The 83329-nt window shown below is 59.3% G+C and carries 81 protein-coding genes and 3 pseudogenes; 42 read left to right on the top strand and 42 right to left on the bottom strand.

Annotation, left to right across the window (positions count from 1 at the left end; genetic code table 11):
• The 5 genes from MO767_RS25750 to MO767_RS25730 form a co-directional block, all read left to right on the top strand.
• Positions 1 to 711: HNH endonuclease (locus MO767_RS25750; RefSeq protein ID WP_282482823.1), on the top strand; the 711-nt coding region annotated here is incomplete at its 5' end.
• 319 nt (positions 712 to 1030) lie between these two features.
• A complete protein-coding gene (locus MO767_RS25745) occupies positions 1031 to 2020 on the top strand; it encodes a hypothetical protein (RefSeq protein ID WP_282482822.1) in 990 nt (329 codons plus the stop codon).
• Positions 2021 to 2149: 129 nt separating this feature from the next.
• Positions 2150 to 3148 (top strand): response regulator, encoded by a 999-nt coding sequence (locus MO767_RS25740; protein WP_282482821.1) that lies wholly within the window; start codon positions 2150 to 2152, stop codon positions 3146 to 3148.
• Between the two features lie 3 nt (positions 3149 to 3151).
• Positions 3152 to 4105, top strand: coding sequence for a diguanylate cyclase (locus MO767_RS25735; RefSeq protein ID WP_282482820.1), 954 nt, complete (start codon positions 3152 to 3154; stop codon positions 4103 to 4105).
• A gap of 155 nt (positions 4106 to 4260) precedes the next feature.
• Entirely contained in the window at positions 4261 to 4578 is a 318-nt protein-coding gene (locus tag MO767_RS25730) for a helix-turn-helix transcriptional regulator (protein WP_046045462.1), read from the top strand.
• 47 nt (positions 4579 to 4625) lie between these two features.
• Here the strand turns inward: MO767_RS25730 and MO767_RS25725 are convergent, their stop codons facing one another.
• Complete coding sequence (locus MO767_RS25725; RefSeq protein ID WP_282482819.1) at positions 4626 to 5684, bottom strand: MBL fold metallo-hydrolase; 1059 nt, start codon at positions 5682 to 5684, stop codon at positions 4626 to 4628.
• A gap of 212 nt (positions 5685 to 5896) precedes the next feature.
• On the opposite strand from MO767_RS25725, the gene MO767_RS25720 reads away from it, so the two are divergent.
• The gene (locus MO767_RS25720) at positions 5897 to 6505 is read left to right on the top strand and encodes a TetR/AcrR family transcriptional regulator (protein WP_282482818.1); all 609 of its coding nucleotides are present in this window, start codon (positions 5897 to 5899) and stop codon (positions 6503 to 6505) included.
• A 140-nt stretch (positions 6506 to 6645) separates the two neighbouring features.
• Complete coding sequence (locus tag MO767_RS25715) at positions 6646 to 7185, top strand: DUF1003 domain-containing protein (RefSeq protein WP_282482817.1); 540 nt, start codon at positions 6646 to 6648, stop codon at positions 7183 to 7185.
• A 7-nt stretch (positions 7186 to 7192) separates the two neighbouring features.
• Here MO767_RS25715 and MO767_RS25710 read toward each other — a convergent pair whose 3' ends face one another.
• The gene (locus MO767_RS25710) at positions 7193 to 8134 is read right to left on the bottom strand and encodes a LysR family transcriptional regulator (RefSeq protein WP_282482825.1); all 942 of its coding nucleotides are present in this window, start codon (positions 8132 to 8134) and stop codon (positions 7193 to 7195) included.
• Positions 8135 to 8149: 15 nt separating this feature from the next.
• Between MO767_RS25710 and MO767_RS25705 the strand changes: the two genes are divergently transcribed.
• Together MO767_RS25705 and MO767_RS25700 are read left to right on the top strand one after the other, a co-directional pair.
• On the top strand, positions 8150 to 8863 hold the full coding sequence (locus MO767_RS25705; protein WP_282482816.1) for a CTP synthase: 714 nt from the start codon (positions 8150 to 8152) through the stop codon (positions 8861 to 8863).
• A complete protein-coding gene (locus MO767_RS25700) occupies positions 8860 to 9183 on the top strand; it encodes an antibiotic biosynthesis monooxygenase (protein WP_282482815.1) in 324 nt (107 codons plus the stop codon). The genes MO767_RS25705 and MO767_RS25700 overlap by 4 nt, the downstream gene beginning before the upstream one ends.
• Before the next feature lie 126 nt (positions 9184 to 9309).
• Here the strand turns inward: MO767_RS25700 and MO767_RS25695 are convergent, their stop codons facing one another.
• Positions 9310 to 9636, bottom strand: a complete 327-nt coding sequence (locus MO767_RS25695; RefSeq protein WP_282482814.1) for a DUF2025 family protein — start codon at positions 9634 to 9636, stop codon at positions 9310 to 9312.
• A gap of 234 nt (positions 9637 to 9870) precedes the next feature.
• Here MO767_RS25695 and MO767_RS25690 point away from each other — a divergent pair, with 234 nt between their 5' ends.
• Entirely contained in the window at positions 9871 to 10998 is a 1128-nt protein-coding gene (locus MO767_RS25690) for a glycerophosphodiester phosphodiesterase (protein ID WP_282482813.1), read from the top strand.
• Positions 10999 to 11079: 81 nt separating this feature from the next.
• Complete coding sequence (locus MO767_RS25685) at positions 11080 to 11385, top strand: PepSY domain-containing protein (protein ID WP_282482812.1); 306 nt, start codon at positions 11080 to 11082, stop codon at positions 11383 to 11385.
• A gap of 99 nt (positions 11386 to 11484) precedes the next feature.
• On the opposite strand, the gene MO767_RS25680 is transcribed toward MO767_RS25685, so the two are convergent.
• Positions 11485 to 11922, bottom strand: a complete 438-nt coding sequence (locus tag MO767_RS25680; RefSeq protein WP_282482811.1) for a hypothetical protein — start codon at positions 11920 to 11922, stop codon at positions 11485 to 11487.
• Positions 11923 to 12032: 110 nt separating this feature from the next.
• Positions 12033 to 13655, bottom strand: coding sequence for a methyl-accepting chemotaxis protein (locus MO767_RS25675; RefSeq protein WP_282482824.1), 1623 nt, complete (start codon positions 13653 to 13655; stop codon positions 12033 to 12035).
• A 270-nt stretch (positions 13656 to 13925) separates the two neighbouring features.
• On the opposite strand from MO767_RS25675, the gene MO767_RS25670 reads away from it, so the two are divergent.
• Both MO767_RS25670 and MO767_RS25665 read left to right on the top strand, forming a co-directional pair.
• Positions 13926 to 14948 (top strand): transporter, encoded by a 1023-nt coding sequence (locus MO767_RS25670; RefSeq protein ID WP_282482810.1) that lies wholly within the window; start codon positions 13926 to 13928, stop codon positions 14946 to 14948.
• 276 nt (positions 14949 to 15224) lie between these two features.
• Positions 15225 to 16838 (top strand): inorganic phosphate transporter, encoded by a 1614-nt coding sequence (locus tag MO767_RS25665; RefSeq protein WP_282482809.1) that lies wholly within the window; start codon positions 15225 to 15227, stop codon positions 16836 to 16838.
• On the opposite strand, the gene MO767_RS25660 is transcribed toward MO767_RS25665, so the two are convergent.
• Entirely contained in the window at positions 16835 to 17737 is a 903-nt protein-coding gene (locus MO767_RS25660; protein WP_282482808.1) for a LysR family transcriptional regulator, read from the bottom strand. The two genes, MO767_RS25665 and MO767_RS25660, sit on opposite strands and share 4 nt — an antisense overlap.
• A 121-nt stretch (positions 17738 to 17858) precedes the next feature.
• Between MO767_RS25660 and MO767_RS25655 the strand changes: the two genes are divergently transcribed.
• A complete protein-coding gene (locus MO767_RS25655; RefSeq protein WP_282482807.1) occupies positions 17859 to 18617 on the top strand; it encodes an SDR family oxidoreductase in 759 nt (252 codons plus the stop codon).
• A gap of 108 nt (positions 18618 to 18725) precedes the next feature.
• On the opposite strand, the gene MO767_RS25650 is transcribed toward MO767_RS25655, so the two are convergent.
• A complete protein-coding gene (locus tag MO767_RS25650) occupies positions 18726 to 19163 on the bottom strand; it encodes a multidrug/biocide efflux PACE transporter (RefSeq protein ID WP_282482806.1) in 438 nt (145 codons plus the stop codon).
• 90 nt (positions 19164 to 19253) lie between these two features.
• Here MO767_RS25650 and MO767_RS25645 point away from each other — a divergent pair, with 90 nt between their 5' ends.
• Complete coding sequence (locus MO767_RS25645; protein WP_095130927.1) at positions 19254 to 20108, top strand: LysR family transcriptional regulator; 855 nt, start codon at positions 19254 to 19256, stop codon at positions 20106 to 20108.
• Positions 20109 to 20234: 126 nt separating this feature from the next.
• Here the strand turns inward: MO767_RS25645 and MO767_RS25640 are convergent, their stop codons facing one another.
• Genes MO767_RS25640 through MO767_RS25630 form a run of 3 tightly spaced genes read right to left on the bottom strand, consistent with a single transcriptional unit; the run spans position 20235 to position 22293 of the window.
• A complete protein-coding gene (locus tag MO767_RS25640) occupies positions 20235 to 21470 on the bottom strand; it encodes an RNA polymerase sigma factor (protein WP_282482805.1) in 1236 nt (411 codons plus the stop codon).
• Positions 21470 to 21820: a YciI family protein gene (locus MO767_RS25635; RefSeq protein WP_008151161.1), complete on the bottom strand. Its 351-nt coding sequence runs from the start codon at positions 21818 to 21820 to the stop codon at positions 21470 to 21472. Before MO767_RS25635 ends, MO767_RS25640 begins: the two co-directional genes overlap by 1 nt.
• 47 nt (positions 21821 to 21867) lie before the next feature.
• Positions 21868 to 22293, bottom strand: coding sequence for an SgcJ/EcaC family oxidoreductase (locus MO767_RS25630; RefSeq protein ID WP_282482804.1), 426 nt, complete (start codon positions 22291 to 22293; stop codon positions 21868 to 21870).
• A gap of 141 nt (positions 22294 to 22434) precedes the next feature.
• Here MO767_RS25630 and MO767_RS25625 point away from each other — a divergent pair, with 141 nt between their 5' ends.
• Both MO767_RS25625 and MO767_RS30850 read left to right on the top strand, forming a co-directional pair.
• A complete protein-coding gene (locus MO767_RS25625; protein ID WP_282482803.1) occupies positions 22435 to 22920 on the top strand; it encodes a GNAT family N-acetyltransferase in 486 nt (161 codons plus the stop codon).
• Positions 22921 to 22977: 57 nt separating this feature from the next.
• Positions 22978 to 23084, top strand: a pseudogene (locus MO767_RS30850) (pyridoxamine 5'-phosphate oxidase family protein); the annotation flags it as partial.
• 131 nt (positions 23085 to 23215) lie between these two features.
• Here MO767_RS30850 and MO767_RS25620 read toward each other — a convergent pair.
• The 3 genes from MO767_RS25620 to MO767_RS25610 form a co-directional block, all read right to left on the bottom strand.
• A complete protein-coding gene (locus MO767_RS25620; protein ID WP_282482802.1) occupies positions 23216 to 23704 on the bottom strand; it encodes an N-acetyltransferase in 489 nt (162 codons plus the stop codon).
• 97 nt (positions 23705 to 23801) lie between these two features.
• A complete protein-coding gene (locus MO767_RS25615) occupies positions 23802 to 24287 on the bottom strand; it encodes a GyrI-like domain-containing protein (RefSeq protein WP_282482801.1) in 486 nt (161 codons plus the stop codon).
• A 67-nt stretch (positions 24288 to 24354) separates the two neighbouring features.
• Complete coding sequence (locus MO767_RS25610; RefSeq protein WP_282482800.1) at positions 24355 to 25017, bottom strand: LysE family transporter; 663 nt, start codon at positions 25015 to 25017, stop codon at positions 24355 to 24357.
• A gap of 139 nt (positions 25018 to 25156) precedes the next feature.
• Between MO767_RS25610 and alaC the strand changes: the two genes are divergently transcribed.
• Positions 25157 to 26374 (top strand): alanine transaminase, encoded by a 1218-nt coding sequence (gene alaC / locus MO767_RS25605; protein WP_282482799.1) that lies wholly within the window; start codon positions 25157 to 25159, stop codon positions 26372 to 26374.
• A 117-nt stretch (positions 26375 to 26491) separates the two neighbouring features.
• Here the strand turns inward: alaC and MO767_RS25600 are convergent, their stop codons facing one another.
• Positions 26492 to 27844, bottom strand: a complete 1353-nt coding sequence (locus MO767_RS25600; protein ID WP_282482798.1) for a GntP family permease — start codon at positions 27842 to 27844, stop codon at positions 26492 to 26494.
• Between the two features lie 82 nt (positions 27845 to 27926).
• The gene (locus tag MO767_RS25595) at positions 27927 to 28460 is read right to left on the bottom strand and encodes a gluconokinase (RefSeq protein ID WP_282482797.1); all 534 of its coding nucleotides are present in this window, start codon (positions 28458 to 28460) and stop codon (positions 27927 to 27929) included.
• Between the two features lie 215 nt (positions 28461 to 28675).
• Between MO767_RS25595 and MO767_RS25590 the strand changes: the two genes are divergently transcribed.
• The gene (locus MO767_RS25590) at positions 28676 to 29707 is read left to right on the top strand and encodes a LacI family DNA-binding transcriptional regulator (RefSeq protein WP_282482796.1); all 1032 of its coding nucleotides are present in this window, start codon (positions 28676 to 28678) and stop codon (positions 29705 to 29707) included.
• Positions 29708 to 29785: 78 nt separating this feature from the next.
• Here the strand turns inward: MO767_RS25590 and MO767_RS25585 are convergent.
• Positions 29786 to 30091, bottom strand: a pseudogene (locus MO767_RS25585) (LysR family transcriptional regulator); the annotation flags it as partial.
• Here MO767_RS25585 and MO767_RS25580 point away from each other — a divergent pair.
• The 3 genes and pseudogenes from MO767_RS25580 to MO767_RS25570 form a co-directional block, all read left to right on the top strand.
• Positions 30090 to 30386, top strand: a pseudogene (locus MO767_RS25580) (PACE efflux transporter); the annotation flags it as partial. The pseudogenes MO767_RS25585 and MO767_RS25580 overlap by 2 nt on opposite strands.
• A gap of 56 nt (positions 30387 to 30442) precedes the next feature.
• On the top strand, positions 30443 to 31075 hold the full coding sequence (locus MO767_RS25575; RefSeq protein ID WP_282482795.1) for a glutathione S-transferase: 633 nt from the start codon (positions 30443 to 30445) through the stop codon (positions 31073 to 31075).
• A gap of 143 nt (positions 31076 to 31218) precedes the next feature.
• Positions 31219 to 32643, top strand: coding sequence for an MFS transporter (locus tag MO767_RS25570; RefSeq protein WP_282482794.1), 1425 nt, complete (start codon positions 31219 to 31221; stop codon positions 32641 to 32643).
• 229 nt (positions 32644 to 32872) lie between these two features.
• Here MO767_RS25570 and MO767_RS25565 read toward each other — a convergent pair whose 3' ends face one another.
• Complete coding sequence (locus MO767_RS25565; RefSeq protein WP_282482793.1) at positions 32873 to 34192, bottom strand: PAS domain-containing methyl-accepting chemotaxis protein; 1320 nt, start codon at positions 34190 to 34192, stop codon at positions 32873 to 32875.
• 417 nt (positions 34193 to 34609) lie between these two features.
• Complete coding sequence (locus MO767_RS25560; protein ID WP_282482792.1) at positions 34610 to 35482, bottom strand: LysR family transcriptional regulator; 873 nt, start codon at positions 35480 to 35482, stop codon at positions 34610 to 34612.
• A 99-nt stretch (positions 35483 to 35581) separates the two neighbouring features.
• Here MO767_RS25560 and gstA point away from each other — a divergent pair, with 99 nt between their 5' ends.
• Together gstA and MO767_RS25550 are read left to right on the top strand one after the other, a co-directional pair.
• Positions 35582 to 36184: a glutathione transferase GstA gene (gene gstA / locus MO767_RS25555; RefSeq protein WP_282482791.1), complete on the top strand. Its 603-nt coding sequence runs from the start codon at positions 35582 to 35584 to the stop codon at positions 36182 to 36184.
• 350 nt (positions 36185 to 36534) lie between these two features.
• Positions 36535 to 36951, top strand: coding sequence for a GNAT family N-acetyltransferase (locus MO767_RS25550; protein ID WP_282482790.1), 417 nt, complete (start codon positions 36535 to 36537; stop codon positions 36949 to 36951).
• A 12-nt stretch (positions 36952 to 36963) separates the two neighbouring features.
• Here MO767_RS25550 and def read toward each other — a convergent pair whose 3' ends face one another.
• The 3 genes from def to MO767_RS25535 all read right to left on the bottom strand — a co-directional run bounded on the left by def (position 36964) and on the right by MO767_RS25535 (position 38818).
• On the bottom strand, positions 36964 to 37503 hold the full coding sequence (gene def / locus MO767_RS25545; protein WP_033056803.1) for a peptide deformylase: 540 nt from the start codon (positions 37501 to 37503) through the stop codon (positions 36964 to 36966).
• Positions 37500 to 38456: a YihY/virulence factor BrkB family protein gene (locus MO767_RS25540; RefSeq protein ID WP_282482789.1), complete on the bottom strand. Its 957-nt coding sequence runs from the start codon at positions 38454 to 38456 to the stop codon at positions 37500 to 37502. Before MO767_RS25540 ends, def begins: the two co-directional genes overlap by 4 nt.
• 170 nt (positions 38457 to 38626) lie before the next feature.
• Positions 38627 to 38818, bottom strand: coding sequence for a CsbD family protein (locus MO767_RS25535; RefSeq protein ID WP_129437765.1), 192 nt, complete (start codon positions 38816 to 38818; stop codon positions 38627 to 38629).
• A 199-nt stretch (positions 38819 to 39017) separates the two neighbouring features.
• On the opposite strand from MO767_RS25535, the gene MO767_RS25530 reads away from it, so the two are divergent.
• A complete protein-coding gene (locus tag MO767_RS25530) occupies positions 39018 to 39395 on the top strand; it encodes a hypothetical protein (RefSeq protein WP_282377262.1) in 378 nt (125 codons plus the stop codon).
• A gap of 189 nt (positions 39396 to 39584) precedes the next feature.
• Here MO767_RS25530 and fadD1 read toward each other — a convergent pair whose 3' ends face one another.
• Both fadD1 and fadD2 read right to left on the bottom strand, forming a co-directional pair.
• On the bottom strand, positions 39585 to 41285 hold the full coding sequence (fadD1, locus tag MO767_RS25525) for a long-chain-fatty-acid--CoA ligase FadD1 (RefSeq protein WP_282482788.1): 1701 nt from the start codon (positions 41283 to 41285) through the stop codon (positions 39585 to 39587).
• 357 nt (positions 41286 to 41642) lie between these two features.
• Positions 41643 to 43331, bottom strand: a complete 1689-nt coding sequence (gene fadD2 / locus MO767_RS25520; protein ID WP_282482787.1) for a long-chain-fatty-acid--CoA ligase FadD2 — start codon at positions 43329 to 43331, stop codon at positions 41643 to 41645.
• A gap of 252 nt (positions 43332 to 43583) precedes the next feature.
• Between fadD2 and MO767_RS25515 the strand changes: the two genes are divergently transcribed.
• A complete protein-coding gene (locus MO767_RS25515; RefSeq protein ID WP_282482786.1) occupies positions 43584 to 44528 on the top strand; it encodes an alpha/beta hydrolase in 945 nt (314 codons plus the stop codon).
• A gap of 40 nt (positions 44529 to 44568) precedes the next feature.
• Entirely contained in the window at positions 44569 to 45039 is a 471-nt protein-coding gene (locus tag MO767_RS25510) for a MaoC family dehydratase (RefSeq protein WP_046049496.1), read from the top strand.
• Between the two features lie 102 nt (positions 45040 to 45141).
• Here MO767_RS25510 and MO767_RS25505 read toward each other — a convergent pair whose 3' ends face one another.
• The 4 genes from MO767_RS25505 to MO767_RS25490 all read right to left on the bottom strand — a co-directional run bounded on the left by MO767_RS25505 (position 45142) and on the right by MO767_RS25490 (position 48819).
• A complete protein-coding gene (locus tag MO767_RS25505) occupies positions 45142 to 46002 on the bottom strand; it encodes an HlyD family secretion protein (RefSeq protein WP_282482785.1) in 861 nt (286 codons plus the stop codon).
• Positions 46003 to 46012: 10 nt separating this feature from the next.
• Positions 46013 to 46219: a DUF1656 domain-containing protein gene (locus MO767_RS25500; protein WP_008151119.1), complete on the bottom strand. Its 207-nt coding sequence runs from the start codon at positions 46217 to 46219 to the stop codon at positions 46013 to 46015.
• Complete coding sequence (locus tag MO767_RS25495) at positions 46206 to 48194, bottom strand: FUSC family protein (protein WP_282482784.1); 1989 nt, start codon at positions 48192 to 48194, stop codon at positions 46206 to 46208. Before MO767_RS25495 ends, MO767_RS25500 begins: the two co-directional genes overlap by 14 nt.
• A gap of 157 nt (positions 48195 to 48351) precedes the next feature.
• Positions 48352 to 48819, bottom strand: a complete 468-nt coding sequence (locus MO767_RS25490; protein WP_282482783.1) for a PA2169 family four-helix-bundle protein — start codon at positions 48817 to 48819, stop codon at positions 48352 to 48354.
• 203 nt (positions 48820 to 49022) lie between these two features.
• Between MO767_RS25490 and MO767_RS25485 the strand changes: the two genes are divergently transcribed.
• Positions 49023 to 49259, top strand: coding sequence for a DUF3820 family protein (locus MO767_RS25485; RefSeq protein WP_007949456.1), 237 nt, complete (start codon positions 49023 to 49025; stop codon positions 49257 to 49259).
• Positions 49260 to 49276: 17 nt separating this feature from the next.
• Positions 49277 to 50458 carry an aminotransferase class V-fold PLP-dependent enzyme gene (locus MO767_RS25480; protein ID WP_282482782.1) on the top strand — a complete coding sequence of 394 codons (1182 nt, stop codon included), beginning with the start codon at positions 49277 to 49279 and terminating at the stop codon, positions 50456 to 50458.
• A 2-nt stretch (positions 50459 to 50460) separates the two neighbouring features.
• Here MO767_RS25480 and MO767_RS25475 read toward each other — a convergent pair whose 3' ends face one another.
• The 4 genes from MO767_RS25475 to zwf form a co-directional block, all read right to left on the bottom strand.
• Positions 50461 to 51186 carry an intradiol ring-cleavage dioxygenase gene (locus MO767_RS25475; protein ID WP_282482781.1) on the bottom strand — a complete coding sequence of 242 codons (726 nt, stop codon included), beginning with the start codon at positions 51184 to 51186 and terminating at the stop codon, positions 50461 to 50463.
• A 260-nt stretch (positions 51187 to 51446) separates the two neighbouring features.
• Entirely contained in the window at positions 51447 to 52112 is a 666-nt protein-coding gene (locus MO767_RS25470) for a bifunctional 4-hydroxy-2-oxoglutarate aldolase/2-dehydro-3-deoxy-phosphogluconate aldolase (RefSeq protein WP_140676745.1), read from the bottom strand.
• A gap of 17 nt (positions 52113 to 52129) precedes the next feature.
• On the bottom strand, positions 52130 to 52843 hold the full coding sequence (pgl, locus tag MO767_RS25465) for a 6-phosphogluconolactonase (protein ID WP_282482780.1): 714 nt from the start codon (positions 52841 to 52843) through the stop codon (positions 52130 to 52132).
• Positions 52830 to 54299: a glucose-6-phosphate dehydrogenase gene (gene zwf / locus MO767_RS25460; protein WP_218539084.1), complete on the bottom strand. Its 1470-nt coding sequence runs from the start codon at positions 54297 to 54299 to the stop codon at positions 52830 to 52832. The genes pgl and zwf overlap by 14 nt, the downstream gene beginning before the upstream one ends.
• A 239-nt stretch (positions 54300 to 54538) precedes the next feature.
• Between zwf and MO767_RS25455 the strand changes: the two genes are divergently transcribed.
• Positions 54539 to 55399 carry a MurR/RpiR family transcriptional regulator gene (locus MO767_RS25455; RefSeq protein WP_178082693.1) on the top strand — a complete coding sequence of 287 codons (861 nt, stop codon included), beginning with the start codon at positions 54539 to 54541 and terminating at the stop codon, positions 55397 to 55399.
• 95 nt (positions 55400 to 55494) lie between these two features.
• Here the strand turns inward: MO767_RS25455 and MO767_RS25450 are convergent, their stop codons facing one another.
• The 11 genes from MO767_RS25450 to edd form a co-directional block, all read right to left on the bottom strand.
• Positions 55495 to 56349 (bottom strand): D-hexose-6-phosphate mutarotase, encoded by an 855-nt coding sequence (locus MO767_RS25450; RefSeq protein ID WP_282482779.1) that lies wholly within the window; start codon positions 56347 to 56349, stop codon positions 55495 to 55497.
• 109 nt (positions 56350 to 56458) lie between these two features.
• Entirely contained in the window at positions 56459 to 57805 is a 1347-nt protein-coding gene (locus MO767_RS25445) for a carbohydrate porin (RefSeq protein ID WP_282482778.1), read from the bottom strand.
• Positions 57806 to 57959: 154 nt separating this feature from the next.
• Entirely contained in the window at positions 57960 to 59120 is a 1161-nt protein-coding gene (gene ugpC, locus MO767_RS25440) for a sn-glycerol-3-phosphate ABC transporter ATP-binding protein UgpC (protein WP_282482777.1), read from the bottom strand.
• A 2-nt stretch (positions 59121 to 59122) separates the two neighbouring features.
• On the bottom strand, positions 59123 to 59968 hold the full coding sequence (locus MO767_RS25435; protein WP_282482776.1) for a carbohydrate ABC transporter permease: 846 nt from the start codon (positions 59966 to 59968) through the stop codon (positions 59123 to 59125).
• The gene (locus MO767_RS25430; protein ID WP_282482775.1) at positions 59961 to 60869 is read right to left on the bottom strand and encodes a sugar ABC transporter permease; all 909 of its coding nucleotides are present in this window, start codon (positions 60867 to 60869) and stop codon (positions 59961 to 59963) included. The genes MO767_RS25435 and MO767_RS25430 overlap by 8 nt, the downstream gene beginning before the upstream one ends.
• A 148-nt stretch (positions 60870 to 61017) precedes the next feature.
• Entirely contained in the window at positions 61018 to 62319 is a 1302-nt protein-coding gene (locus MO767_RS25425; RefSeq protein WP_282482774.1) for an ABC transporter substrate-binding protein, read from the bottom strand.
• 116 nt (positions 62320 to 62435) lie between these two features.
• The gene (locus tag MO767_RS25420; protein ID WP_282482773.1) at positions 62436 to 63695 is read right to left on the bottom strand and encodes an AGE family epimerase/isomerase; all 1260 of its coding nucleotides are present in this window, start codon (positions 63693 to 63695) and stop codon (positions 62436 to 62438) included.
• Between the two features lie 226 nt (positions 63696 to 63921).
• Positions 63922 to 65391, bottom strand: coding sequence for an ATP-binding protein (locus MO767_RS25415; RefSeq protein ID WP_282482772.1), 1470 nt, complete (start codon positions 65389 to 65391; stop codon positions 63922 to 63924).
• Complete coding sequence (locus tag MO767_RS25410; RefSeq protein WP_008155851.1) at positions 65381 to 66112, bottom strand: response regulator transcription factor; 732 nt, start codon at positions 66110 to 66112, stop codon at positions 65381 to 65383. The genes MO767_RS25415 and MO767_RS25410 overlap by 11 nt, the downstream gene beginning before the upstream one ends.
• A gap of 177 nt (positions 66113 to 66289) precedes the next feature.
• A complete protein-coding gene (locus MO767_RS25405) occupies positions 66290 to 67240 on the bottom strand; it encodes a glucokinase (protein ID WP_282482771.1) in 951 nt (316 codons plus the stop codon).
• A complete protein-coding gene (edd, locus tag MO767_RS25400; RefSeq protein ID WP_046049478.1) occupies positions 67237 to 69063 on the bottom strand; it encodes a phosphogluconate dehydratase in 1827 nt (608 codons plus the stop codon). Before edd ends, MO767_RS25405 begins: the two co-directional genes overlap by 4 nt.
• 220 nt (positions 69064 to 69283) lie before the next feature.
• Here edd and gap point away from each other — a divergent pair, with 220 nt between their 5' ends.
• The 12 genes from gap (at position 69284) to gcvH (ending at position 83236) form a co-directional block, all read left to right on the top strand.
• On the top strand, positions 69284 to 70285 hold the full coding sequence (gene gap / locus MO767_RS25395; RefSeq protein WP_129437806.1) for a type I glyceraldehyde-3-phosphate dehydrogenase: 1002 nt from the start codon (positions 69284 to 69286) through the stop codon (positions 70283 to 70285).
• A 30-nt stretch (positions 70286 to 70315) separates the two neighbouring features.
• On the top strand, positions 70316 to 70780 hold the full coding sequence (locus MO767_RS25390) for a methylglyoxal synthase (protein WP_282482770.1): 465 nt from the start codon (positions 70316 to 70318) through the stop codon (positions 70778 to 70780).
• A gap of 77 nt (positions 70781 to 70857) precedes the next feature.
• Positions 70858 to 71376 carry a sigma-70 family RNA polymerase sigma factor gene (locus MO767_RS25385; protein WP_282482769.1) on the top strand — a complete coding sequence of 173 codons (519 nt, stop codon included), beginning with the start codon at positions 70858 to 70860 and terminating at the stop codon, positions 71374 to 71376.
• Positions 71377 to 71500: 124 nt separating this feature from the next.
• Positions 71501 to 72466 (top strand): FecR domain-containing protein, encoded by a 966-nt coding sequence (locus MO767_RS25380; protein WP_282482768.1) that lies wholly within the window; start codon positions 71501 to 71503, stop codon positions 72464 to 72466.
• Positions 72467 to 72588: 122 nt separating this feature from the next.
• Positions 72589 to 75180 carry a TonB-dependent receptor gene (locus MO767_RS25375; protein WP_282482767.1) on the top strand — a complete coding sequence of 864 codons (2592 nt, stop codon included), beginning with the start codon at positions 72589 to 72591 and terminating at the stop codon, positions 75178 to 75180.
• Positions 75181 to 75294: 114 nt separating this feature from the next.
• Positions 75295 to 75900: a biliverdin-producing heme oxygenase gene (locus tag MO767_RS25370; protein ID WP_282482766.1), complete on the top strand. Its 606-nt coding sequence runs from the start codon at positions 75295 to 75297 to the stop codon at positions 75898 to 75900.
• A 100-nt stretch (positions 75901 to 76000) separates the two neighbouring features.
• Complete coding sequence (locus tag MO767_RS25365) at positions 76001 to 76390, top strand: YbaN family protein (protein WP_282482765.1); 390 nt, start codon at positions 76001 to 76003, stop codon at positions 76388 to 76390.
• 178 nt (positions 76391 to 76568) lie between these two features.
• Positions 76569 to 78707: a methyl-accepting chemotaxis protein gene (locus tag MO767_RS25360; RefSeq protein WP_282482764.1), complete on the top strand. Its 2139-nt coding sequence runs from the start codon at positions 76569 to 76571 to the stop codon at positions 78705 to 78707.
• 81 nt (positions 78708 to 78788) lie between these two features.
• Entirely contained in the window at positions 78789 to 80120 is a 1332-nt protein-coding gene (locus MO767_RS25355) for a CoA transferase (RefSeq protein WP_282482763.1), read from the top strand.
• A 323-nt stretch (positions 80121 to 80443) separates the two neighbouring features.
• Positions 80444 to 80803 carry a DUF5064 family protein gene (locus MO767_RS25350; RefSeq protein ID WP_282482762.1) on the top strand — a complete coding sequence of 120 codons (360 nt, stop codon included), beginning with the start codon at positions 80444 to 80446 and terminating at the stop codon, positions 80801 to 80803.
• A gap of 81 nt (positions 80804 to 80884) precedes the next feature.
• Positions 80885 to 82393 carry a sigma-54-dependent transcriptional regulator gene (locus MO767_RS25345; RefSeq protein ID WP_282482761.1) on the top strand — a complete coding sequence of 503 codons (1509 nt, stop codon included), beginning with the start codon at positions 80885 to 80887 and terminating at the stop codon, positions 82391 to 82393.
• Between the two features lie 459 nt (positions 82394 to 82852).
• Entirely contained in the window at positions 82853 to 83236 is a 384-nt protein-coding gene (gene gcvH / locus MO767_RS25340; protein ID WP_192411074.1) for a glycine cleavage system protein GcvH, read from the top strand.
• Positions 83237 to 83329 lie beyond the last annotated feature (93 nt).

Below are 83329 nucleotides of genomic sequence, written 5' to 3'. Positions count from 1 at the left end.
CGATCTGGCGAGCATTCTCGCCTAAATGGGTGTCCGGTTTCATTAGACCACTACAATGCCTATCTCAGCATGTTGTCCCGCGAACAGAGCGGTCAGAAAGTCGTTAAGACTGAGGAGAATCGCATCCTGCGTGAGGGAGTCTTAGCCGGTAGGACTAAAGGGTCTGTTGAGTTTCGGATGCAAAACATCTCTACCGTGCTGGTCGAACTGGGCCGAGCTCGTATTGAGGGATACAAACCCGCCAAGAATGTCGGGGCCAATGTTGCGCGCAGCATTCGTGAAGCGCTGAACGCGCCAAGCACTTTGACGCCCGAGGATTTTGCCCCGACGGCAGACGAGGCAACGCTGGAGCAGCGAGCGGCCAAACTTGAGCGGCAACCGCTTAAAGATGAGCCGAAGGGGATTGAGCGACCAGAGCAAACACAGTCGAGCGGAAAGTCTTATGTTCGCGATCCTGAAGTGAGAGCGTGGGTTCGCCAGCAGGCTGAAGGCAAATGCGAAGGCTGTGGCGAGCCGGCTCCATTTGAAAAGGATGGCAGGCCGTTTCTTGAGGTTCATCACGTTAAGCATTTGGCGCAGGAAGGCTCGGATCGCACGAGCAATGCTGTGGCGCTTTGCCCGAACTGTCATCGTCGTTGTCACCATTCCAGCGATAGGGGCGAGTTCACCTCCTCGCTTTATAAGAAGGTGAAACGGTTAAAAACCGAATAATCGCGCTGAATGAAATCTGTGGCGAGGGGGTTTACCCCCGTTCGGCTGCAGAGCAGTCGCCAAGCGAACAAGCTCATTATTCCTGGCATACCGCGCCTGCTGGTTTTGGGGCCGCTTCGCGACCCAACGGGGATAAATCCCCTCACCACAAATGGGGCGCCAGGCTTGGTTAATGCGTTGATGCCGGGATTCGCGAGCAGGCTCGCTCCCACAGGTTTGGTGGTTGCCGCCCATTTTGCTCTGTGTTGAAAACAGTAAGTGCAACCCGCCCCACCTCCCGCTATTAATACCCTTCCCCACTCAAGGACCCGAGCCCGCCATGAAATTCGACCTCGCCTACTGCCTCAGTCTCGACGACAAGTTGTCGATCTATGACGTGCGCGATTTGAATTTCGACGAAACCATGGAATTCGATTCCGCCAAGGAGCATTTCCAATGCCCCAACGATGCCTGCCGTTTGGCGTTCGATGCGGCGAATGTGTTGACGACGTTTAATGCCAAAAACGTGAATTACGTTCGCACCCCGCACTTCAAGAACACGCCCAGCACCCGGCATGTTGCGGATTGTCCTTATGTCAGTCTCAAGGCGTCGCCGTCAGGCCTGGACGCGGACGGTGCGGAAACGGATGACAGTCGTGAGGAGCATTTCCCGTCGGAGTTGTTGCTGACGCGACGTGAGTATGTGCGTAAGCCGTCGAACCCGGCGGTGGCGGCTGACGTGATGCGTGATGATCCGAAACCTTCTTCAGCGGCCAGTGACGTCGAACACCCGAGCCGCGAGTCGGCACCGGACAAGACCAGTGTCTTCGCTCACCCGGTGGAGTGTTTTGTGTCGAACTTCGAGGACAAGGAGTTGCTCAAGCGCATGCCGCTGAAGATTGGCGAGCACACGGCGCCTTATGGGTCGTTCTTCAAGAAGATCGAGTATCTGCAGGACAACAAGGGGCTGATTTACTGGGGCAAGATCAAGGAGATCAAGGATTACACGCAGAGCTTTCGTATCGACTTCGAACAGAAGGTCTGGTTCAAGCAACCGGACGAGGCGAAGAAGAAGCCTTATTCAGTCAATGTTTACTTGAGCAAGAAGCTGATCGACAGCTACCGCAAGCACAAAGCGTTTCTGGAAGAGATCAAGCACGCCAGTGAGAGCAGGAAAGAGTTGTACTGCTTCTTTTATGGCGTGACGCCGGAGTTGAAGCAGGTGCCGAGCAAGAAAAATCCCGAAGAAACGTTCGGGGTGTTCAGTGCCAATATTGAGAACCTGGATCATTTCATCATTCGTGAGGCGCCAGGGTTGGCGAGTCAATAGTCATTGGCTCACCCTGCTGGACGTCATTCTGAGTAAAACCCTGTTTATAAGGTGGTCTTTGTAAGCTTATGGAGCATGATGGGCCGTAGTGCTTTCCCTGATGTCCAACGCCGATGAGTGCCCTATCTTGTGTCAGTGATTCCCCTACTGGTTTGTGACGACTCCAACATGGCCCGTAAGCAGGTGTTACGGGCGCTGCCGGCGGACTGGCCGGTTTCGGTTACCGAGGCAGGTAATGGTCACGAGGCAATGGAGGCCATACGCCGGGGTTTGGGGCAGGTGGTGCTGCTCGACCTGACCATGCCGGAGATGGATGGTTATCAGGTATTGAGCGCCTTGCGTGCCGAAGGATTGAAGGCGCAAGTCATCGTGATCTCCGGTGACATTCAGGAAGAAGCGGTGCGCCGCGTGCGTGAGCTGGGCGCGTTGGCATTCCTGAAAAAGCCTTTCGACGAACACGAGCTGCGCCAGACACTCAGTCAGCTGGGGCTACTGACGGAACACGGCCAGGCGTCGCTGGGGAGTCGTCCGGCTGCGAACACGGTCATCAGTTTTCACGATGTGTTCCGCGAAACGATCAACGTTGCCATGGGCGGGGCGGCGGCCCTGATAGCCCAGGTGTTGGGAGTCTTTGTGCAGTTGCCGGTACCGAACGTGAACATCCTCGAAGTCGGCGAATTGCACATGGCCCTGACCGATGCCAGTAGCAGCAAGCAACTCACGGCCATCTGCCAGGGTTTCATCGGCAGTGGCATCGCCGGCGAAGCCCTGCTGATATTTCACGACTCGGAAATCGCCGACATCGCGCAATTGATGCAGCGTCAGAGCAGCGATTATTCGGACCTGGAAATGCTGCTGGACCTCTCCAGCGTTCTGATCGGTGCATGCCTGTGCAGCATTGCCGAACAGATCGACGTGGTGTTTTCTCAAGGCCATCCGCAGATCCTCGGCCAGCACGCGGCCATCGATGAGCTGATCCGGGTCAACCAAAAACGCTGGAAAAAGACCCTGGCGGTGGAAATCAGCTACAGCCTGGAAGGGCATGATATTCGTTTCGACCTATTGTTGCTGTTCACGGAAGACTCCATCGAGCGGTTGACCCACAAACTCGCCTACTTGATGAACTGAGCCATGAACGTGCCTATCGATCTGAACGAGTTTCACTGGTTGCTGGCAATCGTCCAGAGCATCGACGTCGGTGTGGTGGTGCTCGACCGCGACTACCGCGTGCAGGTCTGGAACACCTTTATGGAGAACCGCTCCGGGGTGCAGCCCAAGGATTCCCACAATCAGAATTTTTTCAGTCTGTTTCCCGAAATCGACCGCCAATGGTTCAGCCGCAAGGTGGAAAGCGTCGCGACCCTGGGCACGCCAGCGTTCACTGTCTGGGAGCAGCGCCCGTATCTGGTGCGGTTCAAGAACTACCAGCCGATCACCGGTCAGGAAGAGTTCATGTACCAGAACACCACGCTGTTACCGCTGCGCTCCACCGACGGCAAAATCAACCATATCTGCCTAGTGATCTATGACGTCACCGACGTCGCCACCAACCGGCATCAGCTCCAGGCCGCCAATGCGCAATTGCAGCATCTCTCCAGCACCGATCGGCTGACGGGCCTGTACAACCGCGGTCATTGGGAAGAAAGCCTGAAAGCCGCCTATGCCCGCCACCAGCGTTATGGCAATGCCACCAGCCTGGTGATGTTGGATATCGATCACTTCAAGCGGGTCAACGACACCTATGGTCACCAGGCGGGCGACAAGGTCATCGAGGAAGTCGCCAGGCTGATCCACGAGCATGTGCGCGAAACCGATGTGGCGGGGCGTTATGGCGGTGAAGAGTTCGGCGTGGTGCTTTCGGACACCGACAAGGCTGGTGCACGGGTTTTCGCCGAGCGTCTGCGTAAGGCAGTCGAAGGGCTGGAAGTGCTGCACAACGATCAGAGCATCCGCTTCACCATCAGCCTGGGGGTGGCCGACCTGAGCCAGCCCTCGACCAATTACGCCGACCTGATCGCCTGGGCGGACCACGCGCTGTTTGCGTCGAAGAAGGCCGGGCGCAATCGGGTGACGGTGTATGAGTAGATAACCTCCTCAAATAAAAATAGCGTGATCGGTCCAACGCTCCTGCCTGAGCGAAAAAATAGAACCGATCAAAAAATGAGTTTGATCCGGACTCAAAACAACTGTACAAAAACACAGTATTTTTTGAATCAGCACTCTTGAGCCCGGAGAACACCATGGCCTCTCATGCGATGAAAATCACCCTGGAACGTATCGCCCTTTTCCAATTCACCCCCGCGCATAGCGTTCAGGCCCGAGCGATGCTGGGTTGGAGTGTGGAGGAACTGTCTCGGGAATCCGGGGTTTCGGTGGACGCTATTCAGCGATTTGAGGATGAACGCGATGTGCTGGATGTTACGCGGCTGGCGTTGGCTTATCGGTTTGAATCGGAGGGGTTGGTGTTCTTCCCGGGGTTCGCGCCGGGGCGAGGGATGAATGTGAAAGGGTCGACGCCTGATCCGGTTGGGCGGGCGGATTATGCGATGGTTGAGTGAGGTGTCGGCCCGGGCCGCTTGCAGGTAAGCAGCCCGGCTTCACAACGTTATGCGTTCTGCGGCTCCCCCTGATCGCCAACGTTTTCCATCTCCGACCACCAGGCTCCACCCCGCTGCGGATGCATCACATTGAACGCCTGACCCATCTGCGGCGTGGTGATCGAAACATTCCGCTCCCAGGCCAACGCCAGAATGCGGTCGAAAGGTTCGAACCAGGCGTGCATCGACAAATCGAACGTGCCGTTGTGAATCGGAAATAACCAGCGGCCTTTCAGGTCGATGTGCGCTTGCAGGGTTTGCTCCGGCTGCATGTGCACATGCGGCCACTCGACGTTGTAGGCTCCGGTTTCCATGAGCGTCAGGTCGAATGGGCCGTACTGTTCGCCGATGCGTTTGAAGCCATCGAAGTAACCGCTGTCGCCGCTGAAGAAGATTCGCGTGTCACCGTCGATCATCACCCACGAGGCCCAAAGCGTGCTGTTGCCATCGAACAGACCTCGACCAGAAAAATGCTGCGAAGGTGTGGCGACGAACTGAATACCGTCGACCTCAGTGCCTTGCCACCAGTCCAGTTGTCGGACTTTGCTGGCGTCGATGCCCCACTTGATCAGGGTGTCGCCCACGCCCAGCGGTGTGAGGAAGTACTTGGCCTTATCCGCCAGTTTGAGCACCGCTTGATAATCGAGGTGGTCGTAGTGATCGTGGGACAGGATCACCGCTTCGATCGGCGGCAGCTCTTCGAGGCTGATCGGCGGCTGGTGAAAACGCTTGGGGCCGGCCCATTGCACCGGTGAGGCGCGTTCGGCGAAGACCGGATCGGTGATCCAGAATTTGCCCCGCAGCTTCAGCAGTACGGTGGAATGACCGAGACGATAAACGCTGTGATCAGGGGCGGCGATCAACGCTGCCTGAGTCAGGGTTTGCACCGGGACAGGCGCCGTCGGACGGGTATCGCGCGGTTTGTGGAAGATCATGTTCCACACGATGCGCAGGGTTTTGCGGAAGCCTTCGCGCTTTACCTGCGCATGGTTTCGAAAGAGCCCTTCTACCTGACGGGAAGCTTCAGGCGTAGAGGCGTTATCCGATGGGGAAGTTGATGTGGCCATGACTGAATGACTCCAGGAAAACCGCACAATTTGCGATTTCGTTTGGGACGATAAATGGCCAAGGCACGCACGCATCAGCCGGAGATTCTATTCTTCACCGCACAGGATTAACAAAACATTACACTGCACAGTGTAGTTTCTAGGTTGCATCAAAGCCGATCACAAGTAAACTGCCGAGTGTAATTCTCACCACTTCCTGCCGAAGCGTACTTATGACAGCTCCACAGCGACTCACCGACCGAAAACGCGAAGCCATTATTCAGGCGGCGATTGCCGAATTCCGTGCCAACGGTTTCGACATCACCAGCATGGACAAGATCGCTGCTACCGCCGGTGTGTCGAAGCGCACGGTGTACAACCATTTCCCCAGCAAGGAAGAGTTGTTCGCCGAAATCCTCAATCAATTGTGGGCGCGGGTGACGGCCGAGCAGGAAACGCCCTACCACCCCGACCTGCCGCTGCGCGACCAGATGCGCCAGATGCTGATGGCGAAATTGCAGATGCTGGGCGATGACAATTTTCTCGACCTGGCTCGTGTGGCCATCGCCGCCACCATCCATTCCCCGGAGCGCGCCCAGAATATGGTCGCGCGAATGGGTGAGCGCGAAGAAGGCCTGACCGTGTGGATCCGCGCCGCTCAGGCCGATGGCCGTTTAAAACCGGTCGACCCCGAATTCGCTGCGCAACAGATTCAGGGAATGCTCAAATCCTTTGCATTCTGGCCACAGATTTCCATGGGCCTGCCCGGCCTGGCAGCCGAGAGGCAGACCACGGTGGTGGAGTCGGCGCTGGACATGTTTCTGGCCTGCTATCAGCTCTAAATCGAGTTGCAATAAATGACAATGTCCGCTGCTTCAGCTGTAATCGGTAACGCCGAAAAAAACTCCGCAATGTGTTTCAGAATGAAACTGGCGCTGGGGCTATAGTGAACCTCAGTCCCAGCGCCATAGCAGAGAGCACCATGACCACCAATACGTCTGACACAAAACACGCCCTCCCGGTCGACCACCTGCGCTTTCATCGCCCCCACGCACACCTGGCGCCCACCTTCGGCAACGACAAGTTCGCCCTGCGCGCCGAGGCCTTTGCGCGGTTCTTCGGCACGCCGACCTTTCTGGGCGCGCAGACGCTGATCGTGGTGGTATGGATTTGCCTCAATTTGTTCGGCGTGGCCCACTTCGATCTCTACCCGTTCATCCTGCTCAACCTCGCCTTCAGCCTGCAAGCGGCTTATGCCGCGCCGCTGATCCTGTTGGCCCAGACCCGCCAGGCAGCACGCGACAAAGCCCAGTCTGAAGCCGATGCGCTGCACCGCGAAACCCTGGCCGTCGCCAACAGTGAACGTCAGGCGCAAGCGGCGCAGAACACCGCGCAACTGCTTGAACTGCTCCAGCAAAACACCCGGCTCACCGAAATGACCAAGTCCCTCACCGAACGCATCGAAGGCCTGACCTCGGAAATGCATCAGCATTTCGTGCGCAAGGATCCGCCGAAGGTTTAGCGCTCGGTCAAGGCAATCGAAGCGCCCGCCCCAACTCATCGAATAACGTCACCACCGAGCGCAAGGCACGGCAGTCCGGGCGGGTCAGCAACCAGAGCGCTGTGTCGTAACCGCGTAACGGCTCGCTCAACGGTTGCAGCCCCTCACCGATGAGGAAGTCCGGCAAGGCCGCGACACCGAGCCCGGCCCGTACCAGTTCAGTCACCGACAACATGCTGTTGCAGCGATAACCCGGTGTGACGCCGGGCAACTGCTGACGGCGCCACGCGACAGTGGGGTGATCGGGGAGGAAGTCGTCCGGGGCGATCCAGGTCAGCGAGGCCAGGTCTTCGGAATCGACCGATTTCAGATACGCCTCACTGGCATAGACTCGATACGACACCTCAGCCAATCGCCGGCCAACCAAGTGCTCGGGCGGTGTGCGGGTCAGGCGCAAGGCGATGTCCGCATCCCGGCGGCTGAGGTTGGCGAAGTCGTTGGAGGTACTCAACTCGATGGTCAGCGCCGGGTAGCCGGGCATGAACTTCGCCAACGCCGGCAGCAGCAAGCCTTGCAACACCGAATCGGTGCAGGTCAGGCGCACCGTGCCGCTGATGACTTCACCGCCCTGCTCCACGCCAATGCGCGCCGCCTCCAGCGCCTGTTCGGCCCGCTCAGCCTGCTCGGCCAGGGTTTGCGCCAAGGTGGTGGGCAAGTAGCCGGCGCGGCTTTTTTCGAACAGTTGCTGGCCCAGCGCAGCTTCCAGTCGGCGCACGGCGCGAAATACGGTCGAGACGTCGACCTTCAACAGCGCCGACGCCCGGACCAGAGAGCCGCCGCGCACCAGCGCGAGGATCAGGGACAGGTCGGGGTAATCCAGTCGATAGTGCATCGGTGCATTGATCAATTGGGATAACGCCAATATTGAGTGCGTGAACGCCAATCTATAGTGGGTGCCAGGAATCAACAAGCGTGGAGCGCACTCATGGAAACCCGCCCAATCCGCATCGCCCTGATCGGCGATTACGATCCGCACGTCACTGCTCACCAAGCCATCCCCATCGCCCTCGCCCTCGGCATGGCCGCTGAACATGCGAACACAGACGTGCAGTTCCAATGGTTGGCCACCGACCGCATCAGCACCGATGCGCCATTGGCTGATTTCGACGGTTTCTGGTGCGTGCCCGCCAGCCCTTACCGCGATAGGGACGGTGCGTTGCGGGCGATTCGTTTTGCCCGTCAACAGCAGCGACCGTTCCTTGGTACCTGCGGCGGTTTTCAACACGCCGTACTCGAATACGCCCGAAATGTTCTGGGCTGGGACGATGCCGAACACGGTGAAACATCGCCGGATGCGACGCGAGCGCTGCTCACGCCACTGACCTGTTCGCTGGTGGAGGCCGTCGACAGCATTCATCTGGTTGAAGGCTCGTTGATCGCCCAGGCGTACGAAAGCGCTGAGATTGTCGAAGGCTATCGCTGCCGCTACGGCGTTAATCCAGCGTTCGAACGTGAGTTATTGACCCAACAGCTGTGCGCCGTTGGACACGATGCTTCGGGCGACTTGCGGGCGGTGGAATTGCGCGGGCATCCGTTCTTCGTCGCGACGCTGTTCCAACCTGAACGCGCAGCACTCAAGGGCAAGCTCCCGCCGCTGGTCCGTGCGTTGATCGCCGCCTGCAAGAGGCACAAGTCATGATCGCCCAGACGCCGCCAGCGCCTTACTACTCAGTGATTTTCACCTCCCTGCGCACCGACGGTGATCACGGTTACGAGCAGGCCGCCACGCGCATGGTCGAACTGGCCCGTGAGCAACCCGGTTTCATGGGTGTGGAATCGGCTCGGGGTGAAAACGGGCTCGGGATTACGGTGTCCTACTGGGCCAGCGAAGCGGCGATCCTGGCGTGGAAACATCATCCCGAGCACAGTGAAATTCGCGAGCGCGGGCGGTCGACCTGGTATTCGTCTTGTCATACGCGGGTGTGCAAGGTTGAGCGGGCGTATGCGTTCGAGCAGTGAGTGCTTGTGGTGCTCTTAAGGCCGCTATCGCGAGCAAGCTCGCTCCCACATGGGTCTTGTGATCGACACATAATCCATGTGGGAGCGAGCTTGCTCGCGATAGAGCCCGCACAGTCACCGCAAAACTCAGCTCTGCACGAGACTGCGAACCGCAAAAATCTGCGGCACGTCCCGCCGATTCATATACACCCGCAACGGCTCGGTGATGTTGATCCGGTCATCGATGTTCTGATCCAGCAACAACTGAATCAACTCACGCTTGAGCGTCATGGCCTGCGCGGAACCTGGGGCCCAGACGAATTCGCTGGTGGGAATAATGCCGTCGTCAGCCACGTCCATGCCGAAAGAGTCTTCGCTGAAACGAACAATGTACTGGCCGGTCTTGCGATTGAGGCCGACGAAGCCTTTGAGTTGGTCGGCGGCCTGGCAGATGAGCTCGGAAGTGATGCGCATGATAAACCTCACAGAAGGTCGCGAAGGACCGGTGATCGATGGTTTACACGCAGGGCAAGCGGATGGGCGTTCCCTCTGCCGGGGTAACTGCCGGGGCCAAGAGTACTGCAAAGAAGCGCACAAAAGCGCTGAAAAAATCTGCTTTAAACACGTTTATGTCGGTCTGACGATAGCGCAAGCGGCGCTCAGTTGTTAAAAGATACGTCTTTGAAAATCTGCGAAAGGACCTCGACCATGCCTGTTACCTTCACCAAGAGCGCCCTGTTGCTGAGTCTTATGCTGGGCCTCGGCCAGGCACAGGCCGCCAGCGAGCCAAGCCCCACCGCACTGGCCACCCGCATGGGCATTCCGCATCCGGCCGTGATCGCCCACCGTGGCGCGTCGTTCGATGCACCGGAATCCACCGCCGCCGCCTACAAACTGGCCCGCGATCTGGGGGTCGATTACCTGGAAATGGACCTGCAACGCAGCAAGGATGGCGTGCTCTTTGCTCTGCACGACAACAACCTGCAACGCACCACCGACGTCGCCAGCAAATTCCCTGAACGCAAGGACCGCCCGGCCAACGAGTTCACCCTCGCCGAGCTGAAAACCCTCGATGCCGGCAGCTGGTTCAACACCGCCTACCCGGATCGCGCACGTCCTGCGTACGTCGGTCTGAAAATTCTGACGCTGGACGAAATCATCGATATCGCCCAGGGCAATCCGCTGCACAAGCCTGGCCTGTACATCGAAACCAAAGAACCGAAGCAGTTTCCCGGGATCGAGCGCGACCTCAAGGAAAAACTCCAGGACCGCGGTTGGTTGAGCCCGGCGGGTTCGAAATTGGCGAAGAGCGATCTGGCGGTTGGCCAGGGCAAAGGTAAAGTCGTGCTGCAAACCTTCGAGAGGAGCAGCCTCGAACTGCTCGAGAAGGAAATGCCGAAAGTGCCGAAAATCCTCCTGCTGTGGGTCGGTGAAGGCAGTATCGAGCCGAAATCCAAGGTGACGTTTGCCGAGTCCGGCAACAAGGACAAAGCCACTTACTACGCCAAACAGCAACCGAAGGACAAAGCCGAATTTCAGCAATGGGTCGAGTACGCCAAAGCCCAGGGCGCGATCGGCACCGGCCCTTCTGCCGCGCTGACCAAAGGTGGTGATCAGAGTTACTCGGACCTGGTGCAACCCTGGATGAACCAGTACACCCACGATCAGGGCTTGCTGGTGCACGTTTACACCATCGACGATGCCGTGGATTACCAGAAAGTCATGGACGCCGGCGTCGACGGCATCTTCACCAACCGCGCCAGCGAACTGCTGAAGTTCTATAAGCGTCCGGCCGCTGCGAGCGTTGCGCAATTGCTGCAGAACAACGGTTATTGATGAACGTGGGAATTAAGGGTGGATTAAGTTGCACCGGTTAACTTGATCCCACTTAAACGAATCGCCCAAGGAAAGAACTTCATGAAAACCCTGACTGCCCTGTTCACTGCCGCTGCCCTGACTCTCACCGCTGGCTTGGCCCAAGCTGATGTTCGCGTCGACCAGATCCCTGAGCTGGTCAAAAGCGGCAAGATCAAGCCACTGGAAGAAATGAACCAGGCTGCATTGAAATTGCACCCGGGTGCGACGATCACCGACACAGACTTGGACAACCACTTCAATAACTATGAGTACGAAGTGGAACTGAAAACCGTTGACGGCAAAGAATTTGACGTGGACTTCGATGCCACCACCGGCAAAGTACTGAGCAACAAGCAAGACACCTGAAGCACAAACAACAAGCCGCGCGATCTTCGGATCGTGCGGCTTTTTTGCATGTCCGATTCAGACAATCAAGTCAGGAAGGACATGCCTTCCAACACCGACTTAAGCAGTCGTACTGACCAAAGAACCGGAAGTACTGCCACCTTCATCCTGCAACGCCTGCAACAACGCCGCCGTTGCCGTCTGCAACGAGCCCGAAGTCGTCGCGATCTGCGACTGAGCCGCCGCGACATCCGCCGCTTTGGCTTCGGCGCTTTCCTGCCTGGCCTGGGCCGCTTGCAGTTGCTGCTGTTGTTCCTGCAATTGCTTTTGCAGCTCGGCGATCTGCTTGCGCAGCTCTTTCACCGTATCGGACTCTTCGCTGCTGCTGGAACTGCTGTCGCTCGCCGCGGGGGCGCCGCCGGCGGATACCTTGGTGGTGTCGCTGGACGCCTCGGCACTTGCCGTGACTGAGGTGTCTTCGGTGCTGTCGCTGACGGCAGTCTTGTTCGAAGCAGTCGAGGCCGTCGGCGTGATCGAAACGGAAGTGATGCTGACCATGGCGGTTTTCCATTGGGATTTGGGATTACCGTGGTCATCGACATCGACACTGCGGACTTGAGATCGACTGTGTACCGACTCGGTAAGCAAACCGGTACAGGGTCATTGCGTTACGCGCTTAAACGCGCCGTCACTTCATTCAACTGCCCCGACAACCCGTGCAGGTTGTGACTGGCCGCTTCGGTGCGCTGCACGTTGTCCAGATTGGTGCTGGCGATGCTGGTGATTTCGGTGAGGTTGCGCGAGATGTCTTCGGCCACCGACGTCTGCTCTTCCGCGGCGGTGGCGATCTGACGGTTCATGTCGCGGATGGCTTCCACGGCAAGGGTGATGCGCTCCAGCATGGCGCCGGCCTGAGTCACTTGCTCGACACTTTCCTCACTGCGCGACTGACCGCTTTCAATCGCCTGAGCGGCGTCCACCGCGCCGGTTTGCACCGTTTGAATGATCTGGTTGATCTCGATGATCGACGCCGCCGTGCGCTGGGCCAGGCTGCGGACTTCATCGGCCACCACCGCAAAACCACGCCCGGCTTCACCGGCACGGGCCGCTTCAATGGCGGCGTTGAGCGCCAGCAGGTTGGTTTGTTCGGCGATGCCGCGAATCACTTCCAGCACCTTGCCGATGCGCCCGCTGTCGGTTTCCAGACGACGGATGACCGTGGCGGTATTGGCAATTTCACCGCGCATTTGGGTGATGGTGTGGATGGTGCCCTGCATGACCTTTTCGCCCTGCTGGGCGGACTGGTCGGCATCGTCGGCGGCACGTGCCGCATCGGCTGCGTGACGTGCGACTTCTTGCGCGGTGGCGGACATTTCGTTCATCGCCGTGGCCACCTGATCGGTGCGGTTGAACTGCTCGTTAGTGCCGCTGGCCATAAGGCTGGCGATGGAATTCAGCTCGCCGCTGGCGCTGTCCAGATCCTGGGCGCTGCGCTGCAAACGGTTGAAGGTTTCGGCGAGGAAATCGCGCAGGGTGTTGGCGGCCATCGCCAGTTTGCCCAACTCGTCCTGACGGGTGCTGGCCACGCGTTCGGCGAAACGACCCTGGCTGAGTTGCGCCACGTACTCGATCAGTTTGCGAATCGGTTCGACCAGGTTGCGGTTAACCAGCCACAGGCTCAGCAGCCCGATCAACAGACCCGAGGCGAGCATCACTATGATCCCCAGCAACACGGTGCGGTCGGCGTCGGCGCTGATCAGCTTTGATTGCTCGGCACCCTGCTTGCGCAATTCGCTGACCAACTCGCTCATCTGATCGCTGGTTGCGCGGTCCACACCTTTGACTGCCGTGTCGCCAGCCGTTGGGTCGGCACCTGCCGCCACGTAGGCGTCACGGCCCTTCTGATAAGCCGCACCCAACAGACGATGTTCGTCCCGCAGGCGTTCGATGCGAGTCTTGAGTGACGGCTCGATACCCTTCTGCCCGGCCAGTTCACCGAGGATGCCCTGCACATCGCGCTGACGGTCTTCGAATTGCTTCCAGTATTTGTCCAAATCCGCCGGCTGCTTGCCGCGCAGCAGGACGTTTTTCCACTCCTGAACCTGAACCTTGAATTGCAGGTTGGCTTCATCGATCAATTGCGAGGTGTGCAGCGGCCCTTCGATCAGACTCGCGTAGTTCTGAACACCGTTGGACAGAAAATGAAAGCAGGCCAGGGCGATCAACAGCATCGCGAACAGACTGCCACTCAGCAGGGCGAGGATTTGTGCTCTCAGGGATTTTTGCAGCATCGAGTGATACTCACGACAAGGATGAAACACGCCGCGATCCGGCGTGAAAGGTGTCCGGACATCCCTGTCTGAAACTTGGCTAGGCGAAGCCCCGCAAATTGACTTAAGCGAGATCGGCGGGCCAGAGCGGTTCTTGAATCAATTCCGACCGTCGGTAGCGCCACTATTTAGCCACCGCCGATGTCACAAAACCGTCAAACCCCCTTGCGATGATGCGGCTCAAGTGAACCTGTGAAACCCGCGACAGGCGCCTCCTCACAGCGAGACCTCATGAACCACAGCATCGACCAAAGTCATCGCGACACGGACCTGTTCGGTCTGCTGTACGGTTTCAGTTTCCGCCCCGGTGAGCGCGGCCGGGAGCTCGATTCCGCCAAGGCGTTGCAGTGCCTGCAACAACCTGGCGACAACGACGAATTTCTCTGGCTGCACCTGAATCTGGCCCACGCCGCATGCGAACGCTGGATGAAAAGCCATCTGGAATTGCCCGACGAATTTTTCGAAGCGCTGCACGAGGGCTCCCGTTCGACGCGCATCGAGCATGTGGATTCGGCGTTGCTGGCGGTGGTCAACGACGTGGTGTTCAACCTCAGCAGCATGGTCTCCTCGGATGTCTCGACGCTGTGGGTCTGCGCCCGCAGTCGGCTGATCGTCAGCGCGCGACTGCAACCGCTGCATTCGGTGGACAAGTTGCGTTCGTCGGTGAAGGCCGGTGAGTGCTTTCGTTCGCCGCTGGAATTGCTGGTGCATCTGCTGCGCGATCAGGGCGAAGTGCTGACCCAGATCGTGCGCAAGACCAGCCTCAGTGTCGATCAGATCGAAGATCAGTTGCTGTCCTCGCGGCTGTCGACCAACCGGGCTGAGCTGGGTGCAAACCGACGGGTGCTGGTGCGCCTGCAACGCTTGTTGGCGCTGGAACCGGGCTCGTTGCTGCGCCTGCTCAATCGCCCGCCGCAGTGGTTGCAGAAGGAAGACGTCAAGGAGCTGCGCAAGTCCACCGAGGAGTTCGCGCTGATCATTAACGACCTCACGGCGCTGGGCGAACGGATCAAGCTGTTGCAGGAAGAAATCGCCGCCAACCTCAACGAACAGAGCAACCGCACATTGTTCACCCTGACCGTGGTCACGGTCCTGGCGTTGCCGATCAACATCATCGCCGGGTTCTTTGGCATGAACGTCGGAGGGGTGCCGCTTTCCGGCGACCCGCAAGGGTTCTGGATTCTGGTGGCGTTGGTCGCGACGTTTACCGTGATCGCCGGGCGTTGGGCGTTTCGTAAGCGCCAGGATTACTAATCTCGGAACGCCGTCGATTCACTGTGGCGAGGGGGCTTGTCGGAACGCCGCACCGCCCCGTCCGGCTGCGCAGCAGTCGTAAACCTGCAAACACGATGTAACTGAAAGAATGCTGGGGGCCGCTTCGCGACCCAACGGGGGCAAGCCCCCTCGCCACAGGTACTGCATTCGGATCAACGGCCCGGGAAAACCCAAAACACTGACCCAACGCTGCCTCCCTGTCACATTCAGCAACGATCATGGGCGACACCCCTTCTCCCCTCAGGATTGTCCGTCATGGCTACTCCTTCCTTCACCGCCGCCCAGGCGCCCACCAGTAGCACCAAATCGCAACTCGATCAAAAGCCCGGCCTGCTGACCATCGTGATTTTCTTCGCGGTGCTGGGCAGCGGGCTGTTGTTCACCGCCTACAGCCTGATGCACGACATGAACGAACTCGGCACCGTGGTGACCACCTGGACGCCGTTTCTGCTGTTAGGCGTGGCGCTGCTGATTGCCCTCGGTTTTGAATTCGTCAACGGTTTCCACGACACCGCCAACGCCGTGGCCACGGTGATTTACACCAATTCCTTGCCGCCGAATTTCGCGGTGGCCTGGTCCGGGTTCTTCAACTTCCTCGGGGTGCTGCTGTCCAGCGGCGCGGTAGCGTTCGGCATCATCGCCCTGCTGCCGGTGGAGCTGATTCTGCAAGTCGGTTCCTCGGCCGGTTTCGCGATGATCTTCGCCCTGTTGATCGCCGCGATCCTTTGGAACCTCGGCACGTGGTGGCTGGGCTTGCCGGCGTCTTCGTCGCACACCCTGATTGGCTCGATCATCGGTGTCGGCGTGGCCAATGCCCTGATGCACGGTCGCGACGGCACCAGCGGTGTGGACTGGGCGCAGGCAACCAAAGTCGGTTACGCGCTGTTGCTGTCGCCGCTGATCGGCTTCGTGTTTGCCGCGCTGTTGCTGTTGGCCTTGCGTGCTTTCGTCAAGAATCGTGCGCTGTACAAAGCACCGAAGGGCGACACTCCGCCGCCGTGGTGGATTCGCGGCCTGTTGATCCTGACTTGCACCGGCGTGTCCTTCGCCCACGGTTCCAACGACGGCCAGAAAGGCATGGGCCTGATCATGCTGATTCTGGTCGGCACGCTGCCGATGGCTTACGCGCTGAACCGCACCATGCCGGCGGACCAGGCGCTGCAGTTTGCCGCCGTGGCCGAAGTCACCCAGCAAGCGCTGGTCAAAAGTGCGCCGCTGCCGGCGCCCGCCGATCCTCGCGCGGTGTTGTCCGAATACATGCGCAGCAAGGAAGCCTCACCACAACTGATCCCCGCCCTCGCCGCGCTGACCGGCAATATCGGGAACGAAGTGAAGGGCTACGGCTCGCTCTCGAAAGTCCCGGCCGAGGCCATGGGCAACGTGCGTAACGACATGTACCTGACCAGCGAAACCATTCGCCTGATGGACAAAAACAAGGTCGGCAACTTCGACGCCGATACCACAGGCAAACTGCAACTGTTCAAGCAGCAGATCGACAACGCCACGCGGTTCATTCCGCTGTGGGTGAAAATCGCGGTGGCCATCGCCCTGGGGCTGGGCACCATGGTCGGCTGGAAACGCATCGTGGTGACCGTCGGCGAGAAAATCGGCAAGACCCACCTGACTTATGCGCAAGGCGCCTCAGCGGAAACCGTCGCGATGCTGACCATCAGCGCGGCGGACATGTTCGGCCTGCCGGTGTCGACCACACACGTACTGTCTTCGGGGGTGGCCGGGACCATGGTCGCCAACGGCGGCGGCTTGCAGACGAAGACCATCCGCAACCTGCTGATGGCTTGGGTGCTGACTTTGCCGGCGGCGATTCTGTTGTCGGGCAGTTTGTATTGGCTCTTCACCAAGCTGTTCTAAGGTCCGGTGGTTGACTGGATCACCTGCCCCAACCAATCCATAAATGCTCTCACCCGCAACGGCAAATGCCGTTGCCGGGCGTAGAGCAGCGAAACCTCCATGGATGGCGCATTGAATTGCGGCAGCACCGCCACCAACTCGCCGCTGAGCAGGTGGGGTTGCATGCCCATCAGCGGCGCCTGGATCAAACCAAAACCGCCCAGACACGCCGATTCGTAACAATCGGTGCTGTTGACCGTGATGCTGCCCGCCATCGGCACTCGATGCAGCTTGCCCTCTTGCTCGTACACAAAGCCCTCCGACCGTGAACCCAATACGCCGACGTAATGGACCAGTCGATGCTGCGTCAGGTCTTCGAGCCGTTCAGGCACGCCATAACGCTGCAGATACTCGGGGCTGGCGCAGTTGACCATGGTGAAATCGCACAAGTGACGCGCGACCACCGATTGATCCGGCTGCGCGCCGACTCGCACCACGCAATCAAACCCTTCGCTGAGCAAATCGACCCGGCGGTCGGTGCTGCTGATTTCCAGCTCGAGATTGGGGTGCTGAGCCATGAACTCGGGCAGACGCGGCATCACCACCCGACGGGCCAGAATGTTCGGCATGTCGATGCGAATCCGCCCAACGAGCGACGCTTCGTCCTGACGGAACAGCACTTCGATTTCGTCCATGTGCGACAGCAAGTCCTTGCTGCGCTCGTACAACACCAGGCCGTCCTGAGTCGCTTGAACCTTGCGCGTGGTGCGTTGCAGTAACCGCGTGCCGACCAGCATTTCGAGGGCCTGGACGTGCTCGGACACGGTGGATCTGGGCAAACCCAGGCTTTCACCGGCAAGGGTAAAACTCGACATCTCGGTGACGCGAACGAAGGTACGCAGCAGTTCCAGCTTGTTCATGGGCCGACCTTTATTGTTCGGATTAACCGACCAGTGATTCCGATTTCAGCCTGTTTATCACTTCAGGACGGATAAATAAACTTCCTCCACGTCATCACCCACTGCTCCTTGAGGAAGTCCCATGAACCGTAAAATCGCACTGATCACCGGCGCTAGCCGCGGCCTTGGCAAAAACGCAGCCCTGCATCTGGCAGCCCAAGGCATCGACGTCATCGGCACCTACAACAGCCGCGCCGAAGAGGCACAAGCACTGATCACAGAAATCGAAAGCCTCGGCGGTCGCGCCGTCATGCTGCAACTGGACGTTAGTCAGAGTGAAGGCTTCGCAGATTTCGCCACGCAGGTCGCGGATGTATTGCGCAGCCGTTTTGATCGCGAGCATTTCGACTTTTTGCTCAACAACGCCGGCATCGGCCTGAATGCGACCTTCGTTGACACCACCGTCGCCCAGTTCGACTTGCTGATGAACATCCATCTGAAGGGGCCGTTCTTCCTCACCCAGAACCTGCTGCCGCTGATGGCTGACGGTGGCCGTATCCTCAACGTTTCCAGCGGTCTGACCCGCTTCAGCTTGCCGGGTTACGGCGCTTACGCGGCGATGAAAGGCGCGATGGAAGTGCTGACGCGTTATCAGGCCAAAGAACTCGGTGCACGCGGTATTTCCGTGAACACCCTGGCGCCTGGCGCGATTGAAACCGATTTCGGCGGCGGCACGGTGCGTGATAACAGCGACGTGAACAGCTATGTCGCCGGCAATACCGCGTTGGGGCGCGTTGGTCAGCCGGATGACATTGGTGGCGCGATTGCGCTGCTTTTGGCGCCGGGCAGTCAGTGGATCAACGGCCAGCGCGTCGAAGCGTCGGGCGGGATGTTTTTGTAAACGCCATCAAGATCAAAAGATCGCAGCCTCGTTTCACTCGACAGCTCCTACATTGGAATGCGATCCCTGTAGGAGCTGTCGAGTGAAACGAGGCTGCGATCTTTGCTTTTAAGCTTCGTAAGACCGGCGCATCACCACCCGCTCGCGCACCACGTCATACACCCAGTGGTAAACGTAGGTGTAGGGCAGGAAAAACAGCAACACGCCGATGTCCAGCAGGAACGCTTGCCACAGGCTCACTTTCAACCACCAGGCAATCAACGGCACACCCACCGCGACCAGACCGCCTTCAAACAGCAACGCATGGACAACGCGTACCCACGCGTTGTGCACGATGTCGTAGTGTTTGAGCGCACGGTCGAACAATCCGTTGAAGACCACGTTCCAGGCCAGGGCAAGTGCCGCGATAGCCATGGTCACGACGCCCATGTCGAGCATCGGTTTGTCCATGATCCACGCCAGCAACGGGGTACAGATCAGGATGGCCAACAATTCGAAACCAATGGCCTGGAAAATACGTTCAGTGATGGATTTGTTGGCGCTCATGGCCAGACTCCTCTGAGTGACTGTGGTTGCCATGATCCTTCTTAAAACCGATACTTCATAACCAATAACCATCGATCAAGGCGATAGTTCATGGCCTCTCAAGAAGTGTTGCAGGCCTTCGTTCAGGCAGCGACTCAAGGCTCGTTTTCCGCCGCGGCGCGCAAATTGGGCCGCAGTCAGTCGACCATCAGCGCCGCCGTGGCCAGCCTTGAAATCGACTTGAACCTGACTCTGTTCGACCGCAGCAGCCGCAAACCGAGCCTGACCCCGGCCGGGCACGTGATGCTGCAACGGGCCGAGGACATTCTGGCCGCCACCAGCCGACTGGAAATGACCGCCAGCCAACTGTCCCAAGGGGTCGAGCCAAAACTGACCGTGGCGATTTCCGACACGTATCAGTCCGACCGATTCGAAGCCGCGCTCAGTGCCTTCGAGCAGCGCTATCCAGATCTGGAACTTGAATGCCTGATCGCCGAGTGCGATGACCTGGTGGCCTTGGTGCAACGGGGTCGGGCGCATGTGGCCTTCGCCGAAAAACAAGACAGCTACCCGCCGGACCTGGTCAGTTCGACCGTGGAAGAACGGACCGAGATTGCCCTGTTCGTGTCCCGCGAGCATCCGCTGGCGGCGCTGAACCACATCGATCAAGACGTGTTGCAACAACACCGGGAGCTGCGTCTGGCGACGATCGTCAATCCGTATGAAAGCCGTGCGAAGGGGCGCGTCTGGTCGGCGCCGAGTTATCTGATGCTGCTGGAAATGGCTCAGGGCGGATTCGGCTGGGCGCCGTTGCCCCGGTGGCTGGTGGAGCGGTTTGGGCCAGGGACGTTGCAGGAACTGGACGTACGCGGCTGGCCAAAACCGGTGTTCGTCGATGCGCTGTGGTCGCGGCTGCATCCGCCAGGGCCGGCGGGGAGTTGGTTGCTTGGCAAGATGCTGGAGTGAAGGTCCTTCGGCCCTTATCGCGGGCAAGCCACGCTCCCACAGTGGATCGCGGCGATCACAAAATTTGTGTACACCACCAATCCCTGTGGGAGCGAGCTTGCTCGCGATTGGGCCAGCAAATTCACCTTATTTTAATGCCTTGATCCGAGCCTCGATAAACCGCCGCTCCGGCGCTTGCTGCGTCAACTCAAGCGCCCGTTCATAAGCCGCCCGCGCCTCCTCGAACCTTCCCAACTGCCGACAAAACTCCGCCCTCGCCGCGTGCGCCAAGTGGTAATCCAGCAAATCACCCCGCTCCAGGATCCCTTCAATCAACGTCAGCCCCGCTAACGGCCCATCCCGTTTGGAAATCGCCGCCGCACGGTTCAATTCGATCACTGGCGAAGGCGCCGCCCGCAACAGCACGTCATACAGACCCACAATCTCCAGCCAGTCCGTTTCCGCCGCCGTGGACGCTTCGGCATGCGACGCCGCAATCGCCGCTTGCAGGCAGTAAGGCCCGAAGCGCCGGGTTGTCAGTGCACGCTCCACCAGTGCGCAACCTTCAGCAATCATCTCGGCGTCCCACAACGCACGGTCCTGCTCATCCAGCACGATCAACTCCCCGCTCGCTGACGTCCGGGCCGGGCGTCGGGACTCGTGCAACAGCATCAGCGCCAGCAGCCCCATCACCTCGGGTTCGGGCAGCAGTTCCATCAACAAACGACCGAGCCGAATCGCCTCGCGGGTCAAATCTTCACGGGTCAGTTCCGCGCCCATGGACGCGGAATAGCCTTCGTTGAACACCAGGTAAATCACCCGCAGCACGCTGTCCAGGCGCTCGGGCAATTCCGCCAGAGTCGGCACTTGATAAGGAATTTTTGCGTCACGGATTTTGGCCTTGGCACGCACGATGCGCTGGGCGATGGTCGCTGGCGCCGACAGAAAGGCTCGGGCGATTTCTTCCGTGGTCAGGTCGCAGACTTCGCGCAGCGTCAACGGCACCTGCGCGTCCGCCGCGAGTGCCGGGTGACAACAGGTGAAGATCAGGCGCAGGCGATCGTCTTCCACGTCTTCATCACTCCAGTCGGCCTGCTCCAGCGCCTCCAGTTGAGCGATCAACATCGGTTGCGACGCGATGAAGCGTGCGCGCCGACGCAACACATCAATGGCCTTGAAACGCCCCGTGGACACAAGCCAGGTACGCGGATTGTCCGGCACACCGTCACGCTGCCAGCGCTCGACCGCGACGAAAAACGCCTCGTGCAAGGCTTCTTCGGCGAGGTCAAAATCGCCGAGCAAACGGATCAGGGTCGCCAGAATCCGCCGCGAATCTTCGCGGTAAACCTGCTCGACCCGCGCCCGTACCGACTCGGCCGACATCAAGCGCCGGGATTCAACTGGCGAACGGGACGCACCTCGACACAGCCGACTCGGGCCGCCGGGATATTGCCGGCGACCTGGATGGCTTCATTGAGGTCTTTGGCATCGATCAGGTAAAAGCCGGCCAATTGCTCCTTGGTTTCGGCGAACGGGCCGTCGGTGATCGACATCTTGCCGTTGCGCATCCGCACCGTGGTCGCGGTCTGCACCGATTCCAGCGCCTCGGCGGCGACCATTCGGCCACTGCCTTGGATCGCCTCGGCGTAAGCCATGCATTCAGCGTCATTCGGGCTCTCGGGCAGCGAATGCAACTCGTGCTCGTTGCTGTAGACCAGGCATAAATACTTCATGGGGCTCTCCTGAATCGAACGGATCAACTATGGCTGCAGATTGACGCTCAGGGTTCCAGGTTGAACAGCACCGTGCCGCTCATCATGTCGAACGGGGCCGACCAATGCTCATGGACAATGCGCCAGTGCCCATCGTCGCGCCGATAGCAGGCGGTCACGCGCATCCAGCAGGCCTGGGTTTCGCCCTTCTCGTTGGTGCCGCCGCAATGGGCCAGCCAATGGGCGAAGGCGATATGCTCGTCTGCCACGATATTCATATGGTCGAAGTCGAACTTGTGCGCGCCCTGGCACATTTCCATGCATTCCTGCCAATGCGCGCGGTAGGCGGCCTTGCCCCGAAATTGCAGGGCCTTGACCGCGTCGTAGGAGACGATGTCCTCGGCATACAGGGGCATGAGTTTCTCGACATCCTTGGCGATGACCGCCTGACGATAGGTGTCGATCAGGGCCTGGATCTCGTGGGTAGCGTTCATGGTGGTTCTCCGTGATTTTTGTTGTGAAGACACCCTTAGTCGTCTGGCGAAAAGCCAAATCGACAGCCGAAATAAAAATAGTCCATGAACGCAAACTCGTTAGAATCCGATACACATTGATGTTGGAAAAAGGACACTCCAGTGACAACCCGACTCGTGCCTTACGACAACCTGAACGCGCTCCAGCGCCAGCAGGTCGAGGCCATTGAAGTTCACAAAGAACAAATCAAGTTCTCCGGCGACATTCACGGTGCGTTGCACACCTTGCTGTCCAAACCCGGCCCCGGCGTCAAAGGATTTGCACTACTGGTCGAGGATGTTCCCGTGGCCTTTCTGCTGCTCAAACGCCCGCCCGTATTGCCAGCGTGGGCCGATGAACACAGCGCCACCCTTCACGCACTGCAAGTCGATCATCGGGCTCAGGGCAAAGGCTATGGCAAGGCCTGTCTGCAAGCCCTGCCCGACGTCGCGCGTCTGGCGTTTCCGGAAATAAAGGGGCTGGAGTTGTCGGTGGATGCGGATAACGAATCGGCCATCGCGCTTTACGCAAAGTTCGGCTGGGTCGACAGCGGCGAAGCCTACAGGGGCCGGATCGGTTACGAACGGCGCATGGGGCTGATTTTCTGAGGTGGTAATGCTCAACAGCATCGAGGAACTGGAAGCCCTCTACGGCCAACCCCACGACTGACGGTGGTAGCGGCGTACTTCCATTGCTCCAAGGCCATCGTTCGTTCGGATTCGAGACGTATGACCGGGAAGCGCCGGCCAGAGTGCGGGATAGCCTTTACTGACACGACGACTAACCAATGTGGGAGCGAGCTTGCTCGCGATAGCGGTTTGCGAGTCACATCAATGCTGAATGTGCTGCCGCCATCGCGAGCAAGCTCGCTCCCACAGGGATCTTCGGTGTTCGATAGATTGGTTACAACTCCAACACCATCTCATGCCAAGCCATCCCGCCATGGTCAGACGCTGAAGGCTTGATGTAGGCAAAGCCAAACCCGGTATACAGCGGAATGTGCCGCTCCTTGCACATCAGATGGATGTGGGTCTTGCCCAGGGCGCGCATCCGCTCGATGAATTCGCCCATCAACCGTTTCGCCAGCCCCTGCCCCTGAAAATCCGGGTGCACCACCACCGACATGATGACCACATGCGGGCCGGCCGGGTCGTGGCCGATCAGTTCCTTGAACGCCTCGTCCGACATTTCTACCTGAAACGCCGCACCGGAATTGATGAAACCGGCTACAACACCGTCGACTTCGGCCACGATGAAACCTTCGGGCCAGGTGGCAATGCGCGTGGCGATTTTTTCGCGGGTGGCGGCTTCGTCGCCTTCATAGGCAACGGTTTCGATGGCGTAGCAGCGGTCCAGATCAGCAGGGGTGACGTGACGGATGACGGTGTTCATGGCAGCTCGGGATCAGCGATGGAAAGGCTGGGGATCATAAATCAGCGCCACCACGACATCGAGAGGCGAATCGCCGATCCGCCTCTCGATCCAGTCATTACGCCTTGAGCGGCAGCCAGATTTCCAGCACGCCGGTATTGAGCTTCGGGTTGAAGTCTTCGCTGTAGCGTTCGAATTCAGGCGCGTCGGCCGCCTGATAACCGGATTGCGGCAGCCAGGTTTTCCAGATGTATTGGAAGGTCTGGGGCAACTGATCGAGAGAGCCTTTGTGCTCGAACACCGCATAGTGCTGAGGCTGGACCTCAACCCAGCGGTACTTTTCGGGCAGGTCGTCGAGCTTGCTGATTTCAACGCCGGCGATGTATTCGAAGCCGCCCTTGCCATCCGGATTGCAGCAGATGCCGTAGGTCACTTCGTTTTTTTGACCGGGAATTTTGCCAATCTCGGGAATGAATTTCTCCCAGAGAGCGGGAATGCCTTTAGTGGTGTCTGCAGTAAATCGGCCGCCAAGCCCTGCAATGAGCAGGAAGTGCCCGTGCTCGAACCGTGGCTTGGCCGTTTCGACGCCTGTTTGCTCATCCATGACTCAACTCCTGGAACAAAAAAGTGGGTTCGGCTTGGAGTATAGAACCCAAACCCGATTCGCCCAGTTACAGTGCGTGCAACTGCTCGGCGGCACCTGCGCCAACGAACTCGTTATACCCCGATAGGATCACGTAGACTGCGAAATAGCAGAAGATCGCCGCCGATGCCATATAGGAGTAACGCAGCAGTTTGTCGCCCAGCAACTTGCCACCGTGACTCGCGGCGAAGCACAAAGCGACGCACCAGAGCACCCCGGCGCACAGAAATCCGCCAAGAAACAGCGCCGAACTGAGGGCGCCACCGCCACCGGAACGAGCAATCAATGTGCCGCCCACCGCCGCGAACCAGAGAATGGCGCTGGGAGACGACATGGCGAGGAAGATCCCACGGAAAAACTCGCGCCGATGGGAGTTCTGTCCCACATCTTCGGCCTGCGCCAGCACCGCCTCATGGTGAATCGCCGAATAGATCATCTTCGCCGCGAAGTACAACAACAGCGCCGAACCTCCAATCCACAGCACCCAGCGCACGGTTTCGTATTGCAGCAAAACGGTCATCCCGGCCAGGGCCAGCACGGCGTAGATCAGGTCGCCGACGCAGGTGCCCAAACCCAGCGCAAAGCCTTGAAAATAGCCGCGTTGCATCGCCAGCGTGATCATCGCGATGTTGGCCACGCCGATGTCCAGGCACAGCGAAAGGCTCAGCAAGAAGCCACTGGTAAATTCCATCAACCGATTTCCTTCGGACAAATTTGTTTACATAGTCGCTGGACAGTTTGCCACATCAGCCCTTACATTCCGCCACAGGTCACCGCAGTGACCAGCGTCGCTCGGACGGTTCCGGGCGCTCACGTTATCCGAGGCAACAATGGCTAACCCAGGTTCGCCGCGCCGCTTTGCGCGCATAGATCGACTCCCCCCTTACGTATTCAACATCACAGCCGAGCTGAAGATGGCCGCCCGTCGTCGTGGCGAAGACATCATCGATTTCAGCATGGGCAACCCTGATGGCCCTACCCCGCCGCACATCGTCGAAAAACTCGTCACCGTCGCCCAGCGCGAAGACACTCACGGTTATTCGACGTCCAAGGGCATTCCGCGTCTGCGCCGGGCGATTTCCAATTGGTACAAGGATCGCTACGAGGTCGACATCGACCCGGAAAGCGAAGCCATCGTCACCATCGGTTCCAAGGAAGGCCTGGCGCATTTGATGCTGGCCACCCTCGATCAGGGCGATACCGTTCTGGTGCCGAACCCGAGCTATCCGATTCACATCTACGGTGCCGTGATTGCCGGCGCCCAGGTGCGTTCGGTGCCGCTGATTCCGGGCGTGGACTTCTTCGCCGAACTGGAAAGCGCCATTCGCGGCTCGATTCCGAAACCGAAAATGATGATTCTCGGCTTCCCGTCCAACCCCACCGCCCAGTGCGTGGAACTGGATTTCTTCGAGCGGGTAATCGCCCTCGCCAAGCAGTACGACGTTTTAGTGGTGCATGACCTGGCTTACGCCGACATCGTCTACGACGGTTGGAAAGCCCCGTCGATCATGCAAGTGCCGGGCGCCAAGGACATTGCGGTAGAGTTTTTCACCCTGTCCAAGAGCTACAACATGGCGGGCTGGCGCATCGGTTTCATGGTCGGCAACGCCGAGCTGGTCAACGCCCTGGCGCGGATCAAGAGTTATCACGACTACGGCACGTTCACCCCGCTGCAAGTCGCGGCCATTGCGGCGCTGGAAGGTGATCAGCAGTGCGTCAAGGACATCGCCGAGCAGTATCGGCAGCGTCGCAACGTGCTGGTCAAAGGCCTGCATGAACTGGGCTGGATGGTCGAGAATCCGAAAGCATCGATGTATGTCTGGGCGAAGATTCCCGAGGCATATGCGCACTTGGGCTCGCTGGAGTTCGCCAAGAAACTGCTGGCCGAAGCCAAGGTTTGCGTCTCGCCGGGCGTAGGATTTGGGGAGTATGGGGATGATCACGTGCGCTTCGCGCTGATCGAAAACCAGGACCGGATTCGTCAGGCAGTACGCGGGATTCGCGGGATGTTTCGGGCGGATGGGTTGGTTCAGAAAGCCAACGCCTGACACAAATAAATGTGGGAGCGAGCTTGCTCGCGATAGCGGACTTACATTCAACATTTGCATTGAATGTTAAGCCCTCATCGCGAGCAAGCTCGCTCCCACAGTTGTTTTACGGTGTGCTTAGACGAACATCGACAACAGCAGGATAAAGCCCAGCGCCACGATGGACAGGATGGTCTCCATCGCCGTCCAGGTCTTGAAGGTTTCCGCCACGGTCATGTTGAAGTACTGCTTCACCAGCCAGAAACCCGCGTCGTTGACATGCGACAGGATCAACGAACCGGCACCAGTCGCCAGCACCAACAGCTCACGGTTCACACCTGGAATCATCCCCACCACCGGCACCACGATTCCCGCGCCGGTAATGGTGGCCACGGTTGCAGAGCCGGTCGCGATACGAATCACCGCTGCTACCAGCCAGGCCAGCAGGATCGGCGAGATCTGTGCGTTCACCGCCATGTGGCCGATCACGTCGCCCACGCCGCTGGTCACCAGCATCTGCTTGAAGCCACCACCGGCACCGATGATCAGAATGATCGCGGCGGTCGGCGCGAGGCTGGCGTCGAGCAACTTGAGGATTTTGCTGGAGCCCATGCCCTGACGGTGCCCGAAGGTGTACAGCGACAGCAGCAACGCCAGCAGCAGCGCCGAAATCGGGTGACCGATCAGGTCCATGAACGAGCGGAAGAAATTGCCTTCCGGCAGCACCACGTCGGCAAAGGTCTTGAGCAACATCAGGAACACCGGCAGCAGCACGGTGATAAGGGTGATGCTGAAGCTCGGCAGCTCAGCCGCCTCCGGCTCGCGCGCCAGTTGATCGACCAGTTCCTGGTTAGGATGACCCGGGATGTACTTGGAAATGAACGTGCCGTAGATCGGGCCGGCGATGATGGCCGTCGGCAGCGCAACGATCAGGCCGTAGAGAATGGTTTTACCAATGTCGGCACCGAACACGCCGATGGCCAGCAACGGACCCGGGTGCGGCGGAACCAGACCGTGCACGGCGGACAGACCGGCCAGCAGCGGGATACCGATCTTGATGATCGACACGCCGGTACGCCGGGCCACGATGAACACCAGTGGGATCAGCAGCACGAAGCCGATTTCGAAAAACAGCGGAATGCCGACCAGGAAGGCCGCAAACATCATCGCCCACTGCACCTTGTCCTTGCCGAACGCGCGAATCAGGGTTTGGGCAATCTGATCCGCCCCGCCCGACTCGGCCATCATTTTGCCGAGCATGGTGCCCAGCGCGAGGATGATCCCGACGAAACCAAGCACCCCACCGAAGCCGTCCTGGAACGCCTTGATGATGGTGCCGATCGGCATGCCGGAGGTCAGCCCGAGAAAGGCAGCGGCGATAATCAGGGCAATGAACGGGTGAAGCTTGAACTTGGTAATCAGGACGATAAGCCCGATCACCGTGACCACTGCATCGAGCAGCAGGAACGTCTCGTGGGACATGCCAAACATTAGGGGTGTCTCCTGGTTGTTGTTGTTATTAAAGCGGGTAATTCGCAAGCCAATAGGACAGCGCTATCTCTTCTGGCAAAACTCATACGGCGTGTTTCAGGCCATGCGCCTGCCACCAGACATGAGCTTGCTTCGCCAATTGCTCGACGCTGTGGTTCGAAGCGTCCAGAGCCAGGGTCAGGGGCTCGCCAACGGGTGATTCAAGGGTGGCGAACTGGCTGTCGATCAATGTTGACGGCATGAAGTGGCCCGGCCGATGGGAGACACGATCGGCGGCAACTTCAGGGGTCAGCTCTAGGAACACGAAGCCCAGGCCCGGCAAGGCGCTACGCAGACGTTCGCGGTAAATGTGTTTGAGGGCCGAGCAGGTCAGCACCGGGCGTTCGCCCTTGGCGTCGATGCGGCGCAATTCATCGCACAGGCTGTCGAGCCAGCCGGCACGGTCGTCGTCGTTCAGGGGGATACCCGCGCTCATCTTTTCGATATTGGCGGCAGGGTGGAAAGTGTCGCCTTCAATGGCGGTCGCGCCGCTGAGTTGGCACAAGGCCTCGCTGACGCAAGTCTTGCCGCAACCGGCAACGCCCATGATGACCAAGGCGGTGATGGGATGATTCATGTAACACCTCAGCGCGCAGACAGCGCTACCTTTGCCAGTTATGACACTAGAACAAAAGCAGAAGTTGCCGACGCCTTCTTGTCATTTTTGTGGGTTGCAGCATGTTCGTTCCCAACGCCAAAAAACGGGGATCAGGCAAACCCCGCTCACGCATTTGCAGCTGCGTCGAGACAGCGCTACCTTAGTGCCTCGAATTTTGTTTGGCAAGCCGTCTGATGATCTCCCCTAAAAACGATAAAAATACGCGCACCACTGGCCGCCCCACTTTGAACGAAGTCGCTCGCCTGGCCGGTGTCAGCCCGATCACCGCCTCTCGCGCCCTGCGCGGGGTCAGCACGGTGGCCACCGAACTGGTGGAAAAAGTGCAGAAAGCGGCGCTTGAACTCAACTACGTGGTCAACCCTGCCGCCCGCGCGTTAGCCTCGGCCCAGAGCCATTCGGTGGTGGTATTGGTGCCGTCACTGTCCAACTTATTGTTCATCGACACGCTGGAAGCCATTCATCAGGTTTTGCGCCCCAAAGGCTTTGAGGTGCTGATCGGGAACTTCCATTACTCACGCGATGAAGAAGAAAACCTGCTGCGCAACTACATGGCGTATCAGCCTCGCGGTTTGCTGCTGACCGGTTTCGACCGCACCGAAAGTTCGCGCCGGATGATCGAGACCAGCAACATTCCGTGCGTGTACATGATGGAACTGGACAGCGCAGCCGGGCTCAATTGCGTGGGCTTTTCGCAACTTGCCGCCGGCGAGACAGCGGCCGAACATTTGCTGTCTCGCGGTCGTAAGCGTCTGGCCTACATCGGCGCGCAACTGGATCAACGCACGTTGCTGCGCGGCGAAGGTTTCCGCAAAGCCCTGCAAAAGGCCGGTTTGTATGACCCGGACCTGGAAGTGCTGACGCCTCGCTCTTCCTCAGTTGGCTTGGGCGGCGAGTTGTTCCTGCAACTGCTCGCCACTCATCCCGATGTTGACGCGATCTTCTTCGGCAACGACGACCTGGCCCAGGGCGCACTGCTCGAAGCCATGCGCAGCGGGATCAAGATCCCCGAACAAGTGGCGATCCTCGGCTTCAACGACCTGCCGGCCTCGGCTCACATGGTCCCGCGCCTGAGCAGCATCAGCACCCCGCGCGAGGCGATTGGCCGCCGCGCGGCGGAGCAGATGTTGACGTTGATGGCTGGCAACACAGTGGCCAAACCGGTGCAGGACATGGGGTTTGAGCTGAAGGTGCGCGAAAGCACCTGATCCGTGTGGGAGATTCTATGTTGCAGGGGAACCCTGCAGCCTTAAATCAGGTTGGTATTCGCTCTGGTTTTTCATGAGAGCGAATGCCACCCGGCCGCTGTGCAGCAGCGCCAACACGTCATCCTGCGGCGCACTGAGCATTTCGATGTCGAATAGCGGATGACGCTTGGCGATGACCTTGATCGCCATCATCACGCGGCCCTTGTCGATGTCCGCCACGACCCCGATCGACAACTTGCTTTCCAGCCCCTGCGACAACTCGACCGCATGCACTTGCAGCTGTTTGAGCTGCTCGGCGATCAATCGCGCGTGAGGCACCAATGCGCTGGCCATCGCCGTCGGCACCGGCTCGCGATGACTGCGGTCGAACAGTGGATAACCGACCCTCGCGGTGACCTGGAGTTTCATCTACACCACGCTGTTCGAGCGCTGGGAAAGTCGTCAGCCTTCGCGAATCCGCACCGTTAAACGGCGCATCGCCCATGCCGTGGGTTTTCAACTAACCTTGATAGTGTTCCTCATCCCGTTGATCGCCTGGTGGATGAACATCAGCCTGGTGCAAGCCTTCCTGCTGGACGCGGCGCTGATCATTTTCATCCCATGCTACACCTTCGCCTTCAACTGGCTGTTTGATCGCACGTTTGGTTTGCCAACTTCGGCGCTGCCGGATCCGGTTTGAAAACGCTGAATGTCTGTTAGATTCCTGAAGCGTCAAATCGCTAACGGAGTAGCTCAATGGAACATGCACTGAAGATTCTGGGAAAAGCCTCCTCCATCAACGTCAGAAAAGTCCTGTGGACCTGTGAGGAACTGGGTGTTGCCTACGAACGGGAGGACTGGGGCGGCGGTTATGCGTCGACCCATACGCCGGAGTTTCTCAGGCTCAATCCCAACGCACTGGTGCCGGTGATCATCGATGAGGCCGGCGTGCTGTGGGAGTCCAACACCATCTGCCGCTATCTGGCCGGCAAACACCACAACACCGATCTGCTACCCCACGAACCCGCGGCCCGCGCTCGGGTGGAACAGTGGATGGATTGGCAAGCGACTGAACTCAATGCCTCCTGGAGCTATGCGTTCACGGCGTTGGTACGCAAAGATCCGGAGTTCCAGGACCCGCATCACATTGCCGCCGGTGTACACGGCTGGAATCAGAAAATGGGCATCCTCGAGCATCAACTCGCGGCCACCAAAGCGTATGTCGCCGGGCCACACTTCACGCTGGCGGACATCGTCATCGGGCTGTCGGTCAACCGCTGGCTGATGACACCGATGGAGCGGCCCGACTACCCCGCCATCGACGAATATTTCCAACGGTTGGCACAACGCCCTGGATTCCTCAAATACGGCTGCAACGGCCTGGCTTGAGCGGCTGCTGCGCTACAAATCGCTAAAATGTAAACATTCATTGCAATAACTGCGTGAATCTCGACGCGAAGCCGCCGAGATTCACAATCATTCATTTCCGATAGCAGGCTAAGCTTTTCCATCTATAAGATTTGGATCAGCCCATGACTGCTCACTCCCCCGCCTTTGCTCAACCTGACGGAATCGACCCCGTCCGGGCCGCGCAAGTTTCCGCCCGCATCGACCGACTCCCCGCCGTCTCCACGATCTGGCGATTGGTGGCGCTGCTCTCGATCGGTGGTTTTTTCGAACTCTACGACTTGTTCCAGACGGCCTACATCAGCCCCGGCCTGATTCGCGACGGCATCTTCGCCACCGGCAGCCAAGGCGTGTTCGGCTTCTCCGATCAGGCCGCCTTCGCCTCGGCGACGTTCCTCGGGTTGTTCCTTGGCGCGAGTCTGTTGAGCCCGTTGGCCGACCGCTTCGGTCGACGTGCGATCTTCACCTTCGCGTTGATCTGGTACACCGTCGCGACGGTGGCGATGGGCGTTCAGAGTTCAGCCATCGGCATCATCTGCATGCGCTTTCTGGTGGGTATCGGGCTGGGCATCGAACTGGTGACCATCGACGCCTACCTCTCAGAGCTGGTGCCCAAACGCATGCGCAGCTCGGCATTTGCCTTCGCGTTTTTCGTGCAGTTTCTGTCGGTGCCGGCGGTGGCGTTGATGTCGTGGTGGCTGGTGCCACAAGCGCCGTTCGGTGTGTCCGGCTGGCGTTGGGTGGTGTTGGCGAGCGCGGTGTTTGCGCTGTTCATCTGGTGGCTGCGATCGCGCTTGCCGGAGTCACCGCGTTGGTTGGCACAGCATGGACGGTTCGACGAAGCCAACAAGATTCTTGATGGCATTGAAGCCCGCTGCGTGAAGGATCAGGGTAAGGCGTTGGATGAGCCGGAGCTGGCGGCAGTGGATGTCCAGGGTACGGGGCGTTTCGCTGATATCTGGCAGCCGCCGTATCGCCGTCGGGCGCTGATGTTGATCGTGTTCCACGTGTTCCAGGCCATCGGTTTCTTCGGCTTCGGCAATTGGTTGCCGGCGCTGCTATCCGGCCAGGGCGTGAGCGTGACGCACAGCCTGATGTACGCCTTCATCATCACCCTCGCCTACCCACTCGGGCCGTTACTGTTTGTGAAGTTCGCCAACCGCTTCGAGAACAAGTGGCAGATTGTCGGCTCGGCCTTGGGTGCCATGACCTTCGGCACCTTGTTCGCCTGGCAAACCAGCGCCTTCGGCCTGATCTTCTGCGGGGTGATGATCACCTTCTGCAACGCCTGGCTGAGCTTCAGTTATCACTCTTACCAAAGCGAATTGTTCCCCACCAACATCCGTGCCCGGGCGGTGGGGTTCTGTTATTCGTTCAGTCGATTGTCGACGGTGTTCAGCAGTTTGCTGATCGGGATTTTCCTCGAAAACTTCGGCACGCCGGGGGTGTTGGCGTTTATTGTCAGCAGCATGTTGATCGTGATGTTGACCATCGGCTGTTTTGGTCCGAGAACCCGCAACCTGGCACTGGAAAACATCGCTCATCGCTGATGCCAAGCGTCAATAAAAGAGGGTCCCTTCGAGGGCAATGCTAGTCAGTCAAGGAACGACACAATCCGTAGCAGCTGGCGAAGCTTGCGTTCGGCTGCGCAGCAGTCGTGAAATCAGACGATGCGGTGTTTCAGGAAGACCGCAAACTCAGGTTTTACGACTGCTGCGCAGCCGAACGCAGGCTTCGCCAGCTGCTACAGATTGCATTGCGGCTTAACTGGCATTGCTATCAACTTATCTGCAAGGTCGAGTTGAACTGACTGATCGCATCCACCACATGCCGCGACCCTTGTTGAATCTCCAGAATCACCGCACCCGCCTCATTCGCCAGCTCCACCCCAAGCCCGGTTCGACTCAAACTGGACTGCATGCTCGACACCGCACTCAATGACAAATCGTGGTTCTTGCGCACCACTTCAACGATCTCCACCGTTGCCTGGCTCGTTCGTGCCGCAAGGCTGCGAACTTCATCGGCGACTACCGCGAAACCGCGCCCGTGCTCCCCGGCCCGGGCCGCTTCGATCGCAGCGTTAAGCGCCAGCAGGTTGGTCTGATCGGCAATGCCGCGAATGGTCTGAACGATGGTGCCGATGATGTCGGATTGTTTGCTGACGGCATCAATGCTCAGCGCCGCTTCGTTCAAGTCTTTGGAAATGTCCTGGATGGTCTGCACCGTTTGCTGCACCACCTGAGAACCTTTCTGCGCACAGGCGTCGTTTTGAACCGAGGTGCTGTGGGCCGACTCCGCGGCGGTTTGCAGGGTGGTGACTTGCTGGGTGATGTCGCTGGCGAACTTGACCACTTTGTACAATCGACCCTTGGTGTCGAACAGCGGGTTGTAGGAGGCCTCCAGGAAAACCGTATGACCGTGCTTGTCTTTGCGCTCGAAACGGTGCGAGTGGTATTCGCCGCGATTGAGCGAAGCCCAGAACGCTTTGTAGGCCTGCGATTCGGCTTCGGCACGATGACAAAACAGGCTGTGGTGCTGGCCAACCACTTCGTTGAGCGAGTAATGCATCGTCTTCAAGAAGTTGTCGTTGGCCGTGATGACTTTGCCATCCGGGGTGAATTCGATCACAGCCATGGAGCGACCGATAGCCGCGAGCATGCTCTCGTTTTCGTGCTCCTTGTAGATCCTGGCTGAGACGTCAGTGGCGACTTTGATTACACTCCGGACCTGACGATCAGCGCCGAACACCGGCATATAGCTGGCTTCGAGCCAGATCTCCTTGCCGCTCCTGTTCAAGCGTAAAAAGGTCCCGCTCACTGGTTCGCCACGGGCCAGGTCACGCCACAACTTGGCGTAGGCTTCACTTCGATAAAACGCTTCTTCGCAAAAGATCCGGTGATGCTTACCGCGCACTTCTTCGGCGCTGTATCCCATGACACTGCAAAAGTTGTCGTTGGCATCGAGCACGATCCCTTCGGGGGTGAACTCAATCATCGCCATCGAGCGGCTGACTGCGGCCAACTTCGCGTTAGCCTCGGTCAGCGCGCAACTGAATCGTTCGATTTCCAGCAGGTCAGTCTTGTGACGTCGGTTAAACATGGTCGTATCACCTTCAGCGCGGTCTTTTGTTTGATGAAAGTTCTTTGGTCTTTCAACAGCTCCACCACTACGTTCCAAGGAACAGGCACACGCATCCCTCCACAGGAAGGACTTGGTCAGGTGATCAATGATGTTTAATCGGAGAGTCCATGTAGCAACGCTCTTATCAAGACATCCTTCTCTTGATAGCCCGGAATCGGGCCAGCCCTAACATTCTGATAAGACATTCCATTGACCGGACAGCTCCGTGTTGTTCAGAGTCGGTGCCTTGGGTTGCGCACGTTTTTAACGTGTATGACGGCCTTCACATGGTGGTCGACATAGTTAGTTACGATTCAGCATAGACTGGCGAGGCAGGTAAGCAAGGCCACTAGTCGGCCAGTATTGAGGACAAAATCGGTTCAGCTTCGGTATGCGTCATTTCTCGGCGAGCATGCCCATCAACGCCTGTACCGCCGCCGTGGGTGGCTTGTTCGCAGCGGCCACCAAAGCAAACTCTCGATCGATACGCGGAGTCACCGGCACCACGCGCAGCCCCTGAAGTTGGCTCGGCAGCGTCATCTCCGGCACCAGCGTCACGCCGATGTTTTCCCGCACCAGGGTGAACGCACTGCTCCATTCACGGACCTCGACCCGCACATCAAGCAGTTGCAGCCCGGCATCTTCCGCCAGGCTGCGTGCGTTGGTCGAACAACCGCCCGTGGCCAGTACAAAAGGTTGCTCCGCCAACTCCGCCAGGGAGACGCCTTCTTCATTGGAACGGCGAGCCAAGGGATGGCCGCCAGGCACCACCGCCATCCAGGCATCACGCCCCAGGCGAGCGGCATTACGCTCGGGCGCCGGGTTCAACACCACGCCGACATCCACCAGCCCGGCGCCGAGCAGCGTTTCCACTTCATCGTCGCTGACCTCCAGCGCGACCACCTGAATACCGGGGTAAAGCCGGTTGAACTGACGCAGCAGCGGCGGCAGGAAAGTCGCCAGCACCATGGGGAAACTGGCCAGGCGAATCGTCCCGCGCTGAATGTCTTTGGTGGAATCGACAGTACTGCGAATGGTTTCCAGAGCACCGAGCATGGTTCTCGCATGTTCGATGACAGACAGGCCGATTGCCGTCGGCAAGGTCTGGCGATTCTCTCGACTGAACAGTTGAACGCCCAGAGTTTCTTCAATCAACGCCAAGGCCTGGCTGGCTCCGGACTGGGTCATGCCGACCCGCTCGGCAGCCCGGGTTATGTTGCCCGTGTCAGCCACCGCCACCACCATTCGCCAATGCATCAGATTCATCATGGCAGTAGCTTTCCTTATGGCTGTTTTCTGAAAGATTAATTTTACCGAGGGTGCCGCGCACTATGACACTGGCGCAAATCCCCAGCCAGAGCCCTGCCAATGAAGTTGTATTACGCCCCACACGCCTGCTCGCTCGCGCCGCATATCGTGCTGAGTGAACTGGATCTGTCGTTCGAATTGATCCGCGTCGACAACACCACCAAGAGAACTGCCAGCGGCGAGGACTTCCTCGCCATCAACCCCAAGGGTTACGTCGCAGCATTGCAACTGGACAATGGCCAAGTGCTGACCGAAGGTCCGGCAATCCTGCAATACCTGGCAGACCTGCGACCTGAAGCGAACCTGGCACCGGTGAGCGGGACGTTCGAGCGGGTGCGGGTGCAGGAGTGGCTGAATTTCATCTCGACCGAGATTCATGGCGGGTTGGGTTGGCTGTTCAGTTCGCAGTTTCCGGATGAGGTTAAAACGCTGATCAAGGAGAAACTGTTCAAGCGTTTTGTTGTGTTGAGCCAGACGCTGGAACACCAGGATTATTTGATGGCTGACAGGTACAGCATTGCCGATGCGTATTTGTTTACGGTGTTGCGCTGGGCGCACCTGTTTGCCATCGATTTGAATGAGTGGCCGGCGTTGGCGCGGTTTCAGACGACGGTTGATCAGCGGCCAGCCGTAATGACGGCGTTGGCCGCGGAGTTGCTGTAGGCCTCAAGACCATCGCGAGCAGGCTCGCACACAGGGGACCTCATTTCGCAATTAGTGTAATGGCGGCCTGGGCGGTCGATGGCCTTCACCCCGTGAAGCGGCGGGAGCCCGAGGGCCGAGCTCCCTTGTCGCGGAATCAATGACCGAACACATCCACCTTCTTGGCCTTCTTGTCCGCGCGCTTTTCATCGGCGGTTTTTGCCGGTTTCTTCTTTGCCGCTTTTTTTGAATCCATGCCTTTGGCCATGATACTTACTCCACTCATACGGGATGTGAGATCAGGTATACACCTATCGCTGCGCGCACGTTCTTTTATAATCTCCCGCTTTGCGCACCGACAGTCGAAGACCATGCCCAACACCCAGTACACCTTGCTCGCCGAGCCTTCATGGCCCTTGATGAACAAGTTTTATCGCGCTCACCAATCGTCGATGAAAGCGGTCCGCGACGCTCAACTCTGGGTGGCCAGGCGCGAGGAGATCATTGGCGCACTGTGTTTGCGACCGGTGGCGGACGGGCATTGGCTGACGGGTTTGTTTGTCGATCCGGCCTGCCGTGAACAGGGCATCGCTGCGGCGCTGATCGCCGAGGCGCTCAAGGACCTTGAAGGTCCGGTGTGGCTGTTTTGTCATCCGGACTTGCGTGAGTTTTATGAACGTCGCGGTTTTACCTTCGATCCGCCACTGCCCTACTCCATGGCGGAACGCTTGAGCCGTTACGCCCGCAGCAAGCCGATGATCGCCATGGGTTTAAAAGCCTCTGGATGATTCTGGAAGGCATCAGTCGTCTGCAGCAGGGTCGAGATCCGGAAACATCACGTCGGTAAACCCGAACTTGCTGAAGTCACTGATGCGCGACGGGTACAACCGGCCGATCAGGTGATCGCATTCATGCTGCACAACCCGCGCATGGAATCCCGAGGCGATGCGTACGATCGGATTACCCTTGGGATCGAACCCTTCGTACCGAATGTGCTGATAGCGATCTACCGCGCCGCGCAGGCCGGGCACCGACAGACAGCCTTCGAAACCCTCTTCCAGGGTCGGGCTCAACGGCGTAATCAACGGGTTGATCAGAATCGTCTGCGGCACGGCTTCGGCGTCCGGATAGCGTTCGCTGTGCTCGAAACCGAAGATCACCAGTTGCAGGTCGACGCCGATCTGCGGCGCAGCCAGGCCAACACCGCCGACGCTTTCCATGGTCTGGAACATGTCGTCGATCAGTTGCCACAGCTCCGGGCTGTCGAACATTTCGGCAGGCACCGGCGGGGCAATGCGCAGCAGGCGTTCGTCGCCCATTTTCAGAATTTCACGGATCATTTGATGACTTCGTCAGTGGTCGGCTTGATCGAGTGGTCCCGACCCAGTCCCGACACGTGGTGTTTGTGTTCGTGGCTGTGCTCGCCGGGGAATTTTTCGCCATCATCCTTGCCCTCGGTCGACATATGTTCGATCACGGCATTCATCTCGGCGCCGAGCAACAGCACCGCAGCGGAAATGTAGAAGTACAGCAACAGCACGATGATCGCGCCGATACTGCCATACATGGCGTTGTAGTCGGCGAATGTTTTGACGTACATACCGAAGCCCACCGATGCAAGGATCCACACCACCACGGCCAGCACCGAACCGGGGGTGATAAAGCGAAACTCTTGTTTGACGTCGGGCATGACGTAATAAATCAGCGCCACCGCCATCATCAACAGAATCACGACCACCGGCCAGCGCACGATGGTCCAGAGGGTCACGATGAAGTCTTCGAGGCCGACTTGCGAGGCGATCCAGCCCATCACCTGCGGCCCGAGCACCATCAGCGCGGCAGCCACCAGCAGCATGCCGGCGATGCCGATGGTGTAGAAAATCGACAGCGGGAAACGCTTCCACGCCGGCCGGCCTTCGACCACGTCGTAGGCGGCGTTCATCGCGCTCATCATCAGCCGCACACCGGCGGACGCGGTCCACAGGGCAATCACGATACCGACCGACAGCAAGCCACCCTTGGATTGCTGGAGCTGGTCGATGACCGGGTTCACCTGTTCCAGCGCCTGGGGCGGCAGGACCAGCTCCGATTGCAGGCGCAGCCAGGAGAAGAAGTCCGGCAGGTGCAGGAAACCGATCAGGGCGATCAGGAACAGAATGAAGGGAAACAGCGAGAACAGCATCTGATAGGCCAGCGCCGAGGCATAGGTCGACATCTCGTCGTCGACGAACTCGGTGATCGTGCGCACCATGACACGGTGCAGGCGCTGACCTTTCATGTGAGGGAAAAACATTAGCGTCTCCTTTCGCCGCAAAAAGGTTGAAGTCGTGGCGACTCAGGGGCCGTTTTCTACATCAAAGTAGCCTACTTGGCGAGTTTGAAACAATTTCCTTGTGCAAGTTCAGGCTGACACAAAAACGGCCATCCGCGGATGGCCGTTTCTGTTGCTCATCAAAGGCCTGATCACGCCTTGTCGATGCCTTTCTTGATCGCGTCTTTGGCTTTGCCGACCGCTTGCTGGGCTTCGCCTTTCCTTTCCTGCACCACGCCTTCGGTGCGCATTTTGTCGTTGCCGGTGGCCTTGCCGACGCCTTGTTTGACGTTGCCGACTGCTTCGTTGGCCAAGCCTTTTGCTTTATCGCCAGTGCTGCTCATGGTGGTTCTCCTGTGAACAATTGAACGAGAAAAGTGGTTACACAAGGTTGACCGGAGGCGTTTGCACGGAGTTTCATTTATTTTCAGCAGCACATTTCATCGTTCAGTGCAGGTTGGGCTTTATGTTTGCCGACCAACCCCCGAGAATGCGCAACGTATTCAGGCCATGGCGCTGAAGATCCAATCCCGTAGGAATGTTATGAAACTCGATAAAAAGCAGGCCATTGCCCGCAGAAACCAGGAACTTGGCGGTGCTGTGCTTGGCGTCAACAACTGCCATTTCACCGAATTGAACCGCAACCGCAACATCTGGTGGTTTGATATTCCGGTCGCGCGCCTGGCCGTTGGTCAGTACGAGTGGGTTCACCTGCTGATGCACACCCCTGATACCGACGAACTGCTGCACCTGAAAGTGCCGACGGTATTCCTGCGCGAGAAGCTCGAAGGTCTGGTGGTGCGCAACGAAGGTAAACGCAAAGCGGCCTTGAGCCTGGAACTGAGCGCCGACAAGGACTCGTACCTCCAGGACATGCGCCCGGCGGGTACCAACGTCAATTTCGCGCAGTTCCGCCTGTAACTTCACACATCCCCTGTGGCGAGGGAGCTTGCTCCCGCTGGGCTGCGAAGCGGCCCCAGGTCAGACACCGCGATACTTCTGATGTATCTCCATCGCCTGGATGGCGACTGCTTCGCAGTCGAGCGGGAGCAAGCTCCCTCGCCACAAGAGTGCCAACAAAAAGCCCCGCATCTGCGGGGCTTTTGTTTGTTACGCGCTGACTTTATTGACGCCGAGCTTCTTCAGCTCTTCGTCGCGCAACTCGCGGCGCAGGATCTTGCCAACGTTGGTGGTCGGCAGCGCGTCGCGGAACTCCACGGAGCGCGGAACCTTGTAGCCCGTAACGTTCGCACGCATGTGCTCCATCACTTGCTCTTTGGTCAGGGTCACGCCCGGTTTGGCGACTATGAAGATCTTGATCGCCTCGCCCGACTTCTCGTCCGGCACACCGATGGCTGCGCATTGCAGCACGCCCGGCAGGGTCGCCAGCACGTCTTCCAGTTCATTCGGGTACACGTTGAAACCGGAGACCAGAATCATGTCTTTCTTGCGGTCGACGATGCGCATGTAACCGTCAGGCTGGATCAACGCGATGTCACCGGTCTTCAACCAGCCTTCGCTGTCGAGGATTTCATCGGTGGCGTCCTGACGCTGCCAGTAGCCCTTCATCACTTGCGGACCTTTCACACACAGCTCACCGATTGCGCCCATTGGCTGTTCAACGCCGGCATCGTCGATGATTTTGCACAGGGTCGACGGCACCGGAATACCGATGGTGCCGATCTGGATGTGCTGGATCGGGTTTACCGTCGCGACCGGGCTGGTTTCGGTCATGCCGTAACCTTCGCAGATGGCGCAACCGGTGACTGCTTTCCAGCGCTCGGCAGCGGCCAGTTGCAGGGCCATGCCACCGGACAGGGTGACTTTCAATGCAGAGAAATCCAGCTTGCGGAAGCCTTCGTTGTTGCACAGGGCAACAAACAGCGTATTGAGCCCGACGAAACCGCTGAACTTCCACTTCGACAGTTCCTTGACCATCGCCGTCAAATCGCGCGGGTTGCTGATCAGGATGTTGTGGTTGCCGATCAGCATCATCGCCATGCAATGAAAGGTGAAGGCATAGATGTGGTACAGCGGCAGCGGCGTGATCAGGACCTCGCAACCTTCATTGAGGTTGGACCCCATCAGCGCCTTGCACTGCAGCATGTTCGCCACCAGGTTGCGGTGGGTCAGCATCGCGCCCTTGGCCACGCCGGTGGTGCCGCCGGTGTATTGCAGCACGGCAACGTCGCTGCTGGCCGGGTTGGCTTCAGCGACTGGCTGGCCGTGGCCCTTGCTCAAGACGTCGTTGAACTTGATGGCCTTGGGCAAGTGATACGCCGGGACCATCTTCTTCACGTACTTGATGACGCTGTTGACCAGCAGGCGCTTGAGCGGAGGCAGCAGGTCGGCCACTTCGGTGACGATCACGTGCTTGACGCCGGTTTTCGGCACGACGAGCTGGGCCAGGTGTGCCATGTTGGCCAGGCAGACCAGGGCTTTGGCACCGGAGTCGTTGAATTGGTGTTCCATTTCCCGCGCGGTGTACAGCGGGTTGGTGTTGACCACGATCAGCCCGGCGCGAATGGCGCCGAAGACGGCGACCGGGTACTGCAACACGTTGGGCAGCTGCACGGCAATTCGATCGCCCGGCTGCAAGTCGGTATGCTGTTGCAGGTAAGCGGCAAAGGCACCGGACAATTCGTACAGTTCACCGTAGGTGATTGTCTTGCCCAGGTTGCTGAACGCCGGTTTGTCGGCAAAGCGTTGGCAGGACTGCTTCAACACCGCCTGAATATTCGGATACTCGTCCGGATTGATGTCGGCAGCAATCCCGGCAGGGTACTTATCCTTCCAAAAGTCTTCGATCATGGAAGCCCACTCCTCAGCAACGCGAATTCATCACCGCATTTGATGCGATTATTATTGGTGTGTGTTTGTTGGTGAGTCTGGCTATTTACATAGGCCGAGAAGTCACAAAGCGCGCCGAGAGTAGCAGCTTTGCCTAGGGCCGACTAGAGCCAAAAGCCGCCTCTACAGTCACTTTAATGACTCAAGAATGGCTAGCGGTCATTTTAGAGCAAAAATTCTATAGCACCCTGAAAGCCCCGTAATTTGGGCCCTCCCCCCCAAAAAGCATCGCGGGCAAGCCCGCTCCCACAGGATCACCGAGAACCTTGTAGGAGCGTGGCTTGCCCGCGATCCGCGCGAAGCGCGGCCATTTAACGATCAGGCGATATCACGCAACTCCCGCCGCAAGATCTTGCCCACCGGCGTCATCGGCAACGACTCACGCAAGACGATGTGCTTGGGCACTTTGTACGCTGTGAAGTTTTCCTTGCAGTAAGCCTTCAGCTCTTCAAGGCTGACACCCGTTTCACGGGCCACCACAAACAGCTTCACCGCCTCCCCCGACCGCTCGTCCGGCACACCGATCACCGCACAGTTGGCGACTTTCGGGTGCGCCATCACCACGTCTTCGATCTCGTTCGGGTACACGTTGAACCCCGAGACGATGATCATGTCTTTCTTGCGATCGACGATGCGCACAAAACCGTCCGGGTCGATCACCGCGATGTCACCGGACTTGAACCAGCCTTCGGCATCCAGCACTTCGGCAGTGGCGTCGGGTTTCTGCCAGTAGCCCTTCATGATCTGCGGGCCCTTGATGCACAGTTCGCCGCGCTCGCCCAGCGCCTGCTCCACGCCGTCATCGTTGATGACTTTCAGCGTGGTGCCCGGCACCGGCAGGCCAACCGTGCCGAGGCGCGACTTGTCGCCGTACGGGTTGGTGCAGGCCACCGGGGAGGTTTCCGTCAGGCCGTAACCTTCGGTGATGCGGCAACCGGTGAGCTGTTCCCAGCGCTCGGCCGTGGCCTTGACCAGCGCGGTGCCGCCGGAGTTGGTGAGTTTGAGGCTGGAGAAATCCAGGGTCTTGAAGTCTGGGTGATCCATTAGCGCCACGAACAGCGTATTCAGCCCTAGCAGCGCCGAGAACCGCCAATTCTTCAGCTCCTTGATGAAACCGCCGATGTCCCGCGGATTGGTGATCAGCACGTTGTGGTTGCCCGAAACCATCATGCACATGCAATTCGCGGTGAACGCATAGATGTGGTACAGCGGCAGCGGCGCGACCATGACCTCTTGCCCTTCGCGCAACAGCGGCTGGCCGTCATTGCCGAACTGCTCCAGGCACGCCCGCACTTGCTGCATGTTGGCCACCAGGTTGCCGTGGGTCAACATCGCGCCCTTGGCCAGGCCGGTGGTGCCGCCGGTGTATTGCAGCACGGCGATGTCGTCGAGCCCGATCTTCAGCGGCTTGATGCCCAGGCCCCGGCCCAGGCGCAGCGCGCTCTTGAAGGAAATGGCCTGCGGCAAGGAATACGCCGGGACCAGCTTCTTGACCTTGCTCACCATCGTATTGACCAGCCAGCCATTGGCGGCGGGCATCAGGTCACCCATCTTCGCTTCGATCAGGTACTGGATGTCGGTGTCGGGCAGCACTTCCTGGACTTTGGCCCCGAACATGTTCAGGTACACCAGCGCCCGGGCACCGGAGTCCTTGAACTGATGACGCATCTCCCGCGCGGTGTACAGCGGGTTGGTGTTGACCACGATCAGCCCGGCGCGCAAGGCACCGAACACGGCAATCGGGTAATGCAGGACGTTGGGCATCTGCACCGCAATGCGATCCCCGGGCACCAGGTCGGTGTGGGCTTGCAGGTAACCGGCGAACGCTACGCTGTAGCGTTCCAGTTCGGCGTAGGTCAGGGTGACGCCCATGTTGCTGAATGCCGGGCGGTCAGCAAATTTCTTGCAGGAACGCTCGAACACCTCGATCACCGACTTGTAGGCCCCTTGATCAATGTTCAGGGGCACGCCGGCCGGGCGTTTGTCATTCCAGAAATCAGGTTGCATTGTTCTTGTCCTCTTTACCTGAACCTATCCGGGGCCGCTTTTCTGTCCTTCTTCAAAAACAAAGAACGAAAAACGGGGCTTCACGGACACTAGCAGCTATGGCGAATCAGGCAAATATGCCAACGGGCGTCATTGACCGCGTGAATCTTGCTGCAGCGGCGTGGCCTGATCAGACGGCACGCGATGGATGCGCTATACAATGCATCGAGGCTGTTTCCCACCCGGCAGCCCCATCCATGCAAAGGAACCGCCATGATCCACGACACTTTCTGGCTGACCGCGAGTGACCGCAGCCGCCTCTTCGTCAACCAGTGGCTGCCCGCCGCGCCTGTAAAAGCAGTGATTATGTTGGCCCACGGCATGGCGGAACACAGTGGTCGCTACGCCCGTCTGGCGGAAAAACTCTGTGCTCAGGGCTACGGTGTGTATGCGCCGGACCTGCGTGGACATGGCAAAACTGCCGAAAACGGGACACTCGGCCATTTCGCCGACGATGACGGTTGGTGCAAGGTGGTCGGCGATCTGGCGAGCCTCAACCAGCACATCGGCCAACAACATCCGGGAATGCCGATTGTGCTGCTCGGTCACAGCATGGGCAGCTACATCGCCCAGGCTTATCTGCTGCACCACAGCGCTAGCCTGCACGGGGCCGTTCTCAGCGGGTCGAACTTCCAACCGGTGGCGCTCTATCGCGCGGCGCGGCAGATTGCGCGGTTAGAACGTTTGCGTCAGGGCCCGAAGGGTCGCAGCGCGCTGATCGAATGGCTGTCGTTCGGTTCGTTCAACAAGAAATTCAAACCGGCACGCACGCGATTCGACTGGCTCAGCCGCGATCCGGCGGAGGTCGACCTGTACGCCAACGACCCGCTCTGCGGCTTTCGCTGCACCAATCAGCTGTGGATCGATTTGCTCGGTGGGTTGCAGCAAATCAGCAAAGCGTCCAATCTCGCTCAGATTGATCCGGGCCTGCCGTTGCTGGTGATTGGCGGTGAATGTGATCCGGTGAGCGAAGGCAAGCGTCTGAAAGATCTGGCCCATGCGCTGCGCGCTGCCGGCAGCCAGAGCCTGCAACTGACTATTTACCCGCAGGCACGGCATGAACTGTTCAACGAGAGCAACCGCGATGAAGTGATCAATGACGTGTTGAACTGGATCGCCCAGGCGCTGAGCCACCGTCGGCCACCCAGATCGGAATAGTTTTTTTGAATTTATTTATTCGTGACAGGAATTGAAACAGATGACCCAGGTTACCAACACCCCTTACGAAGCCCTTGAAGTCGGCCAGACCGCCAGTTACAGCAAGACGGTCGAAGAGCGCGACATTCAGTTGTTCGCCGCGATGTCCGGCGATCACAACCCGGTGCACCTGGACGCTGAATTCGCCGCCGGCACCATGTTCAAGGAGCGCATCGCTCACGGCATGTTCAGCGGTGCGCTGATCAGCGCTGCCGTTGCCTGCGAGTTGCCTGGGCCGGGGACTATTTATATCGGTCAGCAAATGAGTTTTCAGAAGCCGGTAAAAATTGGCGACACGCTGACCGTGCGTCTGGAAATTCTCGAGAAGCTGCCGAAGTTTCGTGTGCGGATTGCCACTCGCGTGTTTAACCAGCGTGATGAGTTGGTAGTGGATGGCGAGGCGGAGATTCTGGCGCCGCGTAAGCAGCAGACGGTGACGTTGCCTAAGCTGCCGGCAATCAGCATCGGCTGATTGCCTCAAAAGATCGCAGCCTCGTTTCACTCGACAGCTCCTACAGGGTTTTGCGATACCTGTAGGAGCTGTCGAGTGAAACGAGGCTGCGATCTTTTGATCTTAAGGCCCTTCCTGCACCTGCACACTCGCCGTCATCCCCGAACTCAAATTCATCCCTTCCGGCAACTGATCAATCTTGATCCTTACCGGAATCCGCTGCGCCAGCCTCACCCAGTTAAACGTCGGCTCGACCTCTGCCAGCAACTGCCCATCCGGCGTGGTGTTGCGATCAGTAATCCCGCGACTGATGCTTTCGACATGTCCCTGCAATGCCTCCCCCGCACTCATCAACCAGACCTTCACCGGATCGCCAACACGAATCCGTGGCAGTTTGGTTTCTTCGAAATACGCCTGCACATAGAAAGTCGAATCGTCGATCAACGCCATGACCGATTGCCCGGCATTCACGTAGTTGCCTTCGGCCAGACGCAGGTTGGTGATGTGACCGTTGCGTGGTGCATGGACCTGACTACGGGCGAGGTTGAGTTCCGCAACCTTGGCTTCGGCCTGGGCTTCGCGCAGTTCGCCACGGGCGATGCCAGCGTTGATCTGTGCGTTTTCACGCAGCTCGGCACTGATTGCCTGCGGCCCGAGGGCAGCGCGGCGACTGGCTTCACGCTCGCGCAGATTGAGTTGCTGCTGACGGGTCTGCACCACCGCCTGGGCTTTCTCCAGCGCCGCTTCGAAACGGTCACGATCAATGCTCAGCAATAAATCGCCAGCCTTGACCTGCTGGTTATCAAAAGTCTTGAGCTCACGCACCCAACCCGAGACGTCCGGGGCGATCACCACCACGTCGGCGCGAATCCGCGCGTCCCGAGTCCACGGCGTGAGCATGTAGTACTGCCACAAATGGAAGCCGGCAAAGATCGCCACCGCCACCAGGCCCAGGGTTACCGCGACACGTACGGGTGTACGCATTTTCAACTCCTTATAAAGGTCCGAGGACGACGGTGATCAAGGTCAATACACAGACGTACAAGGCGCAATCAAACAATGCTTCATGCCAGATCCAGCGGCCCACCGGCGTCAGGCGCAAGAGCATGCGCAAGGCTCCAGTGACGAGCAGCGCCAGCAGCACGTAAATCAGAAACGGACTGAGCAGCACGCCACCCACCGACCACTCACGCAAGCCCATGGCTTTGCTCCTGTTGACGGCACCAGGCGCGCCAGCTGCTTTGCAATTGCAGCACCGCGCCTTGGGCCAGTTTCACCGCATCGCTGGGGGGCAATGCGTACAAGGTCTTCAAGAGTTCTTCGCTCGGCTGCGCCAACGCCTCGGCGCGACTGCCGGCCGGGCCTTGCTCGAGGATTTTTTCCAGCTGTTCGAGATAACGCCGCTGAGGCGCACTGACCGGTGCCTGCGCCACCGCCAGACTCAAACGCAGATGCAGCAATTCGTCGCCGATGTCCAGGCCGAGCAAGCCATCGTCCCAGCGACTGCGCGCCGGTTCCGGCAACTCGGGATAGTGTCGCGCCAATTGCAGCAAGCGGTCGGCCATGCGCCCGCCAAACCAGCTTTCGGCACCGCGAAGATTGCGCCGGGTCAGGCGCACCAGATCGTCGAGGGTTGCCGCCAGCAGACGTCGGCCATGCCACGTCGGGTTGCGCAGGATCAACAAATGGAACGCCAGCACTGCGGCGCCGACACCGACCACGATGGATTGAGCGCTGTTGAAGAACGTCGCGACATCGAATTTCATCGCATTGAGCGGCGATACCAGCACGATAAAGTGCAAACAAAATGAGGTAGCCGTGGCGCCGATCTGCGGTTTGGCCATGCCCAGCGCGCCGAGGAATAACGGCACGCCCATGCCCATGCACAGCAAGGCAAAACCACTCCATTGCGGCAGCAGAATCTGCCCAACGATAAACGCGGCCGGAATTGCCAGGAAGATCCCGCGCATAAAACTCATGCCGATCTGGGCGCCGTTCTCGCGGCTGGCGAACAGACTACACACCACGCACGTCAACAGCAGCGCGCCGGAGGCAGCGGGCCAGGCGGTCGCCAACCAAAAGCACGAGACCACCAGAAACGCCAACGCACTTCGGGCACCGAACATCAGCGCCAATGACAGGTCACGGTGTGGCGTCAGGGTTCTCGGTGGATCGACCGTTTCCTTGCCCTCCTCAACGGCGTTCAACGCGGCGCTGGCCGCCATAGCGGTATCGAGCAACAAGGTGAAACGAGCCAGGCAGTAACTCTGTGCGGAGCTGATGTGCGGGTCGTGGCAAGCGTCGAGCAACCTCGGACGCAGAGCTTGCAGGGTCGCGGTGTCAGGGTTGTTGAGCGCCTCTTGAACCTCGGTCATCCAGGGCAACAGTTGCTCGGCTTCCTGAGGTTCCAATTGCTTCCACTGGCGGCGTACCGAACGGGCGATGCGCAATAGCATCAACAGCTTCTGGCTCAAGCCGCTGATCGCGCGTGCTCGTTGCCGCCCCAGGCTTCCTTCAAACCAGGCATGCTCGCGCTGGGCATCAACGGCGACGATTCTCCCGAGGATTTCCAGCAAGCCTTTACGCGCCTGACCCTCACCGGCCAGGGTTGCGCGCGCGGCGCTCATACCGCTTTGCCACGCTGCCCGCGCCTGATCCGCCAGCTGCCGTTCGACCCGCATCGGCCAGAGCAGCGCACTGGCGGCGGTGGCGCAAAGAATGCCCAGGCAGATTTCTGTGCAGCGAGCCACGGCTTGATCGAACACCGTCAGCGGATGAGTAATGGCCGGCAACGCGATGATTGCCACCGTGTAACCGGCCAGCACGAACGAATAGGACCAGGCGCTGCGCAGCAAGGTCGAACTCGCCGTACACAGACCCAGCCATAACGCCAAGGCCAACAAAAACAACCAGGGCGTCTGGGCAAACAACCCCATGAACACCACTGACATGATCGTCCCGACCAGCGTCCCCAGCAACCGCGCCAGGCCCTTCTGCACCACCATCCCCGACAAGGGCTGGGCGACGATGAACGCCGTCATCAACGCCCAGGCCGGTTGCTCCAGACCCCAGCGTAATGCCAGCCACAGTGCCAGGCCGCCGCCGATCAAGGTTTTGATCGCGAACTGTAAGGCGCGGCGGTCAGGCGCAAACAAAGCCTGCAAGGTGATAGGCACGTAAAAGACTCTTGGAAAGGCGATTTAACGATAGTCGGGATCGGTTCAGTCACTTGATAAACAAATTATTAGCTAGCTAACTAACATCCGTCCAGTGCTAATTCCCGGACACAAAAAAACGCCAGACTGGCTGGCGTTTATGACAGGCAACGAACGCTTACGAGCGTGCGCGCGCCTGGTTACGCAGGGCTTTTACCTGATCGTGATTGCGTTGCACGCCGTGGTACTGACGCTCAACCAGGTCACGAATGCCCACCAGGTTATGTTTGCTGATTTTTTCGATGGCTTCTTTGTAAGCCTTCAGTGCATGGTCTTCACCCCGCTCGGCTTCGTTCAGCACGGCTTCTTCATCCTTGCCGGTGAACATCGCTTTCACGTCGACCCAGCGACGGTGCAGGTCACCGCTGACACTGGTGGACGTTTCCGGATCGCCGCCTAGCGAACGCACCTGCGCTTGCAGTTCGGAAGCCGCAGTGGCGCAGTCCGCCGAGCGTTGCACGAACAGGGTTTTGAGTTCTGGGTGTTTGATGTCTTCAGCGCAAGTCTTGAACCCTTCCTGACCGTCTTTGCTGGTTTCAATCAGGTCGTTGAGTACAGAGATGGCTTCTTTATTCATGTCGGTCATTTTCAATTCCTCGCGGGTTGATGAAAGATGCAATAGTTATTGCACCCTGCATGCCAGCTTTGAATTGATAACTTATTCCTTATATTTCAATTGCTTACTGATTAACGCGAAAACTGTATCCGCTTTTTTTGCATGATCTGTCATTTGGCCTGCATGCAGAATGCCTGTATTTTCCAGACTGTTTGAATCAAGACGACTGATTGATGAACCCTGAAAAGCTCGAACTGTTGATTACCCGTGAAATGCCCTTCGGCAAGTACAAGGGCCGGATCATCGCCGACCTCCCCGGCCAATACCTGAACTGGTTCGCTCGGGAAGGTTTCCCCCATGGCGAACTCGGCGGCTTGCTGGCCTTGATGCAGGAAATCGATCACAACGGCCTGTCGGAGCTGCTCGAACCGCTGCGCGCCAAACATGGCAAACCCGCCCCGCGCCATTGATCCTGACCGAGTAGCCCATGCCCGATAACACCCGCCGCGCCCGTGATGAAGCCTTCTGGCGAACTTTTGCCGACCGATACGCGGTTGAACCCGGACCGATCAACCTCGAAAACGGATACTTCGCGCGCATGTCGCGCACAGTGGTCGAGGAGTACCAGCGCAACATCGAACTGATCAACCGCAGCAACTCGGTGCACGTGCGGCAACGCTTCGAACAGGGCGAAAGCCTGGAGATTCGCAAACAGCTCGCCGAGCTGGTGAGCGTACCCGCCGACACCGTCGCCCTCACCCGCAACGCTTCGGACGGTTTGCAATCGCTGATCCGCAACTACAACCGTCTGACGCCGGGCGATCAGGTGCTGATGTGTGATCTGGAATACGACACGGTCAAAGGGGCCATGCGCTGGCTGGCACGTCATCGCGGTGTCGAAGTGATCGAGATCGAACACTCGCACCCCGCCAGTTTCGACAGTTTGCTGGCCACTTACCGCGAAGCCTTCGTGCGTTACCCGCGACTCAAACTGATGGCCCTGACCCACGTCACCCATCGCACCGGTCTGGTGATGCCGGTGCAGGCCATTGCCGCAGCCGCCAGGGAACATGGCATCGACGTGATCCTAGACGGTGCCCATGCGCTCGGCCAGATCCAGTTCAATCTTGACGATCTCGGGATCGCGTTCGCCGGTTTCAATCTGCACAAATGGATCGGTGCGCCACTGACCCTGGGCTTCATTTACATCGCCCCCGAGCGCTTGGCCGACATCGACCCGGACATGGGCGAGATGCATTTCCCGGTCACCGACATTCTCGCCCGCACGCCGTACAGCACGCCCAACATCCCGGCGCTGCTGACCCTGCCGCTGGTGTTCGAGGAACATCGGGCCATGGGCGGTTCCGCGGCCAAGGGCGCCCGGCTCAATTACCTGCGCAACCGCTGGGTGAGCGTGGTACGCGAGTTGCCGGGGATCGACGTCATGACCCCGGACGACCCGCGGCTGTATTGCGGCATCACCTCGATGCGCTTTACCCGGCACACCGATCAACAGGCGATGGTCGAGCGGCTGCTCAAGGACTACAACCTGTTTACCGTGGTGCGCAGTGGTGCCGCGAGTGGTCCGTGCATTCGCATAACTCCGGGGCTTACCACCACGGGTGCAGACATGGATCTACTGGCCCGGGCGTTGACCGAACTGCGCTGACATCACACGGTGTGTTTGTCGAAGTCCTCGGGTTTGATCTGCGTCGATACCGCGAATGTGTCGATGCCGATGGTCGTGTGCCCGAAGTAGCCGTCTTCATTCGAGTCTCGACTCAGGGTGTGAACGTTCAAGGTCGAAGCCTCGCCGCCCATGTTTTTATAGAAAAAGTCTTGATCGTTGGTCAGTGGCGAAACGGATCGACCGCAGTACTCTCTGGCGTTGAGTACCGAGCGCGAGGCCACCTCGGGAAAATAGAGCTGACCGACCCAGGCGACATGCCGTTCTTCCAGATAGTTATTGCCTGCTGTAATGCGTACGACGACGTGAATGTGCAGGGCACGGCCGGCGTAGAACCCCGGATAGATCGTGGTAAAGCGCACGATGCCGTTCTTGTCCGTAAATTGCCCGCCTCGCAGGTAAGTGTCGTCGTCGGTGCGCGGGATCGAGCCTATGTCGCCAGCTTCGACTTCCTTGTCCGGATTGACCTTGGTCCAGCCCGAATACGCACCGCGCGCATTGCAGTGCCAGATATCCACTAACGCGTCAGTCACGGGTTGACCGGTCATGGCATCGACGATCGTCAGCCTCAGCACCAAGGGAATACCGTCCATGCCTTCGCTGATGTTTCTTCTGATCAATTTCGGATTTCGGAAATAAGGACCGGCGATCTGTTCGGGTGAAAGCAGGTAAACCGCTGGCTGGGGTGAAACCGGAGTGTTGTCGTCCATGACGTTCTCTCTTCCATAAGATGAACGCAGGTTAACGCTGGCCGAGCAGAGAGATGCGGTAACTATGTATCGCATGATGTCCTTGTGGGAGCGAGCTTGCTCGCGATGGCAGCGGCACATTCAATGAAAATGTTGACTGTCAGACCGCTATCGCGAGCAAGCTCGCTCCCACAGTTTTTTTGCGGGCAAAAAAAAACGGTGCACCGACCAAGCGCACCGTAAAGCCGTAGAACACACAACGAAGTGTTTGGTAAAGCCGATCAGTCCAGCAGCGCCAGTGCCTCGGCGGTGCATTCCTGAATGCGGGCCCAGTCGCCGTTCTTGATCCACTCGGGATCAAGCATCCAGCTACCGCCCACGCACATCACGTTTTTCAACGCCATGTAGCTCTTGATGTTGGCCGGACTGACGCCGCCAGTCGGGCAGAATTTCACTTCGCCGAACGGGCCGCCCAGGGCCTTGATGGCCGCGACGCCGCCGCTGACTTCCGCCGGGAACAGCTTGAAGCGGCGATAACCCAGGCCATAACCTTCCATGATGCCGGAGGCGTTGCTGATGCCTGGCAACAGCGGAATCGGGCTGTTGACGCTGGCTTCCAGCAGGTCACGGGTGATGCCCGGCGTGACGATGAACTGCGAACCGGCTGCTTCGGCAGCCGCCAGCATGTTGCGATCCAGCACAGTACCGGCACCGGTCACCAGCTCCGGACGCTGCTCGCGCAGAATCTGGATGGCCTTGAGGCCGAACTGCGAACGCAAGGTCACTTCCAGGGCTGTCAGGCCACCGGCCGCGAGGGCGTCGGCCAGCGGCAGGATGTCCTGTTCGCGAGCGATGGTAATCACCGGCAGGATCCGCGCCTTGGCGCAGAGGCTGTCGATCAGGGCAACTTTGTCCGCCATGGAAACGGTCGGGGATGGGGTTTTCATAGCGGCTGTTCCTTGGCTCATGGGCACCAGTAAATCTCTAACGTAGGTTGCAGAAACGCGCGAATCGGCATGGCGGCGACATCGTCACCGGCCAATGCGGCACTCAGAGTGGTCAGCTTGGACTGTCCGGAAATCGATAGAACGGTGGTCTTGGCCGAGGCCAGAAGCGCGCGACTCATGGTCAGGCGCTGATGTGGCACGGTCGGCGCCAGCATCGGATAGCAACGCCGTGTACCGTCGACTTTCAAGGCATCGGCAAGGTTTGGGCTGTTGGGGAACAGCGATGCGGTGTGACCATCGTCGCCCATGCCGAGTATCAGCACGTCGATCGGCGGCAACTCGGCGAGCAAGCGATCCGCCTGCTCGGCGGCCTGTTCAAGGTTGGCGGTGGCGCTGTACAAACTCAAAAACTGAGCCTTCACCGCCGGGCCTTGCAGCAGGTAGCGCTTGAGCAGACCGGCATTGCTGTCGGCGTGTTCAACCGGCACCCAACGCTCGTCGGCCAGGGTGATGACAACTTTGGACCAGTCCAGTTTCTGCTTGGCCAGGTTCTGGAAAAACGCCACCGGACTGCGGCCACCGGACACCACCAGCGTCGCGGTGCCGCGAGCGTCGATGGCGTCACTCAGTTGCTTGGCCACATTCAGCGCCAAACCATCGGCCAGCAACACCGGGCTTTTGAACTCATGGGCGCTGACGCCCTGAGGCAGTTTCAATTCAGATATCGCCATACCACGACCTCCCATCCCGCGTGATCAATGCAATGGAGCTCATCGGCCCCCAGGACCCCGCCGCGTAAGGCTTGGGCGCATCACCGGATTTTTTCCACCCGGCGATCAACTGGTCACACCACTTCCACGCGGCTTCGATTTCATCTTTACGGACAAACAGGTTCTGATTGCCGCGCATCACTTCCAGCAACAACCGCTCGTAGGCATCGGGAATCCGTGCGCTGCGATAGGTGTCGGAAAAATTCAGCTGCAACGGACCGCTGCGCAGCTGCATGCCCTTGTCCAGGCCTTGTTCTTTGGTCATCACGCGCAAGGAAATGCCTTCGTCCGGTTGCAGGCGGATAATCAGCTTGTTGCTGATTTGCAGGCGCTGCTCGGGAGCGAAGATGTAATGGGACGGTTCCTTGAAGTGGATGACGATCTGCGACAGCTTCTGCGGCATGCGCTTGCCGGTACGCAGGTAAAACGGCACGCCGGCCCAACGCCAGTTCCGGATATCGGCACGCAGCGCGACGAAGGTTTCGGTGTCGCTCTGGGTGTTGGAGTTCGGCTCTTCCAGATAACCGGGAACCGATTTGCCTTCGCTGTAACCGGCGATGTACTGACCGCGCACCACCTGAGTGGTCAGGCCTTCCGGGCTGATCGGCGCCAGCGCCTTGAGCACTTTGACTTTCTCGTCACGGATGCTGTCGGCGGACAGGTCGGCCGGCGGGTCCATGGCGATCAGGCAGAGCAGTTGCAGCAGGTGATTCTGGATCATGTCCCGCAGCTGGCCGGCCTTGTCGAAGTAACCCCAGCGACCTTCGATCCCGACCTTCTCGGCCACGGTGATTTCCACGTGGGAGATATAGTTCTGGTTCCACTGGGTTTCGAACAGGCTGTTGGCGAAACGCAGGGCGATCAGGTTCTGGACAGTTTCTTTGCCCAGGTAGTGGTCGATGCGGTAGGTGCGATTCTCCGGGAAGAACTGCGCCACGGCGTCGTTAACCTTGCGCGAGGATTCCAAGTCCGAACCGATGGGTTTTTCCAGCACCACGCGGGTGTTTTCGGTCAGGCCGACCTTCGACAGGTTCTCGCAGATCGCGCCGTAAACGGCGGCCGGTGTCGCGAAGTAGGCAATCACTCGCTGGGCGCTGCCAGCCATTTCGGCCAGGGCGACGTAATCGTCAGCCTTGAGGAAGTCGACGTGCAGATAACTCAGGCGGGCCAGGAAGCGTTCCACCACAGCTTCGTCCAGCTCTTTGGCGCCGACGTAGCGGCGCAGCTCGGAGGCGATGAACGCCAAATGTTGCTGCTCGCTGCCAGGCTCACGGGCCAGCGCGATAATTCGCGTGTCCTCGTGCAACAGGCCTGCGCCATCGAGCTGATAAAGGGCAGGAAACAGCTTGCGCAGGGCCAGATCGCCGAGGGCGCCGAACAAGGCAAAGGTGCACGGTTCAACCGTAATCGAAGGCATGATGTTTGTTCTTTTATCAAGTTAAGCTACAAATACCTTTTTTCAAGGCATCACTCAAGGGAAAATGTAGTAATAACCACAACATTTTCGCAAAATACAGATTCCGAGTGGTGGACGGTCGGAGCCATCAGTAGGATAGGCCACCGTTACGGGCCCGATCAAAGTCCCAATTTGCATAGCCGGGGCCCTTATTTGCATTGCTCTCATGTTTGCGGAGCTAAGGAACATATATGGACCGCGTGCGAAATTTACTGGAACAGATCCAGAATCGCCTTGAAGACCTGAACAAGGCAGAACGCAAAGTCGCCGAAGTGATCCTGCTCAACCCGCAGCAGGCCACCCGGTTCAGCATCGCCGCGCTCGCCCAGGCCTCAAAGGTCAGCGAGCCGACGGTCAACCGTTTCTGCCGTTCGTTCGGCGTCAGCGGCTACCCGGAACTCAAGCTTCAATTGGCCCAGAGCCTGGCCAGTGGCGCGGCATATGTCAGCCGTGCGGTCGAGGCCGACGACAATCCGGAGGCGTACACCACGAAGATTTTCGGCAGCGCCATCGCCTCGCTGGACAGTGCCTTGCAGGCGCTTGACCCGAACCTGATCAGCCGCGCTGTCGACCTGTTGATCCAGGCCCGGCAGATCCACTTCTTCGGCCTCGGCGCCTCGGCCCCGGTGGCGCTGGATGCGCAGCACAAGTTCTTCCGCTTCAACCTGGCGGTCACCGCCCACGCGGACGTGCTGATGCAGCGCATGATTGCGTCGGTGGCGCACACCGGCGAGTTGTTCGTGATCATTTCCTACACCGGCCGTACCCGCGAACTGGTGGAAGTGGCGCGTATTGCCCGGGAAAACGGTGCTTCGGTACTGGGCCTGACGGCCGAGGGCTCGCCACTGGCCAAGGCCAGCACGTTGAGCCTGAACATTCCGCTGCCGGAAGACACCGACATCTATATGCCGATGACGTCGCGGATCATTCAGCTGACCGTGCTGGACGTGCTCGCCACCGGCATGACCTTGCGCCGAGGCGTGGATTTCCAGCCGCATTTGCGCAAGATCAAGGAAAGTCTGAATGCCAGTCGGTATCCGATTGGGGATGAGTTTAATTAAAAAGATCGCAGCCTCGTTTCGCTCGACAGCTCCTACAGGTTTACACGATCCCTTGTAGGAGCTGTCGAGCGAAACGAGGCTGCGATCTTTTGATCTTACGCCCCGACCCGCGCCTGCAAACTCAAATGCGCCCTCTCCCCCGGAGCCAGGCTCAGGCTATCGGTCCCGCCACTCGCGGCTTCAACACAGACAAACTCCGAAATCTCATTCCAGGTCACTCCCAGCAACGGCCTTGAGCCCGGATGCCAGACCACCGTGTCCGCATGGTCACCGGTATCGATGCACAACTCGCGCTGCCAGGCGTGGTCCTTGAGCTGTAATTCGCCGTCTTGCTGGAACACCCGCTGACAGCCACCCTCCACCCGCAACTCGCCTTCCTGATGACAAATCTGCCGGTTCAACTGGTCGTAACCCTGCGCCCCGTCGAGGCCAGACAGCGCTACCTCACCGACGTCGCCAATACGCCAATATGCATGCAACGCTTGACTCAATTGGCACGGCAGGCTGTCCTGATGCTCCGTACTCAGGCGCAAATCCATGCGTTCGCCCAAGTGCGCGTGCAGGTCTACTTGCCAGTCGCACAACTGAAGTTGCCAGTGCAAGCGCACGCCATCGTCATCAGTGCTGCTGTCCAGCAGCTTCCAGTCGATCAACCGTGCCCAGCCATGGGACGGCCAGGCGTTTTCGCTCGGATGACGGCCATACCACGGCCAGCACACCGGAACGCCACCACGAATCGCGCCGACCTGCGGCCACTTCGCCGCGCACCAGAGCCAGGGTTTCTGGCCCTTTGGCTGGAAGTGCAGCAACTGCGCTCCCTGCCGACTGAACACCGCCTGACACAGCGGATGGTCGATCACCAGCACGTCGCGCTTCTGATAGCGCTCCCACGCAAACACCGGACGTTCGCGCAAGGATTTGAAGAAGCGTTGTAGCGGATGCTCATGCATGTGCAACGGTCCTGAAAATCACCCGGGGTGCGCCGCCCGACAAAAAAAAGCGGACAGCCTGGGCTGTCCGCAAAAATGCGCACATAGAGAGGAGCTTATCGCAACAACGTTAGAACACCGACTGAATTTTCAGACCGGCGACCAGCGCGTTGTCGACTTCATCAACACCACCCGGGTGAGTGATGTATTGCAGGTTAGGGCGCACGGTCAGCCAGTTGGTAACGTGGAAGCCGTAGTTGATCTCGTAGTTGTACTCGGTGCTACGCAGCGGCGAGAACAGTGGATCCTCGTACTCGGTAACACCATTGGAGGCGTTGACCAGCTCGGCGTTTTTCTTCACGTCATCGTTGACATGGATACGGGCAAAACCGATACCCATGTCATCTTTTGGACGTGCGTCGAACGGGCCCTTGTACACAAACATCAGCGACTGATAGTTGTCGACGAAGTTGGTGTCCTTGTCGTGGAAAGTAGCGTTGGCTGCGACGTTCAGACCGCGGGACGCATCACCGTTGTGGCTGGTGAGTTGTTGCTGCGCCACGAACCAGTAGCCGTGTTTGCTATCGTGGCTGCGATAGGCGTTACCGCTGGTGGCTGCATCATTGCCGTTTTCATCCTTGAGGACGTCATCGGCATTGGCCGTGCTTTTGTAGTAACCGACACGGTATTCGCCCGGCAGGTTGTTAGGGTTCGGCAACCAGACCAGTTCGACCGGCAAGACCGTACCGGCGGTGCCACTGCCGCTGAGCTTGAAGCCGTTACCATGTTCCAGTTGCGATGGGTTCTGGTTGTACGCACCGATCTGCGCATAGAACTCAGGCGAGATGTTGTACTTCACACGTACAGCAGCCTGCATGACCGGCCAGTTGTACCAGATGTTGGTGGCCCAGTTACCCGCTTGGGAACCGCAGAACGCCAGGTTCTGGAACTCGCAAGGGAAGGTGTTGAAATCTTCGCCTTCGCCGAAATAACCGGCCTTGACGTCCAGTTTGCCGTCGAGGAACTGGTGCTTAACCCACATCTGGGTCAGACGGACCATATGGCCACGGCCGTAGACTTCCTGGGAGGAACTCAGGGTGCCGGCACGAGGGTCGCCGACACGGTCATTGGAGATGTTCTCACCGTTACGGTTGGTGAACTGGATCTTGGCCTGGGTGTTATCCCAGCCCCATAGTTTTTGCAGGTCCAGCGCCACGCCCAGGCCAAACTGGTCGGCGTAACGTGCGGTCTTGTCGTTGTTGTAGCCGCCGTGCAGGTTTGCGCCTACTTCACCGACGTAGTCCATCTTGATGTCGATACCCTGCTCGATCAGCTTGGTCCGCTCGCCACCCCAATCACCGGTCATCCATTCGGAATCGGCGCTGAACGCGTCAGCCGCGTGCACACTACCGGCCAGCATCATTGCCGCAATTGCCGACAACTGGCAGATAAGCTGAGCGTTGTTGTTCTTCTTCATCCCTACATCCTCGTTTTATTGTTATTAACTGTTTTTATTTAACGCGGTTACATCCCCTGTGGGAGCGAGCTTGCTCGCGATAGCCGATTCAAATTCAACATCACTGTTGACTGACCCACCGTCATCGCGAGCAAGCTCGCTCCCACCTTGATCTTCAGCGACCTTTGAATTGCGCGACATTCGCAGACCGGGCTTCACCTTGCGGTTGACCGGCCACCCCCAGGCGCTCACCGGTCTTGGCATCGAACAACAACACTTTCGATGGATCGAATTGCAGGGTCAGGGTCTCGCCCACGGCCGGTGCAACGTCCGGCGCCAGACGGCAGCAGACTTTGGTTTCGTTGAGATTGACGAACACCAGGGTGTCGGGACCGGTTGGCTCGGTGACCTGGACTTCGGCGCGAATGTTCGGCAAACCGTTCGGCTCGCTGCCCGCCAAAACGATCTGCTCCGGGCGCATGCCGAGGATCACTTCGCGGTCTTCGAGACCGGCGTCCTGCATGCCCAGCGGCAATTCACACCGCGCCTGACCGCTGTCGAGCAGCGCCACCAGACGACCGTCCTTGCGCTGCAAACGCAGGGGGATGAAGTTCATCGGTGGCGAACCGATGAAGCTCGCCACGAACAGGTTGGCCGGGTTGTTGTAGATGTCTTTCGGCGTGCCGAATTGCTGAATGATCCCGTCCTTCATCACCGCCACTTTGTCGCCCAGGGTCATCGCTTCGATCTGGTCGTGGGTCACGTAGACCGTGGTGGTTTTCAGGCGCTGGTGCATCAGTTTCATTTCGGTGCGCATCTCGACCCGCAGCTTGGCGTCGAGATTGGACAGCGGTTCGTCGAACAGATAGATCTTCGGCCGCCGCGCCAGGGCACGGCCCATCGCCACGCGCTGCTGCTGACCACCGGAGAGCTGGCCGGGTTTTCGGTTGAGCAAGTGTTCGATCTGCAGCAGCTTGGACACCCGCGCCACTTCCGCTTCGATGTCGGCGGCGGGCATTTTGCAGATCTTCAAGCCGAAGGCGATGTTCTCGCGCACGCTCATGGTCGGGTACAGCGCGTAGGACTGGAACACCATGGCGATGTCGCGGTCTTTCGGGCTCATGCCGCTGACGTCCTGGTCGTCGATCATGATCGCGCCGCCGGTGATGGTCTCCAGGCCGGCGATGCAATTCATCAGGGTCGACTTGCCGCAACCCGAAGGTCCGACCAGGATCAGGAACTCACCGTCCTTGATCGACAGATCGATGTCCTTGAGGGTGTCCGGCAGGCCGGGGCCATAGGTCTTGTTTACATTGCGAAGTTCGAGCGTAGCCATGATTACCCCTTGACTGCGCCGGCCGTCAGCCCGCGCACGAAATACTTGCCTGCGACCACATAGACCAGCAGGGTCGGCAGTCCGGCGATCATCGCCGCCGCCATATCAACGTTGTATTCCTTGGCCCCGGTACTGGTGTTGACCAAGTTGTTCAACGCCACCGTAATGGGTTGCGAGTCACCGCTGGAGAACACCACGCCGAACAGGAAGTCGTTCCAGATCTGGGTGAACTGCCAGATCAGGCAGACCATGATGATCGGGGTGGACATCGGCAGGATGATCAAGCGGAAGATGGTGAAGAAACCCGCACCATCCAGCCGCGCCGCCTTCACCAGCGCATCGGGAACGCTGACGTAGTAGTTACGGAAGAACAGCGTGGTGAACGCCAGGCCGTAGACCACGTGCACGAACACCAGGCCCGTGGTGGTGCTCGCCAGGCCCATCTTGCCGAGGGTGAACGAGGCCGGCAGCAGCACGGTCTGGAACGGCAGGAAGCAACCGAACAGCAGCAAACCGAAGAACAGTTGCGAGCCACGGAAGCGCCACATCGACAGCACATAGCCGTTCAGTGCACCGATGGCGGTGGAGATCAGTACCGCCGGGACAGTGATCTTGATCGAGTTCCAGAAGTACCCGTCAACCGTGCCCCATGCCTTGACCCAGCCAATGCCGCTGACCACGGTCGGCCAGCTCAGCAGGTTGCCGGAGTTGATGTCTTCCGGCGTCTTGAAACTGGTCAACAGCATGACCACCAGCGGTATCAGGTAAAGGAATACGGCAAGGATCAGCACGCCATAGATCGCGATGCGACTCAGGCTGATGGAAGACTTGGCAGCGAAACTAGTCATGGCGCTTGGTCCTCAGCTCGGAGTACAGGTAAGGCACGATGATTGCGAGAATCGCACCGAGCATCAGAATCGCACTGGCCGAGCCCATGCCCATCTGGCCGCGACTGAAGGTGAAGGAATACATGAACATGGCAGGCAGGTCGGAGGAATAACCCGGGCCACCGGCTGTCATTGCCGCCACCAGGTCGAAGCTCTTGATCGCGATGTGGGCCAGGATCATCACCGCACTGAAGAACACCGGGCGCAGACTTGGCAACACCACTTTCAGGTAGATCCTCGGCATGCTCGCGCCATCGATCTGGGCGGCACGGATGATCGATTGATCAACGCCACGCAGGCCGGCGAGGAACATCGCCATGATAAAGCCCGAGGCTTGCCATACCGCAGCGATCACCAGGCAGTACACCACGCGGTCCGGATCGATCAGCCAGTCCAGGCGAAAGCCTTCCCAGCCCCAGTCACGCAGCAATTTGTCCAGGCCCATGCCCGGGTTGAGCAGCCACTTCCAGGCGGTACCGGTGACGATCATCGAGAGCGCCATCGGGTACAGGTAAATGGTGCGAATGAAACCTTCGCGACGAATGCGCTGATCAAGAAACACCGCCAGCAGTACACCGATCACCAAGGTGATGCCGATGAACATGCCGCCGAACACCGCCAGGTTCTTGCTCGCTACCCACCAACGGTCGTTGTTGAACAGCCGCTCGTATTGCGCCAGGCCCGCCCATTTGTAAGTCGGCAGGAAGGTCGACGTGGTGAACGACAGGACGAACGTCCACAGGATATAGCCATAGAAGCCGACCAGGACGATGAACATGCTGGGCGCCAGCACCAGTTTGGGGAGCCAGCGCTGCAGTGCATCGAACGGCGAGGCCTTGCTGAACACAGCAACAGAACTCATGGGAAGATCCCGTACGTGAGGAAAAATTACTTTGGAAATGCACCCCTTGTAGGAGTGAGCCTGCTCGCGATAGCGATGTATCAGTTGATACATCCAGGGTCTGACAATCAGCTATCGCGAGCAGGCTCACTCCTACAGGGGCCAAGCATTACTTGGCAGCTTTGACGGCAGTGCCGAGTTGCTTGGCGGCAATGGCAGGATCGGCTTTCGGATCGTTGATGAAGTTGGTCACAACATCAAAGAACGCGCCTTGTACCGCCAGCGTGGTCGCCATGTTGTGCGCCATGCTCGGCTGCAGGCCGCCCGACTTGGCGTCCGCCAGGAAGTCCTTGGCAGCGGTCTGGGCGCAAGAGTCGAAACCGTACTTGCCCATGTCGCTCAGCATGTCGATTCGAACCGGGATCGAGCCCTTGTTGATGCTGAAGACTTTCTGGAAATTCTCACCCAGCACGATCTTGGCAATATCCTGCTGAGCGGCAGCAGTGCCCTTGTCTTTCTGCTTGAACACGGCCAGGGAGTCGATGTTGTAGGTGAAGGCCTTGTCGGTGCCCGGGAAGGCTACGCACTCGTAGTCCTTGCCGGCGACTTTCTTGGCCGCTGTCCACTCGCTCTTGGCCCAGTCACCCATGATCTGCATGCCGGCCTTGCCGTTGATGACCTTGGCTGCTTCCAGGTTCCAGTCCTGGCCTTTGCCGTCGGCGTCCATGTAGGTCGCGACTTTCTTCAGCTCGGTCAGCGCCTTGACCATTTCAGGACCGGTCAGTGCACCGTTGTCCAGATCCACTAGGGCTTTCTTGTAGCCGTCGACGCCCATGACCGAAAGGACCACCGCTTCGAACACGGTACTGTCCTGCCAAGGCTGGCCGCCGTGGGCAAGCGCAATGAAGCCCGCAGCCTTGAGCTTGTCACCGGCCGCGTAGAATTCCTGAAGGGTGGTTGGCGCTTTTTCGATGCCGGCTTTCTTGAAGACTTCCGGGTTGATCCACAGCCAGTTGACGCGGTGAATGTTCACCGGCACGGCCACGTAGTCACCCTCATACTTCACGGTATCGGAGACTTTCTTGTCGAGCAGGCTGTCCCACTTCTCTGTTTTGGCCGCGTCTTTCAAGACGTCGGTGTCGAGCAGACCGGTAGACGCCCATTCCTGGATGTCCGGGCCTTTGATCTGCGCTACGCCCGGCGGGTTACCGGCCACGGCGCGGCTTTTGAGTACGGTCATGGCGGTAGCACCGCCACCACCGGCAACTGCGCCGTCCTTCCAGGTGAAACCGTCTTTTTCGACTTGGGCCTTGAGGACATCGACGGCAGCTTTTTCGCCACCGGAGGTCCACCAGTGAACGACTTCTACCGAACCTTTGGAATCGGCGGCAAGCGTACTGAGAGGGAATGCACTGAGAGGGAGCAATGAGGCAAGAGAAATGACAGTAGCGAGGCGAGAAATCGCATTCATCTAGAATTACCTTTCTTGTTGTTATGCATGCAAGTCTGGTGCTTGCGCTGCATGGATTTTAAACAGGAGTTATCCCTTCGCAGGTAACGAAGGGACGTTCGAATGTCACCGCATGGTTACACAGGAGCGCTCTGGGATAACTGTGCCAAGGCAGTCGCCATACTGGGCGCCAGAGGCAATCGCGGGATCAACACGGCTTGCCAGGCGTGATAAAGATCAGGCTTACCGGCCCAGATATCGGCGCTCGGGCGATTCTGCGGGTCGAGTTCGTGGTGCCAACTTCCATCACATCTGTCGATGAAATGACTGTCACAGAATTCCCAGAACAGTCGGTACCAGTGTTCGTATTGCGCGTCGCCTGTGCGTTTAAGCAGCGCACTGGCGGCGGCGCTGGCTTCGCAATGGGTCCAGTGCAGGCGATGGCGAACCACGGCGCGATTGTCCCAGTCGAGGGTGTAAACAATCCCCGGCGCCCCGTCGACATCCCACCCGTGATGGCAGTTGTGGTCGAAGAGTTTTTGCGCGTCGCTGGCGAGCCAGCCCGGTGTGAGCATCCCGGCCTTAACCCGCGCCGCTTCGAGGTGCAGCATCAGCCGGGCCCATTCGAAACCGTGGCCCGGCGTAGTGCCGTAGGGGCGAAATCCATCGGCCGGGTTGTCGTGGTTGTAGTCGCGAAGCGGCTGCCAGTCGCGGTCGAAATGCTCGACCACCAGGTAATCGTTGGCGGCGGCGTGACCATGGATTACCCGCTCGACGATGCGCTGGGCGCGGACCAGCCAACGGTTGTCGTCGGTGACATCGGCCAACGCGAGAAAGGCTTCGGTGGCGTGCATGTTGCTGTTGGCGCCGCGATAGCTTTCCTCTTCACTCCAGTCGCGGTTGAAGGATTCGCGCATCGCGCCCTCCTCCTCGCTCCAGAAATGCGCGTCGATGATGTGGATCGCATCGTCGAGCAAGGCCTGCGCGCCGGGACGCTGAGCGACGACCGCAGAACTGGCGGCCAAGGCAACGAAGGCGTGCAGATAAGCCGCCTTGCCGGTGTTGCCGTCACGATGTTCGGAGACAGCGAACCAGCCACCGTGTTTGGCGTCACGCAATGGGCCGCTGAGGGCTTTGATGCCGTGATCCACCAGTTCCGCAAAACCTGGCAGGCCCTGAATGTGGGCCATGGCGAAGCTGTGGGTCATGCGCGCGGTGTTCATGGTTTCGGCTTGGGCGTTGGCCGGCAGGCAGCCCTTTTCATCAAGATTGCCGAAGCCTTCGGCGAGCTTCGAAGCCTTGGCAAACGCCAGCAGGCGCAGGCCTTCGGCAGCGAGCCAGTGCTGATGGGCGGGGGCGTTCAGCCAACTGCTGAACGCGGGTTGGAAGGTGTCCATGGGGTGCCTTTTTTGTTGTTATGACTGGGGGCAGTCTAAACAACGGGCGGTGGCGGGCTTGTAACGAAGGGGGCGAGTTATGTCACCGACTTGTGACATTTTCTTTGGGAGATGTGTTGGGTCTTCTGACGCCATCGCGAGCAAGCTCGCTCCCACACTGGATTTGTGTACGACGCATCTCCCCTGTGGGAGCGAGCTTGCTCGCGATGGGCGCGACACGGTCTGACTAGTCGATACTACGAGGCAAATGCAACGTCACCCGCAACCCACCCTCACGCAAATTCTGCAGGCTGACCTCACCTCCGTGGCTGTGGGCAATGTTGCGCGCAATCCCCAGCCCCAACCCATAACCCTGCTGCTGCCCGGCCAGGCGGAAGTGCGGTTCGAACACCTGCTCCATCCGCTGTTCCGGCACGCCTGGGCCTTCATCGTCCACATGCAGGATGAACGCACTCTGGTCGTCATCAATGTGCAGATGCGCTTTCTGCCCATACTTCAAGGCATTGTCGATCAGGTTTCCGATGCAACGCTTGAGCGCCAACGGCTTCCCCGGATACGCCGCCAGCGCACGCCCTTGCTGGGTGACGCGACCATTGCCGTTGGGCGCCAGATACGGTTCCACCAGACAATCAAGCACGTGATTGAGGTCCACCGGTTCGATGTTTTCGTGGATGTCGGTGTCTTTCACGCATTGCAGCGCGCCTTTGACCAGCAGCTCCAGCTCATCCAGATCACGACCGAACTTGGCTTGCAGCGTTTCGTCTTCGAGCAATTCAACGCGTAACCGCAAGCGGGTAATCGGCGTGCGCAAGTCATGGGAAATCGCGCTGAACAACTGGCTGCGCTCGGTCAGGTAACGGCTGATGCGTTCGCGCATCGCATTGAAGGCGCGGCCGACCTCAACCACTTCACTGCCGCCACCCTCGGCCACGGGCTCGACTTCCGCGCCGAGGGACATGTCCCGTGCTGCCCGCGCCAAACGCTTGAGCGGCCGGCTCTGCCAATGCACCAGCAGGCCAATGAACAACAGCAAAAAGCCGCTGGTGAGCACGATGAACCAGACTTGCTGCGCCGGCAGGCCTTGTTCTTCAAGACTGGTGTAGGGCTCGGGCAACAGAGAGGCGATGTACAGCCACTCGCCCGGTGCCATCTGGATTTGGGTGACCAATACCGGCGGGTTTACCGGCTCCAGGGTCAGCGCGTAATGCGCCCACGAGCGCGGCAACTCATCGAGTTTTAGCCCGCTGTTGAAAATCCGCAGGTCTTCGGGGCTGACGAAGGTCACCGAGATATCCGCGTCCTGGCCCAGGGACTGGCGCAGCACTTCGTCCACCGCTTTGAGCACGGCTTCCTTGCGCGGGGTGATCGGCAGCACTTCCATGCCCAAGGGTTTGTCGTTGAGCGTCACCACAAAACGGGTGCCGCCCATGCTGCGCAACTGGTCGAGTACCAATGGCCGAAACGCTACCGGCAGAGAGCGGAAGTAACTGACGCTGGCGGTCATCGAATGAGCGAGGCTACGGGCGCTGGTGACCAGGCCTTCAAGTTGGGTGGCGCGCAGTTGCGAGACCCAGATCACGCTCGACAACGTCTGGGCGAACAGCACCGCCAACAGCGTCAGCAGCAACATCCGCCCGAGCAGAGAACGCGGCACGGGAATCCGTGCGGCGAGCTTGCGGAAAAACTCAGTGGCCATTGCTGGCAACCACATTGGCGGCCAGTTGGTAGCCGCTGCCACGCACGGTACGGATCAGCCGCGGTGGTTTTTCGGTGTCGCGCAGACGCTGGCGCAAACGGCTGACGGCCATGTCGACGATGCGATCCAGCGGCATCAAATCACGACCACGGGTGGCGTTGCCGATGGTGTCGCGGTCGAGGATTTCCTGAGGGTGATCGAGGAACAGTTTCAGCAGCGCGAAGTCAGCGCCGGAGAGAATTACTTCTTCACCATCGATGTGGAACAGGCGATGGCTGACCATGTCCAGCCGCCAGTCATCGAAGGCCAGCACTTCACTGCCGGAACGCTCCTGCCCGAACTGCGCGCGACGCAACAAGGCTTTGATGCGCGCCTGCAACTCACGCGGGCTGAAGGGTTTGCCGAGGTAATCGTCGGCGCCCAATTCCAGACCGATGACGCGGTCGGCCTCGTCGGAACTGGCGGTGAGCATGATGATCGGCACCTGCGCCTGACGTGGGTGCTGACGGATCCAGCGGCAGAGACTGAAACCGTCTTCGTCCGGGAGCATGACGTCGAGGATCACCAGATCGCTCGGTGCCTCGTTCATCGCCTGACGAAAGCCTGCGCCGTCGGGCGTGGTGCGAACCTGGAAACCGGCGCGGGTCAGGTAGGTGTCCAGCAACTCGCGTATCTCTTGATCGTCATCGACCAACAAAATCGACTTGTTGACTGAGCTCACAGGGGCGGCATCCTTGTTGTTTGAATTGGGCGGATTATGCCTGATGGACCTTGGATATTTGTTGCCTGTTCTGGCCTCATCGCGAGCAAGCTCGCTCCCACAAGGGATAAATACACATTCTGAAAATGTAAGTAATCCTGTGGGAGCGAGCTTGCTCGCGATGAAGGCGACTCGGTCTTAGGCCTGGTCGAGCGCGACACCCGCACCAACGAGCCCGGAATACGGCGCCGTCACCAGCCACACCGGGATGCCTTTGAAGTAATCGCTCATGCAGCCCTTGTCGGCAAAGCACCGGGCAAAGCCGCTTTCGATGAAGAAATCGGCAAACCGCGGAATCACCCCGCCCACGATGTACACGCCACCCCGCCCGCCCGTGGTCAGCACGTTGTTGCCGGCCACACGACCCAGCCAGCAGCAGAACTGCTCGAGCACTTCCAGGGCAATCGGATCACCCGCCAGACCGGCTGCGGTAATCGACTCGGGGGAATTCAGCACGGGTTCATGACCGTCCACTGCACAAATCGCCCGATAGACCCGCGGCAAACCGCTGCCGCTCAACGCCGTTTCAGCGCTGACATGGCCGATCTCATTGAAGATGTGCTGCCACAGTTGAGTTTCCCGCGGACTGCTCAGCGGCAAATCGACGTGACCGCCCTCCCCCGGCAACGCGGCGAAACGACCTTCGCCGAGGTCGAGCAACGTGCCGACGCCCAGGCCCGTCCCCGGACCGATCACCACCGCCGGCCGTAACGGTTCCGCCGTGCCTTCGCAGACCACCCGAAACTCGTCCGGCTGCAAACGGGTCATGCCCAGCGCCATCGCCGAGAAGTCGTTGACCAGCAACAGTTGATCCACCTGCAAGGTCTTGCAGAACCCCTTGCGGCTGAGTCGCCAGTGATTGTTGGTGAACTTGAATTCATCGCCGCTGACGGGGCCGGCCACCGACAGGCACACCGAACCGATCGAACCCGGTTCCAGGCCAAGCCCGCTCAGGTAGAGAGCAATTGCCTCTTCCGGGCTGGCGTGGTCGGCCGTTGCCAGCACCTGGATCGATTCCAGCTGCTGGTTTTTCCACAACGCGAAACGTGCGTTGGTCCCACCGATGTCACCGACCAAAGCCAGTTTCAATTAAGCGTCTCCAGGGCAGAAGTAAAGGCGCTGGCGCCCTGCTCCGCCGAGCTGAAGGCCATGCGCATGAAACCAAACAGTTCGCGACCGCTGCCGATGTTATTGCCCAACAGGCCTTTGGCAGGTTCGCGCGCTGCGAATTCGTCGGCGTCCACCTTAAGCTCCAGGGTGCCTTTGACGCCATCGACGCGGATGATATCGCCCTCTTGCACGCGCGCCAAAGCGCCGCCCACATACGCTTCGGGGCTGACGTGAATCGCCGCCGGGATTTTCCCCGACGCACCGGACATGCGTCCGTCGGTCACCAGCGCGACTTTGAAGCCGCGATCCTGCAGCACGCCGAGGAACGGCGTCATCTTGTGCAGCTCCGGCATGCCGTTGGAGCGCGGGCCCTGGAAGCGCATCACCGCGACAAAATCCTTCTCCAGCAAACCAGCCTTGAACGCATCAGCCAGATCCTGCTGATCCTGGAACACCATGGCCGGTGCTTCGACGACCTGGTTTTCCAAAGCGACGGCGGACACTTTCATGACACCGCGGCCGAGGTTGCCTTCCATCACTCGCAAGCCACCCTCTGGCGAGAACGCCCGAGCGACCGGACGCAGGATGGTTTCGTCGAGGCTTTCGATCGGGCCTTCGCGCCAGACCAGCTCGCCGTTTTCGAGGAACGGTTCCATGGTGTAGCGGCTGAGGCCGTGGCCCAGCACCGTGTTGACGTTTTCGTGGAGCAAGCCGGCTTCCAGCAGTTCGCGGATCAGGAACGACATACCGCCCGCCGCCTGGAAGTGGTTGATGTCGGCTTTGCCGTTCGGGTAGACGTGGCTCAGGGTCGGCACCACCTCGGAGAGGTCGGCCATGTCCTGCCAAGTCAATTGAATGCCCGCCGCCATGGCGATCGCCGGCATGTGCAGCGTGTGATTGGTCGAGCCGCCGGTGGCGTGCAGAGCCACGATGGAGTTGACCAGCGAACGTTCGTCGACGATTTCGCCGATTGGCATGAAGTCGCCGCTCTGCTTGGTCAGACGCGTGACCTGGTGCGCCGCTTCGCGGGTCAGGGCATCGCGCAACGGAGTGTTCGGGTTGACGAAAGAAGCGCCCGGCAAGTGCAGGCCCATGACTTCCATCAGCAACTGATTGGTGTTGGCGGTGCCGTAAAAGGTGCAGGTACCCGGGCTGTGGTAGGACTTCATCTCCGATTCCAGCAGCTCTTCGCGGCTGGCCTTGCCTTCGGCATAGCGCTGGCGCACGTCGGCTTTCTGCTTGTTGGAAATGCCCGAGACCATCGGCCCGCCCGGCACGAAGATCGTCGGCAAGTGACCAAAGCGCAGCGCGCCCATCATCAGGCCCGGCACGATCTTGTCGCAGATGCCGAGCATCAGTGCGCCATCGAACATATTGTGAGACAGCGCCACGGCGGTGGACAGCGCAATCACTTCGCGGCTCGGCAGGCTCAGCTCCATGCCCGGCTCGCCCTGGGTCACGCCATCGCACATGGCCGGGGTGCCGCCGGCGAACTGGCCGACGGAGCCGATTTCGCGCAGGGCTTTTTTGATCTGTTCAGGAAAGACTTCGTACGGCTGGTGCGCCGAGAGCATGTCGTTATAGGACGAAACAATCGCAATGTTCGCGGAGTTCATCATTCGCAGACTGTTCTTGTCGTCGGTGCCGCAACCGGCCACGCCGTGGGCGAAGTTGGCGCATTGCAGCTTGCCGCGCATCGGACCGTCGCTGGCAGCACCACGAATCAGTGCAAGGTAAGCCTCACGCGTGGCGCGGCTGCGGGCGATAAGCCGTTCGGTGACCTCAAGGACGCGGGGATGCATGTTTAGAACTCCAGGCTAACGGATGTGGCGACCTGATTGTCTATGCTGAACAAGAGCCGTTGTCGATGGGATGACAGACGGTTTTCTTGATCGGTCGGACCAGTTGATTCAGGTCACTCGTTGTAGATTGAACAAAATATTGCCATTAAAAAGGCTTGTTTTCTATTTTTATGCGAATAATCTTGTAATTCCAACAACAAAACGACGGCGGCCCTGTTAAATGACTCTTCGAATCGCAATCAATGGTTTTGGCCGAATTGGCCGTAACGTCCTGCGCGCACTGTATACCCAAGGTTATCGCCAGGATCTGCAGATCGTTGCCATCAATGACCTGGGCGACAGCGCGATGAACGCTCATCTGCTCAAGTACGACACTGTTCACGGCACGTTCGATGCCGATGTCCAGCACGATCGGGAAAGCCTGACCGTCAACGGAGACCGTATTTCTGTCAGCGCCATTCGCAACCCGGCCGAACTGCCTTGGGCTGCCGAGAAGATCGACGTCGTATTCGAATGCACCGGTTTGTTCACCGACCGCGACAAAGCCGCCGCGCATATTACGGCCGGCGCACGCAAAGTAATCATCTCGGCCCCGGCCAAAGGCGCCGACGCCACGGTGGTGTATGGCGTTAACCACGACATTCTGCGCCAATCGCACCAGATCATTTCCAATGCGTCGTGCACCACCAACTGCCTGGCGCCGGTGGCCCAGGTGTTGCACCGCGAGCTGGGTATCGAAAGCGGTCTGATGACCACTATTCACGCCTACACCAACGATCAGCACCTGACCGACGTCTATCATGTCGACCCGTATCGTGCGCGTTCGGCCACCCAGAACATGATCCCGAGCAAAACCGGCGCGGCTGAAGCGGTAGGTCTGGTGCTGCCGGAACTGGCGGGCAAACTGACCGGCATGTCGGTGCGTGTTCCAGTGATCAACGTGTCGCTGGTGGACCTGACCGTGCAACTCAAACGCGAAGCGTCGGCCGATGAAGTGAATGCGCTGCTCAAAGAAGCCAGCCAACACTCGAAGATTCTCGGTTACAACACCCTGCCGCTGGTCTCCAGCGACTTCAACCACAACCCGCTGTCGTCGATTTTTGACGCCAACCACACCAAGTCCAGCGGCAAGCTGCTCAAGGTGCTGGCCTGGTACGACAACGAATGGGGTTTCTCCAACCGCATGCTCGATAACTGCCTGGCGCTGTGCAACGCTGAATAACCGGCCGTGAAAAAGCAGGAGCAGCAACCGATGATCGGTATCAGCTTTACGCAAAAGACCATGGCAGCGCGCAAGCGTATTGCCTTGGTCGCCCATGACCACTGCAAGGTGTTTTTGCTGGACTGGGCCCAGCGGCACAAAGACAGGCTCGCACAGCATGAACTGGTCGCCACCGGCACCACCGGGTTGTTGTTGCAACAGCGCCTGGATTTGCCTGTGGAGAGCATGATCAGCGGCCCATTGGGTGGCGATCAGCAACTCGGTGCGCGAATCGCCGAGCAGCGGGTCGACATGCTGGTGTTCTTCTGGGACCCGTTCGAACCACAGCCGCACGACCCGGACATCAAGGCGTTATTGCGCGTCGCGGCGGTCTGGAACATTCCCGTCGCCTGCAACGAGTGCAGCGCCGACTACCTGCTCAGCAGCCCGATGATGGAGCAGGCGCACGAACATCGGATCCCCGATTACGCGACCTATCTGTTGGGCCGCGCCTGAACCTTCACAAATCAATACTTGACCACTCGAGCGGATGATAAGCATTATCATTCGCTCGAAATGGATCAGGTTCTCCCGTGAGTCAATCTCGCTTCAATCACGTCTTCATTGCTCAGCGAGTCTCTCTGCTGCGCACGTTGGAGCGGATGGTCAACAATCACAGCACCGCCGAAGACCTCCTGCAGGAGACTTACCTGCGAGTGACCCGGGCGCTCAGTGAGCGGGCCATCGATCACCTTGAACCCTTCGTTTTCCAGACCGCCCGCAACCTGGCGCTGGACCATTTGCGTGCGCGGCGAATCCTGTCCCGCACGATGCTCGACGACGTGCCGCTGGACGTGGTGGAAAGCGTCGCCGCCCCCGCCAGCAGTGCCGAGGACGCCGCCCATGCCGAACAATTGCTTGAGCGTTTGAACGTGAGCCTCAATGAACTCAGCGCCCGTCAGCAGCAGATTTTCATCCTGAGCCGTCTGCACGGGCACAGTTATCTGGAGATTGCCGAGAAGCTCGGCGTGTCATTGAGCACCGTGCAAAAGGAGCTGAAATTGATCATGGCGATCTGCATCGGCGTGGCCGAACGGTTAAACGGCGACTGATTCTGTAGGCTTATTCTCTATGCGAGAGGATGGCCTGCACTGACTATCGGGCTTTGCTACCCTTGCCCCACTTTCAAGCTTCACTAAAAAAACAGCCGTGCCAAGACACTGCCGAGGAAACACCGTGACGGACACCCACCGCTCCCTTCCGCCCTCCCCGGCGCGGGACCCCGCAAGCGCGATGGACCAGGCCCTGGACTGGCTGATCGTGCTGGACAGTCCGAGCGAAGAACAGACCCGACAGTTTCACGACTGGCTGGCTGCCCATCCGTTGCATGCCGAGGTCTTCGCCAAGGCTCTGGCGATCTGGGAGGGCCCGCAGATCGTGCAATGCGCGCAAAGCCTGGCCTCCCGGTCGCCGAAAGTGACCGTCCTGTCGCGCCTGCGACCGCACTGGAAACCCTTGGCCACCGCCGCCGTGCTGATCCTCGGTTTGTTCAGCTTCAGCAATCTGCCAATGCGCCTGCAGGCTGATCACCTGACCGTGGTCGGTGAACGCCAGCGCCTGCAACTGGAGGACGGCTCGAAGGTTCTGCTCAACACCAATTCGGCGTTCTCCAGCACCATCAACGATCAACAGCGCGTTGCCCGTTTGTATCGGGGCGAGGCATTTTTCGAGGTGGCGGCCAATCGCGGCCAGCCGCTGGAAATCGACGCTGGGCCAGTCAAGGCCAGCGTGCGGGACACCGCCTTTGCAGTGCGCTATTTGGACGGCGTGGCACAGGTTCGGGTGCAGCGTGGGGATGTCGACTTGCGAGCGACCCGCGACAACGCGCAAATTCGATTGTCAGCCGGAGAAAGCATCCGCATCGGCCCCCACGGTTTTGATCGTCCCGCCAAACTGGATGCCGCGACCGATCTGGCGTGGGTCCAGGGTCGACTGGTGTTCGAAAACTGCCCGCTGAACCAGGTGCTGGCGGAGCTGCGTCGTTACTATCCCGGCTGGATCATCAACAACAACGAGCAGTTGGCCGACATCGCCGTCACCGGCAATTACCGCCTCGACCAGCCGTTGGACGTGGTCCGCTCGCTGGCCCACATCACCTCGGCGCGGCTCCAGGAATTCCCGGCGCTGGTGATTTTGAACTAAATGAGAATTATTTTTACTCGATAGCCAAACGCCGTACGTCTCGTTATAGCCAATGCAATTGATTCGCATCTACGGATGCCGATCAGCACCTATAAAGATTCGTGCGACACGGAGCGCTATCGATGTCCTCTCGCCTTACCCGCCAACCTTCTTCATCTTCTCGCGTGCTGTCGCTGCTGACCGCCGCCATCCTGATGGCCGGCAGCGCGCAGCTCTGCGCCGCCACCGCTGCAGAGCAACCGCCCCGCAACATGGGCGATTACGCGTTCGCCATCCCTCAGCAGTCGTTGGTCTCGGCACTCAATGCCTTTACCGCCGTGACCGGTTGGCAGGTCGGCTTGCCGGCAGAACTGGCTGAAGGCGTGGCCTCGCCGGGCGTACGGGGTTCGCTGCCGCCGGAGAAAGCCCTCGATCGCCTGTTGGTGGGGACCAACCTGAGCTATCGCAAACTGGGCACCAACAACATCGTGCTGGAGAAGCGCAGCAACAGCAGCGCGCTCAACCTGGACCAGGTGACCATCAGCGCCACTCGCCAGGAACAAAGCATCGACAGCGTGCCGAGCACCGTCACCGTTCACACCCGTGAAGAGCTGGACCGCAACAACGTCAATACCATCAAGGATCTGGTGCGCTACGAGCCGGGCGTATCAGTGGGCGGTGCCGGGACCCGCGGCGGAATCAGTGGCTACAACATTCGCGGCATCGACGGCGACCGGATCCTGACCCAAATCGACGGCGTCGAGATTCCGAACGGCTTCTTCAACGGCCCGTATGCCAAAACCCAGCGTAACTACGTCGACCCGGAAATCATCAAGCGTGTCGAGATTCTGCGCGGCCCGGCCTCGGTGCTCTACGGCAGCAACGCCATCGGCGGCGCCGTCAGCTATTTCACCCTCGACCCGGACGACATCATCAAGCCCGGCCAAGACGTCGGCGCTCGCCTGAAGACCGGGTACAGCTCCGCTGACGAGAGCTGGCTGAAGTCCGCCACCGTCGCCGGCCGTGCCGATCAGTTAGATGGCTTGCTGCATTACAGTCAGCGCGATGGTCACGAAACCGATTCCTTTGGCAGCAACAACGGCACCGGTCTGGACCGTACCGCGGCCAACCCGGAAGACGTGCGAGCCACCAACGTATTGGCCAAGATTGTCTGGAACTACAATGAAGACTCACGCCTTGGCCTGACATACGAGAAATACAAAGACGATCGCGACACCGATCAGAAAAGCGCTTACGGCGGCCCGTACTTCAACGGCCAGCCGACGATCCCGAACAGCGTGCTGCCCGGCGGCATGTACCAGTGGCGCACCGGCAACGACACCATTACCCGTGAGCGATTCGGCCTGGAACACAGCTTCGCACTCGACAGCCTGCTGGCAGACAACGTCAAGTGGAGCCTGAACCACCAGATCGCCAAAACCGATCAGAGCACCGAAGAATACTATTTCCCGATCACCCGTAGAGTGCTGCGCACCCGCGACACTCTTTACGAAGAGAAACAGTGGGTCTTCGATGCCCAACTGGATAAAGCCTTCAACATCGCTGACACCGAGCACTTGCTGACTTACGGCACCACCATCAAGCAACAGAAAGTCACCGGCTCGCGCAGCGGCGACGGCAAGTGCCTGGCGGTCGGTCGCAGCTGTACGGCCATCGGCGCGACCAGCGCGGCCGATGTGCTGAAAAAATCCAGCGACTTCCCGGACCCGACCATCAATACCTACAGCCTGTTCGCCCAGGATGAGATCAGCTGGAACAAGTGGACCTTCCTGCCGGGCCTGCGCTACGACTACACGCAGCTCAAGCCGCACATCACCCAGGAGTTCCTCAATACCGTGGCCGCCGACGGTCGCGGTACCGTCAGCGATGAGAACAAAACCTGGCACAAAGTTTCACCCAAGTTCGGCCTGACCTATGCCCTGACCGATCAGTACACCTGGTATGGCCAGTACGCTGAAGGTTTCCGCACGCCAACCGCCAAGGCGTTGTACGGGCGCTTCGAGAACACCAGCACCGGCTACAGCGTGGCACCGAACCCGGACCTGGAGCCGGAAAAAAGCAAAAGCTACGAAACCGGTCTGCGCGGCAACTTCGAGTCCGGCTCGTTCGATGTGGCGGTGTTCTATAACAAGTACCGCGACTTCATTAACGAAGACGCAGTCACCCCTGGTTACAGCGAGCTGACCTTCCAGAGCAACAACATCAAACACGCGACCATCAAGGGCGCAGAGATCAAGGGCCGTCTGAACCTCGACGCGCTCGGCGCACCACAAGGTCTCTACACCCAGGGCTCGGTGGCCTACGCCTACGGCCGTAACAACGACATTGGCGAGCCGATCAACAGCGTCAACCCGCTGACCGGTGTGTTCGGTCTCGGTTATGACCAGGACAACTACGGCGGTTTGCTTAGCTGGACACTGGTGAAGAGGAAGGATCGCGTCGACGACAGCAACTTCAAGTCGCCGGACGGTGTGAGCAGCCAGTTCAAGTCACCGGGCTTCGGCGTACTCGATCTGACCGGCTTCTACAACGTCACCGACGATGTGACCGTCAGCGCTGGCGTTTACAACCTGACCGACAAAAAGTACTGGCTGTGGGATGACGTGCGCGGTTACGACAGCGTCGGCGAAGCGGCAGTGCTGAGCCCCGCCAACCTTGATCGCCTGACCCAGCCGGGTCGCAACTTTGCGGTCAATCTGGTCTGGGATATCTGACCCTGCCACCTCACTGCGCTGCTTTTAGAGAAGTGGTGCAGTGAGGTTTTTTTACTGTCAGGCGCCTTCTTGTTCGTCTCGTTACCAAGCGCCTCTTTTTATCAAGGACTTCTCATGACCACTCAGGACACTCAACGCCCTGCTCTGCGTTCGCAACGTTTGAACCAGATCACAAACGAGCCTCACACCAAGCTTGATGCCTTGGTTAAAGCCCACGCACCGTTCGAAACCCAGGCCAACTTCGCGCGTTTCGTGGTGGCTCAGTATTTGTTTCAGTCGGAACTGGTGTCGCTGTACAACGATGCCGAATTGACCGCCATCGTCCCGGACCTGCCAGCTCGCTGCCGTGCTGAAGCAGCCAAGGCTGACCTCGCTGATCTGGAAACCGAAGTTCCGGAGCCAGTCACAGGCGCCGTGAAGAACCCAACCAAAGCCGAGGCGCTGGGTTGGCTGTTCGTGTCAGAAGGTTCGAAACTCGGTGCGGCGTTCCTGATTAAGCGTGCTGTCGGTCTTGGCTTGAGCGAAACCTTTGGTGCCCGCCATCTCGGTGAACCGGCCGGTGGCCGCGCTGAAGGCTGGAAGAGCTTCGTCAAAACCCTCGACGGGCTGGTACTCAGCGCACAAGAAGAAGCCGAGTTGGATAAAGGCGCTATCGACGCGTTCAACCGCTTCACCGTACTGCTGGAACAGGCCTACGCCACCACCCCCGAACTCGCCTGACGGAATGCATTCCCCTGTGGGAGCGAGCAAGCTCGCTCACACAGGGTTTGAGCAGGTCTTCCAAATTCCGATCTTGCCTCTGACGACCTCCCTTGAGTCCATGCCCGCCTCTTCCAAACTCGCACGAATCCTCTTCGGCCTGCTCGCCTACATCAGCCTGGGCATCGGCATGATCGCCATTGTCGTACCCGGCCTGCCCACCACCGAGTTCGTCCTATTGGCCGCCTGGGCCGCAACCAAAAGTTCGCCGCTCTTGAGTGCCTGGCTGGAAAACCATCGGCTGTTCGGTTCCATCCTGCGTAACTGGCGCAACGGCAAAATCATCGCCCGCAAAGCCAAGGTCAGCGCCACCGTCAGCATGCTGCTGTGCGCCGGGTTGATGCTGGTGATGCTCGATCATGGCTGGCCGATCTTTCTGGCGATTGCCGGCATGAGCCTGGGCAATCTGTGGATCTGGTCGCGGCCGGAATCGTTGCCGACAATTTCCTGAATTTCTGCCCTTTTCAGGGCATTTTCCTGCGCAAACGTTCACCTGCTACCGTTCGTCGGCTTCGCGTTCATGCAACCTGCGCCCACGCCGATGTGCATTAAATGGCGCTGAATGGACTTGGCGAACCGGGTCGATCCCGACTCACAGCCAACACCTCATCCATTCGCGAGCTCGCCTTATGTTCGACTCTCTCTCTATCCGCCTGAAAATCGTCCTGCTGTCCGGTCTGTGCCTGCTTGGCGTGGTTGCGTTGATTGTTGGCATGAACATCTACCAGACCGATCAGAACGATGAACTGGTCAGTGCCTCCAGCAGCAAGATGCTCACCGCCAGCGTGCAGAACCTGCTCCAGGCCAAGGCCGCCGAGCAAGCGGTGCAGGTGCAGAAGACCTTCGGCGAAAGCCTGCTGGTGGTGACCGCCCTGGCCGATCAGATCAAGGACATGCGCACCATGGCGAGCAAGCGCTCCCTTGACGCCGGCGCCCTGCGTGAAGAGTTGAACCAGAGCCTGAAAACCGCCTTCGAGCGCAACAGCAAAGTGCTCGGCATCTGGCTGGCATTCGAGCCCAATGGCCTCGACGGCAAGGACAGCGAATTCGCCAACGATGCGGCTCGCCAGTCCAACGAGGTCGGTCGTTTCGCCAGCTACTGGAGCCGTGCCGGCGGTGTCGGGATCAACACGATCATGGTCGAAGACGACATGACCAAAACCACCTTGAGCCTCAGCGGCACGCCCTATAACAGCTGGTACACCTGCCCTCGCGATAGCAAACGTACTTGCCTGCTCGACCCGTATGCCGACACCGTTGCCGGCAAGGAAATGCTGATGACCACCATTTCCGTACCGCTGCTGGTGGATGGCAAATCCATCGGCGTGGTGGGTGTGGACATTGCCCTCGACGCGCTGCAAGCAGCGGCGGTCGACTCCCAACGCGATCTGTTCAACAGCGCCGGGCACATGCTGATCGTCTCCGGCAGTGGCGTGCTCGCCGGTTACAGCGTGGACGCGAGCAAGGTCGGCAAGAGCATCGGCGACACCCTGGGCGCGGGCGGCAAGGAGGTCCTGCAACTACTCAGCGGGGGTACGCCGAAGATTCTCGAACAGGGCGACCTGATCCGTGCGGTGTACCCGGTCAGTCCGATTGCCGAGTCCAAAGCCTGGGGCGTGGTGATCGACCTGCCGAAACAAGTGCTGCTGGCCGACTCGGTAAAACTGCAAGCCGTACTCAATGACGCCCAGCAAAGCGGCACGATCAAAGCCGTTTTGGTCGCGGTGATTGCCGGCCTGGTCGGACTGTTGCTGATCTGGCTCACGGCGTCCGGCGTGACCCGACCGATCAACAGCGTGGCCGAGATGCTCAAGGCGATTGCCAGCGGCGACGGCGACCTGACGCAGCGCTTGCACTACAGCAAGAAAGACGAACTGGGCGAATTGGTGAGCTGGTTCAACCGCTTCCTCGACAAGCTGCAACCGACCATCGCCCAGATCAAGCAGAGCATCACCGATGCGCGCGGTACCGCCGACCAGTCTTCGGAAATCGCCCGCCAGACCAGCGAAGGCATGCAGGTGCAGTTCCGCGAAATCGACCAGGTCGCCACCGCGTCCAACGAAATGAGCGCCACCGCCCACGACGTCGCCAACAGTGCCTCAAACGCGGCTAACGCGGCCAAGGGAGCCGATCTGTCGGCCCGCGACGGCATGCAGATCATCGAGCGCAGCACCCGCGACATCAATCAACTGGCCGACGAAGTCAGCAAGGCGGTGACCGAAGTCGAAGCACTGGCGGTCAACAGCGAGCAGATCGGCTCCGTGCTGGAAGTGATTCGCAGCATCGCCGAACAAACCAACCTGCTGGCGCTCAACGCCGCCATCGAAGCTGCACGCGCTGGGGAAAGCGGTCGCGGCTTCGCGGTGGTCGCCGACGAGGTTCGCAACCTGGCCAAACGTACGCAGGATTCGGTGGAAGAAATCCGCATTGTCATCGAGCGCATCCAGTCCGGTACTCGCGGCGTGGTCGCCACCATGCATTCGAGCCAGACCCAGGCTCACAGCAACGCCGGGCAGATCCAGCAAGCAGTGCAGGCTCTGAGCAAAATCAGCGACGCGGTGACGGTCATCAGCGACATGAACCTGCAAATCGCCAGCGCCGCCGAACAGCAAAGCGCCGTGGCCGAAGAGGTCAACCGCAACGTCTCGGCGATCCGCACCGTCACCGAAACCCTGACCGGCCAGGCCACCGAATCGGCGCAGATCAGCAGCCACCTCAACTCGCTGACCACCCATCAAATGAAGTTGATGGATCAGTTTCGGGTGTAACCCTCAAAAGATCGCAGCCTTCGAAGGCTGCGATCTTTTGATCTTTTGATCTATGCTGCCCTTTCTCCCGGAGGGCCTTCGATGACTGATTTACTCACGTCCATTCAAGCCGCACTCAGCTTGCCTCACACCCAGGTCAAGTTCACCTCGAGCGGCGCCTTGCCCTCGGCGTTTGCCGTCACCGACCTGGCTTGCGCCAGCATTGCCGCTGCCGGCCAGGCTGTCAGCGAATGGCTTCAGCAACAAACCGGTCGCTTACCCAGCCTTGAGGTCGACCGCCGTCTGGCCTCTTTTTGGTTCGCCACGTCGATCCGCCCGTTAGGCTGGAGCGTACCGCCGCCGTGGGATCCGGTCGCCGGTGACTACGCCACAAAGGATGGCTGGATTCGCCTGCACACCAACGCCCCCCATCACCGCGCCGCTGCCGAAAAAGTGCTCGGCGCCTGTGCCGACCGTACAGCGATGGCGAGCAAGGTGGCTCAATGGGCCAAACGTGATCTGGAGCAGGCCGTGGTCGACGCCGGTGGCTGCGCCGCCGAGATGCGTAGCTGGGCGCAATGGCAGGCGCATCCCCAAGGTCAGGCCGTGAACGCCGAGCCGCTGATTCAGTTTGCTGACAACAGTCGCCAGAACGCGAAACCGTGGCAAGGCTCGGTGGCGCAACCGCTGGCCGGAATCAGGGTGCTGGATTTGACTCGAGTGCTCGCCGGACCGATCGCCAGCCGCTTTCTGGCAGGCCTCGGCGCCGACGTTTTGCGGATCGACCCACCGACCTGGAACGAACCCGGCGTGGTGCCGGAAGTCACCCTGGGCAAACGCTGCGCGCGCCTGGACCTGCACGACAAGACTGATCGCGCGGTGTTCGAAAGCCTGCTCAAGGACGCCGACATTCTGCTCCACGGCTACCGCGCCGACGCATTGGAACGCCTGGGTTACGGCGTCGCCGAACGCCAGAAACTGGCACCCGGCCTGATCGACGTCAGCCTCAATGCCTACGGTTGGAGCGGCCCGTGGCAGAACCGCCGCGGCTTCGACAGCCTGGTACAAATGAGCAGCGGGATCGCCGACGCCGGCATGCAGTGGAAACGCGCGGACAAACCGACGCCATTACCCTTGCAAGCGCTCGATCACGCCACCGGGTATTTGATGGCGGCCAGTGCGATTCGATTGTTGGGGCGAGGTGGATCGGCGCGCTTATCGTTGGCGCGGACGGCGAAGTTGCTGATTGAAAATGGCGCAGGAACAGATGAACCGTTGCGGGCGGAGGATGACAACGATCAAGGGCTGCTGGTTGAGCAGACGCCTTGGGGGCCGGCGCATCGGTTGCAGGTGCCGCTGAAAATAACGGGGACACCGTTGCAGTGGGCACTTGCTGCTGGAGAATTAGGTTCACATCGCGCGCAGTGGTGGTAATTGCCGGATAGCTATCGTCGGAACGCCGCCCGGACCAAGCCCCCCCACGTGACGGAGTTTCCCGGACGACTGCGATCAAAAGCTTTAAATCAGATGCGCGAGTAAGGCGATGAGTACTCCAGCAGCACCTTCATAACGTCTCCAATTGCCAATGAAACCGCGTTGATCAGGATGAGCCAAGTTCGCCCGACAGACTGGAAAAGTCGCGGTGATCGGTCCACTCTCGGACACGGCGACACCCGGATGAGCTATCAATAAAAGAAACTCCGAGGGCATACCTGAGGTCTGCCCTGATTCAATACCTTTTTGAAGGAGAGACGCCGATGGCGATGTTCGAGCCCGGTCACCTGCACATTGAGCGCCACGCGCTGAACAAGGGCGATTACAGTTATAGCCTGAGCATCGACTATGAAGTCGTCCAGGACCCCAAGGAAGGCGAAGGTATGCTCTTCAAGATGCATGGCACGGTTGAGGACAAGGAGTTGAAGGAAGAATTCTTCCTGGCCAAAGATCAGGCGTTCGACTTCGCCCGGCATGCCACGCGCATCGCGCACAAGTACGGGATGCCCAAAGAGGCCAGTATCGGCTCGATACACAAGGAGTACGACGCCATGTTTGAAGACGTGCGGGCGCAACTCCACGTCAAATCCGGCGACCCGGTCAAACCCGAGCATCTGGAATAACGTCAACCTGGCATTTCACCTACCCCCCTCGTCCAAGGCATACTTGCCACCCTCCGCACTCCAGAATCCCAAAAACGCCCCATGCGTATCCACGTCAGCTTCATCGACCGCGTCGGCATTACCCAGGAAGTCCTGGCCCTGCTCGGTGGGCGCAATCTCAATCTGGATGCGGTGGAAATGGTCCCGCCCAACGTCTACATCGATGCCCCGACGCTGAGCCCGGAAGTCCTCGAAGAACTGCGCGATGCGTTGTTTAGCGTGCGCGGCGTGCAAGCGGTGAAGGTGGTCGACATTCTTCCCGGTCAGCGTCGGCACCTGCAGCTTGATGCGTTGCTCGCGGCCATGACCGACCCGGTCCTGGCGCTGGACAGTGCCGGCAAGGTGCTGCTGGCCAACCCGGCACTGATTGCCCTGTACGGTTGCGAGCCTGACGGCGAAAGCGTCGCCGACCTGTTCGCCGACCCGGCGCTGCTCGAAGCCCTGCTGGAAAACGGCTTCCGCCTGCCGCTGCGGGAAGTCACCGTCAACGGCCAGACATTGTTGCTGGACGCCACACCGATTACCGACGCTGGCGCCCTGCTGACCCTGTATCAACCCAACCGCATCGGCGAACGCCTGTCGGCGCTGCACCACGACCATGCCGAAGGTTTCGATGCGCTGCTCGGTGAGTCCTCGGCGATTCGAACCCTCAAGGCCCGCGCCCAGCGCGTTGCGGCCCTCGATGCACCGTTGCTGATCCAGGGCGAAACCGGCACCGGCAAAGAACTGGTGGCGCGTGCCTGCCACGCCATTAGCGCTCGGTACAGTTCGCCATTTTTGGCGCTGAACTGCGCGGCATTGCCGGAGAACCTCGCCGAAAGCGAACTGTTCGGCTACGCCCCAGGCGCCTTCACCGGCGCGCAACGAGGCGGCAAACCAGGGCTGATGGAACTGGCCAACCAGGGCACGGTGTTTCTCGATGAGATCGGCGAGATGTCGCCGTACTTGCAGGCCAAGTTGCTGCGCTTCTTGAACGACGGCAGCTTCCGCCGGGTGGGCGGGGATCGTGAGGTGAAGGTCAATGTGCGGATCCTCAGCGCCACGCACCGCGACCTGGAAAAAATGGTCAGCGAGGGTTCGTTCCGTGAAGACCTGTTCTATCGCCTCAACGTCCTGAACGTCGAAGTCCCGCCCCTGCGTGAACGCGGCCAGGACATCCTGCTGCTGGCCCGCTACTTCATGCAGCAGGCTTGCGCGCAGATCCAGCGCCCGGTCTGTCGCCTGGCACCCGGCACCTATCCGGCACTGCTGGGCAATCGCTGGCCGGGCAACGTGCGGCAATTGCAGAACGTGATCTTCCGCGCTGCCGCCATTTGCGAAAGCAGCCTGGTCGATATTGGCGATCTCGATATCGCTGGCACCTCCGTGGCGCGTCAGAGCGACAGCGACGTCGATAGCCTCGAACAGGCGATGGAAGCGTTCGAAAAAAACCTGCTGGAAAAGCTCTACGTCAGCTACCCCTCGACCCGCCAACTGGCCAGCCGTTTGCAAACCTCCCACACGGCGATCGCCCATCGGTTGCGCAAGTACGGCATTCCCAATAAGCCGTAAGTCTTGCGGCTAAAATACAATCCACCTAACACCATAGACCCCCAGTGGGAGCCGAGCTTGCTCGCGATGGCGGTGTATCAGTCGAAATCAATGGTGACTGACATACCGCCATCGCGAGCAAGCTCGGCTCCCACAGGGTTCTATGTTGAACGTTAAACCGTGTTTAAAAGCGACCTCCATCTGTACTGAAAGCGCTACAGCGGAACGATATCGCTACACCCTCTCCTAATCACCGCTGTGCAAGGCTTTGATCCACTTAGGCTTTTTTCTCCGCCTTGGTCTGTAGCGATTTCGCTACAGACAATAAATCGTTGCACCCCGAACAAACACATAAGCTATTGATTTATAACAATAAAAAAACATTGGCCGCGATTTTGCTTAGTAACCATCCATAAAGTACGGCATTGCCGAGTATTCAATCGCGTCCACCAGACGAGTCTGGCCCCCTTAGGAGTTTCCATGAGCGAATTGCGTTTTACTGAAGATCACGAATGGCTGCGTACCGAAGCTGACGGCACTGTCACCGTCGGCATCACCGCTTTCGCACAGAACGCCCTGGGCGACGTGGTTTTCGTACAACTGCCTGAGCTGCAGTCCTACGACAAAGGCGCTGAAGCCGCCACCGTGGAGTCGGTAAAAGCCGCCAGCGGCGTGTACATGCCGCTGGACGGTGAAGTGCTGGAAGTGAACCCGGCGCTGGACAGCAGCCCTGAACTGGTCAACGAAGATCCGCTGGGCGAAGGCTGGTTCTTCCGCTTCCAGCCAACCGATGCATCAGCTGTCGCCCAACTGCTGGATCAAGACGCTTACGACCGTCTGATCAAAGCCAACGCCGAAGCCTGAGGAGCGCCCAACATGACTCAAGTCAATCTGACCACCGCCAACGAATTCATCGCCCGCCACATCGGCCCGCGTTCCGGCGACGAGCAAGCCATG

It is taken from the genome of Pseudomonas sp. UYIF39, from assembly GCF_029963765.1.
Lineage (GTDB): Bacteria > Pseudomonadota > Gammaproteobacteria > Pseudomonadales > Pseudomonadaceae > Aquipseudomonas.
The sequence above is the reverse complement of the archived record's forward strand: the minus strand, read 5'-3'. Positions and strand labels throughout refer to the sequence as shown.

Bases quoted from the DNA above. Each gene is read 5' to 3' on its own strand.
- MO767_RS25745 (WP_282482822.1), top strand. From the start codon at position 1,031: ATGAAATTCGACCTCGCCTACTGCCTCAGTCTCGACGACAAGTTGTCG.
- MO767_RS25735 (WP_282482820.1), top strand. From the start codon at position 3,152: ATGAACGTGCCTATCGATCTGAACGAGTTTCACTGGTTGCTGGCAATC.
- MO767_RS25730 (WP_046045462.1), top strand. From the start codon at position 4,261: ATGGCCTCTCATGCGATGAAAATCACCCTGGAACGTATCGCCCTTTTC.
- MO767_RS25725 (WP_282482819.1), bottom strand. From the start codon at position 5,684: ATGGCCACATCAACTTCCCCATCGGATAACGCCTCTACGCCTGAAGCT.
- MO767_RS25720 (WP_282482818.1), top strand. From the start codon at position 5,897: ATGACAGCTCCACAGCGACTCACCGACCGAAAACGCGAAGCCATTATT.
- MO767_RS25715 (WP_282482817.1), top strand. From the start codon at position 6,646: ATGACCACCAATACGTCTGACACAAAACACGCCCTCCCGGTCGACCAC.
- MO767_RS25705 (WP_282482816.1), top strand. From the start codon at position 8,150: ATGGAAACCCGCCCAATCCGCATCGCCCTGATCGGCGATTACGATCCG.
- MO767_RS25700 (WP_282482815.1), top strand. From the start codon at position 8,860: ATGATCGCCCAGACGCCGCCAGCGCCTTACTACTCAGTGATTTTCACC.
- MO767_RS25695 (WP_282482814.1), bottom strand. From the start codon at position 9,636: ATGCGCATCACTTCCGAGCTCATCTGCCAGGCCGCCGACCAACTCAAA.
- MO767_RS25690 (WP_282482813.1), top strand. From the start codon at position 9,871: ATGCCTGTTACCTTCACCAAGAGCGCCCTGTTGCTGAGTCTTATGCTG.
- MO767_RS25685 (WP_282482812.1), top strand. From the start codon at position 11,080: ATGAAAACCCTGACTGCCCTGTTCACTGCCGCTGCCCTGACTCTCACC.
- MO767_RS25680 (WP_282482811.1), bottom strand. From the start codon at position 11,922: ATGGTCAGCATCACTTCCGTTTCGATCACGCCGACGGCCTCGACTGCT.
- MO767_RS25675 (WP_282482824.1), bottom strand. From the start codon at position 13,655: ATGCTGCAAAAATCCCTGAGAGCACAAATCCTCGCCCTGCTGAGTGGC.
- MO767_RS25670 (WP_282482810.1), top strand. From the start codon at position 13,926: ATGAACCACAGCATCGACCAAAGTCATCGCGACACGGACCTGTTCGGT.
- MO767_RS25665 (WP_282482809.1), top strand. From the start codon at position 15,225: ATGGCTACTCCTTCCTTCACCGCCGCCCAGGCGCCCACCAGTAGCACC.
- MO767_RS25660 (WP_282482808.1), bottom strand. From the start codon at position 17,737: ATGAACAAGCTGGAACTGCTGCGTACCTTCGTTCGCGTCACCGAGATG.
- MO767_RS25655 (WP_282482807.1), top strand. From the start codon at position 17,859: ATGAACCGTAAAATCGCACTGATCACCGGCGCTAGCCGCGGCCTTGGC.
- MO767_RS25650 (WP_282482806.1), bottom strand. From the start codon at position 19,163: ATGAGCGCCAACAAATCCATCACTGAACGTATTTTCCAGGCCATTGGT.
- MO767_RS25645 (WP_095130927.1), top strand. From the start codon at position 19,254: ATGGCCTCTCAAGAAGTGTTGCAGGCCTTCGTTCAGGCAGCGACTCAA.
- MO767_RS25640 (WP_282482805.1), bottom strand. From the start codon at position 21,470: ATGTCGGCCGAGTCGGTACGGGCGCGGGTCGAGCAGGTTTACCGCGAA.
- MO767_RS25635 (WP_008151161.1), bottom strand. From the start codon at position 21,820: ATGAAGTATTTATGCCTGGTCTACAGCAACGAGCACGAGTTGCATTCG.
- MO767_RS25630 (WP_282482804.1), bottom strand. From the start codon at position 22,293: ATGAACGCTACCCACGAGATCCAGGCCCTGATCGACACCTATCGTCAG.
- MO767_RS25620 (WP_282482802.1), bottom strand. From the start codon at position 23,704: ATGAACACCGTCATCCGTCACGTCACCCCTGCTGATCTGGACCGCTGC.
- MO767_RS25615 (WP_282482801.1), bottom strand. From the start codon at position 24,287: ATGGATGAGCAAACAGGCGTCGAAACGGCCAAGCCACGGTTCGAGCAC.
- MO767_RS25610 (WP_282482800.1), bottom strand. From the start codon at position 25,017: ATGGAATTTACCAGTGGCTTCTTGCTGAGCCTTTCGCTGTGCCTGGAC.
- alaC (WP_282482799.1), top strand. From the start codon at position 25,157: ATGGCTAACCCAGGTTCGCCGCGCCGCTTTGCGCGCATAGATCGACTC.
- MO767_RS25600 (WP_282482798.1), bottom strand. From the start codon at position 27,844: ATGTTTGGCATGTCCCACGAGACGTTCCTGCTGCTCGATGCAGTGGTC.
- MO767_RS25595 (WP_282482797.1), bottom strand. From the start codon at position 28,460: ATGAATCATCCCATCACCGCCTTGGTCATCATGGGCGTTGCCGGTTGC.
- MO767_RS25590 (WP_282482796.1), top strand. From the start codon at position 28,676: ATGATCTCCCCTAAAAACGATAAAAATACGCGCACCACTGGCCGCCCC.
- MO767_RS25575 (WP_282482795.1), top strand. From the start codon at position 30,443: ATGGAACATGCACTGAAGATTCTGGGAAAAGCCTCCTCCATCAACGTC.
- MO767_RS25570 (WP_282482794.1), top strand. From the start codon at position 31,219: ATGACTGCTCACTCCCCCGCCTTTGCTCAACCTGACGGAATCGACCCC.
- MO767_RS25565 (WP_282482793.1), bottom strand. From the start codon at position 34,192: ATGTTTAACCGACGTCACAAGACTGACCTGCTGGAAATCGAACGATTC.
- MO767_RS25560 (WP_282482792.1), bottom strand. From the start codon at position 35,482: ATGATGAATCTGATGCATTGGCGAATGGTGGTGGCGGTGGCTGACACG.
- gstA (WP_282482791.1), top strand. From the start codon at position 35,582: ATGAAGTTGTATTACGCCCCACACGCCTGCTCGCTCGCGCCGCATATC.
- MO767_RS25550 (WP_282482790.1), top strand. From the start codon at position 36,535: ATGCCCAACACCCAGTACACCTTGCTCGCCGAGCCTTCATGGCCCTTG.
- def (WP_033056803.1), bottom strand. From the start codon at position 37,503: ATGATCCGTGAAATTCTGAAAATGGGCGACGAACGCCTGCTGCGCATT.
- MO767_RS25540 (WP_282482789.1), bottom strand. From the start codon at position 38,456: ATGTTTTTCCCTCACATGAAAGGTCAGCGCCTGCACCGTGTCATGGTG.
- MO767_RS25535 (WP_129437765.1), bottom strand. From the start codon at position 38,818: ATGAGCAGCACTGGCGATAAAGCAAAAGGCTTGGCCAACGAAGCAGTC.
- MO767_RS25530 (WP_282377262.1), top strand. From the start codon at position 39,018: ATGAAACTCGATAAAAAGCAGGCCATTGCCCGCAGAAACCAGGAACTT.
- fadD1 (WP_282482788.1), bottom strand. From the start codon at position 41,285: ATGATCGAAGACTTTTGGAAGGATAAGTACCCTGCCGGGATTGCTGCC.
- fadD2 (WP_282482787.1), bottom strand. From the start codon at position 43,331: ATGCAACCTGATTTCTGGAATGACAAACGCCCGGCCGGCGTGCCCCTG.
- MO767_RS25515 (WP_282482786.1), top strand. From the start codon at position 43,584: ATGATCCACGACACTTTCTGGCTGACCGCGAGTGACCGCAGCCGCCTC.
- MO767_RS25510 (WP_046049496.1), top strand. From the start codon at position 44,569: ATGACCCAGGTTACCAACACCCCTTACGAAGCCCTTGAAGTCGGCCAG.
- MO767_RS25505 (WP_282482785.1), bottom strand. From the start codon at position 46,002: ATGCGTACACCCGTACGTGTCGCGGTAACCCTGGGCCTGGTGGCGGTG.
- MO767_RS25500 (WP_008151119.1), bottom strand. From the start codon at position 46,219: ATGGGCTTGCGTGAGTGGTCGGTGGGTGGCGTGCTGCTCAGTCCGTTT.
- MO767_RS25490 (WP_282482783.1), bottom strand. From the start codon at position 48,819: ATGACCGACATGAATAAAGAAGCCATCTCTGTACTCAACGACCTGATT.
- MO767_RS25485 (WP_007949456.1), top strand. From the start codon at position 49,023: ATGAACCCTGAAAAGCTCGAACTGTTGATTACCCGTGAAATGCCCTTC.
- MO767_RS25480 (WP_282482782.1), top strand. From the start codon at position 49,277: ATGCCCGATAACACCCGCCGCGCCCGTGATGAAGCCTTCTGGCGAACT.
- MO767_RS25475 (WP_282482781.1), bottom strand. From the start codon at position 51,186: ATGGACGACAACACTCCGGTTTCACCCCAGCCAGCGGTTTACCTGCTT.
- MO767_RS25470 (WP_140676745.1), bottom strand. From the start codon at position 52,112: ATGAAAACCCCATCCCCGACCGTTTCCATGGCGGACAAAGTTGCCCTG.
- pgl (WP_282482780.1), bottom strand. From the start codon at position 52,843: ATGGCGATATCTGAATTGAAACTGCCTCAGGGCGTCAGCGCCCATGAG.
- zwf (WP_218539084.1), bottom strand. From the start codon at position 54,299: ATGCCTTCGATTACGGTTGAACCGTGCACCTTTGCCTTGTTCGGCGCC.
- MO767_RS25450 (WP_282482779.1), bottom strand. From the start codon at position 56,349: ATGCATGAGCATCCGCTACAACGCTTCTTCAAATCCTTGCGCGAACGT.
- MO767_RS25445 (WP_282482778.1), bottom strand. From the start codon at position 57,805: ATGAAGAAGAACAACAACGCTCAGCTTATCTGCCAGTTGTCGGCAATT.
- ugpC (WP_282482777.1), bottom strand. From the start codon at position 59,120: ATGGCTACGCTCGAACTTCGCAATGTAAACAAGACCTATGGCCCCGGC.
- MO767_RS25435 (WP_282482776.1), bottom strand. From the start codon at position 59,968: ATGACTAGTTTCGCTGCCAAGTCTTCCATCAGCCTGAGTCGCATCGCG.
- MO767_RS25430 (WP_282482775.1), bottom strand. From the start codon at position 60,869: ATGAGTTCTGTTGCTGTGTTCAGCAAGGCCTCGCCGTTCGATGCACTG.
- MO767_RS25425 (WP_282482774.1), bottom strand. From the start codon at position 62,319: ATGAATGCGATTTCTCGCCTCGCTACTGTCATTTCTCTTGCCTCATTG.
- MO767_RS25420 (WP_282482773.1), bottom strand. From the start codon at position 63,695: ATGGACACCTTCCAACCCGCGTTCAGCAGTTGGCTGAACGCCCCCGCC.
- MO767_RS25415 (WP_282482772.1), bottom strand. From the start codon at position 65,391: ATGGCCACTGAGTTTTTCCGCAAGCTCGCCGCACGGATTCCCGTGCCG.
- edd (WP_046049478.1), bottom strand. From the start codon at position 69,063: ATGCATCCCCGCGTCCTTGAGGTCACCGAACGGCTTATCGCCCGCAGC.
- gap (WP_129437806.1), top strand. From the start codon at position 69,284: ATGACTCTTCGAATCGCAATCAATGGTTTTGGCCGAATTGGCCGTAAC.
- MO767_RS25390 (WP_282482770.1), top strand. From the start codon at position 70,316: ATGATCGGTATCAGCTTTACGCAAAAGACCATGGCAGCGCGCAAGCGT.
- MO767_RS25375 (WP_282482767.1), top strand. From the start codon at position 72,589: ATGTCCTCTCGCCTTACCCGCCAACCTTCTTCATCTTCTCGCGTGCTG.
- MO767_RS25370 (WP_282482766.1), top strand. From the start codon at position 75,295: ATGACCACTCAGGACACTCAACGCCCTGCTCTGCGTTCGCAACGTTTG.
- MO767_RS25365 (WP_282482765.1), top strand. From the start codon at position 76,001: ATGCCCGCCTCTTCCAAACTCGCACGAATCCTCTTCGGCCTGCTCGCC.
- MO767_RS25360 (WP_282482764.1), top strand. From the start codon at position 76,569: ATGTTCGACTCTCTCTCTATCCGCCTGAAAATCGTCCTGCTGTCCGGT.
- MO767_RS25355 (WP_282482763.1), top strand. From the start codon at position 78,789: ATGACTGATTTACTCACGTCCATTCAAGCCGCACTCAGCTTGCCTCAC.
- MO767_RS25350 (WP_282482762.1), top strand. From the start codon at position 80,444: ATGGCGATGTTCGAGCCCGGTCACCTGCACATTGAGCGCCACGCGCTG.
- MO767_RS25345 (WP_282482761.1), top strand. From the start codon at position 80,885: ATGCGTATCCACGTCAGCTTCATCGACCGCGTCGGCATTACCCAGGAA.
- gcvH (WP_192411074.1), top strand. From the start codon at position 82,853: ATGAGCGAATTGCGTTTTACTGAAGATCACGAATGGCTGCGTACCGAA.